The 82,204-nt window shown below is 46.3% G+C and carries 67 protein-coding genes, 2 tRNA genes, 4 pseudogenes and 1 riboswitch; of the genes and pseudogenes, 43 read left to right on the top strand and 30 right to left on the bottom strand.

What is annotated here, in order from left to right; all coding sequences use genetic code 11:
* Together BIT28_RS29770 and BIT28_RS02775 are read left to right on the top strand one after the other, a co-directional pair.
* Positions 1-193, top strand: a 193-nt coding sequence (locus BIT28_RS29770) for a hypothetical protein (RefSeq protein ID WP_217696610.1), incomplete at its 5' end; no start/stop codon positions are given.
* 22 nt (positions 194-215) lie between these two features.
* A complete protein-coding gene (locus tag BIT28_RS02775) occupies positions 216-602 on the top strand; it encodes an ASCH domain-containing protein (RefSeq protein ID WP_175577483.1) in 387 nt (128 codons plus the stop codon).
* Positions 603-670: 68 nt separating this feature from the next.
* Here the strand turns inward: BIT28_RS02775 and BIT28_RS02770 are convergent, their stop codons facing one another.
* The gene (locus tag BIT28_RS02770; protein ID WP_075762111.1) at positions 671-1,303 is read right to left on the bottom strand and encodes an SDR family NAD(P)-dependent oxidoreductase; all 633 of its coding nucleotides are present in this window, start codon (positions 1,301-1,303) and stop codon (positions 671-673) included.
* Positions 1,304-1,633: 330 nt separating this feature from the next.
* On the opposite strand from BIT28_RS02770, the gene BIT28_RS02760 reads away from it, so the two are divergent.
* The 5 genes from BIT28_RS02760 (at position 1,634) to BIT28_RS02740 (ending at position 4,498) form a co-directional block, all read left to right on the top strand.
* Complete coding sequence (locus BIT28_RS02760) at positions 1,634-1,873, top strand: nickel-binding protein (RefSeq protein ID WP_075762109.1); 240 nt, start codon at positions 1,634-1,636, stop codon at positions 1,871-1,873.
* A 244-nt stretch (positions 1,874-2,117) separates the two neighbouring features.
* Positions 2,118-2,633, top strand: coding sequence for a P-loop NTPase family protein (locus tag BIT28_RS02755; RefSeq protein ID WP_075762108.1), 516 nt, complete (start codon positions 2,118-2,120; stop codon positions 2,631-2,633).
* 88 nt (positions 2,634-2,721) lie between these two features.
* A complete protein-coding gene (locus BIT28_RS02750; protein WP_075762107.1) occupies positions 2,722-3,189 on the top strand; it encodes a GNAT family N-acetyltransferase in 468 nt (155 codons plus the stop codon).
* Positions 3,190-3,298: 109 nt separating this feature from the next.
* A complete protein-coding gene (locus BIT28_RS02745; RefSeq protein ID WP_075762106.1) occupies positions 3,299-3,796 on the top strand; it encodes a DUF1993 family protein in 498 nt (165 codons plus the stop codon).
* A 102-nt stretch (positions 3,797-3,898) separates the two neighbouring features.
* On the top strand, positions 3,899-4,498 hold the full coding sequence (locus BIT28_RS02740; protein WP_075762105.1) for a class I SAM-dependent methyltransferase: 600 nt from the start codon (positions 3,899-3,901) through the stop codon (positions 4,496-4,498).
* A gap of 140 nt (positions 4,499-4,638) precedes the next feature.
* Here BIT28_RS02740 and BIT28_RS02735 read toward each other — a convergent pair whose 3' ends face one another.
* Positions 4,639-5,601, bottom strand: coding sequence for a LysR substrate-binding domain-containing protein (locus tag BIT28_RS02735; protein ID WP_075762104.1), 963 nt, complete (start codon positions 5,599-5,601; stop codon positions 4,639-4,641).
* Between the two features lie 170 nt (positions 5,602-5,771).
* On the opposite strand from BIT28_RS02735, the gene BIT28_RS02730 reads away from it, so the two are divergent.
* The 4 genes and pseudogenes from BIT28_RS02730 to BIT28_RS02715 all read left to right on the top strand — a co-directional run.
* Positions 5,772-6,209, top strand: a complete 438-nt coding sequence (locus BIT28_RS02730) for a DMT family transporter (protein ID WP_075762103.1) — start codon at positions 5,772-5,774, stop codon at positions 6,207-6,209.
* Positions 6,210-6,248: 39 nt separating this feature from the next.
* Positions 6,249-7,151, top strand: coding sequence for an NAD-dependent epimerase/dehydratase family protein (locus tag BIT28_RS02725; protein ID WP_075762102.1), 903 nt, complete (start codon positions 6,249-6,251; stop codon positions 7,149-7,151).
* A gap of 93 nt (positions 7,152-7,244) precedes the next feature.
* The gene (locus tag BIT28_RS02720) at positions 7,245-7,730 is read left to right on the top strand and encodes a VOC family protein (protein WP_075762101.1); all 486 of its coding nucleotides are present in this window, start codon (positions 7,245-7,247) and stop codon (positions 7,728-7,730) included.
* 89 nt (positions 7,731-7,819) lie between these two features.
* Positions 7,820-8,086: pseudogene (locus BIT28_RS02715) on the top strand (GTP-binding protein); the annotation flags it as partial.
* A gap of 228 nt (positions 8,087-8,314) precedes the next feature.
* Here BIT28_RS02715 and BIT28_RS02710 read toward each other — a convergent pair.
* Complete coding sequence (locus tag BIT28_RS02710; RefSeq protein WP_075762100.1) at positions 8,315-9,355, bottom strand: histidine ammonia-lyase; 1,041 nt, start codon at positions 9,353-9,355, stop codon at positions 8,315-8,317.
* Between the two features lie 470 nt (positions 9,356-9,825).
* Between BIT28_RS02710 and BIT28_RS02705 the strand changes: the two genes are divergently transcribed.
* Together BIT28_RS02705 and BIT28_RS02700 are read left to right on the top strand one after the other, a co-directional pair.
* Complete coding sequence (locus BIT28_RS02705; protein WP_075762099.1) at positions 9,826-10,524, top strand: response regulator transcription factor; 699 nt, start codon at positions 9,826-9,828, stop codon at positions 10,522-10,524.
* Entirely contained in the window at positions 10,517-11,848 is a 1,332-nt protein-coding gene (locus BIT28_RS02700; RefSeq protein WP_075762098.1) for an ATP-binding protein, read from the top strand. The genes BIT28_RS02705 and BIT28_RS02700 overlap by 8 nt, the downstream gene beginning before the upstream one ends.
* A 122-nt stretch (positions 11,849-11,970) precedes the next feature.
* Here the strand turns inward: BIT28_RS02700 and BIT28_RS02695 are convergent, their stop codons facing one another.
* The gene (locus BIT28_RS02695) at positions 11,971-12,660 is read right to left on the bottom strand and encodes a TSCPD domain-containing protein (protein ID WP_075762097.1); all 690 of its coding nucleotides are present in this window, start codon (positions 12,658-12,660) and stop codon (positions 11,971-11,973) included.
* 12 nt (positions 12,661-12,672) lie between these two features.
* Positions 12,673-14,823, bottom strand: coding sequence for an adenosylcobalamin-dependent ribonucleoside-diphosphate reductase (locus tag BIT28_RS02690; protein ID WP_075762096.1), 2,151 nt, complete (start codon positions 14,821-14,823; stop codon positions 12,673-12,675).
* 431 nt (positions 14,824-15,254) lie between these two features.
* Here BIT28_RS02690 and BIT28_RS02685 point away from each other — a divergent pair.
* Positions 15,255-15,328: transfer RNA gene (locus BIT28_RS02685), tRNA-Cys, on the top strand.
* A gap of 206 nt (positions 15,329-15,534) precedes the next feature.
* Here BIT28_RS02685 and BIT28_RS02680 read toward each other — a convergent pair.
* Positions 15,535-16,155, bottom strand: coding sequence for a thioredoxin domain-containing protein (locus BIT28_RS02680; RefSeq protein ID WP_075762095.1), 621 nt, complete (start codon positions 16,153-16,155; stop codon positions 15,535-15,537).
* Positions 16,156-16,353: 198 nt separating this feature from the next.
* Between BIT28_RS02680 and yegD the strand changes: the two genes are divergently transcribed.
* Positions 16,354-17,706, top strand: a complete 1,353-nt coding sequence (gene yegD / locus BIT28_RS02675; protein WP_075762094.1) for a molecular chaperone — start codon at positions 16,354-16,356, stop codon at positions 17,704-17,706.
* Positions 17,707-17,774: 68 nt separating this feature from the next.
* On the opposite strand, the gene BIT28_RS02670 is transcribed toward yegD, so the two are convergent.
* Complete coding sequence (locus BIT28_RS02670) at positions 17,775-18,074, bottom strand: high-potential iron-sulfur protein (protein WP_075762093.1); 300 nt, start codon at positions 18,072-18,074, stop codon at positions 17,775-17,777.
* 385 nt (positions 18,075-18,459) lie between these two features.
* Between BIT28_RS02670 and BIT28_RS02665 the strand changes: the two genes are divergently transcribed.
* Together BIT28_RS02665 and BIT28_RS02660 are read left to right on the top strand one after the other, a co-directional pair.
* The gene (locus BIT28_RS02665) at positions 18,460-19,116 is read left to right on the top strand and encodes an HAD family hydrolase (protein WP_075762092.1); all 657 of its coding nucleotides are present in this window, start codon (positions 18,460-18,462) and stop codon (positions 19,114-19,116) included.
* Between the two features lie 178 nt (positions 19,117-19,294).
* The gene (locus BIT28_RS02660; protein WP_245823636.1) at positions 19,295-19,783 is read left to right on the top strand and encodes an ester cyclase; all 489 of its coding nucleotides are present in this window, start codon (positions 19,295-19,297) and stop codon (positions 19,781-19,783) included.
* Between the two features lie 68 nt (positions 19,784-19,851).
* Here the strand turns inward: BIT28_RS02660 and BIT28_RS02655 are convergent, their stop codons facing one another.
* On the bottom strand, positions 19,852-21,228 hold the full coding sequence (locus BIT28_RS02655; RefSeq protein WP_075762091.1) for an alanine/glycine:cation symporter family protein: 1,377 nt from the start codon (positions 21,226-21,228) through the stop codon (positions 19,852-19,854).
* Between the two features lie 97 nt (positions 21,229-21,325).
* Positions 21,326-21,438: riboswitch (glycine riboswitch) on the bottom strand.
* Between the two features lie 717 nt (positions 21,439-22,155).
* On the opposite strand from BIT28_RS02655, the gene BIT28_RS02650 reads away from it, so the two are divergent.
* Both BIT28_RS02650 and BIT28_RS02645 read left to right on the top strand, forming a co-directional pair.
* The gene (locus BIT28_RS02650; protein WP_075762090.1) at positions 22,156-22,863 is read left to right on the top strand and encodes a helix-turn-helix transcriptional regulator; all 708 of its coding nucleotides are present in this window, start codon (positions 22,156-22,158) and stop codon (positions 22,861-22,863) included.
* Between the two features lie 238 nt (positions 22,864-23,101).
* On the top strand, positions 23,102-24,241 hold the full coding sequence (locus tag BIT28_RS02645) for a J domain-containing protein (protein WP_075762089.1): 1,140 nt from the start codon (positions 23,102-23,104) through the stop codon (positions 24,239-24,241).
* 105 nt (positions 24,242-24,346) lie between these two features.
* On the opposite strand, the gene BIT28_RS02640 is transcribed toward BIT28_RS02645, so the two are convergent.
* Positions 24,347-27,436: an efflux RND transporter permease subunit gene (locus BIT28_RS02640; RefSeq protein WP_075762088.1), complete on the bottom strand. Its 3,090-nt coding sequence runs from the start codon at positions 27,434-27,436 to the stop codon at positions 24,347-24,349.
* Positions 27,437-27,439: 3 nt separating this feature from the next.
* Positions 27,440-28,573, bottom strand: a complete 1,134-nt coding sequence (locus BIT28_RS02635) for an efflux RND transporter periplasmic adaptor subunit (protein WP_075762087.1) — start codon at positions 28,571-28,573, stop codon at positions 27,440-27,442.
* 389 nt (positions 28,574-28,962) lie between these two features.
* Here BIT28_RS02635 and BIT28_RS02630 point away from each other — a divergent pair, with 389 nt between their 5' ends.
* The 5 genes from BIT28_RS02630 to BIT28_RS02610 all read left to right on the top strand — a co-directional run bounded on the left by BIT28_RS02630 (position 28,963) and on the right by BIT28_RS02610 (position 32,324).
* The gene (locus tag BIT28_RS02630) at positions 28,963-29,607 is read left to right on the top strand and encodes a TetR/AcrR family transcriptional regulator (protein WP_075762086.1); all 645 of its coding nucleotides are present in this window, start codon (positions 28,963-28,965) and stop codon (positions 29,605-29,607) included.
* 145 nt (positions 29,608-29,752) lie between these two features.
* Positions 29,753-30,541, top strand: a complete 789-nt coding sequence (locus BIT28_RS02625) for a transporter substrate-binding domain-containing protein (protein ID WP_075762117.1) — start codon at positions 29,753-29,755, stop codon at positions 30,539-30,541.
* Positions 30,542-30,704: 163 nt separating this feature from the next.
* The gene (locus BIT28_RS02620) at positions 30,705-31,307 is read left to right on the top strand and encodes a beta-phosphoglucomutase family hydrolase (protein WP_075762085.1); all 603 of its coding nucleotides are present in this window, start codon (positions 30,705-30,707) and stop codon (positions 31,305-31,307) included.
* 69 nt (positions 31,308-31,376) lie between these two features.
* A complete protein-coding gene (locus BIT28_RS02615) occupies positions 31,377-31,862 on the top strand; it encodes a hypothetical protein (RefSeq protein ID WP_245823635.1) in 486 nt (161 codons plus the stop codon).
* Positions 31,863-31,994: 132 nt separating this feature from the next.
* Positions 31,995-32,324, top strand: a complete 330-nt coding sequence (locus BIT28_RS02610; RefSeq protein ID WP_075762084.1) for a hypothetical protein — start codon at positions 31,995-31,997, stop codon at positions 32,322-32,324.
* Between the two features lie 18 nt (positions 32,325-32,342).
* On the opposite strand, the gene BIT28_RS02605 is transcribed toward BIT28_RS02610, so the two are convergent.
* A complete protein-coding gene (locus BIT28_RS02605) occupies positions 32,343-32,939 on the bottom strand; it encodes a hypothetical protein (protein ID WP_075762083.1) in 597 nt (198 codons plus the stop codon).
* A gap of 56 nt (positions 32,940-32,995) precedes the next feature.
* Positions 32,996-33,907 (bottom strand): WYL domain-containing protein, encoded by a 912-nt coding sequence (locus tag BIT28_RS02600; RefSeq protein ID WP_075762082.1) that lies wholly within the window; start codon positions 33,905-33,907, stop codon positions 32,996-32,998.
* A 417-nt stretch (positions 33,908-34,324) separates the two neighbouring features.
* Between BIT28_RS02600 and BIT28_RS02595 the strand changes: the two genes are divergently transcribed.
* The 3 genes from BIT28_RS02595 to BIT28_RS02585 all read left to right on the top strand — a co-directional run bounded on the left by BIT28_RS02595 (position 34,325) and on the right by BIT28_RS02585 (position 37,671).
* Positions 34,325-34,828: a hypothetical protein gene (locus BIT28_RS02595; RefSeq protein ID WP_139310428.1), complete on the top strand. Its 504-nt coding sequence runs from the start codon at positions 34,325-34,327 to the stop codon at positions 34,826-34,828.
* A 160-nt stretch (positions 34,829-34,988) separates the two neighbouring features.
* Complete coding sequence (locus BIT28_RS02590) at positions 34,989-36,719, top strand: class I SAM-dependent methyltransferase (protein ID WP_075762080.1); 1,731 nt, start codon at positions 34,989-34,991, stop codon at positions 36,717-36,719.
* Between the two features lie 121 nt (positions 36,720-36,840).
* The gene (locus tag BIT28_RS02585) at positions 36,841-37,671 is read left to right on the top strand and encodes a substrate-binding periplasmic protein (RefSeq protein ID WP_083651706.1); all 831 of its coding nucleotides are present in this window, start codon (positions 36,841-36,843) and stop codon (positions 37,669-37,671) included.
* Positions 37,672-37,732: 61 nt separating this feature from the next.
* On the opposite strand, the gene BIT28_RS02580 is transcribed toward BIT28_RS02585, so the two are convergent.
* Both BIT28_RS02580 and BIT28_RS02575 read right to left on the bottom strand, forming a co-directional pair.
* A complete protein-coding gene (locus BIT28_RS02580) occupies positions 37,733-38,128 on the bottom strand; it encodes a VF530 family protein (protein ID WP_075762079.1) in 396 nt (131 codons plus the stop codon).
* Between the two features lie 159 nt (positions 38,129-38,287).
* Positions 38,288-38,479, bottom strand: a complete 192-nt coding sequence (locus BIT28_RS02575; RefSeq protein WP_075762078.1) for a hypothetical protein — start codon at positions 38,477-38,479, stop codon at positions 38,288-38,290.
* Between the two features lie 361 nt (positions 38,480-38,840).
* Here BIT28_RS02575 and BIT28_RS02570 point away from each other — a divergent pair, with 361 nt between their 5' ends.
* On the top strand, positions 38,841-40,154 hold the full coding sequence (locus BIT28_RS02570) for a ferredoxin reductase family protein (protein WP_075762077.1): 1,314 nt from the start codon (positions 38,841-38,843) through the stop codon (positions 40,152-40,154).
* Positions 40,155-40,214: 60 nt separating this feature from the next.
* Here the strand turns inward: BIT28_RS02570 and BIT28_RS02565 are convergent, their stop codons facing one another.
* The 3 genes from BIT28_RS02565 to BIT28_RS02555 form a co-directional block, all read right to left on the bottom strand.
* A complete protein-coding gene (locus BIT28_RS02565; protein WP_075762076.1) occupies positions 40,215-40,580 on the bottom strand; it encodes a hypothetical protein in 366 nt (121 codons plus the stop codon).
* Positions 40,581-40,714: 134 nt separating this feature from the next.
* Entirely contained in the window at positions 40,715-42,133 is a 1,419-nt protein-coding gene (locus BIT28_RS02560) for an MBOAT family O-acyltransferase (protein ID WP_075762075.1), read from the bottom strand.
* A 1-nt stretch (position 42,134) separates the two neighbouring features.
* Positions 42,135-44,837, bottom strand: a complete 2,703-nt coding sequence (locus BIT28_RS02555) for an AMP-binding protein (protein ID WP_075762074.1) — start codon at positions 44,835-44,837, stop codon at positions 42,135-42,137.
* Positions 44,838-45,090: 253 nt separating this feature from the next.
* On the opposite strand from BIT28_RS02555, the gene BIT28_RS02550 reads away from it, so the two are divergent.
* Positions 45,091-45,378, top strand: coding sequence for a hypothetical protein (locus BIT28_RS02550; protein ID WP_075762073.1), 288 nt, complete (start codon positions 45,091-45,093; stop codon positions 45,376-45,378).
* Positions 45,379-45,463: 85 nt separating this feature from the next.
* Here the strand turns inward: BIT28_RS02550 and BIT28_RS02545 are convergent.
* Positions 45,464-47,463, bottom strand: a pseudogene (locus BIT28_RS02545) (bifunctional metallophosphatase/5'-nucleotidase).
* Positions 47,464-48,043: 580 nt separating this feature from the next.
* Here BIT28_RS02545 and BIT28_RS02540 point away from each other — a divergent pair.
* Positions 48,044-50,692, top strand: coding sequence for a TIM-barrel domain-containing protein (locus BIT28_RS02540; protein ID WP_075762072.1), 2,649 nt, complete (start codon positions 48,044-48,046; stop codon positions 50,690-50,692).
* 108 nt (positions 50,693-50,800) lie between these two features.
* On the opposite strand, the gene BIT28_RS02535 is transcribed toward BIT28_RS02540, so the two are convergent.
* The 3 genes from BIT28_RS02535 to BIT28_RS02525 all read right to left on the bottom strand — a co-directional run bounded on the left by BIT28_RS02535 (position 50,801) and on the right by BIT28_RS02525 (position 53,439).
* The gene (locus BIT28_RS02535; RefSeq protein WP_075762071.1) at positions 50,801-52,291 is read right to left on the bottom strand and encodes an alanine/glycine:cation symporter family protein; all 1,491 of its coding nucleotides are present in this window, start codon (positions 52,289-52,291) and stop codon (positions 50,801-50,803) included.
* Positions 52,292-52,949: 658 nt separating this feature from the next.
* Positions 52,950-53,135, bottom strand: coding sequence for a hypothetical protein (locus BIT28_RS02530; RefSeq protein WP_075762070.1), 186 nt, complete (start codon positions 53,133-53,135; stop codon positions 52,950-52,952).
* Positions 53,136-53,362: 227 nt separating this feature from the next.
* Positions 53,363-53,439 (bottom strand) — tRNA-Pro (locus BIT28_RS02525).
* A 1,204-nt stretch (positions 53,440-54,643) separates the two neighbouring features.
* Here BIT28_RS02525 and BIT28_RS02520 point away from each other — a divergent pair.
* From BIT28_RS02520 to BIT28_RS02510, 3 genes are all read left to right on the top strand, one after another.
* Positions 54,644-54,946: a hypothetical protein gene (locus tag BIT28_RS02520; RefSeq protein WP_075762069.1), complete on the top strand. Its 303-nt coding sequence runs from the start codon at positions 54,644-54,646 to the stop codon at positions 54,944-54,946.
* 523 nt (positions 54,947-55,469) lie between these two features.
* Positions 55,470-56,327 carry an ABC transporter ATP-binding protein gene (locus tag BIT28_RS02515; protein WP_075762068.1) on the top strand — a complete coding sequence of 286 codons (858 nt, stop codon included), beginning with the start codon at positions 55,470-55,472 and terminating at the stop codon, positions 56,325-56,327.
* Positions 56,324-57,175, top strand: coding sequence for an ABC transporter (locus tag BIT28_RS02510; protein ID WP_075762067.1), 852 nt, complete (start codon positions 56,324-56,326; stop codon positions 57,173-57,175). Before BIT28_RS02515 ends, BIT28_RS02510 begins: the two co-directional genes overlap by 4 nt.
* A 59-nt stretch (positions 57,176-57,234) precedes the next feature.
* Here BIT28_RS02510 and BIT28_RS02505 read toward each other — a convergent pair whose 3' ends face one another.
* The 4 genes from BIT28_RS02505 to BIT28_RS02490 form a co-directional block, all read right to left on the bottom strand.
* Positions 57,235-57,438 carry a helix-turn-helix domain-containing protein gene (locus BIT28_RS02505; protein ID WP_075762066.1) on the bottom strand — a complete coding sequence of 68 codons (204 nt, stop codon included), beginning with the start codon at positions 57,436-57,438 and terminating at the stop codon, positions 57,235-57,237.
* Positions 57,439-57,542: 104 nt separating this feature from the next.
* The gene (locus BIT28_RS02500; protein WP_075762065.1) at positions 57,543-60,377 is read right to left on the bottom strand and encodes an Hsp70 family protein; all 2,835 of its coding nucleotides are present in this window, start codon (positions 60,375-60,377) and stop codon (positions 57,543-57,545) included.
* Positions 60,378-60,432: 55 nt separating this feature from the next.
* Complete coding sequence (locus BIT28_RS02495) at positions 60,433-62,268, bottom strand: Hsp70 family protein (protein ID WP_075762064.1); 1,836 nt, start codon at positions 62,266-62,268, stop codon at positions 60,433-60,435.
* Positions 62,268-62,894, bottom strand: a complete 627-nt coding sequence (locus BIT28_RS02490) for a DUF2760 domain-containing protein (protein ID WP_075762114.1) — start codon at positions 62,892-62,894, stop codon at positions 62,268-62,270. Before BIT28_RS02490 ends, BIT28_RS02495 begins: the two co-directional genes overlap by 1 nt.
* Before the next feature lie 517 nt (positions 62,895-63,411).
* Here BIT28_RS02490 and BIT28_RS02485 point away from each other — a divergent pair.
* Positions 63,412-63,765, top strand: a complete 354-nt coding sequence (locus tag BIT28_RS02485; protein ID WP_075762063.1) for a YajD family HNH nuclease — start codon at positions 63,412-63,414, stop codon at positions 63,763-63,765.
* Positions 63,766-63,865: 100 nt separating this feature from the next.
* On the opposite strand, the gene BIT28_RS02480 is transcribed toward BIT28_RS02485, so the two are convergent.
* Complete coding sequence (locus tag BIT28_RS02480; RefSeq protein WP_075762062.1) at positions 63,866-64,948, bottom strand: site-2 protease family protein; 1,083 nt, start codon at positions 64,946-64,948, stop codon at positions 63,866-63,868.
* Positions 64,949-65,082: 134 nt separating this feature from the next.
* Entirely contained in the window at positions 65,083-65,376 is a 294-nt protein-coding gene (locus tag BIT28_RS02475) for a winged helix-turn-helix domain-containing protein (RefSeq protein WP_075762061.1), read from the bottom strand.
* A 235-nt stretch (positions 65,377-65,611) separates the two neighbouring features.
* Between BIT28_RS02475 and BIT28_RS02470 the strand changes: the two genes are divergently transcribed.
* The 6 genes and pseudogenes from BIT28_RS02470 (at position 65,612) to lpxL (BIT28_RS02445) (ending at position 71,864) form a co-directional block, all read left to right on the top strand.
* On the top strand, positions 65,612-65,749 hold the full coding sequence (locus BIT28_RS02470; protein ID WP_075762060.1) for a periplasmic nitrate reductase, NapE protein: 138 nt from the start codon (positions 65,612-65,614) through the stop codon (positions 65,747-65,749).
* A gap of 63 nt (positions 65,750-65,812) precedes the next feature.
* Positions 65,813-68,304, top strand: a pseudogene (gene napA / locus BIT28_RS02465) (nitrate reductase catalytic subunit NapA).
* A gap of 11 nt (positions 68,305-68,315) precedes the next feature.
* Positions 68,316-68,786, top strand: coding sequence for a nitrate reductase cytochrome c-type subunit (locus tag BIT28_RS02460; protein ID WP_075762059.1), 471 nt, complete (start codon positions 68,316-68,318; stop codon positions 68,784-68,786).
* Between the two features lie 13 nt (positions 68,787-68,799).
* The gene (locus tag BIT28_RS02455; RefSeq protein ID WP_075762058.1) at positions 68,800-69,381 is read left to right on the top strand and encodes a NapC/NirT family cytochrome c; all 582 of its coding nucleotides are present in this window, start codon (positions 68,800-68,802) and stop codon (positions 69,379-69,381) included.
* Positions 69,382-69,674: 293 nt separating this feature from the next.
* The gene (gene lpxL, locus BIT28_RS02450) at positions 69,675-70,616 is read left to right on the top strand and encodes an LpxL/LpxP family Kdo(2)-lipid IV(A) lauroyl/palmitoleoyl acyltransferase (RefSeq protein ID WP_075762057.1); all 942 of its coding nucleotides are present in this window, start codon (positions 69,675-69,677) and stop codon (positions 70,614-70,616) included.
* A gap of 321 nt (positions 70,617-70,937) precedes the next feature.
* Entirely contained in the window at positions 70,938-71,864 is a 927-nt protein-coding gene (lpxL, locus tag BIT28_RS02445) for an LpxL/LpxP family Kdo(2)-lipid IV(A) lauroyl/palmitoleoyl acyltransferase (RefSeq protein WP_075762056.1), read from the top strand.
* A gap of 66 nt (positions 71,865-71,930) precedes the next feature.
* Here lpxL (BIT28_RS02445) and BIT28_RS02440 read toward each other — a convergent pair.
* Positions 71,931-72,596, bottom strand: a pseudogene (locus tag BIT28_RS02440) (pirin family protein); the annotation flags it as partial.
* Positions 72,597-72,787: 191 nt separating this feature from the next.
* The gene (locus BIT28_RS02435; RefSeq protein WP_075762055.1) at positions 72,788-73,627 is read right to left on the bottom strand and encodes a pirin family protein; all 840 of its coding nucleotides are present in this window, start codon (positions 73,625-73,627) and stop codon (positions 72,788-72,790) included.
* Between the two features lie 560 nt (positions 73,628-74,187).
* Between BIT28_RS02435 and BIT28_RS02430 the strand changes: the two genes are divergently transcribed.
* Entirely contained in the window at positions 74,188-78,759 is a 4,572-nt protein-coding gene (locus BIT28_RS02430; protein ID WP_075762054.1) for an AAA family ATPase, read from the top strand.
* Between the two features lie 446 nt (positions 78,760-79,205).
* Here the strand turns inward: BIT28_RS02430 and BIT28_RS02425 are convergent, their stop codons facing one another.
* A complete protein-coding gene (locus BIT28_RS02425) occupies positions 79,206-80,390 on the bottom strand; it encodes a hypothetical protein (protein ID WP_083651703.1) in 1,185 nt (394 codons plus the stop codon).
* 123 nt (positions 80,391-80,513) lie between these two features.
* Between BIT28_RS02425 and BIT28_RS02420 the strand changes: the two genes are divergently transcribed.
* The gene (locus BIT28_RS02420; RefSeq protein WP_075762053.1) at positions 80,514-81,704 is read left to right on the top strand and encodes a ParB N-terminal domain-containing protein; all 1,191 of its coding nucleotides are present in this window, start codon (positions 80,514-80,516) and stop codon (positions 81,702-81,704) included.
* 311 nt (positions 81,705-82,015) lie between these two features.
* Complete coding sequence (locus tag BIT28_RS29470; protein ID WP_175577481.1) at positions 82,016-82,153, top strand: hypothetical protein; 138 nt, start codon at positions 82,016-82,018, stop codon at positions 82,151-82,153.
* The last annotated feature ends 51 nt before the right edge of the window (positions 82,154-82,204 follow it).

Below are 82,204 nucleotides of genomic sequence, written 5' to 3'. Positions count from 1 at the left end.
GGAATCGGTGATCGGTTTAAACCGGAATGAGCGATCGGATAATCCCGGAATCAGGGGTCGCAATACTCCGGAATATGCAATCAGCCCTAATATACTCATTGAACAAATGCCAGAGCACTTAAAATCAGAACAAGATGTTGTGCTTAATGAAGCTATTCAGAAATTGAATGGCATGTTGAACACACCGAGCTGACGTCATGTTTCAAGGAGGAATATTGAAAGCGATATCTGTGGTGTCCCCCTGGGGAGATATGATTGCAAGTGGTGAAAAAACACTGGAAATACGTTCGTGGAAACCAGACGTTATCCCGATGATGGACGTTGCGTTAGTCCAAAACAAGGCTCCTTTGCATCAAGATGGTCAGGAAGATCCCAATGGGTATGTGGTTGCAATCATAGATATTGTTGGTTGCAAACCATGGATAATAGAAGACAGCAGGCAAGGCGGTTGTGATGAATCAGAGTTTATTTCAGGGTATCTTGCCTGGGAAATCAGCAATGTCAGGAAACTCAGCAAACAGGTTAATGTTACTGCCAAACGTAAGTTCTATACCTTGACTAATTCAGAAGCAAAAGCGATAGCAAAATGGTCAGAAACATAACCAAATTGAGATGTGCTTTACTGGTTCGGAGGGACTTCGCTTAGAAGCCCCTCAATCTAGCCGTTACTTTAATACGTTAAGCTAGGGTCAACACACTGGTAGGTTTGTCCAATGCTGTTAATACGTTCTAGCAGCTGACGGGTTAAGTCAGCAACATCAATGCGGTTGATTAACCCGTGAACCTCGGTGCCCTGAGATAGCTGCGCTTGCCCCGTCGCCGCGCCATCTTTCAAACCGCCAGGTCGCAGGATAGTAAAATCAAGCTTGCTGCTCTTTAACCAGGCTTCGGCCAGAGATTTTTCTCTTACGGCAGCCCCGAACGCCGCTTTGGCACCATCCGACAGGTATTGCCATGATTCGCCGCAGCCTAATGATGTCACAAGCAGAAAGCGCGAAATGCCACGGCTTTCGAGTGCGTCAATCAGGTATCGGTGGCCGATATAATCGACCGGTACATCGGCCCGGAAACTGCCCATAGTTGAGACAACCCAACTGCCCGTCGGTAAGCTCTCGACAGCTGCCTGTACCTCGTGCTGAACGGTTGCATCACAGGATATTGTCTGAATGCCCAGCTCAGCCAGGCGCGCGTTTTTGTCGGGATTTCTGGCGATGCCAATAACCTTAAAGCCGTGGTTGTGGAAATACTCGGCCATTGTTGCGCCCAGGCCGCTAGCCACTCCCCAAATTGCGATAGTTTTCATATTTACCTCATGGTGATAATGAGAATAGTTTGCATGTTTGGGTGAGATATTGCCAGAATAGAGTTTAGAAATCTCATCACAACGACTTCAAATATCCACGGATGTTCGGCATCTCGTTTTACGATAGCTTTGTAAACGATGTTTTTTGAAATAGGTTGCGCATTAGATAATGTCTTGAAAAATAACATGTTCGCTTATATCTCATATCCTTTCTATAGTTGTTCTAACGGGAGTACAGACGTTATAGGAAACAAGAGTAGAACGCCTTTCATCTTCCGCCGCTAGGCGCTCGTAAGATCTGTATTATTCAGGCGGGAGGAGGTGAAAATAATGCCTAAGTTCATAGATACTCATCCAATGGAACCATTCACCGCAGATGAGCTGAAGAAGTTACAAAATGCGGCCCCAGATGAATTCGGGGTAACTCATCATGACATCTTGTTTAGCGAGAAAGACAACAAGATATATTGTGTTTTAGATGCCCCGAATGCAGAAGCGATCCATAAGCATCATGAGAAGGCAGGAATTAAATGCGATTGGGTCTGCGAAGTTCAGTCAACACGCGAATGAAGCGGACTTAGATATAGGGAGGTGAAAGCCTCCCTAGTTTTCAAAAAAATTACTGATTGACAATCAGATTTCCATATATGACGATGATTGCATGAAAACGAATATCACGCACTACCAAGTACGAATTATCATCATTCCATAGGAATGGTGGGATTGTTGATGCGTTTTATTTGTCGAGCCCACCCAGAAGAGGTGGGTTTTCTGTATCTGCCTCATGGGATTACTCTCATTGGAAGGAGATATCATGAAGAAAATTGCAGTTTTCGGTAAGCCCGGCAGCGGAAAATCCACTATGAGCAAAGCGCTTGCGTCAGTGACTGGGATACAGTTATACCAACTAGATTCAATAGTGTATAAGAAGAATGGTGAACAAGTAGAACGCAAGGCATTCGATGAAGCACACCAAAACATCTTGTCTTCTGACAGCTGGATAATTGATGGGTTCGGCCCCATGGATTCATTTAATAAGCGTTTGGAAGCGGCTGACACCTTGGTTTACATTGATCTGCCATACCTGACTAGCTACTGGTTTGTCACCAAGCGACTTCTAAAAGGGCTCGTCGTAAAACCTGAAGGTTGGCCTGATGGTAGCTCAGTGTTGAAAGGTACTTTGGAAAGCTACAAAGTATTAAGGCTATGCCCTAAATTCTGGAACGACGACTTCATGCGTAGGCTAAGAGAAAAGTCGAACAGCAAAACGGTATACATAGTTCAGACAGTTTCAGAATTAAACGACTTTGTTCATAAGCATGTAGAATAGGCGCTAAGCACTTCAGGTGTCCCATGACACTCGTCGGCTTTGCGTAGCGCACATTATCGCAGGTGTTTACCGAGTTGAGGAATCATCAATGGTAATAATTCGAAACTATAAAGAAAGTGACGCGAGAGCATTATGGGATATATTTTTCCACACTGTACTACATATCAATTCCCGTGATTATTCCCAGGAGCAGGTAGAAGCGTGGGCACCAGAATCATTTGACTTTGATGTTTGGAAAAAACGGATGAAAAGTCTTGACCCTTTTGTTGCAGAAATCAATGGAAATGTAGTCGGTTATACGGATCTACAAAGCAACGGACTCATTGACCATTTCTTCTGCCATCATAAATGCCAAGGGCAAGGTGTTGGAAGAGCATTAATGGAGCATGTGTTTGCCTCTGGCAAGCAAGTAGGCATCACGCGATTCTATTCAGAAGTCAGTATAACTGCGAGACCATTTTACGAGCGTTTTGGCTTTTCTGTTGTTCAAGAACAACTCGTTGAAGTAAGAGGTCAAAAGCTCTGTAACTTTGTTATGGAAAAAATAGCTAACTAAGCAATCAAGGCAACCCGCCACACTCATAGGCGCTGGATGTATAGTTCGGAGTGTTTTGGTGGTTTAGAGGGGCACACCATATTGCTTGTGTTAGGGCTCAGGAGTAAAAGTGGATATAAGTATCAAATCGTTATTTCAGCATTATTTAAAGCAGCTCGAGATAATTGTCACAAAAATCCCACAGGACGATTTTTCGGCGTCTTTAACCGATGACATGTTTTCGTTAGCGATGAATGCAAAGATAGCGACAAACTTTGCATTACGGGGTTATTGTCCTTTATTGGGACTTGACGTTGTTTCATTTGATAGTGAAGGCGTTGATAAGACAGCTGTTCTGGAACAAATATCGAAAACACTCAACTACCTTGATGAGTCAAGAGAAGTCAACAATCTGAATAGCCAGATAACCGTTACTGACAAAGCGGGGTTTGCTGAAATAAACTTGTCTCAACCAGCGTTCATCCATCAGTATATACTTCCTAATTTTTACTTTCATATCAGTATGGTATATGCGATAGCAAAATCTAAAGGCGTAGTGCTAAGTAAGGCCGATTTTGATGGGCTTCATTCTTATCCGTCAGGTTTCAGCTTCGTACAACAACCCTAGCGTCCGGTTGTACTTATCGGCTATGTAATAAAGTGCGGTGTACCTGGTTCGCTCACTGTCGCGCAAATGATGTTTGGTATTAGGCCTCAAGGAGATTTTCGAGTGAAACCAACAGAGATAGGAAAAGCATATAACCAAATTACTCATCTTTGGGAAAGTAATGACTTTGATATCAACAATGGTATTGAACAGCACAAGAGAGCGATTACTTTTGCCAAGGGGCGTGGGAATGCGTTAGATATCGGTTGTGGTTGCACGGGGCGGTTTATCGAGTTGCTGTTAGACGAGGGCTTTAGCCCCTCTGGTATAGATGTATCAGCAGACATGTTGGACATTGCTCGTAAGCGGCACCCGAACATTAATTTTGTTCAGGCAGATATTTGCGAGTATTCACTGGATGAAAAGTACGATTTTATCACGGCATGGGACAGTATCTGGCACATACCTTTGGCTGAGCAACGCAATGTGCTTACCAAAATCGTCGCAAGCCTGAATGTGGGTGGGGTGTTTATCTTTTCTTTTGGTGGTACTGCTAACGAAGGCTATCACACCGATAGCTTTATGGGGCCCGAGGTGTACTACTCATCGCTGGGTACGAATAGTTTCTTGCAGCTATTTATTGAGCTTGGCTGTGTTATCAGGCACTTAGAGTTTGATCAACACCCAGAGCTTCATGCTTACCTTATTGTAGAAAAAGCCTGACAAGGAAAAAATGGACATTCGGCAGTATACAAAGCAACACCGAGACAGCTGTATTGAGGCATAGGAACCCTTTTAACCGATTATAGGTTGTCTCAATTGCGCTCTAATCCGGTTATCGATGTGATTAAAGATGGCTTTGGTCAAGGTGATACTTTTGGCTCTGCCGCCAGTTTCTGGCAACGGGATATCAAGAGTTTCTTTAACCAGAGGTGGGCTAGATCATTCTCCCTGTTTTCATGCCAGAAAAGCGTATAGGAGAGTGGGGGAAGCGGATAGGGCAGAGGGATCACCGTCAAATCCAACTGGGTGGCAATATGGCTGGCATATAGACTGGGCGCGGTCAGGATCAAATCGGTGTGGCTGCACAATTCCGCCGCGCTATTAAAATCGGGCACGAACAGGGCAACATCCCGCTCCAGCTGGCTTTCTGCTAGTTTGACATCTAACAACCAGCGTTCATTTTTATAGTATTTAGTCACTATATGCCGCTGGGCAATGTAGGCCTCTAAATCCCATTTTTCTGACAGCACCGGGTGACGCGAGTTGACGATGCAGCACAGTTTGTCCTGATACAGCTCGGCAGAGAGTATTCCTTTGGGCGGGGTGAGTGTACGCTCTGCATCTTCCGGGTTTAGATCCTTGCCTGTAATGGCAAAATCCAGCTCGCCTCTTTGAAGTTGCCCGAACGTATCAGAGCCCCAGTTACAGGTATCAATAGTGAGATGGGGAGCGGTTGAGAATACTTCACCAATAAAATGGGGAAACAGCAGGGTATAGATACTTTCGACTACCGCCATCTGAAAGCTTCGTGTACTTTGCGATGGCTCAAACGTCGTGGGTGCTGTCATCTTTTCGATGTCAAACAATAGTTTTGCCAGCATAGGTTTCAGCTCTTTGGCCCGGGGTGTTGGCTCCATACCGTAACCGGCACGTTGCAGTAACGGATCGTCAAATAGCTCTCTGAGCCTGGCCAAGCTTTTGCTGATCGCCGACTGGCTCAGATTCAGATGCTCGGACGCCTTGCTGACATTGTTATGCTCCAGCAGAACATGCAGGCAAACCAGCAGATTTAGATCGAGTCTCGCTAATTTCTCAAAAGACATCTCATTAATTCCTTATCTATTCTTGCTGGGAATACATATGGTGAATTTAAACCATTTTTGTTCATACATCTATTTTTCTACACTTCTAATGACGACAAACATCGTCCACGTATCACGAATAAAATTACCTCAGTACACGCTGAGCACAGAGCTACCCAGAAGGAGGAATTATGTTTGAACTGGCATTAACGATTGGTATCGGTTTGCTCGGCGGGATCGCCGTTGGCACCCAGGCCCCGATCGCAGGCGCCATGTCACAACGTGTCGGTGGCGCGGCAAGCAGCTTTATCGTCCATCTGGGCGGATTAATCGCCTCGCTGATCCTCCTGCTCTCCCGACGGGGAGAAGATATCGCCCAATGGCGTGAACTGCCATGGTATATGTTGGGCTGCGGAGCCTTTGGCCTGGTATTGTATCTGTCTATTAGCCACACCATCCCGAAACTTGGTGCCGTTTCTGCCATCACCTTAATCATTGTCGGCCAGCTTCTTGCGGGTGTCGTTATTGATTATCTGGGTGCTTTCGGCACGATTGCTCGAGGGCTAGAGATGTATCGGATGCTTGGTATCGCACTTTTATTTGCCGGTGCCTATCTCGTCATTCGATAATTGCCGCCATTCCTGTCTATCAACACGCCCTAGTCAATTATGAAAATTTTAGTTACCGGCTCTGCCGGTCGGATTGGACGTCATATCTATATCCACCTAATGCGTCATCACCAGGTAGTGGGACTGGATATGGTCCCCTGCTCAACGGCCGACTTTGTTGGCGATTTTCGGGATCGCGACTTTGTTCGCTCGGCACTGCAAGGGGTTAATGTCATTGTGCATGCGGCATCTTTGCATGCGCCCCATGTCGGCTTACGCTCTGATCAAGAGTTTGCCGAGATCAACATAGAGGTGACAGAGCAATTAGTCACAATGGGGATCGAGCTTGGCATCAGCCACTTTATTTATACTAGTACGACCGCACTATACGGTTATGCGTCGACGCCAAATGGCCGAACCGGTTGGATCACCGAAACAGTGACACCGCAGCCAAGAACCGTCTACCATCGTACCAAAATCCAGGCTGAGAACCTGCTACAGCGTATCTCAAGGGAGACCTCACTGCCTGTTACCGTGTTACAGATGTCGCGGTGCTTTCCCGAACCCGCCGATATGATGGCCGTCTATCGCCTGACCCGTGGTATCGATGCCAGAGATGTCGCCTCGGCCCATGGATGTGCCATTAATACACGTCCTGAGGGTTTTAACCGCTATATCCTGTCGGCAAAAACACCGTTCCGCCGCCAGGACTGTTCATCGTTATATCAGCAGGCTGATGCCGTGATCAGCCAGTACGAGCCTGAACTCGCCGCGGCGTTTCAGCGTCGGGGATGGACATTGCCCAAAACGCTCGATCGGGTATACGACTCATCGCAGGCACAACAGGTGCTCGGATGGCAGCCTCGCTATGGTTACAACAGCGTGCTGGCACAGCTGGACAATGAAGTTGCCGAGGTGCTTCCAGTCTCCATTGTTGATAATAAAATTAAGTTATTATTTTAATAATTATTGATAATTTTAGGTTATATCAATGGCACTATATAATGACCCCATCAAAACAAGTGACGATTTAATCAACCGAGTTTGGGGTACGTTATGAAAATGAATCATGTGGGTATTATGGTCGGCGATATGGATAAAGCTGTTGAGTTTTATACCAATGCACTTAGCCTTGAAGTCGTTATGGGCAATACCAAAGTTGAAGAAGAGCGTGAAACAGCAATCGGCAGAATGTGTGTGGCCGTTTTTGGCGAAGGTTTTAAAGGGTTTAACATTGCGCACCTTGTCACGACTGACGGTATTGGCGTTGAGTTGTTTGAAATGAAGGAGCGCCAGGAGCGCCATAACGTTGATTTCTCTCGTATCGGCATCTTCCATTTTTGCCTTCAGACTGATGACTTCCAGGGTGCTATCGAGCGTACTGAAAAGTTTGGCGGAAAAGTACGCATGGATATTATGCGCTACCACCCGGAGGATGATAGCAAACCTGCGAAAATGGTGTACTTGGAAGACCCGTTTGGCAATCTTTTCGAGTTGTACTCTCATACGTATGAAGAGACATACTCATCTGACTATGAGTAATAGATAAAAATGTAGAGATGGGCTGGCCAAGTGTCAGCCCTTTTGGGGTTTAATACATTTAGGTGAGCTAGAAATTAGTGACAGTACTAAATGGTCATAATAAGCCTCTCGCTTCAGAAGAATCGATGCCAGAGAGTGGTGTGCTAAGAGCGATGAATGAAGGAGAAGGCTTTCATAGTATCGGCTGGCGCTTCTCACCAGATAAGATTTTCAGCCGTCAGAAGCTTATTTTATTGTTGGTTGAGTTGAACGTAGAGCGTATGAAAGCCGTGTTTATTACTGAAAGTGGCATCTTTGGTTATAACCAGACGCCAGATGGGTTGACCGAAGTGGAGCTGGATGATTGCGATGACTCGTAGAGGCTAAAAAGAAAAGGCTCACACGGTTTTAATCTAGCGTGTGAGCCAAGGGTATTACTGGCTTTAATAATAAGTAATTACACGAAGTTATTTATAGTCTCGTGGGCTGATTACTCTTCCGGACGCCAGCTTAGTGCACTGGCAATAGCCGCTACCGCCAGTAAGTGACATAGTGGTCAAAAGCAGGGCTGTTGTTGTCTTTTTCATTGTGGTGTCCGGATCGAATTAATGATTTTGAACTTGCGTGTTGTTGGTAAAGAACCATTTGTTCAGGTAATCATTCAGCGGAGCAAAGCCTCGGTTGCTCCAGTTGAATGGGTAGTTTGCGGATGCTGTATCACCGCTGGCAACCTTTCCGATGCCTGTAAATTGATCGCCGTTTACATCCTTTAGTTCACCGGGATATTTCTTATTCGCTGGTGCAACTTTGTACTCATAGAGTGACCCCAGTAGCGCACCCGGGTTAAGATTGATGGGTTTGGTGTGGATGGGATCTTTCTTTCCTTTGGAAATGTCTTCACCATCATCATTGGTTGTACTGCCACCTTCAGTACATGGATTTGGTGTCCCATCAATACGGTTGCTATCAAGCTGGCCGTTACCGTAGTTACACTCATCATATTTGAGGTAGCCATCTGCCTGAGAGCCTGTCCCCATTTTGTTGTTAATCAGTACTTTGAAACCGCTATAACTTTGGGTTAGTTCTGCGCCAACTTGAGCTTGGTTATCGCCATCAACATAGTAATCAAAAACCTGAAGTAGCTTTTGATAAGCGGTAGTTGAGGTTGTTTCGTCTTTACCGCCAATATTAGTGTAAATGAGCTCAATTGCGTCTAGCACTTGAGCATTGCTGTACATGTTTTCTGCAAGCTTAAGTACAAACTGGTTATGTGCTTCGTTAGTCTCTGGTTCTTTTTCAATTACGCCGATCACAACCCGTTTTTGAGCAAACTGTTTACGAACATCATCATGGGCCCATTTCAGCAGGTTGTTAACCTGAGTGATGACGCGTTCTTGTTGAGCTGAACTGACATTCGGGCCGATATTCAGTACATAAATTCCGTTTTTGAAGCCACAGTTTGGGACGTCAGAAGCCGAACTGCAGTTAGAAATATTGCTGAAGACATCCACCTTTGTACTGCTGGTTGGTGTAGGGGTCGGTGTTGCCCCTGAGTTACCACCAGAGTCACTGTTACAGCCTGCTGTAAAGATTACAGCTAAGGATACGGCCAGATATGAGAGTTTTCGGGCATTCTTATACATCATTTTCTCTTTTTATTGTTGGATTAGATGAGCTTTTTCATTCTGGCGGGTAGCCATGTTTTGTGGAATTGTAATCAGTTGAATTAATAAGGTCATTAATGCAATAAATGTACTATTGACGTGAATAAAGAAATGTAAGCGAGTTTAAAAGTAATAAAAGCATACTGATCTGGTTGTTTATTCTTTAATTTGTGATTCTAGGTTGATCATGAGCTGTCTTGTTGGTACGTTCTGGTGTAATTGACTGCGGAGTGGCGATTTGTCTGACGATAGATCCTGTATGTAAGCTTTTGTAAGAGTTGGTGGTTAATTTGCCGTTAAAACAGGCCGCCTTGTAATGGTTTTGTTACATATTTCAGGTTATTAGTAGAAAATCATAAGCTTGCTTAAATAATATCAAAATTACCAATTGCAGAGGTGATGGGTTAATATTGACTTGATTTATAGATAGTCGTTTGTCAAAGAAAATAAATATGATTGAGTCGGAAAATAAAATACTCCTTATCGAAGATGATAGTGAGATAGCTCGTCTGACAAAGATGTATCTTGAAACTGAAGGTTATGAAACAAAGGTCATTGACAGTGGAGATGTAGCACTTGATGGTATAAAAGAGTTTGCACCAGATGTTGTTCTGTTGGATTTAATGCTGCCAGGTCTGGATGGTGCTGAAATTTGCCGAAGAGCACGGGAGTTTTATACCGGAATGATTTTAGTACTGACAGCCTCTGCCGATGAAATGAGTGAAGTCACATTATTTAAGCTCGGTGCGGACGATTATGTCACCAAGCCTGTTCGCGGGCATATTTTATTGGCGAGGATTGAAGCTCTGCTGAGACGATCACGTCCCAAGAAATTTAAGCTAGCAGAAGGTGTTGTTGAAAAATTTGGTATATCGTTACACAACTCTAGCCAGAGAGCTTTTTTCAACAATAAACAGTTAGATTTGACCGTGTCTGAATATGAAGTGCTGCAGTTGCTGTTTGAACATAGTGGTGAAGTTGTCTCCCGTGAAGAGTGTTGTAAGCATATTCGCGGCATTGACTATAATGTGAATGACCGTTCCATAGATATGCGGATTTCGGGCTTAAGAAGAAAACTGTCTACTCACAATGTTAATAAGGCGGTGGTCAGAACAATTCGAAATAAAGGTTATATGCTTTCTGATGCTTAATTTTGGCTCGTCAATGTTTCTTCGGTTATATACTGGAATTGTTGTTGCGCTCATTTTAGCGCTATATAGCTTTATCACTATTGGTGATGGTTATATGCGTAGAACTGAAGCCAGTATATTCCTTAATGACGGACGTTTCTTTTTTAAACAGTATCTAGAACAGTATGATAATCCTGATTCTTTGTATAAAGAATTAACAACAAGCAATAAACAGACATTTTATATTTTCGATCTTTCGTTAGAGAAAAGCACCGTAGAAGATTTTTACTGTGCTGGATGTGAATTTTTATACGAAATAGATTCTTCACCGATTTATTTGAAAGACGGACAAGTCTACGTTACTGTTTTTCCGCTCTCTGGTAGTGGTCAGTTGCTTGTGTTCAGCGAGAACCAGGACTTTTTCAGTCCTGAAGTTGAATGGTACAAACATACAGAAAACCTGTTTTTAATGGGCTTGGTACTCTTCGTCTGTTTGTCTCTATCTTTGCCTGTTTATGTTTTATTACGGAAATTACAAAGTCAGATACAGACTCTACAGCATACTCAGGTGGCGTTTGGTCAGGGCAAGTTGCAGGTTAGGGCACAAACGAATATACCCGAGCCTGTAGCCTCTCTGGCAAAGAGCTTCAATGATATGGCGAGTGATATCGAAACTCGCGTACGACAAAGCCAGATTTTTGCCCATGCAATCCCTCATGAAATTCGTACTCCTTTAAACCGTATTCAGTTGGCGTCAGATCTGGCTAGGCTTCACGCAAGGAAAGAAGAGCAACCATTGTTCGATGATATTGATGGTTACATTGATGATGTTAATGGCTTAGCATCTGACATTATCACTCTTTACCGGTTAGCTCCGGAAAATAACCCTCAGGAACTATTGAACAGAGAATCTGTCGATATTGAGGGATTTTGCCATAAACGCCTGGTAGCAATGGCGCCGGGAAAAGGAAAACTCAATTCAGCTTTGACAGACTCAAAGCATGCATTGTTTGATCGAACGTTAGCAAGATTAGTTATTGATAATTTGGTTAAAAATGCCGACAAGTATGCAATTGAACAGGTATGGGTGAACTTGTCTGATGAGGGTGGGTACTGGCAGGTTGATGTTGAAGATGATGGGCCAGGGATCCCTAAAGACAAATATGATGAGATCTTTTATGCATTCTCTCGTTTGGATAAAAGCCGAACTGCAAGTACAGGTGGTTTTGGGCTTGGGCTGGCGATAGCCGGAAGCGCTGCTGGTTTGCTGGGCTGGATGATTGACGTCTCTGACAGTCAGTATGGTGGTGCGCGTTTTACTGTGTCTATACCTAAATCTGTATAGATGGGGCGCAGTTAAATGCCTGCAGTCTGAAGGCTCACACTAATCACGCATGGCATGTTGTGTGAGCCTTCTTGTTTTACAGCAAAAAGCGCGAATTATTAGCGTCTAATTAGCTGTATAACCTAACCACATTTAGAGTCGCCGCAGTTCAGGCAGGTCTGGCAGCCGTCTTTGACGATGACTGCCTTGGTGTGGCATTTGTAGCAAAGGGTCGCGCTTGGCGGGAAGTTACCTTTGTCTTCTTCTTTTTCTTCTTGTGCTGCCGCTAGCTCGGCTTTTTTTGCATCAAGAAAAGCCTGCTGGTGTTCGTCGACCTCAGGTTTGCCTAACATGCCAATTTCTGTCAGGTGCTGCTCAATGACATTGCCAATCTCTGCAATCAGAGACGGGACATACTTGCCTTTGTTCCAGTATCCGCCGCGCGGGTCGAATACCGAGCGTAGCTCTTCAACCAGGAAGGTACAGTCGCCGCCTTTACGGAATACCGCCGACATTATACGCGTCAGCGCAACAATCCACTGATAGTGTTCAAGGCTCTTCGAGTTGATAAACACTTCGAACGGACGGCGCACTTCGTATTCTGTGCCTTCATTCAGGACAACATCATTGATGGTAATGAACAGGGAGTGCTCAGAGATATGCTCCGGAGTCTTTAGCTTGTAGGTTGTGCCCAACAGCTTTTCTGGCCGCGGCATATCTTCATGCATGTGCACAACTTCAACTTCTGGTTTTGCTGGTGCCTCTGGCTGAGCATCTTGCTCCTGGCTTTTTACTTTGAAACCAACAATTTTGCTGTCAATCTTTTTGACCATGATTCTCTAACCTTAAAATTTACCGTAGTAACCTTCTTTCAGCGCATCATAAAGGTTTGCTGCAGTGTGGGTTTCGCCGTCATATTCAATTTCTTCGTTGCCCTTTGCTTCGAAGGTTGAGCCGTCTTCAAGGTTGAACACATAGGTGGTGTTCTCCAGATCCTGCTCTTTAACCAGTACGCCCTGGAACACTTCTGGATTGAAGCGGAACGTCGTACAGCCTTTCAGACCTTTGTCATAGGCATCCATGTAGATGTCTTTGAAATCCTCGAACGGGAAGTCTGTCGGCACGTTGGCGGTTTTAGAGATAGACGAGTCAATCCAGCGTTGTGCCGCGGCCTGAACCTCGACATGTTGGCTTGGGGTTATATCATCGGCGGTGATGAAGTACTCCGGTAGTTTTGCTTCTTCGTCGGTGCTGTATGGCATGGCTTTGTCATTGATCAGCTCGCGGTAGGCAAGCAGCTCAAAGCTGTACACATCAACACTTTCTTTCGTTTTCTTGCCCGTCACAATCACGTTTCGTGTGTAGTGGTGGGCAAAGCTTGGCTCGATACCGTTACTGGCGTTGTTTGCCAGCGACAGCGAGATTGTGCCTGTCGGGGCGATGGAGCTGTGGTGGGTAAAACGCGCACCGTGCTTGGCTAGCTCCGCGACAAGGGCTGGCTCGACTTCAGCAACTTGCTGCATGTAGCGGCTGTATTTTGCATGTAGCACCTTGCCTTTAACCTTGTCGCCAACCTTGATACCGTCCTTTGCCATTTCCGGGCGCAGACGCATCATCTTGCCGGTGATCTCAAATTCTTCATTCATCACTGGTGCAACGCCTTTCTCTTTGGCAAGGCTAAGGGCTTCTTTCCAGCCTGTGATGGCCATTTCCTGGGCAATTTGCTCTGTGAAGGCAACAGAGGCTGCGCTGCCGTATTTGTGCTTCAGCATAGTGGTTGTCGAGCCTAGGCCCAAAAAGCCCATACCGTGGCGGCGTTTGTGCTCGATCTCATGGCGTTGCTTTTCAAGAGGCAGCTTGTTGATTTCGACCACGTTGTCTAGCATACGGGTGAAAATAGCCACAACACGACGGTAGGCATCCCAGTCGAAGTGGGCATTATTGGTAAATGGTTCACGAACAAATTTAGTTAGGTTCACCGAGCCCAGCAGACACGCACCGTAAGGTGGTAGCGGCTGCTCACCACATGGGTTGGTTGCGCGGATTTCTTCGCAGAACCAGTTGTTGTTCATTTGGTTGACCTTGTCGATCAGGATGAAACCCGGTTCGGCATAGTCATAGGTAGACGTCATGATAACATTCCACAGGTTGCGGGCAGGCATGGTGCGGAATACCTTACATGCAACTCGACCTTCGCTATCTTCGACAAGATCTTCTTTTGTCGGCCAGTCAGTCCAGACGATAGACTCATCATTTTGCAGATCCAGTCCGTCTTGCTTGGCTTCTTTGGCCGTAACAGGGAACATCAGCCGCCACTCGCGATCATTCTTAACGGCTTCGATAAATTCTTCGGTGATCAGCAGAGACAAGTTGAACTGGCGCAGGCGACCATCTTCTCGCTTGGCGCGGATAAAGTCGATGATATCCGGGTGGCGGATGTCCATGGTGCCCATCTGCGCACCGCGGCGACCACCGGCAGACGAAACGGTGAAACACATCTTGTCATAGATATCCATGAACGACAGCGGGCCGGAGGTATAGGCACCAGCACCAGAGACAAACGCACCGCGCGGACGCAGGGTAGAGAAGTCGTAGCCGATACCACAGCCTGCTTTCAGTGTAAGACCAGCCTCGTGCACCTTGCCAAGAATGTCATCCATTGAGTCCTGGATAGTACCGGAGACAGTACAGTTGATTGTCGACGTGGCAGGCTTGTGTTCAAATGCGCCGGCATTGGAGGTAATACGGCCAGCCGGGATAGCGCCGTTACGAAGTGCCCACAGGAATTCGTTGTACCAGTGTTCTTTGACTTTATCTTCTTCTAAATCAGCTAACGCGCGAGCAACACGTTTGAAGGTGTCGTCAAGCGTGACATCAATAGCTTCTCCATGCTTTGATTTAAGACGATATTTGCTATCCCAGATCTCCATTGAGGTAGATTGGTATTCAATATCGATTGCTTGAGATACTTCAGAAGCTGTTGGGGTTTTCGCCATTATGAATGCACCTTAATGTTTGTCATTTAGTCCAGCACGATTGATATAACCCAGATTCATAAAAAACTGCTTTATATCCACATGACGTTCGTTGAGCCTGAACGTCATATGTTGTGGCAAGGTGGCAGATCAAAACACTATATATGATGATCTTCAAGTCTTGACAGTCACATTATCTACCCATGTGATCCTAGTGTTAAGTGTAAAGATCAACTTGTGTGAAAATTGTTTTGCAATGGTATTGAAATCTCTTTTTACACTTACGGGCAGGGGGATAAGAAAACAGTTAGTGCAAAGCTTGAACGTTCAGATCTAAAGGTGGTTAAGCGCGTGAAAAAAGGGTTGTGCTCAACGTCAGGATATGGATAATGCGCCTCGTCTTCAGAGAGTGGCCAGCCCTCACTTTCTGTCTTGTTTCCTCGAAACAACATGGCGCGTTGGCAGAGTGGCTATGCAGCGGATTGCAAATCCGTGGACCTCGGTTCGACTCCGGGACGCGCCTCCATCTTCTCTCGTTAAACTCATCAATCAATATTTGCTCCCTGGTATCTTAGTTTCGCATTTTCCCATCGATTCATTCTCCGCCTAATCAATTCGTTACCTTTACGTTTGAATATCTGTCGGCTATGAGATTTTAATTTTTAGTCTGAGATACAAAAAACAGCCCCGAATGAGGCTGCTTCTTGGTTGCCAGGTGTTACCCCGGGGTGCTTATTTGTTGTCTAGCTTTGTAAGATAGCTAATTGTATTGGCCATGTCTTCCAGGCTTTCATGTGCGCTGCTTTCAACCAGATACTTGCCCTGGACAAGGAAGGCCGGGACAGAGGCGATTTCGGCGTTTGTGACGACTTGCTCAGCTTCAGTTAGCTTCTTATACACTTGTTTGTGCTGTTCTTCGGTTAGTTCAAACGGGCTAGTCAGGTTGTGTGTGGCGAAAATTTTGGTCAGCAGTGTTTTTCGCTCATCTTCAGTGACAGTGTCACCAGTGTCTTGTACGTAGGCGAACAGTGATTCCATTAGCGCAGCATCAGGCACTCCATCGCTCTGAATCGCGACAGTGTAGTAGATATAAGCTGCGATCTGAGCACTTTTATTGAAAGTGACGTGAACTTTGTCGATATCGACGCCTGCTAGCTTTTTGATCTCAGGCAGCATTGTCTCCATGCTGCGACAGTGCCCGCAAGCCAGCGAGAAGACTTCGATAACATGAGCGGCATTCTCGACAGTTTCTGTAACGACTTTGTATTTGACACCTTCTTTCGGAGTCGCAGCATCATTACAGCCAGCTAGGGCTAGTAGGGCGATAAATAGAGGAATTATTGATTTAAGCATTGTTTAGGGACTAACCAGTTAAAAATAATCATTAATTATGGCTGAATCCGGGGGAAAATACGTGGTAACACATCAAAACTTACATAGTTTTACCTATTAGGGTTAGATACCGGGCTGCTGTTATGTGTGTACTTAAGTGATTGTAGAATTTTTAAATTTCTGTATGATGAGCGGCTTTTTTCTGTGTGGAGGTACAGCATGTACATAGGTTTTGATTACGGAACAGCAAATTGCTCTGTCGCTATGATGGCGCAGGGAAAACCGCAACTGCTTTCGCTTGAAAAGGGCAACAAGTACATACCTTCCACACTGTGTGCACCAACTCGTGAAGCGGTTAGCGAATACCTCTACCGCCATATGGGGGTGAAGCCGGGAGATACGGTGGGCGAGCAGGTGCTTCGCCGGGCTATCGCTCTTAACCGTGATGAAGACATTATTGTCGAGAAGGGTGATCTACTCTTTGGACAAGCGGCGCTTGATTTATACCTCGATGATCCCGAAGAGGTCTATTACGTAAAATCACCCAAATCGTTTCTTGGTGCAAATGGCCTGCGCGATGTGCAAATCAGTTTCTTCGAAGACCTGGTTTGCGCCATGATGAGCAACATCAAGATGCAGTCGGAGCTGTCGCTCGATAGCTCCATCGAGAGCACTGTGATTGGGCGACCGGTGAACTTTCAGGGCACCGGAGGCGAACGAGCCAATCAGCAGGCTGAAATGATCCTGAGCCAGGCTGCCAAACGTGCCGGGTTTAAGCACATTGAGTTCCAGTATGAACCGGTAGCAGCAGGGCTGGAGTATGAAAGTACACTGACGGAAAACAAAACCGTGCTGGTGGTCGATATCGGCGGCGGCACAACAGACTGCTCGATCATCGAGATGGGACCGGATTGGCAAGGAAAGGCCGACCGTCAGGAAAGCCTGCTGGCGCACAGCGGCCTTCGGGTCGGCGGTAATGATCTGGATATCCACCTTGCATTTCGCCAGTTGATGCCGATGCTCGGCCTTGGCAGCAAAACCCGCAACGGGATTGATATGCCGATCAGCCAGTTTTGGAACCCGATAGCAATCAATAACATTGTTGCCCAGACTGAGTTCTACAGTGCGTCTAACCTAACGGTATTGGATCAGCTGCGACGTGATGCTGCTGAGCCGGAGAAGCTGCTTCACTTGTTACGTGTATATCACGAAACACTGGGCTATCAATTGGTTAGAAAGGCGGAAGAGTGCAAGATTGCTCTATCGGATGCAGCATCCTGCCATGTTGAGCTTGATGGGTTATCGGAATTGCTTGATGTTTCTGTCACGCAGCAAGATATGGCCACAGCCATTGAGTCGCCGAGAGTCAAAATGAGCCAACTGGTAACTGAAGCAATACAGCAAAGTGGTAAAAAGCCCGATGTCATCTATATGACGGGAGGGACGGCCCGTTCGCCTATCCTCAGAGCCTGTATCGAGCAACAATTGCCTGATGTCCCTGTGGTCAGCGGAAGCTACTTTGGCTCAGTGACTGCCGGTCTGGCCAGGTGGGCAGAACGCTGTTTTGCCTAGGAATAAGCCCGCTAATGTCGGGCTTATTACGCTCGAAGGCTCTAAACACGACTCATCAAAGGTGCTGATCAGCCTGCCCAGGCTGAACACCAGCCTTTGGATGAGACTAGCTTACCAGGGAATAGTTGACACGGACGCCATTCATCACCCGCCTCACCTTGTAGCAATACGCAGTTCGAACAGTTTCTATCTTCGTACGGTGACTTATGGGTGTACTTAAGTGCTGATGCCTGTGCATCGTCCTCATCCAGGTGGGGGAGCTCAGAAGCCTGAGCTGGCTTGATTAGGTTTTTCCCTCCCAGTGTAACTCCGATGACACCCGCGAGGGTGAATTTTAAGAACCTTCTTCGATTCGATTGATCATTCATTGTGACTTCCTTCTTGTGCTTTCGACATTGCTTCTCGTTTTTATTATGAGGCGACGGGCACCTGTATTTAGATACTAGGCAAAGCTGGCTAGATAAGTTTGGAAGGCAAATAGCCGGGCGTCATTTTCCTTTTTGCGAAAGTGCTTAATTAGTTAGCAATAAGAGCGAATACGGAGGGTAAGAGACCCAGTTGAAATGGATTACATTTATTAACAAATTATTAATAAAAGTTGTGTCGCCTGGTGAAGAATAAGTATTTGACTAGCAAAGGTTTGAGTCTGAGCAAAAAAACACAAAATGTAGCAATCTCACTATTGCAACATTTCCTTTACAAGCGCATGCTATGACCGCCTTACCAAAGACGAAAAGAACAAAGGTAGAGAAAATGAACTTATTCCTTATTGATATTGATGGCACCCTGGTTGATTCAGAAAGTGTTGATATGAAGTGTTATACCCAGGCCGTGCAGGATGTGTTGGGAATCCACATTGAGGCAGATTGGAGCCACTACCGGAATGTGACTGATTCTGGTGTATTGGATGAAATTATTTCCAAGCATAAGATCACTGCCAGCCGCTCACTGATTCACCGTCAGGTCGAAGCGAGATACCTACAATTGATCCAGGAGTATCTGGTCAAGAACCCTACAGAAGTTAGCCAGATTCAGGGAGCCAAAGATTTTATCGATCAGATGCGAGAAAGAGAAGATACTCATGTAGCGATTGCCACAGGCGGTTGGGAATCCGCAGCCAAGCTGAAGCTGCGAGCTGCGGGTATTGATATTGCTAATATGACGTTTGCTTCTTCTTCTGATGCTATGAGCCGGACTGAGATCATGGCGCTGGCAGCATTCAGGGCCAAGCAAGATTCAGGTGCGACGTTCCAACGTCGGGTCTTGTTCGGACATGGATCATGGAACAAGCATGCCTCGCAAGAGCTGGGGTATGATTTTGTCGAGATAGGCGATAAAGGCCAGCATCATCATCACATTCCTAATCTTGTTCACTATCAGGCCGCGTTTTCACAGTTGGCTTTACAATAATTCTGAACACCAACACACAATTCCCTTCATGTCTGATCCCTGGCTATTTGGGCTGGGGGGATCCTTTGGCGTACTAGTGGTCGGTAATGGATTAGTGAGAACCAGCCTAGGCTGCGTTAATGTTGAAACATTGTCATGGTATTTTTTCCAATAATGTGAAAGGCAAAAGAGTTAAGACATGAGCAAAGTGTCATTTTTTTGTCTAGTCTTGCCTATGGAAGCGCAAGAAAAAGCAGTTGGAGTGATATCGTGCATGATGAATGATAACGAATGGGTAGTTCGCTGGTTTGCGGATGTTTGGAGCAGGGCAGATGGCGGTTTACTCGCAGAATATGCTACTGATCCTTTTAACTTTCATTTGCCCGGCGGAAGGGTACTAACTCTTAGCCATGTCGATTACCTGAACTTTATATCCATCTGGTGCCAGCGGTTTAAGAACGTAAATTTTACAGTTAAAGATGTGATAAACGACGGAACGAAGACTGTAGCTCTGTACCATTGCAGTGCGACCTATAACGGTGGCTGGGCGAGGATTCCGGCCAGAAAGCAGCATGTAGAGATGACAGGCATGGTGTTTTTCAAACGAGAGGAGGGGATGATCACCGATTGTTGGCTCGAAGACAGTAGCTTTGACTTGTATCAGCAGCTAACGCGATATCTCGACTAGGTAAATGACTAGCAAAAAGAAAGGCGATATCTATCGATACCGCCTTTTTAGGTTTAGCTCAAGCAATATTAGGCTGTCTGGATATTTTGTGCCTGAGAGAGCTTAAGTTGTTCGAAGAACTGTTTGGTCTCGCTAACAATGACTTCTCTTAGCAGGATCAAACCAATCAGGTTCGGAACAGCCATCAGGCCATTAACAATGTCTGCGATCAGCCAGATCATATCCAGCTTGATGAAGGCACCGCCTGCAACAAGGACAAGGAAAAATAGCTTATAAGGCAGAATCGCTTTTACACCAAATAGGTAAGTAACACAGCGCTCACCATAGTAGTTCCAGCCAAGAATAGTGGTAAAGGCGAAGAACATCAGGCCGACAGATACCATCAACGGTCCCCAGTATGCAGAGTCCAGGCCGCTTGCAAATGCGAAAGTCGTCATCTCGGCACCGGCGTAATCGCTTTGCCATGCACCGGTTACAACCAGGGTCAAACCTGTCATGGTACAAATGATAATAGTGTCGAAGAATGTACCTGTCATTGATGTCAGGCCTTGCTTCACACAAGAGTCAGTCTTGGCTGCTGCCGCCGCCATTGGTGCGCTACCCAAACCTGATTCGTTCGAGAAAACACCGCGGGCGATACCTGACTGGATGGCAAGCATAATACCGGCACCGATAAAGCCACCCGCGGCAGCATGACCGGTAAAGGCCGAGGTAATTACCAGCTCGACTGCGGCCGGCAGTGCATCAGCCTGAGAGGTCAGTACAGTGATACAAGCCACAATGTAGAATGCGGCCATAACAGGTACGACTTTACTGGCTACACTTGCAATCGATTTAATCCCGCCAAGGGTAACTGTCGCGACAAGAACCGTAAGGATAATGACAGTGATCTCTCGTGGCATTTCAAACGACAGGTAGGCAGCATCTACGATTGCATTGGCCTGCGGAAAGGTACCGATACCGAAACAGGCAACACCAAGTGCAAAGATTGCAAAGAGTTTGGCCAGCCATTTACTTCCGACGCCTTTTTCCAGGTAGTACATTGGACCACCAATCATCTGGCCGTTAGAGTCCGTATCACGGTATTTGACCGCCAGTAGACACTCGGCGTACTTGGTCGCCATACCAAACAGTGCCGCAAGCCACATCCAGAAAAGTGCACCCGGACCACCCAGCTTGATCGCTGTCGCAACACCGACAATGTTACCTGTACCGATAGTGGCAGACAGCGCAGTACACAAGGCGGCAAAGCTGGAAACATCCCCGCTGCCATTGCGATTTTTCTTGTTTGAGAAAACATAGCTAAGCGCGAGTGGCAGGTGGCGAACCTGGATAAAACCAAGGCGGATAGTCAGGTATAAACCGGTACCAACCAATAGAATAAGTAGAGGCGGACCCCAGACGAAGTTATCAATAGTTTGTAGTAAATTGTGTAGCGGATTCATTATTCTTCTCCCCTTAAACATCAAAGGAAGAGATAAAAAACAACAGAAAGGTGGTGTTACAGAAAAGCTGTTTTCAGTTTTTTTCTGAGCTGTTGATCTTATCTCCTCTGTCCTTTTGCCTGAGAGTTTCACTAACCACTCCTGCAAGGCAGAGGGTGGAAGCTTGCTCCTTCGGCGTCCGATTTAACGGATCTCTCCAGAGGCTCCTCCAACAACAGTCCATACCTAATATCAACTCAAGGAATTAACATTGCGGTGCCTGAAAGATTTACAACTTAATAACAGAATAATTCTGGTTGGTTAAACTGCTTACTTCTTCGGCGGGCGGATACAATAACGTATCTTGCCACTCTCCTGCTGTCTTCATCGGAACTCATTTTCGGGCGACATACTAAATGATAAAAATGTGATTGTCTGCAAAAAAATCGCATCAAACGATAAATTTTTCATAGCAATGTAGCTAAGTCATTTTTCTGCTGTATGGAGCTATATATGAATACGCTACTTAACGCTTAATTTGCACCCAGCTTGAAGGGAAAAATGTTGCAGTGTTATTTTTTTATGCTCACCTATACTATTTTGTAGGCAGCTTGTGACGGAGAAAATATAGAATAAATTGAAATTAAAAACTGGTTGTAATTGCTAAAGGTAATATTAGAAAAGCGTTTCCTGCTTATTTTTTCGGCTAACTTATTGATGTACAGGAGCTAGCATAGAATCTGATCGTTGTTGCTTAAATTTGAAACAAAAGCGCCCTGCTGGAATTATTTAGGTTTCTGAACGTTAATTATTCATAGCAAGTCAATTTTTTGACGTTGCGGTCATAACAATTCTTATAAAGGTTCAGGTATTCATCGACAAGGAGTGTTTCACCGCAGCATACAGAGTTTTTGTATGTACTTATGACACTAGTAGTAAGGTGAATTTGTGATTTGGGTTAGTTGCAGTCATTACGACAAAATGGCAGACGCCAGAGAAAATCTTAAGCTATCACATAACGTCGTTGATGTTTCGCCCTTTGAGTTACTTTCGACAATGACCGGACAGGAATTGATTTTCCTTGAGGTTGTAGATTCCACATCGGAAGGTTTTGAGTTATTGCGATCTATCAAGAACCGTTTTCCGCTGGCAAAGGTTGTTATTGTTTATCACAGCCTGGATGCCAATCTGGCACTGAATGTACTTCGGGCCGGGGGCGAAGATGTGATTGAAGCCAGTGCGACAAGACAAGAGCTCGATGAGTGCTTCAGTCGTTTGCATACCCATCAGGTAGAAGCGGATGCCGATACGGGGTTCGAGCACCGGGAGTTGTCGATACGGCCCGCGCTCAAGATCATTGATGAGAATATTAGCGCACCGCTGCGAGAAGAAGATCTGGCGAATGCCTGCCAGTATTCGCCTACGTACTTCTCACGCCTGTTCCATAGCATAATGGGTGTCACCCTAAAGCAATACATCATCAAAAAGCGGTTAGATCTGGCCTGTGGGTTGCTGAGCTCGGACCGGGAAAAAATCTCTCAGGTTGCAAACTCAGCAGGCTTTAAGGATGTTTCCTATTTTTCCCGTGTTTTTAAGAAGCATATGGGGTGCTCACCGGGAGAGTTCAGAATGAGAAAGCACAACTTGAACACTTAAAGAGGTTCAAGGACGAAGCATCGTTGTGTTTTTCTTCAAATTTGTGTGCTAGAGGTATCAAGTTAGCAGAAATCTGCCGATAACAGACTACATACGGTTTTCATGTCTGTATATTATCAGCTCGCGCAAACATAATTAGACTATATTGATTGCATATGGACTTAGGCAAGCTGCATATTTTCCAGGACATGCGCGGTATTGCGTAGACAATCAGTAGTTAACGGCATCTGCAGATACAATGACATCTTTTCACGATATATTAGGCACAGACAGCAATACTCCAAGCGCTGACGTAAAGCGACGTTACAAGTTACTTTCCAGCCGCCTCCATCCCGATAAAGGCGGCTCAAAAGCAATCATGCAATTGCTTGTTCAAGCATACGAAAAAATAGGTCAGGGCAAGGGGCACGAAGAAGCGGTCAGAACGATTCATTCCAGGAATGCGACGTCGGAAGCAGACAAGCAAAAATTACAGCAACTTGAACGAGACTGTCAGGCGCTTAGGCGAATCAATGAAGATCTTGACCGTCAGTTTAAGCTAGAGCAGCAGAAAAGCAAATTATTGGCCGAGGAAAGCGAGCGCTATATGAGCGCCTCGGAGGATGAGCTCAAATGGTTGCGTCGGGAAAACAAGCGTCTGAACAGTCAGCTTGAAGAAGCTCGCCGGAAACTTAGTGATACAAACCGGACGGTAACAACCGTGTCGCCGAGAACGAAGACAGCGCCATCTCCATCTCCCCTGAGCGAAATATCTCCTAAGGTGATTAACCAAATAAAAGCACTTGGCCGCGTTAATCTCCGTCGTTTTGGGCTAATGCTGATGATGCCTGTGGTTATTGCTGGCCTGCTGTTTACTTTGGGCAAAGAGCCTTTGCTGGCGATGATGACACTGTTTGAAGAGCCTCAGCCGAAACCTGAAGTAAAGGTGACGATTGTTAACAATAATCCAGCTGATGATCTTCAGCTACAAGCTCAGCCTGCGGTGACGTTGATTAGCGCGGCTCCAGCAAAGCCTGTACTTGTCCCACGTATCCAGCTGGAAAGAGCGGTTGGTGTGTGGCAGCTGCGTTATTTTGAAGAGAATAATCGTCCCTATATCGCAGTTCGAAGTGAGAAGGGATCCTATATCGTCAGAGGCTGTGATGCTAAATTCCAGTATTACCGCAATTCGAATCTGCGCTCAGGCAGAATGGCTGCTAACCTGATTTTTGACAGGAAGGAGCGCCATTTCCTTGTCTATAACATCCCCTATGGTAATGGTTCATTCGCCGGGAACTGGGCGGAAAGTAAAAGCTTGCTGATAAACGGAGAGTACTTTCCAAATGAAGGGTTTTCCGCAGTATACCAAGAGTTAGAGATGCTATGTATGCGGTATTAGCATAGAGATAGTAAAAAAGGCACTTTACGTGCCTTTTTTATTGTTTTCCGATGATGAGGCGTCCGGTGTGGACGCTTTCGTTTATCGGTTTATTGCTGTGAGCTATTAAGCCTCTACAAGCTTTCCGTCACAAAGTGGTTTCTTGATGACGGCAAGCCGGTAGGCCGCCGGCACGAAGTAGAAAGAGACGATAGTCGTTAGTAGTGTACCGCCAGCGATGGCGACTGCAAAGGGGGGCCAGAATCCACCACCTGCCAGAATTAACGGCATAAAGCCACCGATTGTGGTAATGGTGGTAGAGGTGATGTGGCGGGTACAGCTCATCACCGCGACCAGAATGGCATCCGTATCACCGTGCAAGGCTTTCGGGCTGGCCTTGAGCTCGGCCAAGATGACAATAGCCGCATTGATAGCCAGTCCGACAAGGCCAAGCAGGCCGATAATTACAGTAAAGCCAAACGGATAACTGAATATCCATACCGACAGTATGCCCAGTCCGGCTGCTAATAGGCCAACGGAGAAAATGATCAGGCTAAGCCGGAACGAGTTAAACGAGATCACAACCACCATCACTAATAAGGTCATGACCATAGTGAGATTCGCCATCAGGTTGCCGACGGACTCATTTCGCTCTGCCGACTCACCGCCAAATTCGATGGTGTAGCCTGACGGAAGTGTCTGGGCGTAGGCTTCGAGATTTTCCTGGAAGTGATCGAGCGCCGTTTGTGGTAAAACACCAGCCCGGATATACCCTTCGATAACATTCACCCGTTGTCCGTTACGACGGGGAATGGCTCCTCGGGTAGGCGTGAGCTTGAGATCAGCCAAGGCAAAGACCGGAAGGCCCGTCAGCCCTTCGCCTGAGCGAACCGGCAGGCGAAGGCTACTTAAGTTGGCCATATTCTCCCGGTGTTCGTCTTTCACCCGGACACGCACAGGAATGGACTCTGTCGCTTCAATCACATTGCCGCTGACGCGTCCGGTGAGTGAAGCCTGTAGCAAATCAGCCAGCTCGCTCAGGGAGAGGCCGCTAAGTTGGCTGGCTTCTTCGTTCACATTGATCCAGACCTTAGGTGTGCCGGGTTGCAAGGTCTCGCGGGTATGGGTGACATCTGGCGTTTCGGCCATGATCAGGCGAATATCTTCACCAATCGATTTTAACCGATCCAGATTCGGACCATACAAACGTACTTCTAGCGGTGCATTGAACGGAGGCCCTTGTTCAAGCTTCCTGACTAATATCTGGGCTTGAGGCATGGCCTGATCAAGCCTGATTTGTAGCTCCGGGATCAAGCTGTTGGCGGCCTGGAAATCGGTGACCTTTACCATTGCTTGGGCGAAGTAGGGCGCACCTTGCTGACCGCTGACAAGGTTATAATAGAATGACGGGAAATTACCGCCGGCCAACCAGCTGATTTGTTCGACAGTGTCGTATTCCGCCATGATCTCGTCAACTTGTCTGGTGGCATCGAGTGTCGCATAAATGCTGGCCTGAGGCGGTAAGAAGACCTGAATCTCGAACATATCCCGATCCGAAGGCGGGAAAAATTGTTCGGTTAGCTGCGATGCACTCCAGAAACCGGTAAATGGCAATATACAAACAAGCAACGCGGTAATCGCCGGGTGCTTAATCGCGAACTTTACTGACTTTTCAAACCGGGCACTGAGTGCCGGGAACGAGATGCCAGTGTGGTACCAACGCTGTGCGCTTTTTTGTGCGGGCAGCCAGCGGGAGGCGAATCCTGCCACGATGGTGTGGGATATCAGGTATGAACCGATCAGCGAGAAGCAGACGGTGATGGCGATGGCGCCAACAAATTCTCCTGCCGGGCCGGGCATCAGGAAGATTGGTGCAAATGCCAGTACAGTGGTCAGCGTCGAGCCCAACAGTGGGATCCAGAGGTGGTTGACTGCTTTCACGGCTGCAGTGAGCTTGGCAACACCTTGTTGGCGATAGTGCTGAATAGTGTCGACCATGACGATAGCGTTATCGACCATGATCCCTAGTGCCACAATCAGCCCAGTAACTGACATTTGGTTAATCGGCAACCCGGTAAACTTCATCATTGTCAGTGTAACCAGACTGGTTAATGGCAGAGAGAGTGCAACAATGATGGCCGAGCGTATTCCCAGCGTCAGCAGCAGAACAACCAGAATAATGGAGAAGCCTAGCAACAGGCTTTCATTGAGCTCTGATAGACGAGTCTCGGTATAGCTTTGCTGTTCAAAAACAAGGTCAACGCTGATATTGGAAGGAACCTCTTGCTGATAATTATCAAGCAGTTTTTTGACCCGCTGGGTCCATTGATCAACACGAAGTGTTGGCTGCATTCTGGCCGCAACAAGAATGGCGGGTTTCCCGTCAATGACGGCTAACTCAGCAGGTGGTGAGGCGTGTGTGCGCTCGACTTCGGCAATATCTTCCAACCGGATCATATAGCCACTTTCGTCAATGGCTACCGGTACCCGCCTTACTCTGTCGAGTGAATCCAGTGAATCTGACACTTCCAGCGTAAAGCGATTGGCACCGTTGACCAGCTCACCCGCGGAGTTCTTTGCATCGGCATTGTTGATTGCATTGGATAAGGAAATCGCTGAGCGGCCCAGGGCACTTGTGACGCTAGGATCCATGGTAACCAGGATCTCTTCGTCCGGTAGCCCGTACAGATCGACGAACTCAGTACCGTTCAATACCCGCAGGCGGTTACCCAGCTCGATGGCATAGCGACGCAGAGTCAGCAAATCCGGCTTGGTCGGTCCTTGCCATCTCAAGGCGGTGATCACCGTAAAGGCATAGCCATGGTCATCATCCAGCTCGGGCACAGAAGTACCTTGTGGCAGTAAAGGCTGTGCATCGGCCAGTTTGTCCCTTGCCCGAGACCATACGGGCTCGGCGTTGTTTACCTCATCTTTTAATTCAACCCTTACAACGGAGATCCCCGGCCGAGAAACAGATGCGAGCAGCTTTACTTCATCAAGCTGCCGCAGGCTAGTTTCAATCTTTTCCGTCACCAACGCTTCGACACGTTCGGCAGTTGCACCGGGGAAATGGGTGATCACACTGGCAAAACGGTTATGGATCACCGGATCTTCAGCGCGGGGTAGGGTATTGATTGCGGAAAGGCCACTGACAATGAGCAGTGCCACTGCCAATACCAATAGCCGCGTGTTGCTGATAATGTGGTTTATCTTCATGGGTTACGCCTCGTCATCCGAATTATTCAGAGGCAAAGGCAACTTCTTTACCGGCATCACAGCCTGTCCCGGTACCAAGCGGTGAAGTCCGTCGGAAACCAGACGCTCGCCATTGCTGATCGCCCCGGTCACGAAGGCGTGATCGTTATTGGCATAAAGTACCTGAACTGAGCGACGTTCGATGCGCAGTTCCTGATTGTTTTCGTTGAGGGCAAACACATTCCAAACCCCACGAATGCCATCAGTCATTGCAGACAGTGGGATCCAGTATCCCGGCTTTTCGCGAATATCATCAAACTGCAGGTAGGCCAGTTCACCGTCAATAACGTCAGCATTTTGCGGCAGGCCAAACCGTAGCTTCACGGTACGGGAGCCGGTGTCTACCCGTGCTCCTGGGTTGAGCAAGCTGGCTTGGTAGGAGCGGTTGCCGATACGTAATGTCCAGTCCGCCTCTCCACTCATCTTGGTCAGTTGTTTGGCCGGAATGCCTATGTGCGCTTCTTTATTGGTACTGGCAAGCAATGTCAGTGTTGGAGCGCCGGTATTGACTACGTCGCCTTTCGAAACAAACCGGGCACTGATAGTGCCGTCATACGGGGCAAACACAGTCGATTTTTTCTGCTGGAGCTGATTGGCCGCCGAAGAGGCTGCGAGCTGGCGGAAATTTGCCCGTAGGGCGTTTCTCTGACTGTTTAGGTTGTCGATTTCAGATTCGGCACTAAAGCCTTTCTTTTTAAGGGCTTTTTGCCGTTTCAGGTTGGCCTCAATCAATTCTAGCTGGGCAGTAATTTGCGCCTGTTGGGCACTTAGCTCGTCAGCCTGGGTTTGAAGAAGCTGTTTGTCGAGGATGATCAGCGGATCGCCGGCAGTTACCTTGTCACCGACATCAACAAGGATCTGCGCAATCTTGCCACCCAGTTCTAACCCGAGGTTGGCCTGCTGGCCAGCCTGGACAGTGCCGACATATTCCCGTTCTACCAGATAATGATCTGATGGAGCGAGGGTAACGGTATTAACCCTTGGTATCTGCTGGGTTTCATGTGTTTGACTTGCTTCGGTATTTGATGTGTTGCAGCCGCTTAGTAGTGCTGATGCAACCAGTAAGCTGCAGGCTGTGAACTTTAATTTCCGTCGCATGGTAATTCATCCTGATTAGGGTTTATACCCAAGCTACCTCAAGATGCAGGATTCAGAGTGAGACCAGCGTGCTCAGTTCAAGGAAAATAACGGTAGGAATGGCTACCCCTTTCAACGTTATTTGACACAGAAATGAGTTCGCTGGCTCACTCCCAAAGGGCGAGTTTACTTGGCTTCTATGCGTTGTTACCGATTATTGATTTAGAACCACTAGATCTTCAAATCGGTGCCTAGCCTAAAACCCAAGTAATTCTCGCTGAAACGAGCATCTTGAGGTAGTTTGGGTATATGCTAAAACTAGACTGTCTAGTCCATATGAGTTAAAAATAACTCAAGCAAACTAGACTGTCCAGTTTGATTGTGTCAAAACTGTCAATTGTGATGTAAGGATGTTAATTGTGAGTGGGCCAGTATTGAATCCGAGAAGTGCAAAGAAGAGAGAGCAGATCCTAGAAGCCGCCGGTGAGCTGTTTGCTGAGCAGGGGTATGCCATCAGTATGGATGCTATTGCTGTTAGGGCTAAGGTTTCCAAACAAACGGTGTACGCTCACTTTAAAACCAAAGATGATCTGTTTGACACTTGTATTCGCGCAAAGTGTACGGCAAACCAGTTGGACGGGAGTTTAATTGATGACTCAAGTACGATGAGACAAGTGCTTTGTGAGTTTGCCTGGCGGTTCCAGAGTATGCTGATGAGTGATGAGGCGCAGCATACTTACAAGACGTCAGTCAGCCAGGCCGATACACACCCTGAACTTGCCCTGGTGTATCTCAATGCCGGGCCAAAAGCGACAACGGATATGGTGGCCGAATACTTGGGGCACAATGTAGAAAAAGGGGTCATAGCCATTGATATCGATATGCGTGATGCTGCCCTGCAGCTGCTATTGATGCTTCATGGCAAAGCTGTGTACTGGAAATACCTCGGTCAGGATAGCGGCGAGTCGGATGAAGAACGCCGTGTGTATCTGGAGCGATGCGTGGATCTCTTTCTTAAAGGATATGATTGCCAGGAAATGGCTTCTTCGTCATAACCCAGCAAGGGACGACACGGAACGACAACTTTTGGGGTATCACTTCTTTGCGAAATGCCTGATCAAATTACTGCTATCTTTAAACGTATGCGCTTGTGTATTCAGGTAGATTGGGGGAGAGGTATCTATGAGAGCGTTGTACGCCCTGAAGAAAGTTGTCGTTGTTGTTTTTGCTTTGGTGTCGGTGTTTTCAGTTCCCTCTCATGCTGCTCCTAGTCGTTTGCAGGAAATAATTGATCGTGGCGTGCTGCGAGTCGGGACCACGGGTGACTGGAATCCGATGACTATCCGTGATCCTGCGACCAATTTTTATAAAGGCTTTGATATCGACATTACCACCGAGCTGGCGAAGGATTTGGGGGTGACAGTGGAGTATGTCGCGACCGACTGGAAAACCTTGGTCAGCGGTGTCGTAACCGACAAATATGACATGACAGGCAGCGCGGCGCTGAACATGAAGCGGGCGCGAGTCGCCGGTTATAGCCAGCCGTATTTTAATCTCGCTTTCGTTCCCGTTATTCAAAAGCAGAATTTTAAACGATTTCGTAAATGGAGTGACTTCAATTCGAGCTCTGTGACGATCATTTCGACCAGAGGAACGGTTCAAGAGGCGCTGGTACAAGAACTATTTCCCAAAGCGCGCCATAGTGTCATTCAAGCTCCCCTCCGTGACTATCAGCAGTTACTGGCCAATAAAGCAACCGTCATTGTGACATCGAATATCGAAGCTGCAACAATCACCAATCGATTTCCCCAGCTAACTGTTGCCAAAGTCAACGGCATGCGCCGCCCGACACCTGTGGCTATGTTGTTGCCCAAAGAGGATCAGATTTGGATAAATTACATCAACCATTGGATCGAGCTGAAGAAAACGCAGGGATTTTTTGATCGGATAGCCAGAAAGTGGGGACTAGTTAGGTTGGATGTTCGTTAAATCCCATAATTCATTTCCACCTAAACGTTTGCCTGAGGGAAAGGTAACGATTTGACGAGATCGTGCAGCCATACAGCTTGAACATATGCAATAAAAGTGACATGGTGGGTTGATAGGTTTTAGGAGAAAACAGGAATAGATACCCGCAAGTTAAAGGAGCAATATGGACTTAACACCCTATAAAGGACTTATTTTTGACATGGATGGCACCCTGATAGATTCAATGCCGGCTCATGTCGAGGCGTGGAAAAAAACATGCGTACTCTTCGAGATCCCGTTCGACGAGGAGTGGTTTTACAGCCTGGGTGGTATGCCGACGATAAAAACGGCGCAGGCAATTAACCACCGCTATCAGCAGAACTTTGATACCAAGCGTTTGGCGAATACCAAAAGCGAGTTTTTTGAAACGCTGGATTTTAAGGGAGAAGTGATATCTTCCACCTATCGGTTGCTGCTCGATAATAAACCATCAAAGAAGATTGCCGTTGGCACCGGGTGCCGTCAGTTGAACGCGTTACCATTGCTTGGCGAAACAAACATCCTGCCATTGCTAGATGCGCTGGTTACCGCCGATGACGTAGAAAAGCATAAACCCAACCCTGATACCTTCTTACAGGCTGCACAGCGCATCGGTGTTGAGCCCAGTGAGTGTTTGGTATTTGAAGATACTGAACTAGGTAAAACCGCTGCCCTGGCAGCCGGAATGGATTGCGTGCTGGTGGTCGATGGTGAAATCACGACCCTGACGAAGGCAAGTACTCGTTAAAGAATCAGATTACACCTTGGCAAAGAAAGGGTATTCTTCCATGTACTGAATGAATACCCTGACAACAAGATGAAAAAAGCAACCGCAGAACAGCAACAAGTACACGCCGAAAGAAAATCATCCGATCACCGCACAGCGTCTAAAGATCAATACCCAATATCAGAGACCCGTTTTTGGATTCAACGCCTGAGTAAAACAGGGGTGAGGGCTTTGCATATCTTAGGGATCGCAGGCTCAGCCGGCGGTATTTTGTATGGCGTCGAGCGCGAGTTATGGCTGAACTGGTGGGTTTTGGCAATGGTGACTGGCGTTATTCTGATGACGCTGGAAATCAGTCGATCCAAATTATGGTTAATTCAGCTAAAAGGTGTGCTGACGCTGGTGAAGCTGATGTTGCTTGGCTCTTTCTTTATTATTCCGCAGCACAAACCTATGTTGTTTATTACTGTCTTGTTAATGTCAGTGTTTATCGCACATGGACCGGCAGGGTTGCGCCACTATTCTATTTGGCATCGACGCCGTATTGATGAAAAGCAAGGCAAGAAAAAACGCTGAATGGAAATTCTTCGAAGCATATCGACAATGTAAGCACTATCGTACCCTGAAGTTTATTGCACTGGCTGCTATAATTCAGCATAATATTGCTATTACACTGATTATAAAACTTTATTTGTCAAGGATTTGGCTTTGAAACCATTACTGAGCATTATTCTACTACCATTGCTTCTTGTTGGCTGTTCACAAACAGTGGACGAGCGCGCCGATGAGTATGTTGATTTGAGCTTCACATTGTGTGGCGCCAAGGTAAAAACCTACTCTCAGGGAGATGATGGCAAGATCAGGGTTATCTGTGAAAATGACAGTTACTTCCTAGTAAAAGACAAAGAAACACTTGCCTATATGAACGAGTTAAATGGCGCATATTGTTACGGCAAAGGCTTCTCTGTTTTCAACGAGCGTAGTAACTACTACACATTTACCTGCAAGGATGAGAAAAGCTTTAACATTCCTAAGTAACTTCAATATTAGGATGTATTAAGCGTCAACCTTTGTTAAGCGGAAGGCGTCGGCAGGGCCCTCTACTGGTGCAATCATTGCAACCAGGGTTGCGTTGGGTGTAAGCGATTCCTGAACCCGCTGAACCGTTGCTTCAAAATGATTTATATTGCCCTGATTGTTGGTGTAAACAAACAGGGCGTTATTGACCGTACTTTTTAGTTTCGATTCTGCTTCAACAGTCATTAAAGACAGCTCCCTGCCTCCTGTTTCCAATGCCCACTGAATATCAATAACACTAACGCCAATCAGTTGTTGTTGGGTAAGCCCCTGAACAATAGCTAAGATAAATTGCTTCACCTTATTTTTATCCTTTGATGCGAAAGTCAGAAAGTTAGCCGATGCGCCGTGATTGGTTCTGTCTTCAATCGTCAGGCGATAGGCATCGCTAGGATCGTTATCAGACAGCTCTTTCTCGAGGGTAAAAATTAAGTCAAACTGGCCCTGTTTATCTGGAGCCTTCTCAAGGCGATGAATAACCTCTGGATCGCATTGCTTCAAGTTGATAAAGCTTGGCCAGTGCGGACCAATAAATGCAAATGCGTATTTATCGTCATCAATGATTGGCTCGAACATGTTTCTTTCCCTGTAGTTTGTTCGTGTATGTCAGAAGCACTTAGCAGCAAGGTGCTCTATGCTTCATAACCCGGAGCTAGCATAGCACTGTTAACCTGGTATAGCGCTTGAGGGTTTGCCAGTGCCAGCTGATAACCTACACACTTGTGAAGTTTGCCGTCTTTGCTGCAGTCGACTTCCCATTTACGTAGAAGGTATCCGGCAAGCGCCGCACGCGCTTCGATGATTCTTTTGCCATCCTTCATTTCGTAATCAAGCTCAATGGCTTCAGGGTTATCCTGCTGAGGGTGGGGGATAAGTTCAAGCTCGATAAATTTTTGCCACTGGCGATCTTCACTCGATTGCTCATGGTTGGCTGGCGATTCGTCGATAATGCGCGCTGATACAACGCGGTTGCAAACGACATCCATAAACCGTGCATTCTTGCGGTCATAAGAGCGGACATGCCATCGATTGCCTGAATCGACTAGGCTGTGCGGCACAATTTCACGTTGTCCTTTACCGCTGGATGTTGAGATGTATTCAATTTCAACCGCTTTGTTGCGATAAATGCCCTCACACAGCACTGCCATAATTGCCGTTTTCGGAATAGTCAGTGATTCAGGTGATTCGCAGCTGATCGGAAACTCCTGAAACCCGGAAAAGCCATCACCGTAGCCTAGTGATACGGTAGCCAGAGTTTTCTTGAGATCCAGATTAAACAACGGGGTAAACGTTGCTTGCTTGTAATATTTCTTTGATCGCATATCCAACTTCAGATTGTCGGGAGCAATCTCTTTATACAATGCAAAGTCGCGTGTTGTAGCAGCATGCCCGACAGCAAAGCGATCAATTAGATCCTTACGGGTGACCTCGCCCAGGAAATAGAGTGCAAAGTCAATGAAGGCAAGCCGTTCGCGTTGTGCAGAACCGATGGCGTCTAACTTCTTGGTGATATCCATAATGTGACCGAGTTGATGTAAAGACATGGTTATTTATCCAGTATTCCATATGCAGACAAATATATACCTAAAATAAGTAGATGCAAGACCTGAAACCACCATTGAGCATTTTATTCGGTGATAAGGTACACGTATTTCTTATCTACTTATTTTGAGTACAACATCACGCCGGCTTGATTAGGGGTGCTCGTGATTTGGCCGATTTTGAACTGGACCGCAGCGTGAATATGCACAGAGTGTCGTGAGGTATCAAATAGCAATCGATGCCGTCGAAGTAATTGAAATAAAAGTTAAACCAATAGTGAAAAGTTGCTTTGATTATGGAGAATAGCGAGTGAATGAGAAACATTGCAGTGTGAGTGATTAGCAGTGTGACATGTAGACAGTTACGTCTATGTCATCAGCATAGCGACACAGCAGATTAGGTAGTGGTAGAAAGTGATATTGACAACAAAACAGCTTACGCAGGCGTATGGTGTAATGCTTCAGGGCTTGGTAAGTCTCGATGACAACTTGAGACAGGGCGTATTGGTGTATATCGAGAGTCTGATGCTGGAGCAAGGAATAAAGCGAGAAAAGTATCTGTCACTTGATGACCTCAATGGCCATTATCCTTATGTTTGCATGGGCTCTTACATGCCTATCGACTTTTTCAATGTCGATTCCCCATGCTCAATGGCGGCCTGCAATGATCAAAGTTTTAAGCCGATTAGCCTGAAGCTCTGCACCGTTATCCAGAATGAGCATAAACCGGTTCATCGCTGGCATACGGTTGGCACATTCCGGTGTGATGATATTGTTGGTGCAATTGATGCGTTACTCGAGACACTCAGCAACGACGGCTTCTTTAAACAGTGCGTAACCTGTAACACGATACGACCAGCAGGATACCTGGGTCATGATCAGGTTTGTAATTGCTGTAGTGATGAGTTGTTGGGCGTGGCATAGAAGTTCCTTTCTTTATCTTAACCTTTTCAACGAGGAGGGTATGACCCCATCTCTAAATGAGCAAAGAGTGCGCTTGTTATAACTTTACCTATCATGTTGATGCAATTAATAATTATTGAGACTAAAATACGCGTAGTTGCATAAAGTAAATGTGTCTTCAGTGAACAAAAATATTGAGTATTATCATAACAACGCCTTAAAGCTGGCTGATAATTACCGGCAAGTATCTTTTGAGGATGTTCATGCTAGCTGGAAACCGTATTGGCCAGTGCTGAATAATGATCTCCAACCTGCTCGGGTGTTGGATATTGGTGCTGGTTCGGGGCGAGATGCAAAATGGTTTGCTCAATGTGGTTGTGAAGTGTTTGCAGTGGAACCTGCAAAATCGCTAAGAGCTTTTGGCCGCCAGTATACTGACAGTGTGGAGGTGACTTGGATTGATGATGTTCTCCCTGATTTAGCGAAAGTGACTGATTTGGGGATGCGTTATGATTTAATTCTTGTATCTGCAGTTTGGATGCATCTCGCTAAATCTAAGCGAAAGCGAGCGTTTCGGAAATTAGCAAATTTACTGGCAGCTAACGGAAAACTAGTTATTACACTACGCCATGGTAGTTTTAATGATGGTCGTTCGACTCATGGTGTTTCTGTTGAAGAACTTGAGCAATTAGCAACGGATCATGCACTTCATGTTTGTCATAAAAGTGATCTTAGTAAGGACACAATGGGGCGGGACTATGTCCAGTGGCAGACAATTGTGTTCAACTTGCCAGATGATGGTTCAGGTGATTTGACCAAAGTACGCCACATCATTGTCAACGACAGCAAATCTGCAACCTATAAATTAGCATTGCTTCGAACCTTGTTACGAATTGCAGATGCCCACCCCGGTGCAGTCATGGACAGAACTGATGGAAAGGTAGCTATTCCGCTTGGCCTTGTTGGCCTTTACTGGATTCGTCAGTTTAAGCGCTTAATTGATATAGACATTGATGGTTTAAAAGGGATCCAGCAAAACAGTAATACCAGTAAAGGGCTTGGTTTTGTCAAAGAGGACGGCTGGCAAAAGCTGACTCATTTGTCGGCCGATGACTTGGCAATCGGTTCATTATTTACAGGTGAAGATGCCAAAGCGCTACAGAAGGCTTTGAAAGATGCTTTGTCGACAATTAAGCAAGGACCTGTGAAGTTTATTTATCAAGGAGCCAATGATAATAGGCTGTTTGAAATGATGCCACCTTCTAAACGAAGAAATTTACTTTCTTCTTTCTTTATCGACAGTGACTTTTTAGGAAGTTTCGGCACGTTTATTTTGGATGAAAGTTTGTGGGAGTGTTTACGCTTATATAATAGCTGGATTGAGCCATTGGTAGTGAACCAATGGGTACTTGAAATGCAACGGTTTGAAAGTAACAAAGCGCGAAACATCGGGTTGCAACAGTATCATGACTGCTTGATTTGGGTAGATAAAGATCACGATACCCGAGAAGTACGAAAGAAAGTCGATGCGCTACGGCAGTGCGGTACTGAAATCCATAGCGTATGGAGTGGAAAAAAGCTTCGTAATCAATACCATGTTGATCATTGCTTGCCGTTTGCCTACTGGCCGAACAATGATCGTTGGAACTTACTGCCGACGACAACAACAGAGAATCTGAACAAGAAAGACAGGCTGCCAAAAAATAAGCGATTGAATGAGTCCAAAGAGCGTATTTTGGAGTGGTGGCAAACTGCCTGGCAGAGCGAGCAGGAGCAAACCCGCTTTTTTGATGAAGCTGTTTTGTCATTGCCTAATTTGCCATCACAATGCCGAAATTTCGAGGATGTATTTGAAGCAATGGGGTTACAGGTAAAGGGTGTTAAGAGCCGGTTACTTGTGAGGGAGTGGTAGGTTGAAAAGGTTAAAGCAACCAATAAAACCTAATTTAGGGATCCTTTAACTAACCCCTCCCACTTCCCGAGCAGGTGTTAAACTTCATAATACTTTCAGTTTATCCTGCCGGGAGTCTGTGATGATGGTTACAATACAACGAATGTCTGCTTCGTTATTCGTTTCATTCAGAAAAGCTCGTTGTTTTATCAAGCTGTTAGCGATTTCAATCTCGATAGTGTTTGGTCCACAATCACTTGCAGCAAAGCCTCCACTTTCCGTGGCGATTTCAGTTGATATGCCTCCCTATGTTATTAACCAGGCGATAAGTGGCTTGCAGGTCGACATCATCAAGTTGGCACTGGATGACTATGACGTTCGTTTTGTACAGATGCCTTTTGGTGAGATCCAGACTGCGGTTCAGAAAGGGATTGCAGACGTTGGTGTTGGTGTTCTGGAGGATGATAGCGGGGTGTTTTACTCGGATCATTTCATCACTTTCGCCAATGTTGCCGTGAGTAAAAAGGCCAGTAGTAAAAAGATTGAACAGGTGGCTGACTTGAAAGACCATCTGGTGTTGACCTGGCAGAATGCCTACTTGGAGTTAGGCGATGCATTTGAGCAACTTTACTCACCTCAGTCGCCGGAGCGGGAGAACTATATCGAGGTTGCCGATCAGGCAGATCAGGTTCGAATTTTCTGGCAGGGCAATAACCGTATTGCAGTGATTGATAGGAGTATTTTTATCTACTTCACCAAAGCGTTGGGTTATGTAGCGGATGATGCGACGTTTCATTATGTGTTCCCGTCAGTAACGAGCTTTCAGGCCAGCTTTAAAGAAGCCAAGGTACGAGATAGCTTCAACCAGGCACTGGGCAAGCTGTGTCAAAGCGGAGAATACAATAAACTGCTGAGTCGTTATGAAGTGAAGCTGAAAAGTACGGTGTGTGAGAACAATCGCCCTAGTGAGTGAGCACGAGGCAAGAAGGTTCGAGCTGGTACTCAAGGCCGAACCTTCAGAATATGCTTTCTTCCTATCGGCGTCGAGGATGCTTGCGTGATGATCTGGCTTTATAGGCAGATGCCGCCTTTGCCTGAGAAAGTAAAATGGACTCAACAGTCAGCTCCATTGGCTCTCTTGGCACAATACCGACAGGGAAAGTACGCTTACGGGGCGGTAGATCGCGCTCCTCTGCGGTTGGCTTAGGCATTCGCTTGAAACGGGATAGATAAAACGCTTCTAATTTTTCACGGGCCCACTCTGTTTTACGAAGAAACTTCAGGCTACCAGCAATGGTCGGGTTGGTATGGAAACAGTTAAAACGCATTGCTGTGTCGAGGATCTCCCAGCCGTAATGATCGACAAGCTCGGTCAGTAATGTTTCTAGTTTAAGGCCGTGTAGCGGGTTGTTTTGCTGTTCTTCTAGCATTGCTGTTCCTGTGACAGATGTATATGGCGGGATCAACGCACATTATACTGTTGACTAATGCTAAATAGATAGTGTTGTTTGTGGCGAGCAAATGATCGAATGCTTGAATGGCCTGGTGATTAGGCCATTCAACGCAATGATGAAAAAAGGCTGGTCATATTATTTATACGTCGCCTCAAGTTGTTGCTGTGCAATTTCAAGTTGAGTCAATAGCATTGAAGCATCGCTGATTCTGTTGTTACTGATTGCTTTGCGAATTCTGCTCTGGTAACTCTTAACCCGGCTAATACACTGTTGACGCGAAAACGCGTCTCGTAGTCCGCTTGCTTGATCCATTAGTACTTGAGCCATAACCACCTCGCTGAATAACGTTGAAAAAATGCATAGTGCTAACTGTTTATGGTGATAGTTAATCACTTTTTGAGGCGTCGAATTTCAGGGAAATGTCAAAACTGACTGTTTTCAATGTAAAGAAATGTATTTTGTAATTGCATACTGATGCATTGCAGAACTAATGATTACTAGTGGTTGCAAGAAAGAACGCCGTTCACCATAGAGTAATATAGCTATGGTTTGAGGGGGATTGTGTAAACTGACGTAAACTAATTTGAAGCTAAGTAAAGCCGCTTATATAGCTGTGAGAAGTGGGTATTATGTATTTCATAGATACTAATAATGATTTATTTCCACTTTTCTACTAGAAGCTGCCGCTATGTTGAAATTTACACTGATACTTGTACTGCTATGGTCTCCGGCCTTGTTGATGGGCTATGAAGAAATGGGAGACTTCTTTTTTTGGCGTCACCAGTTAACTATGCTGTCTGGCATGATAGGGCTCGGTTATATGAGCCTTGCGGTACTGATTGCGGCCAGATTTGATTGGGTTGAACGTCGGTTGAATGGGTTAGATAAAGGTTATGCGCTGCATAAAAAGCTGGGTATAGGTGCGACAGTCGTTTTAGTGTTGCACTGGCTTTGTGTCCAAAGTGCCAAGTGGCTTGTGCAAGCTGGACAGTTAGCAAGGCCAGAAAGAGGACGGCCTGAAATAGAAGGGGTGAACTGGCATCATATTGCCAGTGAGATAGGAGAAATCGCGTTCTATGTCTTCTTGCTCTTTAGTTTTATCAGCCTGGTTCAGGCTATTAGTTATAAACGGTTTAAATTTACCCATAAAATAGGCGGCTTGCTGGTTATCGCAGGCGTTATTCATACCGTTTTGCTGCTTGACTGGAATAGCCAGTCGATACCGATGAATATCGCTATTGCCGGGGTTGCCGTTGTTGGTGTTTGGTGTAGCTATTTATCGTTAACCGGAAAGATTGGCGCGAGTAATAAATCACCAGGAGAGGTGGTGTCAGTTGAGCGATTTAATAACGATATGGAAAGCCCTGGCGTCATTCGGCTGGCGATTAAATTAGATTCGTCCATTGAATATCAAGAAGGTCAATTTGCTTATTTGAACTTTCATGATGGTGAAGCGCCGCATCCATTCTCAATTCTTAACTACAATGAGAAAACCCAACTCATTGAGTTTGGTATTAAAGACTTAGGTGATTATACCCATCAAATGGTCAGTCAATTAACTGTGGGCCAAAAGGTGACGGTTGAAGGGGGGTATGGGTGTTTTCAGATACCGGAGAAAGCAACGCAAGTTTGGATTGGAGCCGGTATAGGCATTGTTCCGTTTCTTTCCAGACTGTATTGGCTGGCACGAAAGGCTAATCAGGAAAATAGTCAGTATAAAAAAATTCATCTTTTCTACTGTGTCAATTCGAGAAAGGAAGCGTTCTTTGAAAAAGAGATTCTCTTAATTTTAAGAGGCTTAGATTTCATTGAGCTTGAAGTGCTTGATGCTGATAAAGGAGAGTTCCTTAGTGTAGAGGCTATCCTGGACAGAACGAATAGCAATACGTTTGATGTTAGCTTTTGTGGGCCCACGGCATTTGGTGAGAGATTGAGTACGGGGTTAGCTGTCGCAGGGATTGGACCCGAGCACTTTCATTCCGAGATCTTTAAAATGCGCTAACGTGTGTTGTGGGTATATACCCAAACCGTCTTAAGGCGGTTTGGGTTTTCTGGCATTGGCTTACGCAGAAGGCATCAGCAGCTGGCCAAGATAGCGAACAACATGGGCTGCATCTTGAGCGGCGCTGTTTACCTTGGCAATGATCGCCTGGGCACGCTCATCATCGTCTTTCAGGCTCGCCTTTACTTTCTCGTTCATGGCTTCGGCCATTTCTAGCTTCTGCTTGCAGTCTTGAAATAGTGCTGAAAGGAAGGTTAGTTCTACTTCACCACCCTCGGTAAACACCTTAGCCGCAATGCTATAGACAGTGTGAAACTTCGTCGCCATGTCTTTCTTGTTTTCCTGGCCTTCTTTTGCCCAGTCTGCCGCCCAACCTTTGAAGATAACGGCGATTTGTGGGTTCGGAGCGATGTTTACTTGTTGCATTGGGTGTATGTCCTTGGGGATTGGAAGAAAGGGAATAGTAAATGAGTGAAAGGGGAGTTTAAAGCCATAACATTTACTCACGTGCCCGGCTGGACAAAAAGTAAACGTTTATGGCTTTGGCTGGCAAATGCTATTTAAAACTGGAAATAAATAAAGGCAGCCTGATCGGAGCCAAGAGCCGCCATCAGGTAAATGAACACTACGGTGACAGCGGCGTAGCCGTATTCTGGGATCCTGACGGCAGATTTCATTAGCTGATCACGCCAGCGAATTGGCGTGAAGTGAAGTAAAGCCGCTAACAGAAGGGCTACGCCCGCAATAGGAGCTATCGGCAAGCCAGAGTTTGTGGTACTGACGATTGTCTGAAGATAGTGCCAGCTGGTTTCAAGATCATCGGCTCTGAACAACAGACGGGTCAGGGTGATGATGGTGAAAATTTGAAGGATCCGAATAACCAGCGACACACCTCGAAATACAACGGGAGGCAGGCCTTGTTGTTCTCTCATGCGGCTGCGATAGTGTTCGATGCCGACAAGGCTACCGTGGATCAGCCCATATAAGACGAAGTTCCAGCCTGCGCCGTGCCAGATCCCGATGGCGACAAACACAATCAGTAAGTTGAAATAGATATTGCTCCAGCGCCAGTTTTTGACGGCTTCGTACAAGTAATCTCGAAAGAACGAGGACATGGTGATGTGCCAGCGTTGCCAGAAATTGGCCACACTGGTTGCCATGTAGGGGCGATTGAAGTTGATGGGTAGTTTAAAGCCCATCATTTTAGCTACCCCGATGGCAATATCGGTATAACCGCTGAGATCCATATAGACCTGAAAACTGTAGGCAAACAGTGCTATGACAAGAAATAGTGAGGAAAAGCCTGATGGATTGCCAAAGGCCGGATCCACGATGTGCAGTGCGAGTATGTCGGCAATCATTATTTTCTTGATAAGCCCACGGATAATCAGGGTTAACCCTTCCATCATATCCTGGCCACACAGCTTTTGGCTCGATTCAAGTTGGGGCATAAAGTAGGAGGCCCGGACGATAGGGCCTGAGAGCAGCTGCGGGAAGAACGCCATAAACAGGGCGAAATCTTTGAGGGAACTGGGCTTTGCTAATCGCTGCTGATAGAGATCAAGTGGATAGGTAATAGCCTGGAACGTCATAAATGAGATGCCAATCGGCAAGATAACGTCGACAAACGGGCTTCGACCGGATAGCCCGAAAAGCTGAAGAAAATCGTACAGGGATTCGATGAAAAAGTTGCTGTACTTGAAGTAGAACAGAATCAGCAGGCTACTGCTAATGGCACCCGCCAGCGCGGCTTTCTTCATCAATTTTTGCTGGTGGTGCATAATGATATGTCCAGCTAGGAAGTTGATCCCGGTAAGGAGCAATAGCAGAGCTGAAAAACGCCAGTCAAACGTCATGTAGAAGTAATAGCTGATGATGAGAAGAAAGCTCTTTTTGTACTCGTTCTGTCGCTGCAGTGCCGCGCAGCCGATCAGTGCAAAGAGCGCAAAAATGAAATAGGACAGGGAGGTAATTGCCATATTAACGCTCCATCAACTGGCTTGCTAATTTGTCATTCAGTGTCTTCGCTACATACTGTTCACCCTTGTAGGTAAAATGCCCGCCATCGACAAAATACTGACTGCCTCCGGGCATTAACTCCGCGAGATCGACAAAGGGCGTATTGTATTGCCGGGCAACGGATCGGATTTGATCGTTATAGATCTCCCCAACGCGGATAATGCCATTCAGGTCCAGGCAGTGATAATAATACATCGAGGTCGCGGCCAGGCTTTCCTGTTGCTCTTTGGCAACGTTGATATAGGAGCGGGCAACCGTAACCAGAACAGGCTTGATCCCTTGCGCGATGATGCTTTTAACAAGGGACTCTATTCTGTTGCGATAATCAGTGGGGTTGATGGTTTCCGGATCGAGTGAGCTAACGCTGGTGGCCTTCGGCGTTCTGAGAAAGATGGTGTTCTTCTGGATCATGTCTTTGCTCATCAGCCAATTAGGTAGTGTCGGGTAGCCCAGCGGCTGTAATACGTTCGGTGACTGAGCCAATTGGTTACTGTTGTTTGCCCCTTTTTTGGGGCACAGCATCGTTATATCGTTAAACCCCGGGTAGATAATAATTGCCGAGGGCGACAGCTTGTAGACAATGTTTTCAGTAATCAGGTGGGTTTCGCTTAGTGAACTGCCTTCTATCCCGGCATTGATAATATTCACCGGGCGATGCTGGTATTTATCTTTAATTGCGCTTGCCAGTAGTTGAGAGAAAGTCTGTTCATTGGATTTGGCATAGATGCCAGCAACCGTTGAGGCACCGACAACGGCATAACGGATTTCGTCAGGCAGGCGCTCCGGGGGGATTTCGGGGCTACGTAAACCATATGAGTTAATGACCATGCGGTCTTGCTGTGTGTTTGTATCTTTGATGACGAGGTTCGGGCGGTAGGTACGCGTCTGAAGTTTGTCGTCGACCACAATGGCACTGTTATCTGTTAATAACGATAGGACGTTGCGTCCGGTTTTAATATAGGTGCGGATATGCAGAAAGATCTCGCCGAACAACAGGATACCGATGATGAAACAGATCGTCAGCCAGGCTCGGGGCTGGCGCTGTTCTGCTATCGGTGTTGTCTGGAGTGGAGATTGCTCGACCTCATGAAAATCTTCCAGCTCACTGACGGTCATGGCTTCCCAGTTGTCGGGAAGCTGGCCCAGGTAGTCTTCAATTGCGACAGATACTGCAACGTAGCACAGCGAGTCACCGCCCAGGCTTAGGAAGCTATCACTTTCACGAATATCATTATTACCGAGGATGTCACTATAGGCCTGATAGAGGTTGTCGTAGTGGTTGTTGCTGCCTGCGGCTGGTTCGATAAGGGATGTTAGTGAGCGATTGTCGACTTTGCCTGAAGGGAGAAGCGGATACTCGTCCATCTCTTTGACAATAAAGGCGTTCGCGCCAAGTTGATAGCGGTTGGTAAGCACATTGATGATTGCCGAGCTGGAATGCTTCTGTAGCGTCGCGATCAGCAATGCTGAGTCATTGCCGACAACAACGGTAGAGAAGCCCGACTTTTGCAGGAAAAGTTCAACCTCGTCAAGACTGATACGCAAACCATACAGCTTGCAGAAGCGATTCATTCGACCAACAATTCGGTAAAGGCCTGCTACATTTCGGCAAGCCAGATCACCTGTTCGCAATAGCTCAAGCTCGTTGCCTTTGGCTAAATCACCAGGGCTGGTGGCATAACCCATCATGACATTTGGGCCTCGGTAAACTAGCTCTCCACTTTGCTCGGGGCCGTGAATTTCCACTCCTTGCTCGTTGATGAGTGAAAAGTGCCCGCCCGGTATGGCTATGCCGATACAGTCCCGGTTTTGCTTAAGCTCATGAGGCGGCACATAGGCCATACGTGGGGAGGCTTCAGTCTGGCCGTACATCACAATCAGGCGTTTGCGTTGTTGCTCGCCCCAGCCGAGATATTGAGTGATGATATCTGTTGAAAGCCGCCCTCCCGCCTGGGCGATATATTGCAGTGACGGAAATTGCTTGTCTCTGAACCGGATTCTCTCCAGTAACTCGAATGTATAGGGGACGCCATAAAGGCTGGTTGCTTGTTCTTCACGGAAGAGCGCCCAGAATCCCGGTTCGGAAACAGAACGTTCTGTTAACAACAAAGTAGCGCCAACAGCAAGGTGAGAGTTAATAACAGACATACCGAATGAGTAATGAAAAGGCAGTGTGGTAATGGCTGTCTGTCTGGTGTCCAGCTCTAGGTATTGGGCTATCGAACGGGCATTCGCTTCTATGTTTTCTTGTGAAAGTCGAACCAGTTTGGCACTGCCGGTGGTACCGGATGTCGATAACAGGACGCATAGATCAGGGTGAAGCTGCACTTTCTTGTACTTAGGGTTTTTCTCAAGTGTCCAGCTACCAATAGGAGTGTGTCGGTAGACGGCAAATGGATTGAAGGTGTCGAGTATATTGGTGTCTTTTTCTGTCGAGCCAGCTGCAACCAATATGACCGGGTGTCGTGCCCGTAATGCGCCTAGATAGGCGATTAATGGGTGTAACTCATTCAGCGTTTCGACGATGAGCAATTGTCGGTGTGAACCTAAGTTGTCGGTGAAGGCATCAACCTTGTCGGCCAGTTCACCATAACTCAGTGTTAAGCCTGTGTCTGTGACGATAGCGGGAAGATCGCCATAATGCCTTAACGTATCTACGAACAAATTGCGTCCCTTCACTGCTGAATAGCATTAATTTGTCATAGCCTAAGCATAGGACAAGATGCTAATAATTCACGGTAAAAAGGGAATCGGCCAATATGCTGCCATTACGTAAGGGGAGAAATAGCATTAACCTGATGCAATAGTAGTATTTTTTTGACCTAGGTTTGATTTAGGTATGGTTTTACTTAATCTTTTTTGCAAGCTACCCTGTAACGGACTACTGTTATTATAACCAGTGTGTTTGGAGGTGCTTATGATTGAAGTTAACTTCGAACTGGCAAAACATGCCTATGGCAAGGTTTTAAAGTATCCATATGGCGGAGAGTTAGCGCCGTATGAATATATGTCGTTAAGGGTATTTCGCTGGGATTTAGGTCGTGCCGGGATGCCTATCGACAGGGCGTTTGATTTACGCCTGATCGCTGCCGGATACCGCACTATCGCGACTAAGCCAGCAAGGGCCCACCGTCCGCTACCGCCTTGTGTACTCGAAAAAATGAGTGAGAGCTGGAAAAGAGATCATGGTTATTGCAAGACTTGAAATAGAAAGGGCTTTCGAACAGAAAGCCCTTGGGTAGTTAGCGGTTTGTTTCGGCAGTAACTGCTGAGCTTTACCTCTTAACGACTTACTTGATTCGCTCGAAAGTCACGACTTGATAGTCGAGCGGTGTAAGCGCCGGTCGCTCATTGGCAATGAAGTCGATAACTGACTGGGCGTCGGTATTACAACGGACGTTATCTGCCTTGCAGTCCGGTCCCTGGGTCTTGTAGCGAACTTTATATTTTCCGCCAACGTCCTCGATATTCTTCACTGTAAAGCTTGTTAGCTTGCCGTCGACATAGGCAAGATCAACGCGGCCTGAGCTGTTTTTCTGTGCCTTGAATAGCGGTGTCCAGCCGTCATTACCTGTTGCGTTGTAGTTGTTGATTGCAACGTTGTAGGTTTTGTTGTCATCAAGTGCTGTCCAGGTTGGGTTTTCAGCTGGTCCCGTCATTACTTCAACATAATCCAGCTTACCAGCCTGGTTAGCGATGGTTTCTGAGTATTGATAGCGAATATGGCCGCCGTACGGGAACTTGCCGGCATGTGAACCTTCAGGCAAGGTAGCGGAAATAGCGCCTTCGATGAGAGCTTTGATATCAGCCCCCTTCACCGGCAGCACTGACATGAAGTTTGAGAATGGTAGCATTTCGAGTGAGACGTTGCCTTCACGGTATTCACCAGCTTCGATATTGGTACGGATACCACCAGCCCCGATGAGGGCAAAGTCGACTCTCATCCCGGTGACTTGCTGAACTTCTGCGGTATTCGCCCAGTAGTACTGCCCTTCGGCAATAATTGCAGCAACATCCGAGCCATGTTTGTCTGTTCCACGATCACCCGGGCGGCGCTCGTGGGTAATTTCTTCAGTAACCTGAGCAATCACGTTTCCGTACGCCTGGTCGACGGCAGGCTTGTACTTGCTGTCTATCAGACCACGCATCGCCGGTTCTTCCTCGGTGATGGTGATATTGTCTTCGTCATCGATGAAATCAACCACTTTGGCTGTATCAGCCTTATTGAACTGGCTTTCCGTTTCTCGGGTCGGGGAGTGGAAGTATTCGTCATTGCTCAGTAGGGTATTGAGACCGTTACAGGCTGTTACTTCGCCATTGGTATCGAAACTAACAGCAAGTCGGCCAATTGCCTGCGCATATTGGCCGGCCTGAACCACACAGGTTTGGCTCTGGCCATTGGGGTTTTGTACCATCTGCGCATAGACACCATTGTGGTCATGGCCGATATTGGTGAAATCACCAAGGAGTGTGTGAGAGTGACCGCCGACAATTAGATCGATACCGTTTACTTTCGATGCGATCTCCAGATCAACGGCATTACCAATGTGGGTGAGAGCAACAATGTTATTGATTCCCTTTTCTTCAAGCATATCGACAGTGGCCTGAGAGGATTCAACCATGTCATGGAATATCACCTTACCGGTATTCGGTGCCAGGTTAGGCATGTCGTCAAGGGCGATACCGAATACTGCAACCAGGTCTTTATTCTCAGGCAAGTTATCCAGATCATTGATCACTGTTTTGCTGTTTCCGTCGAAAGTGAAGACAACAAAAGGTTTAAGGTTTGTTTGATCTTTTAGATCGGCATCGTGGCTGGTATCGATATTAGCGGCAACAACCGGGAAGTTGATATCACTGATGAACTGGTTGAGCTTGGCATTGTTCAGGTCGAACTCGTGGTTGCCCAGTGCCATAGCTCCAGGCTCATTTTGCTTAGAAGCTCGGCATTCATAGCCCCTTCGTTGAGCTTGAAATAGGCACTACCTTGCCATGCATCGCCGCCGTGCAGGAATAGAAAACTGTTGTCTTGTTGTTTGGCAGCCTGTTTGTATTCTTCAGCCATCGTTTGCAGGCGAGGGAAGCCACCAAACTCGTTATAAACCAGTTTTTCGTCGGCTTTGAAGCTGGATTTAACCGGATCGAAATTGGAATGCGTGTCGTTGATATGGGCAACGGTTAGCGTGAAGGTATGGTCCTGTTGATTCGATTCTGATTGATTCGCTGTTTGCGTACAGCCAGCCAAGGCCAGCGTGACAGATAATGCGACGAGAGGCTTAGAAAAGGTCATATAACTACCTAAAAAGTAAAACTCAGATAAAAAAATGCCCCGCAAATGGCGAGGCGGGCGCAATATAGCCAAGATTACTAGTATGAGCAATGACGAAATACATACAGTTGCATTATGAATAAGATGAAGGTTATGACAACGTTTTCGTAGCTAACTGATAATTAATAGGTTGTAGGAAGAAAAGCAATAAACGGGCAGAAGGCTTAATAAAAGAAATGATAACTCTGCTGGTTTAATTGTCGGGAATTTAACCGTCTTGCTGAGTGATTATTGCTCGTTAGTTCTGTGCGAGGATTTTGCTTGCGATGGAAATGGATCCAAAAAGGAGTATGCCAATGGTGGCTTCATACTAAACCATAACCATCATCACATTCTGTGACTGCGGTTTACTTTTGATTGCACATTTAGTGACGTAACCAGTACAAATAAATTATTGATAACAATCACTTTTCAGTGGTTTTTCCTCGACGTATATTCCCATTAATTATATTGAAAATACCATTAGCAAAGAGATCAGCGTTATTACTGAAACTATTAATAATGCGTGACTAGCTGCCCGGTACCATTTAAAGGAAGAACCATGACGGGAAAGAAACCATTACAGCATTTGATGTTGGGGATTGCTGTGCCTAGCTTACTGGCAATAAGTTGCTCGGCCTTTGCAGAGGTCGAACATTTTCGCTATCAGAACAGCGAAAGCTACCGATTGGAAGCCGCCCAGATATTCAGGATGCGCAAAGCAATTCCTGAGGTGAACCTGCGCAAAGCTCTGAAGCCTATGATCGGCAAGACATATTATAGTCAGCAAGCCTTTCTTTCTTCGCTCACTGAGCAACTGGGCAATGATGTTGTCGCGCAGCATCAAACGAGAATTCTCGACAAGGCCCGCCAACCGGTACGTGATTTAGCTATCGACGTGCTTGATGATGATGTTCTTCATATTGCCTTTAAAGCGCAGTCTAAAGATCAGGCGCTACCTTCCACCGAGTTAATTAAGCTTGATGAATTTAGCGGACCGTCGGCACTAAACCGTATCCAAGGTGGCTTTGAAACGGCCAATTTGAAGGTAGGTGTTGATCCGCAAACCCTCTGCATGACGGTTACATCGAAAGCAAAAGGCCAGCTTAGCGAGATTTGCCCTGAGAAGAGCAACAGCTTTACCCTCAATTCAGAAGGTGATTATCAGCTAAACGGGCTGGGACAGGAATTTCATGCCCCTGGTAAGCTTAATGCTAACTGGCTTGGGTTCAAGCGCCAGGGCGGCAATAAGATGGAAGGCTACCAGGGCGGCGGTACTGGTAACACCCAGTTTCCTGTGTTGTATGCATTGAACTCGAAGCAGCAGAATTACGCGTTGTACCTGGATACGGTGTATTCAGCGAACTGGGATTTCACCAAAGCACCTTGGAAAGTATCACAGCTTGAAGGTAAGCCGAGCTTTTTGTTTATGGCTGGTGATGATCTGCCTGATCTAAGACAGCAATATATGGCGTTGGTGGGGAACCCGCTTGTACCGCCGCGTAAGCTGTTTGGGATGTGGCTGTCGGAATATGGTTTTGATAACTGGCAGGAGCTTGATGATAAATTAAGTACGCTAAAGCAGCAGGATTTTCCTATCGACGGTGTGGTAATGGATCTGCAGTGGTTCGGTAACGTCGAAGCATTTAGCGCAACCAGTCCGATGGGAACTCTGACCTGGGATCTCGAACATTTCCCGGCACCAGAGCAGAAAATTAAGGCACTCAAAGAGCAGGGTGTTGGCATGATGCTGATAGAGGAGTCCTACGTCAGCGATGGCTTGGAGGAGCACGCAGACCTAGCCGAAAACGGACACTTAGTGATGGGCCCACAAACCGATAAGCCTATTGACTCCGATCCGAATGGCTACGGCTACTGGTGGGGCAAAGGTGGCATGATCGACTGGACTAATCCAGAAGCAGGTGACCATTGGCACGACTGGAAACGTAAACCACTCATCGAGATGGGCGTGATTGGTCACTGGACTGACTTGGGTGAGCCTGAAATGTATAACCCGCTAAGCGTATATGCTGGTGGGAAAAAGCAGAATGATGTCCACAATATTTATAACTACAAGTGGTTGGAAAGTATCTACAACGGCTATCAGCGCAATGAGACTGACGTGCGTCCGTTTATGATGTCGCGCTCAGGGGCGCCTGGTATTCAGCGCTTTGGTGCGACTATGTGGTCGGCGGATATTGGTACCAACCTCGAGAGCCTGGCCACCCAGTTCAGCATGCAGCCAAATATGGTGCTGTCTGGAATCGACTACTACAGTTCAGATATTGGTGGTTTCCACCGCCGTGCGCTCAGTGTTTTGCCTGAAGAGCAAGAAGCGGCTCTGGATGAAACCTATACACAGTGGTTCGCCTACAGTTCTTTGTTTGAGGTGCCTGTTCGCCCGCACACCGAAAACCTATGTAACTGTAAAGAAACGGCGCCGGATCGTGTTGGTGATCTTGCAAGTAACAAAGCCAGCATTAAGTTGCGCTACCAGTTAATTCCGTACCTATACTCATTGGCTCACCGTGCCAATATTGCAGCAGAGCCTGTTTATCCGTCAATGGATTACTACTTCGGCGGCGATCCTATGGCCAAGAATCTTCCGGCCCAGAAAATGATGGGTAAAGATTTGCTGGGGGCTGCTATTGCGAAAAGAGGTCAAACAGCGACAGATGTCTACTTACCGAGTGGAACCTGGTTTGACTACCGCACTGGTAAACAAGTTGTCAGTAAAGGGGAGTGGTTCAAACAGCTTTCTGTTATCGATAATGACGTGTTGACCTTGCCGCTATTTGCTCGCCAAGGCGCCATTATACCGGTCAATGCACAGCAAGAAATGCCATTAACCAGTGATGTGCCGGTCGTTCTTGGAGCAAGAATTTACGGTAGCAACGGGGAGTTTACGCTTTATGAAGATGATGGTGCCACCAATGCATACCTTAAGGGAGAGTTACGTAAAACAACTCTGAAAACAAAAGGGATGACCAATGGTGTTCAGTTGCTGATTTCATCTGAAGGTGAGTATGCAAATGCACCGGCGGCACGTCCGCTACATCTTGAATGGTTTGGTCTTGAAGGCAAGGTGAAGACAGTAAAACTCAACGGCAAGCCGATGACTGGCTGGAAACAGCAAGAAGGCGGGATAGTGATAGAGAGCGCTGCGTTGCCGGTAGAGAAGCAATTAACAGTTTCGGTAGAGTTTGAGTAATCCTCAGTAATTCCGCCGAACAATAAAAGAAAAAGCCAGCATTTGCTGGCTTTTTGTTATTCCAAGTAGGAGATAAATTATCTCACTGCATTAGTTTATTGTGCTGGATTACTTAGTCACTGAAGCCGCAACAGGCTCAGTACCTTCTGGGTGCCATGCACCATCCAGCTCGTCTAGCTCAGGGAACTTAGAGCGGTCAAACTCAGGCGTTTTGCCGGCTTTAAGCTGCTGCTCGTAGTCTTTGATGACTTTGATAGCCAGCTTAGACAGCATAACCAGCGCAATGATGTTGATCAGTGCCATGAAGCCCATAGAAGCATCTGCAAGGTTCCAAACTACCGGCAGGGAAGCGACAGAGCCGAACATTACCATAGCCAGAACAATCAGACGGAATACAAACAAGCCTTTTTTGGTATTACCGTTAAGGAACATGATGTTTGTTTCTGCATAGGTGTAGTTCGCAATGATAGACGAGAAGCAGAATAGCAGAATAGCTGCTGCCATAAAGTAAGTCGTCCAGCCACCTAGCTCATTGGTTAGTGCCTGTTGTAGTAGACCGATACCTGATGCAGCATCTGGCTGGTCCATAACACCTGACAGCATGATCATCGCTGCAGAAGCCGTACAAATAACTAGTGTATCTGCAAATACGCCAAGCATTTGAACAAAGCCTTGAGAGGCAGGGTGGTTAGGGTTTGGCGTCGCACTTGCTGCTACGTTAGCAGCAGAACCCATACCGGCTTCGTTTGAGAACAAACCACGTGCAATACCACTTTGCATAGCTTGTGCGATAGTGTAGGCCACACCACCTGCCGCAGCTTCTTGCCAGCCAAATGCACTTTTAACAATTAGAGCGACTACTGCTGGTAGTTCAGTAATGTTCATCACAACAATAATCAGAGCGATTGCAAGATAACCAATTGCCATTACCGGCACAATACGAGCTGATGCAGCGGCTACTTTGCGTAGGCCACCCATGATGAAGAACGCAGAGGCCGCAACAATGATTACGCCCATTACAGTTTCGTCAAAACCGAAAGAGTGGTTCAGGGCATCTGTAATCGTATTGGCCTGTACAGCGTTGAACACTAGACCAAATGCAATGATCAGGCACACTGAGAAAAGTGAACCCATCCAGCGCATACCCAGGCCTTTTTCCATGTAGTATGCAGGTCCGCCACGGTATTGACCGTCAACGTCTTTGGTTTTGTAGATCTGAGCCAGTGTTGATTCGATAAATGCAGTCGACATACCGAACAGGGCAATAACCCACATCCAGAAGATGGCACCTGGGCCACCTACCGTAAGGGCCACGGCGACACCGGCCATGTTACCCGTACCGACACGGGCTGCCATTGAAGTACAAAATACTTGGTACGAGCTGATGCCGTTATCAACATCTTTGCCGCTTTTAAGAACAGCAACAGCATGCTTGAATTGGCGGATTTGAATGAAGCCTAGCCGTAAAGTGAAGTACACGCCTACTGCAACCAGCAGGTAAATAAGTAGCCAGCCCCATAAAACACCATTAACTTCGCCGATCACAGCCAGCAGGCCATCGTTTAGCGATGTTAACCAAGTTTCGTTAGTAACACTCATAAAATTTTCCTGTATATCAGGCTCAACCAAGTAAAGCTGGCTGAGCGAACCGGAACGTCCATATATGTGACAGTTCTTGAATACGATTCTGGATTTATATTTTTTTTTTGCTCACAAATGCATCAGTATCAGTAACTTGTTGCATTCACAATTGTGAAACATAGAATCGGATGTATTGCCCAAAGAAGGCGCTGCAAGTTAGCACGAAATTCTTTGAATGCAGTGTGATCTTGCTCACGTTTCCCAAATGAGATTTGTGAGCCAGAAGCTTACAGAATGGCTGCCTATAAAAATTATCGACTAAATTCAAGTAATTAGATTTAGTATGGCGATGATAATTATTTGAAATTCTGTACGATGTTCAATTGCTTTAAAAAAGCAATTTAACCTGAATTTAACTTAATTTGTAGAAAATTTAACTGATTTAATGTTGGTGGATTTTAAGAAAAATTAACAACTGGCTGAATCTTGTACAAAAAGTGCGTGGGATAATCTCTAATTAAGCGTCTTGGGCAAATGAATAGCGAGTTAATAACTATTCTAATGAAGTATTAGAGGGAAGAATGAGCAGCTCCCGGGCCGGGAGCTGAACTTTAAAAGGGGCAGTAAAGCGTGAAATAAGAAAGGTTGTGTTGTTAGCTTTATATAGGCGTAAATATCAGTGCATGTAAGCTGGCTTTTGCAGGTTTTGGTAGTGTTCTTCGGCTGGCTGAAGAACTTGAACACTCTTTATCTCATCAATCTTTGTACACTTGTGACCACAAATACAGATATAGACATCATCTTCTGTGATAAGGAACTCATCAGACTGTCCGCACTTACTACAAGTTGGATTGATTTTCATTATTGTCTCCTCAAAGTCTTACCTGGCTATAGTACTTTGATACAGATCAATTGCATATCATATGAAATAGAAAATTGGATTCATCGCAAGTTTTTGACCGCTAGCACATAACTATCATTTGATAATCAACCCAATTTGGTGTGCGTAAAAATAAGAGGGAGGTTTGTGTAGTTTACAGAGAGATGGTGCGAGAGAAGTGTTGTTTACAGGAAATAAAAATGGCCCTTTGGTCGGACATACTGGATTCGAACCAGCGACCCCTACTCCCCCAGAGTAGTGCGCTACCAAACTGCGCTAATGTCCGCCAAAAGGCCATTATATTCAAAATCTTACTAACGGCGATAAGGGTAACAACAAAGTTCGTTTAAAGCAAAATCAAAACCTTGATCGGTATAGCAGAAATAAGAAAAGGGTATGCGTGGTTTCAAATCCACAAACTTCCCTCTATTTATAGTCTGCTTCCTCTATATAGGTGATTGCCACTATTGCCACGAAACGGTCCGCTAGCAGGGGAATCATTCAGTTTATCAGTAAGCATGGTATATTGTTCAAAGCCTTTGCTCAGTTTGAACCTGATCTCCTGTAGGTAGCGCTCATTGCTACAGGAAAACTGAATCTTATTTGCGGCGTGACTCTTAGCGAACATTATTAATGTGTTGCGAAAAAGCACGGTATTGATCGCTGAACAATATTCACGGCAGTTTTGAAGTCATCGTCATCGTCATCGTCATCGCTTCTGGCTTGGCATGTGGCTGCTTTTGCTGAAGCGAGTTCCATTCTTCTATTTTGCTGACTTTGCCTCGTAACCTTTACCTGATTGAACAGATATGTTTCCAGGATTAGTTTTCTTATGGATTGATTGATATGCCAGACAGCTTTTTGTTGCGGCGAGCGTGCCTTCAACCTTGCTGGAAGCATATGAAGACGGGGGGAGAAGCAGGGTCACAAGGAAAAGCCATTCCTACCGTCATTTTTCTTGAACTGAGCTCGCTGGTCTCACTTTGAATCCTGCATCTTGAGGTAGCTTGGGTATATCTCGCAATTATATTGCGTTATCGACCATTTGACTCACTGTTGACGAAAGGAAATTGTTACTTTTATTAATAGTGACTGTTGCTAAATGGCTGCTATTGAACCAAAATATCAATGTCACACTGAGTAACAACTTTGCGATAGGGCATTTCGCTCGCGGAAATGATGTTTTTGTTTAAAATTGAGTTCACAAGATTGCTTTCTAGAGGTATTATTTGCCTGTTAAACTGTCTTGCGGGCCACATGTGCCGTCAATTTCCATTATAATTAGAGTGTGAATAGATATCGCAATCGTTACTGATGTTAATTGACAGACAGTTATCGACCTCTACGATTCCTTTGAGGTTGTTTTCTTTTTTGAGCTGAAAGTTTCAATTGCCCGGCTATTGCATATAGGCAAAATAAATCTTGTATTGGTTTTCCATACAGAAGCCTGAGTAATAACATGCTGGTATATGATTTAAGAGGTATGTTTCATGGATAGTTTTGCAGCTGCTGAAAAAGCACTGACCGCAATGTTAAAGAATGTTGATTCAACAACGGGAACGATTAAAGAAGAGCGTGTTGATTATCGTCAGATGTTAATTGATTTTGCTGATGAAGTGCCAGGACGCCAGAAAGCCGTAATTAAACGTATTCCACTTCAAAAAATTAATGATTTAATTGCAGTATTGCATGAATTTAAAGACGAAGCGCGCCAAGTTCGTATGACTGAGATTCTGGCATTGATGGAAAAAGATGGCGTTCATCCAGAAGACTTAGTCGAAAAAGAAGAGTAATGCATAAATAGTATTATATCATTATCAAACAAAACACATAACCGCTCGATATTCGAGTGATGGATAGGTATGACATTCAGGCAGTGCATCATATGTGCTACTGAGTGATAGGATTTTTTTGCCTTAAAAATATAATTGCTTATTAACATAGTGATGCCATGGCATTAAAAATCTCTACCTAGTTGGGGAGCATAAACTTTCTTTCGTTTGAATAATGCGATATCTAGCATGAATACCATTGCCTTAAACAGAGGTGATCAATAAGCCTTTAGTATTGTTTTCTGAATTTTCAGCTCGAATGAGAAAGCATTGTTAAGCAATTATTCAGTGTCGAATTTATGTGCTTTGCTTTGAATATGCCAAGTCGGTTCGCCTTGGCTATTCCTTGCCCGTATTCCATTTCTTTTGCTCGTTACCGAGTGATGCGCTAGCTTGGGTATATTCAGTTGGTGCTTATTCTTTCTCCTGATCGTTTGGTATCATTTTCAAACTGAATACAATCAATCTGCAATAGGTAGATCCCGTGGGAATATTGATCAAAGCTGAACGGCTATATAAATCATATCAGCAGCATCAGGCGCTATATGATGTTAGCTTTGAGCTCCATACTGGCCAGATATTTGGTTTATTGGGGCATAATGGAGCTGGAAAATCGACGTTAATCAAATCGTTGCTAGGAACACAGGCATTTGACGGAAAGTTATCCGTATTTGGTCTCCATCCGCAAAAGGATCGGGTAAAAGTAGTTAATGATCTGGCCTATATTTCTGACGTGGCGGTATTGCCAGATTGGATGACGGTAAAACAGATCCTGAAATATATGGCGGGTGTTCACCCTTCATTTGAGCGACACATTGCTGAACAGTATTTGAACGACACCGATATTCACTTTTCGGCTAAAATCGCAAGCTTATCCAAGGGAATGAAAGTCCAGTTGCATCTGGCAATCGTGATGGCTACAAATGTCAGAGTTCTAATTCTTGATGAGCCAACGCTCGGCTTGGACTTGATGTACAGAGAAGTATTCTATCGCAGTTTAATGTCGTGGTTCAGAGATGGTGAACGGGCATTGATTATTGCGAGCCACGAAGTAGCGGAAATAGAACATTTGCTTACTGATGTTTTGATACTGCGGAAAGGGAAAACGGTTCTTCAGGCAAAGGTCGATGAGCTTGAGTCTCGTTTTGCAAAGCTGACTGTTACCCCTGAAACATTGGATGCAGCCTTATCATTGGCTCCGCTTTATCACAGGCCAGGAAGCAACAAGCATGAATTGATATTCGAAGCTGCCGAACGTTCACAGCTTGAATCTCTGGGTGAAGTGTCATCTGCGAGTCTTGCTGATATATTTATTGCTACTCAGCAGGAGGCCAGGCTGTGAGATCTTTAATACATCTGCTTGAAAAAGAGGTGATAGAATATCGTATCGTCGTAAAGTTACCGCTTTTTATTGCATTGTTTGCCGTCCTGAATTTTGCATTGCTAATGAGCGGCGACAACGTTAGCTTCTATATTCAATCTTCGGGAGCCGGGGAGTGGGTGCTAGGGACTGACTCGCTCGGTTTTGCCAGTTATGTCGGCAAACTCAATGAGGTTGTTGCCGGTTGTGTTTATTTATTGCTTTTCTTGATTTATGTTCCCAAAACGTTACGTAAAGAGCGTAATGAAGGCAGCTTAATGTTCTGGCGGGCCGTCCCTGTTTCTGATCATCTGGCCATAGCCGCAAAATTATTGTTTGCGCTTGTGATTATTCCACTCATTACATCTATGCTGCTGCTTTTTTCTGATGTACTGGTTTGGTTACTGGCGAAGCTATGGATGCCTATGGATACGATGGTGTCTTTTGCGATAACTGTTCCTGACATGCTTTGGCACTGGTTTGGTTTTATCGGCAGGGTAACATTGATGAGCTTGTCTTTATTACCGATAGCTTGCGTGTTGTTGGTTGTGTCTCAGCTGATATCTTACCCGATGGCTGCGGTTGTCGTGGCGGTAATAGCGATAAAAGTTATGTCCTATTTAGTATTCGGTACGAGTGTCATTGGTGATTTTATGAGTGATATTTACTCACTGCCTCTGACTGTCCTGACCGAAGAGAATCCGTTCGATGCCTATCTGAGTTTAGGTATAGTGACCCACTTAGCTCTGTTGCTGGTAAGTGCAGGTTTATTTCATCTGTGTAGCAAGCAGAGATCGACTGATGACGGTGTCTTTAGCATCTTGAGGTAGCTTGGGTATAAAAACGGAGAGCATAGCTCTCCGTTTTTGATTACGATATGTAGAAATGATTACGCAGCAACAATGTTCTTAAGGTAATCGACTTCGTTTTTATACTTTCTGACATTGCGAGAAAGTGTTCCCTTTGGAACATCGAAGCGCTTCTCAGCTTCATAGCTGGACAAGCCGTCAAAGATCACCGCCTCAACAGCGATGCGCTGATTTTCCGATTTAAAAATCCGCTGAGCAATTATCTTATATTGGGTACGGTTCATTGTAATACTCACTAGGTATATTGCGTTCTCTGCAAGAATACCGTGGCAGAGAATATGAAATACTTTATAAAAATGAGATTACCAGCCTAAACCCTAACAGAACCTTAATCGATTAGACGAAGCCCTGTCGGTAATGCATCTCCGAATACTCGCTTGGTTTCAGCTTCTGTAAGTACCTTCACTTCTGAGACCATTTGAATCCAGCTATCCGGAGCCTTGCTTGCCTTTAGTTTGGCTATGACATCGGCACGGTTCTGATCGTCAATATCCAGAGCGCGGTCACCTGTCATTCTGCACATCATAACAGCGGCAAAAGCGATGTTTGGATCTTTGCGCCAGTCGTAATCCATAAGCTCGGGCAAACAGTAGGCGACATGCTGCGGTGTCAGCAGGTTGTGCGCACTGCCATAAAACGGACTGCGGCTTGCAATACGCCCGATGGCCCACCAGTGCGCCTGAGAGTACTGGGTCTTTTGCAGGCGTCCAAATATCCACTCGATAAGCTGCAGCTTCTTCTCAAAAGGTAAATGCTCAAGCGTGGCTGCAAGGCGGACCATATCTTCATAGCTACGCTCTTGAAGCTCTTTGTTCAGCTTGCTGTTGCGTGTCGCGCCAGGATTAATGTATTTGGCAATATCTTTGAAAATCACCAGTTGCTGCTCTTGGCTAAGGCCACCGGCGATACGACGCCAGAATGTCCACCAGTCGCTCCATGTCTGTGTTTTGCTGTCAAATTGGATCCCGTGCTGGTAGAGAGCCCAAACTTGTTCCATTCGCCAGTCATCGGATGGGTAGCCAAAGCCTGGTCGCATGGCAAAACCTGCCAACTTGAGCCAGTTTCGCTCATGAATATCAGAGCGGCGACGGCGTTTCTTACTCTCTAGCAGGGCATTAGCCAGCTCGCGTAGACAGGGTGTTTCCCAGCTATCGCGTTTACCCAGCATTTTTTCAAGATTGCTACGAAGGGTTTTGATGGCTTTGTTATCAGCATTTTTGGTGCTGCCACCGTAAACTTGTTTGATTGCGCTGATGGCATCATCCATGCGAGCGGGCAGAATCGACTCTGCCATGGTGGCGTCATCGCTACCACGATTAAGCTTGGCCAAATCTTTACGAATGGCAAATTCTACTTTCCAGCGCTTGCTGTCATCGTTCACACTGACACATTCAATCTGCAGGGTACCCACTTCGGTCAGCTGACAAGCTAGCGTGACTTCTTCGCGGTCCTTTTGGTTGGCAGCCAGTTCGGCACGATCTCGATCGCTGTCCAGCGTTGCAATGAATGGGGGGAGGGTAACGAAGCTGTCAGAGTCGATAGCAAACAGTTCACCGGCTTCAGTGTGGCTGTCATCGGTTGATGAAACAAGGTTAAAGCGAACCGGTTCCCCAAGCGTCAGGGCAAACTTGCGATCGGTTAAGCGTACCTCTGTGCCTTCATCGATCCCTTTAGGCAGGATGCAGATCCCTTGTTTACCTTTTCTCTTGTCTTCAAGAGTCAGGAAGAAAGATCGTGCAGAACCACCACCGATCTTTAGTTGCGCGCCGTGTCGTGCTTTGGCGTACGCAACAGCTCCATAGGCAACCGCAAGGTCAGGATGAGGGTTTTGAAGCTCAGTGACGCTGTCACCTCTCCAGTGGGAGAAGGTCGAGAGTACACGCTCAGACAATAACGGGCTGTTGAACACTCCACCATTAAGCAATACAGCGGAAGGAATTGCTGGCAGGCTTGCCGCGAGATCTGCACCATTGTTTTCAAGAGCTTCACGGCAGACTGAGTCATGCAGGTCAATAAATTGAGCCAGGTGTTTGCTGATTGCCGGATCGGCCGCATAAGGCAGGCCGAACTCGACCACAGCGGCCTGGCGATGACTTGGCTGATCACTGTATTCCGTTTGTGGGAAGAAACCGTCGAGTGCTATGCTGTGAACTTCCTCTCGGGTTAGCTCGATACTTTTCGAGCCACCGATCAGGCGAGAGCCGCTACCCAGCAAGGTGACTTTGGCCGATTCAGGTGCATTGCCTGAAAGCAACTGTTCTTTGACCTTACGGGTTTGTTGGATAAGTTTTGATAAGCCGGCTGCGCTGAGCTTCTTAGCACCACCGTGAAGGCGCTGTTCGGCTTTGTGGGCAAGAGCTAAATCCAGGTTGTCACCGCCAAGCATAAGGTGGTCACCAACGCCGATACGGTCAAGGGTCAGCTTTTCATTTTCTGTGCTGACCTTGATAAGGCTGAGATCAGTGGTACCACCGCCAACATCACACACCATCAGTAGCGGAATATCTTTAAGCTGAGCTTCGGCAGTGTCTTTGTTTTTTGCGTACCAGTCATAACAGACGGCCTGAGGCTCTTCCAATAGCAAAATTTTCGGTAGACCAGCCATTGCAGCGGCCTCTAGTGTTAAAGCGCGTGCACCTTCATCGAAAGAGGCTGGAACCGTTACTACAACTTCCTGATCGGCAAGCTTGGCATCTTGGTGGTGATAGTCCCACGCCTGTCGAACATGGTTCAGGTAGCTGGCACTGGCCACGACTGGTGAGACTTTTTCGACACTACTATTTGAAGACCATGGCAGAATGGCCTCGCTGCGATCGACACCGGTGTGCGAAAGCCAACTCTTGGCACTGACCACCTGACGGCCTTCCACTTTGGCACCAAGTTCGCGGGCAAACTCTCCGATAATGGCGTTGCTGATATCGCCTTTAACCGGTTGGATATCCCATGGCAATACCAGCTCTGATGGACTTATTTCACCTTCAGCCGGGTGATAGCGAAATGATGGCAGCAGAGGTTTGCGGGCAACTTCACCCGGCGCAATAAGCTGGTCAATTTCGAAGATGCTGATTGGACTTGTTTCGAGTTCGTCGGTGATAGGGGTATAAGCGACAACAGTGTGGGTTGTACCTAAATCGATACCGACTAGATAACGAGGGGAAGACATTGGTTACTCCGTTAAAATTACGGCGCATCTAGGATGCGCCGTAACAGGGTAGGGATTACTTTTCGCGAACGTCGAATTCGACCTGCCATTTCTGGCCGCCATCGGTAGGGATGGCTTCAAGGCATAGTGTGCCAAGTTCGGTAACACGGGACGCAAGACGTACAGGCACAACCTCACCTGCAGTACGACCGTCTGAAACAGGTAGTGTTACCTGAATGGCAGGCAGTTCTTCCAGTTCTTCCGGTTGCCACCAGTCAAGATGGGTACCGGCTGGGTCTTCACGGCGCACTGTGGAACCAAAGAACTTGAATTGTACCGGCTGACCAATGACCAGGCCAAATTCGCGGCTAGGAACGTCAGCGTGTGTACCTTCTTCCATACCGAATGGTGCGACACACAGTGCTTCAAGAGGCGGCTCCATACCTGGGATTGCCGGCATAGAACTTTCGATACCCACATAGTAGCTGCTTGCAATACCACCACGGATTCGAACGCCTTTACCTTTTCGTACTGAACCGTAGTAAGAGGCACCGCTTGCAACAGCCAGATCGAGATCCAAACCTTCAAGCAGTTTAGCTTCGTTGCTGCCACCCGCCGCTAGCCAGCTGTTAATGATAGACAGCAGACGCTGAGATAGCAGTTCAGACTTCAGTACACCGCCGTTAAACAGAATAGCCGTTGGGCGAATAAAGTCTTCGTGTAGCTGATCGTATTTCTCAAACAGTTCGTCAACTGCTGAAGACTGGCGACTCAGGAAGCCGGCAACATGACGCGATACGGCTGCATCTTGTGCGTATGGCAGGCCCATCTGAGTTAGGGCGCCGCGCTGCATTTCAACAGGGTGCTCTTCAATGCTGTTCTGAGGGAAGAAGCCCTCTACCAGTGTCTGCTGGACTTCTTCTTGTGTCAGTTCGGTTTGCAGCGTGCCGCCCAGAAGCTTGGAGCCGCGGCTTGGGACAACAATAGGCACCGCTTGCAATTCTGTATCGCTTAGCAGGGCTTCTTTGGCATCACGGCAAGCATGAGTAATCGCCTGGATCTGCCATGGCTGAAGCTGTTTGCCTTCCTGAGCCAGCTTCATCTTCAAGCGATAAGCCAGCGCCAAATCCATGTTGTCACCACCCAGTAGGATGTGGTCACCAACCGCGACTCGGTTCAATGTCAGGTTACCTTCTTCTTCGGTTACCGCAACAAGTGAAAGGTCTGTGGTACCACCACCGATATCAACCACCAGAATCACATCACCGACAGACACTTGGTCGCGCCAGGTGTCATCGTTGTTCTTCAGCCAGCTGTATACGGCTGCCTGTGGCTCCTCTAGCAGGGTCATGTGCTTGAAGCCGACGCTACGTGCCGCTTCTGCTGTCAGTTCGCGTGCTGCAGGGTCGAAAGAGGCCGGTACCGTGATGGTGACATCCTGATCAAACAGTGGCGTGTCAGGGTGCTGGTTGTTCCAGGCTTCTGCCAGATGTTCAAGATAGTTACGAGTGGCATCGATAGGGGATGCCTTTGCAACTTCTTCAGGGCTGTTTAGCGGCAGGAAAGCATCACGACGGTTTATACCACCGTGGCATAGCCAGCTCTTAGCACTGGCGATAAGGCGGATTGGCGTTTTGCTGCCAAGCGTTCGTGCCATTGCACCGACAATTGCTTTCGGCTGCGCATTCCATGGCAGGGCGGTATCGCCTTCTGCGAGTTCAGACTCGTGAGCCTGATACATAAATGATGGCAGCTGATCTTTTTCTTCAACATTACCCGGTGTGGTAAGTTGGGCGATCGGCATGACGTTGACTTTTGCTTCTTCATCTTGCAGATCGACATAAGACAGTACGCAGTGAGTGGTACCTAAGTCGATACCAACGCTAAAACGATGTTCTTGTGTATCTTGCATTACAGTTCTACCTCAGCGGCGGCTACAATACTTGCATCATGACCGTCTGCCAGCTTAGGCAATTTAACGTCGGTCACTTTCCAGCCGCGATGGATAAGGGTTCCGGTGAAAGGTGCTTCGCCAATAACATTACCTGTTAGGCGCACTTCTGAGGCATTGAAGCCTTGTGGCAGGGTAATGCGTGTCTCTTCGTCTTCAGAACGAACAGGTGCAAAGCTGAAGTATTCGTTTAGGACTTTCTGGCCACCTTCGTGAATAACACGAGCGGCAGCGCCGATTTCTGCATCGGCAAAACCTTTCAGGTCTTCCTGCATGAAATCAATAAAACGGGCTTCTTGCTGAAGCAAAGAAAGTAGCTGAAGGGCTGCATCCGGAGTCGCTGTTTTTAGCTTCGGCTCAACTTCAACAATTTTCTCAACGATCTTTTCAACTTCTACGATCTTCTCTACAGGTTTTTCAACCTCAACGATTTTCTCTACTTCGACTTCTTTCTCGACAACTTTCTCGACTTCAACTGGTTTGCCTTTTTTGGCGATATATAAAACCAGTAACACTAATACCAGACCGCCTAACCAAGCGTGTCCCATATCAATTGTTGTCGGCATTGCCGATAAATCCACAGTCATTTTAGAAAAATCAAAAGCCATATCCGTCTTCTCTTTACAGTGAAAAATCGATTCACTATGAACAATTTGGGCTGAATACTAACATACTCATCCTGCATTACATCTAGGGTGGACCTTTTTTTACTTCAAATTATGCAAGAATTGATGCCTTAGATTAATTTGCAACCAATCAAGGGTTTGACATAACTCTGTCATTGTATGTCTATCAAGATGTTATTCTACAACGCCCATATTAATATTCATGAAATCTTTGATTGCTTCCTTTCATTTTTAGTCTATTTTTCACGACTTTGTCAGTATTCTGCAGATCCTTTGGCTAATTTTGTTCAATCAGATTGAGCCGAGGCTGGCTTCATGGGGGAGTTTTGCGTAATTATGCGCCGGAAGCGGTGCGTATTGGTAACCAGAGCCAGTGGAAAATCATTACAATGTGTGTTTTGTCCGGTTATTGCGATGTATTTTGGGTACACTTGCGGTAGATTTAGATAATTGCTTTAACGAACCATCAGGCTGAATTATGTCATCAGATTATTACGGCACTAGTGCCGCTTATGCCCGCAAAGAACAAGGTTACCGTGAAAAAGCGCTGAAGCTTTATCCCTGGGTTTGCGGTCGTTGTACCAGAGAGTTTGTTTACTCAAACCTTCGTGAACTGACGGTACACCATGTCGATCATGATCATACCAATAACCCGGAAGACGGCAGTAACTGGGAGTTGCTGTGTCTGTTTTGCCATGATCACGAGCATGAAAAATATACCGAGCATGATCAGCAGACTGGCAGTGTGATCAAAGCGGGTGAAGATGATCACGAAGCGGCGACGTTTAATCCATTTGCTGATCTAAAAGCAATGATGGAGAAAAAGAAGTAGGTTCTTGTTCCCTCCTCTTATGAAGGGGAGGGCTAGGGTGGGGTCGTTATGTTAACCCCCTCCCAGCCTCCCCCTTGAAAAGAGGGAGGAGTATTCCAATCTAAGATCCTAACACTTTCAGTGGCAGCCCCAGCATGGCATTGCCTGTGCCTGCGAAATACCAGATTATTGCAACCAATGCACCGACCAACCCGACATACCACACGAAGGAAACGATTTGCCCATAGCGATCAAGCGGGAGAAGGTGACTATTGTGGCGATATTTCCATTCGATCAGAATCTCGATAGAGCCCATGATGAGCAGAAAGCCAAACAGTGCTAGCCCGAGCGAGTAACTCAGCATGACACCGCCTACCGCAGCCAAGGCACATAAGCTGATGCCGACTATGCTGTTCATTGAAAAGCTGATGCTCTTTAGAACATGTCCGCCATCAAGAGGCAAGATTGGCAGCAGGTTAAACAGGTTGAGCAAGGCATTGAATACAGCCAGACCGGCAAAGAACATCTCGCCGGTTGCCCAGTAGGCCAGAGTGCAGATGAGAGACATAATAAGGCCAAAGAACGGGCCCATGATCGAAATCACCACATCCTGCCACCGCGTATTTATCTTTTCGTCACTCAGAGCCAGGCCGCCAAGAAAAGGTATCAGGTAAATACCTTTGGTTTTCATACCAAAGTATTTCATTGCTCTGATGTGGCCATACTCGTGAAAGACCAAACAGGCAACCAGAGCGAGGGCAAACTGGACGGAAAATAGCCAGGAGTAGGCCGCTAGACTGGCCGCAGCTAATATTCCTTTGATTACCTTGGCACTTTTCAGCAGCTTCATGCCCAGAGATGCCAAGCCGATTAAGCTAAACTTTCGTTCGGGAGACGGTGGGGCTACCGGCGTCTGTTGCTCTATATCTTTGGTGTTTCTTGAACCGTCGGCAATGAGTTGTTCGTTGGCACACAGGCGATATTCAATCAAGAAAGGCTGCCAGCTCAATGACACCTCGACACGGCATTGAATCACTTCTTCGCCGTTACTCAGTTCGAACTGGTGGATATGCTGGTTGGTATGATCAGCATCGGCATTGATTTGGGATACCAGAGTGTTATTCCAAAAAAGCTGCTGCCAGCCCGCCATCGACCCTTCCAGTCGCAATGGGCGGCCAAGAAAATCAATTGATAGTAGTTCCAAGGAAAATTCCGTTTGTGCAGAGTAACAATAGATCCGGGATTATGCTTTCCCACAACAGACACGTAAAGAGGGTAAACACACTTGGTGACGTGTTACGTGATGGGTAGAGCAAGGTAAATTAGAGGGATCATGTCTCAGGGGTAGTCGAGGACCAGTTTTATCTCTGTCAGATTATCAATAATCCACTGTTTGTTAATCGCTCCCCAATCAGTAATCTTATAGTGGCCACTGCGGTTACGCTCACCCTTGGTTTGGACGAAGGTACAGATGATATCCAAGTCAGCAAGGCTTTTAATTGTGTCCTGGGCTGTTCGCCTAGGCATGCCGGTGTATTCGAGAATGCCGGGCACTGTCGAGATGCCGCTGTCAATCAGGTGAGCAAGATACAGGCGGCGATAAAAACTGCTTTTCGTTTTGCTGGTAGCCATAGACGTTACATAAATCCTTTTTATTTTGTCCTCATCTTCGAGAGTAACACTAAAGGGGGGCCGGCAACAGCCAGCGACTGGCTGTATCTCTGGACTTCAGTAGCCTCTTCAATAGTTTCCGATACGATGTCTGTTTTTCTTCCCATTTTTGTAACGCCTCCTGCTGCTATCAGAGTTATCAATTTCTCAGAAGCTGACTAGAGTTAACATATCGAAATAGTCTTGGAGTAGGCGGATGCAAGATGAGAATCAACGCCGAGCTGAGCTCAAAGCTTTCCTGTTTATTACCGTAATCATGTTTCCAATCCTTGCTGTAGCCGTTGTTGGTGGCTATGGCTTTTTGGTGTGGTTTTTACAGGTACTTACAGGCTAATTACCAGTTAAAACAGGCCGCGTTGTAGAGATGGCCGTAAGTGAAGTATGCAGAGAGGTCGTAATGAAATGTTCACGACGGAAGTTTATTAAAGCGCAGGCAGCAGCATCCGCAGCGGCAGCGATTGGAATGACGATCCCGGTGAAGGCCAGTAATGTGGTGACGGATGCATCTAAGACTCAGTTGAAATGGCAAAAAGCACCGTGCCGTTTTTGCGGAACAGGGTGCTCGGTAAACGTTGGGGTGAAGGATGACAAAGTTGTTGCGACCCATGGAGATATCAAGTCACCGGTGAACCGTGGCCTGAATTGTGTGAAGGGTTATTTCCTCTCTAAGATTATGTACGGTGATGATCGCCTGACTCAACCAATGCTGCGTATGAAAAGCGGCAAGTACGACAAGAACGGAGAGTTCACTCCGGTGAGTTGGGATCAGGCCTTTGATATTATGGCTGAAAAGTGGAAGGGTACCCTGAAGGATAAAGGACCGGAAGGGATCGGTATGTTTGGCTCGGGGCAATGGACGGTTTATGAAGGCTATGCCGCCTCGAAACTGATGAAAGCGGGCTTTAGGTCAAACAATATTGAGCCGAATGCCAGGCACTGTATGGCGTCTGCTGTTGTTGGCTTTATCAGGACGTTTGGTATTGATGAGCCGATGGGGTGTTATGACGATATCGAAGCGGCTGACGCTTTTGTTCTCTGGGGCTCTAATATGGCGGAGATGCACCCCATTTTGTGGACCCGGGTGACTGACCGACGTTTGTCGAGCCCGCATGTGAAAGTATCGGTTCTATCGACTTTTGAGCATCGTAGTTTTGAGCTGGCAGATATCCCTATTGTTTTTACTCCTCAATCTGATCTTGCCATCCTTAACTTTATTGCCAACTACATCATTACCAACAACAAGGTAAACCAAGACTTTGTCAGCAAGCATGTTAACTTCCGCCGGGGGGCGACAGATATCGGTTACGGACTGCGCCCCGAGCACCCACTGCAACAAAAAGCGAAGAACCCGGACAGCGGCGCCTCTGATCCAATGACATTTGACGAATTCAAAGAGTTTGTATCGGAATACACGGTAGAAAAAGCCAGTGAGCTTTCAGGTGTGAAACCGGACAAGCTTATTGAGCTGGCAGAGCTATATGCCAACCCTGATACCAAAGTCGTGTCGTTCTGGACCATGGGTTTCAACCAGCATACTCGCGGGGTGTGGTGTAATAATCTGGTCTACAACATTCACCTGCTGACCGGGAAGATTTCCACTCCCGGTAATAGTCCATTTTCATTAACCGGTCAGCCATCGGCTTGTGGTACTGCTCGTGAAGTGGGGACTTTCGCCCACCGTTTGCCTGCAGACTTGGTAGTGCTAACCCTGAACATCGTAAAACAGCGGAAAAGATCTGGAAACTACCAGACGGGACTATCCCGGCTAAAGTCGGTGCCCATGCAGTATTGCAAAACCGTCTGTTACGAGACGGAAAGATTAATGCGTATTGGATCCAGGTAAATAACAATCTCCAGGCTGCGGCCAATATCAACGAGGAGACCCTGCCAGGTTATCGCAACCCGGATAACTTTATTGTTGTTTCCGAGGCTTATCCAACGGTGACGGCTCAGGCTGCCGATCTGATCTTGCCTACGGCGATGTGGGTCGAGAAAGAAGGTGCGTACGGAAACGCAGAGCGCCGAACACAGCTTTGGTATCAGATGGTTAAAGCACCCGGTGAGTCAAAATCCGATCTTTGGCAGTTGATGGAGTTTTCAAAACGCTTCAAAACCGAGGAAGTGTGGCCGAAAGAACTGCTGGATGCAAACCCGAGTTACAAGGGTAAAACGCTATTTGATGTGTTGTTCATCAACGGCCAGGTCAACAAGTTCCCGCTGTCCGATCTGCCGGAAGGACAGATTAATGATGAAGCGACAGAATATGGTTTCTATGTGCAAAAAGGGTTGTTTGAGGAATATGCCGAGTTCGGCCGTGGCCACGGCCATGACCTGGCACCGTTTGAGATGTATCACCAGTCTCGCGGGTTACGCTGGCCGGTTGTCGACGGCAAGGAAACCCTATGGCGCTATCGTGAAGGCTCAGATCCATATGTGAAAAAAGGCGCGGGTTTTGAGTTCTACGGCAAGCCTGACGGTAAGGCGATCATCTTTGGACTTCCTTTTGAGCCAGCGGCTGAAGCGCCGGATAAAGACTATGATCTCTGGCTTGTTACCGGGCGGGTGCTTGAGCATTGGCACTCCGGTTCTATGACACAACGGGTTCCAGAGTTATTTAAGTCTTATCCGAATGCCCAAGTCTTTATGCATCCTGAGGATGCTAAGTCCCGCGGATTACGACGTGGTGATGCGGTCAAGGTTGTTTCCCGTCGCGGAGAAATCATCACACGAGTGGAAACCCGGGGCCGTAATAAGCCGCCGAAAGGTTTGGTGTTTGTACCCTGGTTTGATGCCAGTCAGCTCATTAATAAGGTGACATTGGATGCAACCGATCCGCTGTCCAAGCAGACTGACTTCAAGAAGTGCGCAATTAAAATAATGAAAGCATAGGAGTCTGAATAATGAAGGGTTTAATTTCCGTACTTCTTTTGCTAACGGCCGCTTTGTCACTTTCTGCCGCGGTAGTGGTTGCGGCTACTGCAATTGTTGATGAGGAGTTGGCGACACTGCGTATGTCGGCGCTAGATACCCAGCCCGAGCCTCCGGTGATGAGCCATCCTCTCAATACTGACATTATTCCGAAGCGAAGTTATCCGATGCAGCCGCCAGTTATTCCGCACAAGATTGACAATTACCAAGTTGATCTGAATGTGAATAAGTGCATGTCTTGCCATGCTCGGAGCCGGGTAGAGGAAACGCAGGCCCGCATGATCAGTGTGACCCACTATATGGATCGTGATGGTAACTTCCTAGCAGAGCTTTCTCCGCGAAGGTACTTCTGTCAGCAGTGTCATGTGGTACAAACCGATGCGAAGCAACTGGTCGGTACTGATTTCACAGATCTTGACACCTTGATTGATCAAGAGCAGTGAGGAGGTAGCCAGCATGTGGAACTGGATAAAGAAATGGTGGCAGCTGGTTCGTTCTCCATCGAAGTATTTCAGCCTCGGTTTTTTAACTTTAGGCGGGTTCATTGCCGGGATCATTTTCTGGGGGGCTTTTAATACAGGTATGGAATTTACCAACAGCGAGCCATTTTGTGTGAGCTGCCATAGAGATAATGTCTATCAGGAAATTCAAGGCACCATCCACTTTACCAACCGTACCGGTGTGCGGGCTATTTGCTCTGACTGTCATGTTCCCCATGACTGGACAGATAAGATGGCGCGTAAGATGCAGGCTTCAAAAGAGGTGTATGCCTGGGTTACCGGCGCTATTTCGACGCTAGATAAATTTAACGAAAGGCGGCGTGAAATGGCGGACAGAGAGTGGACAAGGATGAAGAAAAACGACTCGCTGGAGTGCCGTAACTGTCATGAGTTTGTCTATATGGATTTTACCCGCCAGTCTCAGCGGGCGTCTAATCAACACTCGACAGCTTTGGCCAGTGGAGAAAAAACCTGTATTGACTGCCATAAAGGTATCGCCCATAAGTTGCCAGATATGCATGGCGTTGAAGGATTTTAACTCTTCTGTCGTGATATAGCCAAAGGGTAACAAGGTACTTGTTACCCTTTTTGGTTTCGAGCTGTACAGGCACCTTAAATAGATTTTACTGGTGTAAAAATCGTCAAAAATGGCTACATCTTTCCTTATTTTTTCTGAAAAGGTGACATCAGGTCAATAATTGTTATGAAAAGTAAATATCTCTATTACTTGTAAAGCAGAGGTAATAAAATGCTTTGCTTTTTATAGCATGGGTATCCATTGTTTTTACAGTGTGTACATAACAACAATTAGCACTGCGAACAATAAACGCTATGAGCAAATCTGAAGCACCAACTTTTAGTTATAAGTTTCTCCTGCCTCGCTATTGGCCAACATTAGTGATGGTATTGATCATGTACCTGCTTAGCTGGCTGCCATATTTTATCCAGTTTCGCCTAGGGCAATGGATTGGGCAGGCAGTTATGCGGGTTTTGCCGAAACGTCGCCAGACCATTGAGAAGAACCTTTCGCTTTGTTTTCCTGACATGCCAGAACAGGAACGTAATCATCTTGTTGAAATGAATATCAAGAATGCCGGGCTGGCACTGTTTGAAACCGGAATGGCCTGGTTTTGGCCTGATCTGCGTGTTCGCCGCCATGTAACCCTTGAAGGTATGGAGCATATCTACAAGCTAGAAAGCCAAGGAAAGGGGATGTTGATGATGGCGGTTCACTCGATGAACCTGGAATTGGGGGCGCGTGCGTTTGGGATAACTAAAGCGGGGATGGGGGTTTACCGACCGAATAGCAATCCCTGTTTTGATTATTTCCAGTATCAAGGCCGCTCTCGCTCAAACCGTACCTTGATAGATCGCAGAGATGTAAAAGGGATGATTCATGCTTTGCGTACCGGTAAAATCGTATGGTATGCCCCGGATCATGACTATGGTCGTCGTCGTTCAACCTTTGCTCCGCTTTTTGCCGTTGAAAAAGCGTGTACGACAACGGGAACAAGTTTATTGGCTGATGCATCTGAATGCGCCGTAGTGCCGTTTACAATTGTCAGAAATACAGAATCCGGCCAATACACCCTGAAAATTCATGAGCCTTTGGAAGCCTTTCCTCATAAAGATGAACAGGCTGCGGCAGAGTACATCAACAAAGCCGTTGAGCGTTCCATCATGGAAGCTCCCGAGCAATATATGTGGCTTCACCGTCGCTTTAAGACTCGCCCGGAAGGAGAGACTTGCTTATATGCTAAATCATCGTCCTAGTGAGAGACTTATTGCCTAAGTAAGCCTAACGCACCTATCTTTCCAAAAGCCCGCTCATGTGGGCTTTTCTTTCCTCGTTAAACATGTCACTCATTCCTCTTGGGTATTATTTGTTCTCCGTATTGCTGTAAACTTACAGGGCTAACTATCGGATTTAAGTATAGTTTTCTTAATATAGCCTGTATGGATAGCTAGAAGTCTTGTTACAGTCTTGCATGATTGGTTACTAATTAATAAAATACGATGTTCGATAGGAGTAATCCCTTGCTTTTATTGACCATGATGAAGCCATAATAATAACCATGGGAATGTTTTTCTGATATGAGTAATTTAACAGCGCCTGCATTTAAAATAGCATTTCTTCATCCTCGCTATTGGCTAACGTTGACCATGATTGGTGTGATGTATCTAATCAGCTGGTTGCCGTATTTTATCCAGTTCCGCCTTGGTCAGGGGCTTGGACGTCTGGCGATGGGGATAGTTAAAAAACGCCGAAAGACGATTGAACGTAATCTTGAACTTTGTTTTCCGGATATGCCAGCTGACGAGCGAGAGACGTTGACGCAAAAGAACATCGACAATACCGGTTTGGCGATGTTTGAGACGGGCATGGCTTGGTTTTGGCCTGATTTGCGTGTTGAGCGTCACGTGACGTATGAAGGTTTGGAGTACCTTCATCAACTTGAAGAGCAGGGAAAGGGTGCTCTATTGATCGCGGTACACTCACTGAATCTTGAACTCGGCGCTCGGGCATTTGGTTTGAAGACTCCGGGCGTAGGTGTCTATCGACCAAATACGAATCCTTGTTTTGATTATTTCCAGTTTAACGGCCGTATTCGCTCGAACAAATACATGGTTGATCGCCGGGATGTCAAAGGAATGCTGCGTGCATTGCGAAATGGTGAGCGCGTTTGGTATGCACCCGATCATGATTATGGTCGACGCCGTTCGACTTTTGCGCCGCTATTTGCGGTTGAAAAGGCTTGCACCACAACAGGTACGAGTTTGCTGGTGGATGCCTCTGATTGTGCCGTTGTACCATTCGCGATGGTTCGCAATACAGATACGGGTCGCTACACGTTGAAGGTTTTCCCACCACTGGAAGCGTTTCCGAATAATGATCCTGATGCGGCCGCGGCTTATGTAAATAAAGCTATTGAACGCTCAATAATGGAAGCGCCAGAACAGTATATGTGGCTTCATCGCCGCTTCAAGACGCGACCTGAAGGCGAAGAGTCTCTTTACTAACTCTCAATCGTGAATAAGTAAAGTGTAGGGAATAGCACGGCGGGGTGCTTTCCTTACACTTTTAACTTAACCGACTAGCTTACCTTGCTGATAATCGGATATTGCCTGCTCAATTTCTTCCATGCTATTCATTACAAAAGGGCCATAGTGAACGACAGGTTCATCGATGGGTAAGCCTGAAAGTAGCAAGACGCCTGTATCCTCGGCAGCTTTGATCGACAGTCCTTCACCGCTTTCTAGAATAGCCAGTTGACCAGCCTGAGCGGTGACTCCCTCAATTTCTATAGCGCCCTGGTAAACATACAGCATGGCCTGAAAGTCCGGGTTGAGGCAACTGTTGAATAATTCACCTTTGGCGGCTCGCCAGTCAGCAACGGTTGTTGGTACGCCGGTTTTCTGTAACGGGCCGGTTAGTGTTTCACCCTTGATGGTTAAATCACCGGAGATAACCCGAACCAAACTATTCTCAGCAAGTGATTTTTCAGTGATCACTTCAGGCTGGAAGTCATGATACTGAGCCGGTTGCATTTTCTTGGTTGCCGGCAGGTTAATCCATATTTGAAAGCCATGCAGATTGCCGTCGGTCATGACAGGCATTTCACTGTGAATAACACCACGTCCGGCTGACATCCATTGTGCGCCACTATCGCGAAGCTCACCGATATTTCCCATATGATCCTTATGCTGGAAATGGCCTTGCAGCATATAGGTAAGGGTCTCGATGCCTCTGTGTTTTCAAGAGCTACAAAAAAAATTGTCCATATTATAGTGCTTGATCACGTTTTACGCTGCCGTGCTAAATTTAGCCCTACGATGAGCAAATATGACCATTCACTTGACATAAAGTGATTAGAGTTGACTATGCCTATAGAGATCAGGAGTTAATGCTAATTCACCTGATCTCTATAAAATATGGTTGTCTGTTATACCAATTGACCTTGCTGGTAGTCTTGTATGGCTTGCTCAATCTCTTCCATGCTATTCATTACAAACGGGCCGTAATGCACCACAGGCTCATTGATTGGGATGCCCGAAAGTAACAGCACACCGCTGTCTTCGGTGTTTGTGATGGCTAGCCCCTCACCGTGATCGAGTAACGCCAACTGTCCGGTTTTGACGGTTTGTCCTTCCACTTCAATTGTACCTTTGTAGACATAGAGCATCGCTTGGAAGTCGGGATTTAGGCAACTGGTAAATTTCGCCCCTTTGGTGGCTTGCCAGTCTGCGATTGTGGTTGGAACACCAGTTTGCTGCAAGGGCCCTTTGATTGTATCGCCTTGAATGGTGAGATCACCTGAAATTAACCGAACTAGGTTATTTTGGCCTAATGCCTTTTCAGTGATCATCTCAGGCTGAAAGTCAGTGTATTGAGCTGGCTGCATCTTCTTGGCAGCTGGCAAGTTAATCCAGATTTGGAAGCCGTGTAGCAAGCCGTCAGTCATCATCGGCATTTCACTGTGGATGACGCCTTTACCTGCAGACATCCATTGCGCGCCACCATCCTGTAATTCACCTACGTTGCCCATATGGTCTTTATGTTGGAAATGGCCATTGAGCATATACGTGAGAGTTTCTATGCCGCGATGCGGGTGATCTGGAAATCCACCAATGTAGTCATCAGGGCTAATCGATTTCAATTCATCGATCATTAAGAATGGTGAAAAGCTGGTGTTATTAAATCCATGTACACGCTGGATTTTTACGCCATCGCCATCAGATGATGGGTGAGATTGAATGACTTGTTTGATACGTCGGATTGCCATAGTCGCCTCCAAATTTCTTTCTTTTCTGTAGTGTAGAAAGCAACGTGCGAAGCAAACAGGGGGAAAAAACGAACAGCTTGTTTGAAAAATTTGAACGACTATCAAGTATGAGAAGAAGAGGGTGGTTGAAAATATGAGAGGTCATCAATGTTTAGGTCTAGTTTTATATCGTTAGTATGAATAAAGCCTGTCAGTTTCATTGCACCTATTTGACTAGAGTTGACAGGTTGATCCAACATGCTTCTGCTCCATTGCTTCATAGAGCTGTTGTTCGAAACACTTTCTGTAACTTCAGTTTGACCAAATTTATCTAATCCCCAGGATGCGTGCTTGGTTTCATAACCTGCTGTCTTATCTGAATTTGGCAAAAGGCAGGTTAGGGAACAAGGATGATGATATGGCAGACAATCCGGTATTACCGCTAACTCACGACTCAACTGAAATTAGATCATTCGACGTCGGTTAACTGTTCAAATCAATACATTGAAGTTTAGTGTCTTGTTATACTTCACTAATGTCATTGATATATATAGTTTTATGCAAGGTAAAGGAAGTCATCTATGAGTAAGGCTGGCATTCAATCTAATCGAGGAGACGGTTATCAAACATTGGTTGCGATGGATTTAGCTTTAACTGTATTGTCGGACCCTGATTACCAGTGGATCGAGGTTGATTCTGTATCTACTCCAGTTGATGACGTTGTGATTGGCAAAACTAGCGGTAAACGGATTTGCTGCCAGTGTAAGAAAAACCAATCCTTACACAAGAGTTGGTCTTTCAGTGACCTTGAAGATGAACTGCAAAATGCGATCAACTTGCTGGCTGAAGAGCCTAATGCCGAAGTCCGTTTTTATTCTCGAGATTCATTTGGTGACTTGAAAGCCCTGAAAGAGTTCAGCGCCAACTACTCAGATGCTCATAGCTACCAAGCACTCCTGACAAAGGCCCATCGAGTTACCGACGACAAACTCCACACCTTGCTTCAAAAGCAAGGAGCACACCTAACAACTTATCATGTCCTTCAGTGTATTGTGTTTGAGGTCAGTCCCGAATTAGAGCGAATGCAAGAGTTACTGAAGGAACGCTTACGAGTTCTGGTAAGCCAGCACGATGTGGCCTTCGACGCACTGTGGAGGCGATTGGATCAACTTGGCATGCGTGCTCAGGGACAAGGATTGACTGTCGCAGCGCAGCATCGACTAACCAAAGATGACATAAAAGAGCTGCTCCTCAAGTCTGGCTCTCTTTTCGTTCCACCTATAGAAATACAGCGGATCCGCTCATCTTTTGAAAGTATTTCATCAATCGGCCGTTCCTGGTGCAGAGAGATCGGTCCAGAACGTCTCCCTAGCCATACAGTTCACTCTGTAATCGAAGCCATCAAAGAAAAGAGACGATCGATATTGCTGACTGGGCAGCCCGGCTCGGGAAAAACCTGCGTGATGCTATCAGTACAAGAAGAGTTAGAACGTTACGCACAAGAAAATACAGATCTGCAACCGTTATTCATTCAAGCCAGAGAGTTTGTTGACCTCCCCACAGCGCAAGAGCGGCGAGCACAGGGGCTCGATGAACACTGGGTTGAAGAAGCTGCGCGCTTGGCTGACGAAACCCATGTCGTAGTACTGATCGACTCGCTGGATGTCTTATCTATAGCCCGTGAGCACACCGTTCTCAGCTACTTCCTTGCCCAGATAGATCGTCTAACAAAGATCCCAAATGCCACAGTGGTGACTGCTTGCCGTGAGTTCGACAGTCGATACGATCGGCGTATTGCACAACGCCAATGGGAGGAGCAGATCTCCTGCCAACCTTTAGGCTGGGAAACAGAGATCATCCCTCTACTCAATCGACTCGGTATCGAGACCTCGAATATTGAGCCTGTTACCCAAGATCTGCTCTGCAATCCGCGCGAACTGGCACTCTTTGTTGAGCTCGCACAGCAAGGTGGCAGCTTTAACATCGTTACGAGCCAATCACTATCTACTCGTTACCTAAACACGATCGTAGAAGGTAACCCCTTGCTAGGCAGACCGGCCTTGGAGGCCTTGGAAAAGTTTGCCTGTGCAATGTTGGTATCACGCAGTCTTTCACTTCCTCCTCAGCGACTAGATGTCAGTGATCAGACTGTGCGTACTCTGCTCAGCTGCAATATTCTGCATGAAAGACAAGACAAACAGCTAGAGTTCGGCCACCAAACACTGCTAGATGTATTAGTAATCAGTGGTGCAAAACGCGATGGAGTAACACTCAATGCCTTTATTCAGCAGTTACCCCCAGTCCCTTTCGTCCGCCCCACCATTCGCAATTTTGTGGAACAGATAGCTAATGGTGATCGGCGAGAGTTTAGGAAGCAAATACGGACCGTCTTGATTGGTAATCACGCTTTCCATATCAGCAGACTTGTAGCAGAAACCTATGCAGAAAGGCCACCACATGATGATGACTGGTCTATGCTCCGCGAACTACGCAATCAGAACAAGGATGTTTTCCAAGCGATCTACAGCCGTGCTAACAGCATTGAGTGGCATCACTTCTGGATGAGGCACCTAGTCCCCTACCTCAAGCTGGCTCAAGATTCTACTGGCATAGTGCAGCATGCTTATCAAGTATCACGATGGAAAATCGAAGATACTTCAGGTGTGCTAGCGTTTTGGCTAGACATTCTGTCACAGGATTTCAATGAGAGAAGCCAGCTCCTACATTCTCTAGCTCATGAAGTTACTCGATTTCCAAAAGGTCGAGTTACTCAATGCTCTGCGTTGATTGAAAAGATACTTGAGATGCCGGTTTCTGATCACAGTTTTGTCGGCAATGCATTGGCCTATGGCATTCAATATGGAGGTCTGTGTGCCTCTAAGCTTTGGGGCTATATCGCCGGTGATATCCAAGACCAGGACTTGAACAGGTATAACTGGGAAGATAAGTTGCGCTGCCGCCCGCATGAGTTTGGCAACGACGACAGCTTTTTGCCAAAACAGCTCAAGGACTCTACTAAGCTACTCGAGTTGGTGGTTTCAGATATTGAGCGCTGGAGCACTCTTGAGTCGGCTAGATACCGCACTCCAACAAATGTGTTTCGGCATGGATTTTTAGACAAAACGTCCTATGAAGATTCGCATTCAGAGCGAGACTTTCGGCATATCGATAGCATACGGTCGTTGATGGACGCTGTTGAGGCATCTATTTTACAGCACAGTAAAGAGGGTTCTGCCTGGTGGAGGGCCAACCAAGAGCGTATATGTCTCAGCAACGAAGGGGCGCTGTGCTACTTTGGTCTACTTGCCTGTACAACCGCTCCAGAAAACAACCTAGAGATGATAGGCCGTATACTAAGCGAACCGAAATTATACAGTTCTGCTATAGCCTATGAGCTAGGGACGCTAATCCAGACTGCATATATTCATCTAGCACCAAGTGTGCAGAATGCAGTTGTCTCAAACATCCTATCGATCCGTCAGGAGGATGCCGACAACCCAGAACGTCGACAATGGATGATACAGGAACAAGCTGAAATGAGCTTGGCTGTTCCATGTCATATGCGTACTACTGCGATACTATCCATCCTGAGGGAGCACGAAAAAGCGTGCTGGCCATTACTACGTAAAGCCGAGATTACATCATGGGGAGGTACAGTGTGTGCGCCATTTTCCTATCAGGTCTTTCTCGACGCCGACAACAAAGCTGTCATGCGATTGCTAAGCCACTATCACGGATACAACAGACACTGCTTGGATGAGCATCTTATTGGTGGGGAGAGTGAGGTCGGTCATCAATTGTCTATCGCGGCCTCTTATCAACCAATTCGCTTTTTATGGCTGCTTTCTAATCGTTGGGAGGAATTGTCGGAGCGCTTCCGGGATGACATTTTGAACGGTTGCGCCAATCATCTAGCTCACCGATTTGGCAACTTAAGTCCGAGTGACAGCAATTGGGCGCCTTTAGAAGTTCCGGAGGGCCAGGATTTAGCTGGGGCAATTCTCGACGAGCTAGAGCGCCACAGTCAGCGCTGGATGCACAAACGTTCTACTGCCAACGCGATTGAGAGTTGCGCACATGTTGTCAGCAATGATTCAGATAGAGTTATTTCCATTGCTAACACGTTTTTGTCGCTACAGGAGGAAAATAGCTCCGTTTCGGGCGACTCTGTTGATTGGCTCACGAAGGGGATCAATATGAGGCGTGGTAGAGCTGCTGAAGCGATGGTCATCCTAGCCAATCAGCTAGAGGAAACTGGAATACCATGGCCTGGAGCTCTAGCCGATGCGCTGAAACAGTGGGCATCGGATCAACACCAGGCTATCTGTGCCGTGATATTGCGCAGTTTACCGTACTTGCAAAGTCGCTATCCCGAACTGGGATGGGCCTTATTTGAGATGGCGATGAGTAATTCCACTCATGGGCTTTGGAAACTGGCCGAACGCTGCTTGTATTACGCCTATTACCACAAATATGAGCTTGTCGCCCCCTATCTGCTGCGCTTACGCCATGAAGGCGAAGAAAGTGACCTTGAGATATGGGGCCGACTCTCAGCACTCTGCGCGATGGCAAACCATATCACCTATTCCGATCTACTGACGGACTTAAAGGCGTTAGGCTCAGCTAGCGCCTGGCGTGGTGCTTCTGGTGTATGGACTCATTCCGGGAACGCTAAAGCACATCCTGATCAATGCTTCACAGGACTAGAACATGGACTTTCAACGCAAAACCACATAGCCAAAGTAGTTGCTAAGGAAATTGAAGGGCTATTCCGAGATAAAGCTCAAATGCTTTCTGTTCCTCACCAATTGCTAGAGCACTATTTTTCTGTATTAAAGGAAGGCGAAGAGCAACACAAAGGCGAGTTGTGGGGCTTTAGCGAGTGGCTCAATGCAAAATCTCAGCACGATCCGATGCTGACTCTTAATGCTGCTGAACTGTATCTAGCTCATATCCGGAGTTCTAATGGTTACCTTTACGATCGGGACCATCACCTCACACAATTTTTAACTCGCTTGTTCGCTGAGGCTGAAGAGCAAGAGGAGTTAGATGATGGCCAGATGCTGCAGCGTGTAGTTGCCCTGCAAGATGTGTTACTTGCTTTGGGTGTCAGAGGTATAGACGACTGGCTAAAGGCAGCAGAGCGACCATAATGACCAGAGGTGTTTTGTACCTCTGTTACCTCTGGCAACAAACTATGGTGGTTTGGTAAATCAGGCCACCTCATTAGAGAGGTGTCATATTAGAGAGGTGTCATATTCGCCACAAGTAACAATCTCTTTGCGATACTTGAGGTAATTCATAGATTACTAATTTAGCAACCTCACTGACACGTTTCTGTCCCGATCTGAGTTGTAACGGAAAGTGGTTTTTGCATGGCCATGCATGTGGAAACTTCTCGCCCAAAGTACGCTTTCTGCGCGTTTCTTGGAATTTTCAAGCACCGTCCCTAAACCGCCTAACATGAGGAAAAATTATATTATTTGTGTTCATATTTAACTGTAACTAAAGTAGTTGAAAGTCCAATGCTTGGGTTTTCTACATCCAGACTAATCCAAATAACAGAGATTTGGTCGAGACTAACTCAAAAAACGAACCATCATATGCTCTGCTCATGCTCTCTTACTAGCTTAATAAAATACTTGGCGAGCCCTTTCCGGAAACGCCTTCCCCCGCCAGCAGCGTTTATATAATAACTTCCAGTAACATCAAGCTCCATAACCCCACTTTCAGCCCAATGAGCAGCTTTGTTCGAATAGTCTAAACAAGAAAGCTTTTGAGCTGCGGTCATCACATCATTCTTGCTACCACCCGTGTATATAATCTCATGGATAACCAGACTGAGTGCTAGCCAAACAGACGGAGAATAATGAAGCCCATCCCTGTCGTTATCAAATTGCTTTTTCATGCGATATAACCACTCAGAAAAAAATAAGATAACTAGGTTCTTAGCGTTAGCTTTTGCTTCATCGGTAAAAGGGGCTTTCCCGGAATTGAAATCACTTATCCGGTTTTTGTCTTGGGCACTGGCTCCCGCTATAGCACCAAGGATCACACGAATCATAGTTGACTCTGTCGTGATGGCTAAATCAGATTTAGCCAGCCTAACCGACGAAACCATTCCGCCATACTCATCCAGATTGATAGCATTGGTAATCTCTTTAACATATTGCTTTATTGGATCTTCGGTAACTAAGGTTCCGGGTAGCGGTGCGTGTAATTGCTCGTTCTTTTGATTATATATACTGTAGTAAGAAATCATATCGCAGCGGTTGATCCCGCTAGTTGAATTGAAAAGCAATGTTAATTGGATTGGAAGTTTCGATAGCAGTTGTCTTATTTCACTGTTGTCGACGATCGACTGCTTAGAAAGTTTTCTTTTCTTTTCAAAAGGATGCTCAAAACCAAGGAGTGTCATAATTGCAAAAAGACTTAGAACCCCATCAACGATGAGCGTGTTACTTGCGTAATACGATAACTTGATTATACCGTTACTTTTCTTCTCTACGGTTGGCTTCTCCCCAACAACGAAAGTAAGAGACAACACAGGGATTTTGTCTTTTCCAAGCAAACCCCGTGTAATGATGTCGCATATCCTTGTAATCCTTGATGAATTTGCTCTGTTATGAATAGCTTTAAATGTTGCTTCCATCTCAGAAACATAAGGAGCCGATGCCAAATCAAAGTAACTCGGAAGCTCAATAGCCGTAAGATGTGTGACTAAACTTTGGTCCAACAAATCACCAACATCTGGGCTAAGACCTGTGATTGAAACTTTCTCCACTGATACCACGTAAAGTTAATTTTATTTTCGCATATTCTCGCATTTTTTCTCTTTCCAGACTTGATCGGACGCTGCGTCCGATCAATAATTGCTCGCCTCATAGTAAGCTAAAGAATAAGCAGTATGAAAAACGCCCCAAACCTGCATGAAGACTCTCTTGTACAAGTGTTTCTTGAAGAATACGCTGCCTTGCCAGAAACCTACATAGCTAGCTCAGAAGAGTTGATGGACAATTCAACGAGAAAACTCTCCGTAGAAACAATGAGTGAGATCTTCAAATCAAAAGCCAAGTATTATCCGCAGCTCAAGGCAATTGATTTACCTATACGTCACGAAGTAGTTCACATAACCCCAACTGTCGCACGAGATATGCTTCGATTCTCAAGACGCGGAGCTATCAATGAAGGACTAAAAAATCGGCGTATAAAGGCAACCACGGTTAAGCGTTTTACTAATGATATGAACGAGCGAAAGTGGTGCCTCACTGGCGAGCCAATAATTATTGGATTCGATGGCGAAATTATGGATGGTCACACAAGATTAGAGGCTGCATCTCAATCCCAATACGGATTTATTGCAGTAATTATATGGGGAGTCTCCGATCAACTTAGCTTCGCACATATTGATGTTGGAAACACACGTTCTCGAGCGGAAGTGCTTGAAATGTCCGGTGTGCAGGTAAATGCACGCATACTAGCCCAGGCAGCGCTACTAGCCCAATGCTTTGATAACACAGCCAATAAATATCATTTTCGTGGTACACAGGGTAATAAATACCAACAGATGGAGACAGTGGACTACGTAAAACAGAATCAAGAAATTCTTCACTCTGTAGCGCTAGTTGAAAGTCTGGCTAAAAAATATCGGCAGGAGATACAGGCCTCGCCAGCGACATACGCCTTTGCGCATTACCTGATTAAAAAGCAAATCGAGGTGTCAGAAATCGAAGAGTTTTCAGTTACACCTGAATATTATTTAACAAAAATAATTTCGGGGATTGGCATTAAAAGTGAAGAAGACATCGAATATCAAGTGAGAAACTATTTGCAAACGTTGATTGGAGAAGCTGCGTCATACTCATTACTTTGTCGTTTGTCAGCAATATTTAAAGGATGGAACAGTTACCTTGGTATTCCTATTTTTGGAAAAAAGATAGCTGTTCGTCGTGTCGCAAAGTTTACAAAAGATGATGAAGGCAACAAGCTTCCAGCAAAAGGGGCGGGAAATATAAACGAGCCATTTACAGTTCCTTGTCTTGCACCCGGCAAAGCATCACTAAAAATTACGAAGCAGGCAGCGATAAAAATAGTGTGAGGACGACGCTACTAATTTTCAGAAACGGCTGCTGTAACAACCGGTAATCTGGGCAACTATCTATTTATTTAATTACCGAGGGACTTTGTCGTTCCAGCGTACCAGTCACCCCATAGAGCACTCAACTAGTAATCATTGTTAAGCAGCAACAAGCGATGATTTAGCTCTCTGACACGCAAGGCGATAGTATTCAGTTTCTTCCTTAACCATATGCCTCTTACAGTGGACTGGATTATTTCTATTTGGTGTTCCCCTAGTGTGGTGGGGTGAACGGCACTGATTAACATCGAGAAAACAAAAAGGGATAACCTATGAATATCGAAGCCCTGAAAGCCTTGTCCATTGAAAACAGAAACGTAATGCCTTGGCTACAGGGTATTACCTCTGACAAGCAATATGATGAGCTTATTGCATTTATGGTGCATATTCCGGAGTATTGCGACCCCTGATTCCGGGATTATCCGATCGCTCATTCCGGTTTAAACCGATCACCGATTCCG

This window comes from Photobacterium proteolyticum (assembly GCF_001939735.1).
GTDB classification, from domain to species: domain Bacteria; phylum Pseudomonadota; class Gammaproteobacteria; order Enterobacterales; family Vibrionaceae; genus Photobacterium; species Photobacterium proteolyticum.
Note: the sequence above shows the minus strand (reverse complement) of the source record. Positions and strands in the feature narration are given on the sequence as shown.

Excerpts from the sequence above, each read along its gene's own strand:
- BIT28_RS02430 (WP_075762054.1), top strand. The coding sequence starts at position 74,188 with ATGAGTAAGGCTGGCATTCAATCTAATCGAGGAGACGGTTATCAAACA.
- BIT28_RS02680 (WP_075762095.1), bottom strand. The coding sequence starts at position 16,155 with ATGCTTAAATCAATAATTCCTCTATTTATCGCCCTACTAGCCCTAGCT.
- BIT28_RS02605 (WP_075762083.1), bottom strand. The coding sequence starts at position 32,939 with ATGTTCGAGCCAATCATTGATGACGATAAATACGCATTTGCATTTATT.
- lpxL (WP_075762056.1), top strand. The coding sequence starts at position 70,938 with ATGAGTAATTTAACAGCGCCTGCATTTAAAATAGCATTTCTTCATCCT.
- BIT28_RS02700 (WP_075762098.1), top strand. The coding sequence starts at position 10,517 with ATGCTTAATTTTGGCTCGTCAATGTTTCTTCGGTTATATACTGGAATT.
- BIT28_RS02660 (WP_245823636.1), top strand. The coding sequence starts at position 19,295 with ATGAGCAAAGTGTCATTTTTTTGTCTAGTCTTGCCTATGGAAGCGCAA.
- BIT28_RS02570 (WP_075762077.1), top strand. The coding sequence starts at position 38,841 with ATGTTGAAATTTACACTGATACTTGTACTGCTATGGTCTCCGGCCTTG.
- BIT28_RS02720 (WP_075762101.1), top strand. The coding sequence starts at position 7,245 with ATGAAAATGAATCATGTGGGTATTATGGTCGGCGATATGGATAAAGCT.
- BIT28_RS02500 (WP_075762065.1), bottom strand. The coding sequence starts at position 60,377 with ATGTCTTCCCCTCGTTATCTAGTCGGTATCGATTTAGGTACAACCCAC.
- BIT28_RS02565 (WP_075762076.1), bottom strand. The coding sequence starts at position 40,580 with ATGCAACAAGTAAACATCGCTCCGAACCCACAAATCGCCGTTATCTTC.
- BIT28_RS02755 (WP_075762108.1), top strand. The coding sequence starts at position 2,118 with ATGAAGAAAATTGCAGTTTTCGGTAAGCCCGGCAGCGGAAAATCCACT.
- BIT28_RS02730 (WP_075762103.1), top strand. The coding sequence starts at position 5,772 with ATGTTTGAACTGGCATTAACGATTGGTATCGGTTTGCTCGGCGGGATC.
- BIT28_RS02575 (WP_075762078.1), bottom strand. The coding sequence starts at position 38,479 with ATGGCTCAAGTACTAATGGATCAAGCAAGCGGACTACGAGACGCGTTT.
- BIT28_RS02665 (WP_075762092.1), top strand. The coding sequence starts at position 18,460 with ATGAACTTATTCCTTATTGATATTGATGGCACCCTGGTTGATTCAGAA.
- yegD (WP_075762094.1), top strand. The coding sequence starts at position 16,354 with ATGTACATAGGTTTTGATTACGGAACAGCAAATTGCTCTGTCGCTATG.
- BIT28_RS02725 (WP_075762102.1), top strand. The coding sequence starts at position 6,249 with ATGAAAATTTTAGTTACCGGCTCTGCCGGTCGGATTGGACGTCATATC.
- BIT28_RS02710 (WP_075762100.1), bottom strand. The coding sequence starts at position 9,355 with ATGATGTATAAGAATGCCCGAAAACTCTCATATCTGGCCGTATCCTTA.
- BIT28_RS02690 (WP_075762096.1), bottom strand. The coding sequence starts at position 14,823 with ATGGCGAAAACCCCAACAGCTTCTGAAGTATCTCAAGCAATCGATATT.
- BIT28_RS02420 (WP_075762053.1), top strand. The coding sequence starts at position 80,514 with ATGAAAAACGCCCCAAACCTGCATGAAGACTCTCTTGTACAAGTGTTT.
- BIT28_RS02770 (WP_075762111.1), bottom strand. The coding sequence starts at position 1,303 with ATGAAAACTATCGCAATTTGGGGAGTGGCTAGCGGCCTGGGCGCAACA.
- BIT28_RS02705 (WP_075762099.1), top strand. The coding sequence starts at position 9,826 with ATGATTGAGTCGGAAAATAAAATACTCCTTATCGAAGATGATAGTGAG.
- BIT28_RS02600 (WP_075762082.1), bottom strand. The coding sequence starts at position 33,907 with ATGTCTTTACATCAACTCGGTCACATTATGGATATCACCAAGAAGTTA.
- BIT28_RS02620 (WP_075762085.1), top strand. The coding sequence starts at position 30,705 with ATGGACTTAACACCCTATAAAGGACTTATTTTTGACATGGATGGCACC.
- BIT28_RS02485 (WP_075762063.1), top strand. The coding sequence starts at position 63,412 with ATGTCATCAGATTATTACGGCACTAGTGCCGCTTATGCCCGCAAAGAA.
- BIT28_RS02645 (WP_075762089.1), top strand. The coding sequence starts at position 23,102 with ATGACATCTTTTCACGATATATTAGGCACAGACAGCAATACTCCAAGC.
- lpxL (WP_075762057.1), top strand. The coding sequence starts at position 69,675 with ATGAGCAAATCTGAAGCACCAACTTTTAGTTATAAGTTTCTCCTGCCT.
- BIT28_RS02735 (WP_075762104.1), bottom strand. The coding sequence starts at position 5,601 with ATGTCTTTTGAGAAATTAGCGAGACTCGATCTAAATCTGCTGGTTTGC.
- BIT28_RS02580 (WP_075762079.1), bottom strand. The coding sequence starts at position 38,128 with ATGCTAGAAGAACAGCAAAACAACCCGCTACACGGCCTTAAACTAGAA.
- BIT28_RS02495 (WP_075762064.1), bottom strand. The coding sequence starts at position 62,268 with ATGCAAGATACACAAGAACATCGTTTTAGCGTTGGTATCGACTTAGGT.
- BIT28_RS02635 (WP_075762087.1), bottom strand. The coding sequence starts at position 28,573 with ATGCGACGGAAATTAAAGTTCACAGCCTGCAGCTTACTGGTTGCATCA.
- BIT28_RS02540 (WP_075762072.1), top strand. The coding sequence starts at position 48,044 with ATGACGGGAAAGAAACCATTACAGCATTTGATGTTGGGGATTGCTGTG.
- BIT28_RS02535 (WP_075762071.1), bottom strand. The coding sequence starts at position 52,291 with ATGAGTGTTACTAACGAAACTTGGTTAACATCGCTAAACGATGGCCTG.
- BIT28_RS02460 (WP_075762059.1), top strand. The coding sequence starts at position 68,316 with ATGAAGGGTTTAATTTCCGTACTTCTTTTGCTAACGGCCGCTTTGTCA.
- BIT28_RS02505 (WP_075762066.1), bottom strand. The coding sequence starts at position 57,438 with ATGAACCGTACCCAATATAAGATAATTGCTCAGCGGATTTTTAAATCG.
- BIT28_RS02530 (WP_075762070.1), bottom strand. The coding sequence starts at position 53,135 with ATGAAAATCAATCCAACTTGTAGTAAGTGCGGACAGTCTGATGAGTTC.
- BIT28_RS02760 (WP_075762109.1), top strand. The coding sequence starts at position 1,634 with ATGCCTAAGTTCATAGATACTCATCCAATGGAACCATTCACCGCAGAT.
- BIT28_RS02750 (WP_075762107.1), top strand. The coding sequence starts at position 2,722 with ATGGTAATAATTCGAAACTATAAAGAAAGTGACGCGAGAGCATTATGG.
- BIT28_RS02615 (WP_245823635.1), top strand. The coding sequence starts at position 31,377 with ATGAAAAAAGCAACCGCAGAACAGCAACAAGTACACGCCGAAAGAAAA.
- BIT28_RS02455 (WP_075762058.1), top strand. The coding sequence starts at position 68,800 with ATGTGGAACTGGATAAAGAAATGGTGGCAGCTGGTTCGTTCTCCATCG.
- BIT28_RS02550 (WP_075762073.1), top strand. The coding sequence starts at position 45,091 with ATGATTGAAGTTAACTTCGAACTGGCAAAACATGCCTATGGCAAGGTT.
- BIT28_RS02695 (WP_075762097.1), bottom strand. The coding sequence starts at position 12,660 with ATGGTCAAAAAGATTGACAGCAAAATTGTTGGTTTCAAAGTAAAAAGC.
- BIT28_RS02560 (WP_075762075.1), bottom strand. The coding sequence starts at position 42,133 with ATGGCAATTACCTCCCTGTCCTATTTCATTTTTGCGCTCTTTGCACTG.
- BIT28_RS02520 (WP_075762069.1), top strand. The coding sequence starts at position 54,644 with ATGGATAGTTTTGCAGCTGCTGAAAAAGCACTGACCGCAATGTTAAAG.
- BIT28_RS02655 (WP_075762091.1), bottom strand. The coding sequence starts at position 21,228 with ATGAATCCGCTACACAATTTACTACAAACTATTGATAACTTCGTCTGG.
- BIT28_RS02640 (WP_075762088.1), bottom strand. The coding sequence starts at position 27,436 with ATGAAGATAAACCACATTATCAGCAACACGCGGCTATTGGTATTGGCA.
- BIT28_RS02585 (WP_083651706.1), top strand. The coding sequence starts at position 36,841 with ATGATGGTTACAATACAACGAATGTCTGCTTCGTTATTCGTTTCATTC.
- BIT28_RS02490 (WP_075762114.1), bottom strand. The coding sequence starts at position 62,894 with ATGACTGTGGATTTATCGGCAATGCCGACAACAATTGATATGGGACAC.
- BIT28_RS29470 (WP_175577481.1), top strand. The coding sequence starts at position 82,016 with ATGAATATCGAAGCCCTGAAAGCCTTGTCCATTGAAAACAGAAACGTA.
- BIT28_RS02630 (WP_075762086.1), top strand. The coding sequence starts at position 28,963 with ATGTTAATTGTGAGTGGGCCAGTATTGAATCCGAGAAGTGCAAAGAAG.
- BIT28_RS02470 (WP_075762060.1), top strand. The coding sequence starts at position 65,612 with ATGCAAGATGAGAATCAACGCCGAGCTGAGCTCAAAGCTTTCCTGTTT.
- BIT28_RS02475 (WP_075762061.1), bottom strand. The coding sequence starts at position 65,376 with ATGGCTACCAGCAAAACGAAAAGCAGTTTTTATCGCCGCCTGTATCTT.
- BIT28_RS02670 (WP_075762093.1), bottom strand. The coding sequence starts at position 18,074 with ATGAATGATCAATCGAATCGAAGAAGGTTCTTAAAATTCACCCTCGCG.
- BIT28_RS02435 (WP_075762055.1), bottom strand. The coding sequence starts at position 73,627 with ATGGCAATCCGACGTATCAAACAAGTCATTCAATCTCACCCATCATCT.